General features: G+C 40.5%; 117 protein-coding genes, 3 pseudogenes and 3 riboswitches (1 of these 123 running past the window's edge). Of the genes and pseudogenes, 86 read left to right on the top strand and 34 right to left on the bottom strand.

Annotated elements, in window-relative coordinates; translation table 11 throughout:
- The 5 genes and pseudogenes from QSJ37_RS08465 to QSJ37_RS08445 all read left to right on the top strand — a co-directional run.
- Positions 1–182: pseudogene (locus QSJ37_RS08465) on the top strand (SpoVR family protein) (its annotated part extends 613 nt beyond the left edge of the window); the annotation flags it as partial.
- A 310-nt stretch (positions 183–492) separates the two neighbouring features.
- Positions 493–2,364, top strand: coding sequence for an RNA-binding domain-containing protein (locus QSJ37_RS08460; RefSeq protein WP_285754676.1), 1,872 nt, complete (start codon positions 493–495; stop codon positions 2,362–2,364).
- A gap of 88 nt (positions 2,365–2,452) precedes the next feature.
- A complete protein-coding gene (locus QSJ37_RS08455) occupies positions 2,453–3,295 on the top strand; it encodes a hypothetical protein (protein WP_285754675.1) in 843 nt (280 codons plus the stop codon).
- Between the two features lie 136 nt (positions 3,296–3,431).
- Positions 3,432–4,304 carry a helix-turn-helix domain-containing protein gene (locus QSJ37_RS08450; RefSeq protein ID WP_285754674.1) on the top strand — a complete coding sequence of 291 codons (873 nt, stop codon included), beginning with the start codon at positions 3,432–3,434 and terminating at the stop codon, positions 4,302–4,304.
- 189 nt (positions 4,305–4,493) lie between these two features.
- Entirely contained in the window at positions 4,494–9,440 is a 4,947-nt protein-coding gene (locus QSJ37_RS08445) for a DUF4011 domain-containing protein (protein ID WP_285754673.1), read from the top strand.
- A gap of 95 nt (positions 9,441–9,535) precedes the next feature.
- Here the strand turns inward: QSJ37_RS08445 and recJ are convergent, their stop codons facing one another.
- From recJ to QSJ37_RS08430, 3 genes are read right to left on the bottom strand one after another with little or no spacing between them, the layout of a single operon-like run.
- Complete coding sequence (recJ, locus tag QSJ37_RS08440) at positions 9,536–11,197, bottom strand: single-stranded-DNA-specific exonuclease RecJ (protein ID WP_285754672.1); 1,662 nt, start codon at positions 11,195–11,197, stop codon at positions 9,536–9,538.
- A 22-nt stretch (positions 11,198–11,219) separates the two neighbouring features.
- Positions 11,220–11,585 carry a hypothetical protein gene (locus QSJ37_RS08435; RefSeq protein WP_013877404.1) on the bottom strand — a complete coding sequence of 122 codons (366 nt, stop codon included), beginning with the start codon at positions 11,583–11,585 and terminating at the stop codon, positions 11,220–11,222.
- Positions 11,586–11,599: 14 nt separating this feature from the next.
- The gene (locus QSJ37_RS08430) at positions 11,600–13,054 is read right to left on the bottom strand and encodes a recombinase family protein (RefSeq protein WP_285754671.1); all 1,455 of its coding nucleotides are present in this window, start codon (positions 13,052–13,054) and stop codon (positions 11,600–11,602) included.
- Between the two features lie 131 nt (positions 13,055–13,185).
- Here QSJ37_RS08430 and QSJ37_RS08425 point away from each other — a divergent pair, with 131 nt between their 5' ends.
- Entirely contained in the window at positions 13,186–13,428 is a 243-nt protein-coding gene (locus QSJ37_RS08425; RefSeq protein ID WP_025038995.1) for a hypothetical protein, read from the top strand.
- A gap of 87 nt (positions 13,429–13,515) precedes the next feature.
- On the opposite strand, the gene QSJ37_RS08420 is transcribed toward QSJ37_RS08425, so the two are convergent.
- Positions 13,516–13,863: a helix-turn-helix domain-containing protein gene (locus tag QSJ37_RS08420; RefSeq protein WP_020753785.1), complete on the bottom strand. Its 348-nt coding sequence runs from the start codon at positions 13,861–13,863 to the stop codon at positions 13,516–13,518.
- A 164-nt stretch (positions 13,864–14,027) separates the two neighbouring features.
- On the opposite strand from QSJ37_RS08420, the gene QSJ37_RS08415 reads away from it, so the two are divergent.
- The 6 genes from QSJ37_RS08415 to QSJ37_RS08390 all read left to right on the top strand — a co-directional run bounded on the left by QSJ37_RS08415 (position 14,028) and on the right by QSJ37_RS08390 (position 23,228).
- Positions 14,028–14,192 carry a hypothetical protein gene (locus QSJ37_RS08415; protein ID WP_285754670.1) on the top strand — a complete coding sequence of 55 codons (165 nt, stop codon included), beginning with the start codon at positions 14,028–14,030 and terminating at the stop codon, positions 14,190–14,192.
- The gene (locus QSJ37_RS08410; protein ID WP_285754669.1) at positions 14,189–15,700 is read left to right on the top strand and encodes a recombinase family protein; all 1,512 of its coding nucleotides are present in this window, start codon (positions 14,189–14,191) and stop codon (positions 15,698–15,700) included. The genes QSJ37_RS08415 and QSJ37_RS08410 overlap by 4 nt, the downstream gene beginning before the upstream one ends.
- Positions 15,687–17,207, top strand: coding sequence for a recombinase family protein (locus QSJ37_RS08405; protein ID WP_285754668.1), 1,521 nt, complete (start codon positions 15,687–15,689; stop codon positions 17,205–17,207). The genes QSJ37_RS08410 and QSJ37_RS08405 overlap by 14 nt, the downstream gene beginning before the upstream one ends.
- A gap of 938 nt (positions 17,208–18,145) precedes the next feature.
- Positions 18,146–20,119, top strand: coding sequence for an AAA family ATPase (locus QSJ37_RS08400; RefSeq protein ID WP_285754667.1), 1,974 nt, complete (start codon positions 18,146–18,148; stop codon positions 20,117–20,119).
- Positions 20,120–20,121: 2 nt separating this feature from the next.
- Positions 20,122–21,936 (top strand): ATP-dependent helicase, encoded by a 1,815-nt coding sequence (locus QSJ37_RS08395; protein WP_061912286.1) that lies wholly within the window; start codon positions 20,122–20,124, stop codon positions 21,934–21,936.
- Positions 21,937–22,187: 251 nt separating this feature from the next.
- Positions 22,188–23,228 carry a type II toxin-antitoxin system PemK/MazF family toxin gene (locus QSJ37_RS08390; RefSeq protein ID WP_061912285.1) on the top strand — a complete coding sequence of 347 codons (1,041 nt, stop codon included), beginning with the start codon at positions 22,188–22,190 and terminating at the stop codon, positions 23,226–23,228.
- A gap of 141 nt (positions 23,229–23,369) precedes the next feature.
- Here QSJ37_RS08390 and QSJ37_RS08385 read toward each other — a convergent pair whose 3' ends face one another.
- Complete coding sequence (locus QSJ37_RS08385; protein ID WP_061912284.1) at positions 23,370–23,594, bottom strand: hypothetical protein; 225 nt, start codon at positions 23,592–23,594, stop codon at positions 23,370–23,372.
- Positions 23,595–23,817: 223 nt separating this feature from the next.
- Between QSJ37_RS08385 and QSJ37_RS08380 the strand changes: the two are divergent.
- From QSJ37_RS08380 to ybaK, 22 genes and pseudogenes are all read left to right on the top strand, one after another.
- Positions 23,818–24,456 (top strand): annotated as a pseudogene (locus tag QSJ37_RS08380) (SpoVR family protein); the annotation flags it as partial.
- A gap of 153 nt (positions 24,457–24,609) precedes the next feature.
- Positions 24,610–24,999, top strand: a complete 390-nt coding sequence (locus QSJ37_RS08375) for a DsrE/DsrF/DrsH-like family protein (RefSeq protein WP_062754009.1) — start codon at positions 24,610–24,612, stop codon at positions 24,997–24,999.
- A gap of 13 nt (positions 25,000–25,012) precedes the next feature.
- Complete coding sequence (locus QSJ37_RS08370; RefSeq protein WP_003252684.1) at positions 25,013–25,246, top strand: glutaredoxin family protein; 234 nt, start codon at positions 25,013–25,015, stop codon at positions 25,244–25,246.
- Between the two features lie 98 nt (positions 25,247–25,344).
- Positions 25,345–25,542: a hypothetical protein gene (locus QSJ37_RS08365; RefSeq protein WP_041269582.1), complete on the top strand. Its 198-nt coding sequence runs from the start codon at positions 25,345–25,347 to the stop codon at positions 25,540–25,542.
- A 24-nt stretch (positions 25,543–25,566) separates the two neighbouring features.
- Positions 25,567–26,133, top strand: a complete 567-nt coding sequence (locus QSJ37_RS08360) for a class I SAM-dependent methyltransferase (protein WP_285754796.1) — start codon at positions 25,567–25,569, stop codon at positions 26,131–26,133.
- 146 nt (positions 26,134–26,279) lie between these two features.
- Positions 26,280–26,669 carry a sulfurtransferase gene (locus tag QSJ37_RS08355; RefSeq protein ID WP_285754666.1) on the top strand — a complete coding sequence of 130 codons (390 nt, stop codon included), beginning with the start codon at positions 26,280–26,282 and terminating at the stop codon, positions 26,667–26,669.
- A complete protein-coding gene (locus QSJ37_RS08350) occupies positions 26,636–26,896 on the top strand; it encodes a metal-sensitive transcriptional regulator (protein WP_012749266.1) in 261 nt (86 codons plus the stop codon). Before QSJ37_RS08355 ends, QSJ37_RS08350 begins: the two co-directional genes overlap by 34 nt.
- Before the next feature lie 91 nt (positions 26,897–26,987).
- Positions 26,988–27,215, top strand: coding sequence for a sulfurtransferase TusA family protein (locus tag QSJ37_RS08345; protein ID WP_003252677.1), 228 nt, complete (start codon positions 26,988–26,990; stop codon positions 27,213–27,215).
- A gap of 55 nt (positions 27,216–27,270) precedes the next feature.
- Positions 27,271–27,753: a DsrE/DsrF/DrsH-like family protein gene (locus tag QSJ37_RS08340; RefSeq protein WP_285754665.1), complete on the top strand. Its 483-nt coding sequence runs from the start codon at positions 27,271–27,273 to the stop codon at positions 27,751–27,753.
- 12 nt (positions 27,754–27,765) lie between these two features.
- Positions 27,766–28,133: pseudogene (locus tag QSJ37_RS08335) on the top strand (rhodanese-like domain-containing protein).
- Between the two features lie 18 nt (positions 28,134–28,151).
- Entirely contained in the window at positions 28,152–28,448 is a 297-nt protein-coding gene (locus QSJ37_RS08330) for a rhodanese-like domain-containing protein (protein WP_285754795.1), read from the top strand.
- 27 nt (positions 28,449–28,475) lie between these two features.
- Positions 28,476–29,045: a sulfurtransferase TusA family protein gene (locus QSJ37_RS08325; protein ID WP_012749270.1), complete on the top strand. Its 570-nt coding sequence runs from the start codon at positions 28,476–28,478 to the stop codon at positions 29,043–29,045.
- A gap of 47 nt (positions 29,046–29,092) precedes the next feature.
- Positions 29,093–30,229, top strand: coding sequence for an MBL fold metallo-hydrolase (locus QSJ37_RS08320; protein WP_062753999.1), 1,137 nt, complete (start codon positions 29,093–29,095; stop codon positions 30,227–30,229).
- Positions 30,230–30,248: 19 nt separating this feature from the next.
- Positions 30,249–30,476: a sulfurtransferase TusA family protein gene (locus tag QSJ37_RS08315; protein WP_012749272.1), complete on the top strand. Its 228-nt coding sequence runs from the start codon at positions 30,249–30,251 to the stop codon at positions 30,474–30,476.
- A 63-nt stretch (positions 30,477–30,539) separates the two neighbouring features.
- Positions 30,540–31,322, top strand: coding sequence for a sulfite exporter TauE/SafE family protein (locus QSJ37_RS08310; RefSeq protein ID WP_285754664.1), 783 nt, complete (start codon positions 30,540–30,542; stop codon positions 31,320–31,322).
- 113 nt (positions 31,323–31,435) lie between these two features.
- Positions 31,436–31,726, top strand: a complete 291-nt coding sequence (locus tag QSJ37_RS08305; protein ID WP_012749274.1) for a hypothetical protein — start codon at positions 31,436–31,438, stop codon at positions 31,724–31,726.
- A gap of 225 nt (positions 31,727–31,951) precedes the next feature.
- Positions 31,952–32,992, top strand: a complete 1,041-nt coding sequence (locus QSJ37_RS08300) for a zinc-dependent alcohol dehydrogenase family protein (protein ID WP_089096882.1) — start codon at positions 31,952–31,954, stop codon at positions 32,990–32,992.
- Between the two features lie 596 nt (positions 32,993–33,588).
- A complete protein-coding gene (locus QSJ37_RS08295) occupies positions 33,589–34,986 on the top strand; it encodes an acetaldehyde dehydrogenase (acetylating) (RefSeq protein ID WP_073967930.1) in 1,398 nt (465 codons plus the stop codon).
- 548 nt (positions 34,987–35,534) lie between these two features.
- Positions 35,535–35,837 (top strand): ArsR/SmtB family transcription factor, encoded by a 303-nt coding sequence (locus QSJ37_RS08290; RefSeq protein WP_012749276.1) that lies wholly within the window; start codon positions 35,535–35,537, stop codon positions 35,835–35,837.
- Between the two features lie 335 nt (positions 35,838–36,172).
- Positions 36,173–37,123 (top strand): LLM class oxidoreductase, encoded by a 951-nt coding sequence (locus QSJ37_RS08285; RefSeq protein WP_285754794.1) that lies wholly within the window; start codon positions 36,173–36,175, stop codon positions 37,121–37,123.
- 541 nt (positions 37,124–37,664) lie between these two features.
- Complete coding sequence (locus QSJ37_RS08280; RefSeq protein ID WP_012749278.1) at positions 37,665–39,059, top strand: acetaldehyde dehydrogenase (acetylating); 1,395 nt, start codon at positions 37,665–37,667, stop codon at positions 39,057–39,059.
- A 260-nt stretch (positions 39,060–39,319) separates the two neighbouring features.
- Positions 39,320–39,796: a Cys-tRNA(Pro) deacylase gene (ybaK, locus tag QSJ37_RS08275; protein WP_285754663.1), complete on the top strand. Its 477-nt coding sequence runs from the start codon at positions 39,320–39,322 to the stop codon at positions 39,794–39,796.
- 237 nt (positions 39,797–40,033) lie between these two features.
- Here ybaK and cdr read toward each other — a convergent pair whose 3' ends face one another.
- Entirely contained in the window at positions 40,034–41,686 is a 1,653-nt protein-coding gene (gene cdr / locus QSJ37_RS08270) for a CoA-disulfide reductase (protein WP_285754662.1), read from the bottom strand.
- Positions 41,687–42,142: 456 nt separating this feature from the next.
- On the opposite strand from cdr, the gene QSJ37_RS08265 reads away from it, so the two are divergent.
- Positions 42,143–42,505, top strand: coding sequence for a VOC family protein (locus QSJ37_RS08265; protein ID WP_285754661.1), 363 nt, complete (start codon positions 42,143–42,145; stop codon positions 42,503–42,505).
- A gap of 105 nt (positions 42,506–42,610) precedes the next feature.
- On the opposite strand, the gene QSJ37_RS08260 is transcribed toward QSJ37_RS08265, so the two are convergent.
- Positions 42,611–42,859: a hypothetical protein gene (locus tag QSJ37_RS08260; RefSeq protein WP_285754660.1), complete on the bottom strand. Its 249-nt coding sequence runs from the start codon at positions 42,857–42,859 to the stop codon at positions 42,611–42,613.
- Between the two features lie 61 nt (positions 42,860–42,920).
- Here QSJ37_RS08260 and QSJ37_RS08255 point away from each other — a divergent pair, with 61 nt between their 5' ends.
- Both QSJ37_RS08255 and QSJ37_RS08250 read left to right on the top strand, forming a co-directional pair.
- Positions 42,921–43,361 carry an Rrf2 family transcriptional regulator gene (locus QSJ37_RS08255; protein WP_285754659.1) on the top strand — a complete coding sequence of 147 codons (441 nt, stop codon included), beginning with the start codon at positions 42,921–42,923 and terminating at the stop codon, positions 43,359–43,361.
- 109 nt (positions 43,362–43,470) lie between these two features.
- Entirely contained in the window at positions 43,471–44,328 is an 858-nt protein-coding gene (locus QSJ37_RS08250; protein ID WP_285754793.1) for a VOC family protein, read from the top strand.
- A 63-nt stretch (positions 44,329–44,391) separates the two neighbouring features.
- On the opposite strand, the gene QSJ37_RS08245 is transcribed toward QSJ37_RS08250, so the two are convergent.
- Entirely contained in the window at positions 44,392–44,871 is a 480-nt protein-coding gene (locus QSJ37_RS08245; RefSeq protein ID WP_285754658.1) for a DUF6141 family protein, read from the bottom strand.
- A 111-nt stretch (positions 44,872–44,982) separates the two neighbouring features.
- Positions 44,983–45,085, top strand: a riboswitch (guanidine-I (ykkC/yxkD leader).
- A 58-nt stretch (positions 45,086–45,143) separates the two neighbouring features.
- Here QSJ37_RS08245 and sugE point away from each other — a divergent pair.
- The gene (sugE, locus tag QSJ37_RS08240) at positions 45,144–45,464 is read left to right on the top strand and encodes a quaternary ammonium compound efflux SMR transporter SugE (RefSeq protein WP_285754657.1); all 321 of its coding nucleotides are present in this window, start codon (positions 45,144–45,146) and stop codon (positions 45,462–45,464) included.
- Between the two features lie 240 nt (positions 45,465–45,704).
- Here the strand turns inward: sugE and QSJ37_RS08235 are convergent, their stop codons facing one another.
- From QSJ37_RS08235 to QSJ37_RS08220, 4 genes are all read right to left on the bottom strand, one after another.
- Positions 45,705–47,264, bottom strand: a complete 1,560-nt coding sequence (locus QSJ37_RS08235) for a DUF4179 domain-containing protein (RefSeq protein ID WP_285754656.1) — start codon at positions 47,262–47,264, stop codon at positions 45,705–45,707.
- A complete protein-coding gene (locus QSJ37_RS08230; RefSeq protein ID WP_166911740.1) occupies positions 47,261–47,821 on the bottom strand; it encodes an RNA polymerase sigma factor in 561 nt (186 codons plus the stop codon). Before QSJ37_RS08230 ends, QSJ37_RS08235 begins: the two co-directional genes overlap by 4 nt.
- A 118-nt stretch (positions 47,822–47,939) precedes the next feature.
- Positions 47,940–48,248: an antibiotic biosynthesis monooxygenase family protein gene (locus QSJ37_RS08225; protein WP_285754655.1), complete on the bottom strand. Its 309-nt coding sequence runs from the start codon at positions 48,246–48,248 to the stop codon at positions 47,940–47,942.
- Between the two features lie 12 nt (positions 48,249–48,260).
- Positions 48,261–49,151, bottom strand: coding sequence for a DMT family transporter (locus tag QSJ37_RS08220; RefSeq protein WP_285754654.1), 891 nt, complete (start codon positions 49,149–49,151; stop codon positions 48,261–48,263).
- A 383-nt stretch (positions 49,152–49,534) separates the two neighbouring features.
- Between QSJ37_RS08220 and QSJ37_RS08215 the strand changes: the two genes are divergently transcribed.
- Together QSJ37_RS08215 and QSJ37_RS08210 are read left to right on the top strand one after the other, a co-directional pair.
- Complete coding sequence (locus QSJ37_RS08215; protein ID WP_285754792.1) at positions 49,535–49,807, top strand: YkvA family protein; 273 nt, start codon at positions 49,535–49,537, stop codon at positions 49,805–49,807.
- A gap of 16 nt (positions 49,808–49,823) precedes the next feature.
- Positions 49,824–50,513 (top strand): TerC family protein, encoded by a 690-nt coding sequence (locus QSJ37_RS08210; protein ID WP_285754653.1) that lies wholly within the window; start codon positions 49,824–49,826, stop codon positions 50,511–50,513.
- A gap of 14 nt (positions 50,514–50,527) precedes the next feature.
- Here QSJ37_RS08210 and QSJ37_RS08205 read toward each other — a convergent pair whose 3' ends face one another.
- The 3 genes from QSJ37_RS08205 to QSJ37_RS08195 form a co-directional block, all read right to left on the bottom strand.
- The gene (locus QSJ37_RS08205) at positions 50,528–51,568 is read right to left on the bottom strand and encodes a ribonucleotide-diphosphate reductase subunit beta (RefSeq protein ID WP_285754652.1); all 1,041 of its coding nucleotides are present in this window, start codon (positions 51,566–51,568) and stop codon (positions 50,528–50,530) included.
- Positions 51,569–51,587: 19 nt separating this feature from the next.
- Positions 51,588–53,873 carry a ribonucleoside-diphosphate reductase subunit alpha gene (locus QSJ37_RS08200; RefSeq protein ID WP_285754791.1) on the bottom strand — a complete coding sequence of 762 codons (2,286 nt, stop codon included), beginning with the start codon at positions 53,871–53,873 and terminating at the stop codon, positions 51,588–51,590.
- Positions 53,874–54,001: 128 nt separating this feature from the next.
- A riboswitch (cobalamin riboswitch) is annotated at positions 54,002–54,199 on the bottom strand.
- 147 nt (positions 54,200–54,346) lie between these two features.
- Entirely contained in the window at positions 54,347–54,808 is a 462-nt protein-coding gene (locus QSJ37_RS08195; protein WP_285754790.1) for a hypothetical protein, read from the bottom strand.
- Positions 54,809–55,122: 314 nt separating this feature from the next.
- Between QSJ37_RS08195 and QSJ37_RS08190 the strand changes: the two genes are divergently transcribed.
- The 4 genes from QSJ37_RS08190 to QSJ37_RS08175 all read left to right on the top strand — a co-directional run bounded on the left by QSJ37_RS08190 (position 55,123) and on the right by QSJ37_RS08175 (position 60,267).
- Positions 55,123–57,201, top strand: a complete 2,079-nt coding sequence (locus QSJ37_RS08190) for a carbon starvation CstA family protein (RefSeq protein ID WP_285754651.1) — start codon at positions 55,123–55,125, stop codon at positions 57,199–57,201.
- On the top strand, positions 57,194–57,397 hold the full coding sequence (locus QSJ37_RS08185; protein ID WP_017435755.1) for a YbdD/YjiX family protein: 204 nt from the start codon (positions 57,194–57,196) through the stop codon (positions 57,395–57,397). The genes QSJ37_RS08190 and QSJ37_RS08185 overlap by 8 nt, the downstream gene beginning before the upstream one ends.
- 152 nt (positions 57,398–57,549) lie before the next feature.
- Entirely contained in the window at positions 57,550–58,476 is a 927-nt protein-coding gene (gene panE, locus QSJ37_RS08180; protein WP_285754650.1) for a 2-dehydropantoate 2-reductase, read from the top strand.
- Positions 58,477–58,602: 126 nt separating this feature from the next.
- On the top strand, positions 58,603–60,267 hold the full coding sequence (locus QSJ37_RS08175; protein WP_285754649.1) for a glycoside hydrolase family 13 protein: 1,665 nt from the start codon (positions 58,603–58,605) through the stop codon (positions 60,265–60,267).
- A 149-nt stretch (positions 60,268–60,416) separates the two neighbouring features.
- Here QSJ37_RS08175 and acmB read toward each other — a convergent pair whose 3' ends face one another.
- On the bottom strand, positions 60,417–61,622 hold the full coding sequence (gene acmB / locus QSJ37_RS08170) for a methyl acetate hydrolase AcmB (RefSeq protein ID WP_285754648.1): 1,206 nt from the start codon (positions 61,620–61,622) through the stop codon (positions 60,417–60,419).
- Between the two features lie 268 nt (positions 61,623–61,890).
- On the opposite strand from acmB, the gene QSJ37_RS08165 reads away from it, so the two are divergent.
- Positions 61,891–62,421, top strand: coding sequence for a YfiT family bacillithiol transferase (locus QSJ37_RS08165; protein WP_285754647.1), 531 nt, complete (start codon positions 61,891–61,893; stop codon positions 62,419–62,421).
- Positions 62,422–62,711: 290 nt separating this feature from the next.
- Positions 62,712–63,911, top strand: a complete 1,200-nt coding sequence (locus tag QSJ37_RS08160) for an MFS transporter (RefSeq protein WP_483313584.1) — start codon at positions 62,712–62,714, stop codon at positions 63,909–63,911.
- A 61-nt stretch (positions 63,912–63,972) separates the two neighbouring features.
- Here QSJ37_RS08160 and QSJ37_RS08155 read toward each other — a convergent pair whose 3' ends face one another.
- Positions 63,973–65,157, bottom strand: a complete 1,185-nt coding sequence (locus tag QSJ37_RS08155) for a class I SAM-dependent rRNA methyltransferase (RefSeq protein ID WP_062679179.1) — start codon at positions 65,155–65,157, stop codon at positions 63,973–63,975.
- 156 nt (positions 65,158–65,313) lie between these two features.
- Here QSJ37_RS08155 and QSJ37_RS08150 point away from each other — a divergent pair, with 156 nt between their 5' ends.
- From QSJ37_RS08150 to QSJ37_RS08085, 14 genes are all read left to right on the top strand, one after another.
- The gene (locus QSJ37_RS08150; RefSeq protein ID WP_285754789.1) at positions 65,314–65,628 is read left to right on the top strand and encodes a YbjQ family protein; all 315 of its coding nucleotides are present in this window, start codon (positions 65,314–65,316) and stop codon (positions 65,626–65,628) included.
- A 68-nt stretch (positions 65,629–65,696) separates the two neighbouring features.
- Positions 65,697–65,804, top strand: a riboswitch (TPP riboswitch).
- Between the two features lie 109 nt (positions 65,805–65,913).
- Complete coding sequence (gene tenA / locus QSJ37_RS08145) at positions 65,914–66,609, top strand: thiaminase II (RefSeq protein WP_285754645.1); 696 nt, start codon at positions 65,914–65,916, stop codon at positions 66,607–66,609.
- A complete protein-coding gene (locus tag QSJ37_RS08140) occupies positions 66,596–67,183 on the top strand; it encodes an ECF transporter S component (protein WP_285754644.1) in 588 nt (195 codons plus the stop codon). Before tenA ends, QSJ37_RS08140 begins: the two co-directional genes overlap by 14 nt.
- A 19-nt stretch (positions 67,184–67,202) precedes the next feature.
- Complete coding sequence (locus QSJ37_RS08135) at positions 67,203–68,654, top strand: ABC transporter ATP-binding protein (protein ID WP_285754643.1); 1,452 nt, start codon at positions 67,203–67,205, stop codon at positions 68,652–68,654.
- Between the two features lie 13 nt (positions 68,655–68,667).
- A complete protein-coding gene (locus QSJ37_RS08130) occupies positions 68,668–69,450 on the top strand; it encodes an energy-coupling factor transporter transmembrane component T family protein (RefSeq protein WP_285754788.1) in 783 nt (260 codons plus the stop codon).
- Positions 69,451–69,466: 16 nt separating this feature from the next.
- Positions 69,467–70,075, top strand: coding sequence for a thiazole tautomerase TenI (tenI, locus tag QSJ37_RS08125; RefSeq protein WP_285754642.1), 609 nt, complete (start codon positions 69,467–69,469; stop codon positions 70,073–70,075).
- 42 nt (positions 70,076–70,117) lie between these two features.
- Positions 70,118–71,248 carry a glycine oxidase ThiO gene (gene thiO / locus QSJ37_RS08120; RefSeq protein WP_285754641.1) on the top strand — a complete coding sequence of 377 codons (1,131 nt, stop codon included), beginning with the start codon at positions 70,118–70,120 and terminating at the stop codon, positions 71,246–71,248.
- On the top strand, positions 71,248–71,451 hold the full coding sequence (gene thiS / locus QSJ37_RS08115; protein ID WP_012749311.1) for a sulfur carrier protein ThiS: 204 nt from the start codon (positions 71,248–71,250) through the stop codon (positions 71,449–71,451). The genes thiO and thiS overlap by 1 nt, the downstream gene beginning before the upstream one ends.
- A gap of 1 nt (position 71,452) precedes the next feature.
- Positions 71,453–72,220, top strand: a complete 768-nt coding sequence (locus QSJ37_RS08110; protein WP_062679187.1) for a thiazole synthase — start codon at positions 71,453–71,455, stop codon at positions 72,218–72,220.
- Positions 72,217–73,242, top strand: coding sequence for a thiazole biosynthesis adenylyltransferase ThiF (locus QSJ37_RS08105; RefSeq protein ID WP_285754640.1), 1,026 nt, complete (start codon positions 72,217–72,219; stop codon positions 73,240–73,242). Before QSJ37_RS08110 ends, QSJ37_RS08105 begins: the two co-directional genes overlap by 4 nt.
- Positions 73,243–73,702: 460 nt before the next feature.
- Positions 73,703–74,971: a hemolysin family protein gene (locus tag QSJ37_RS08100; RefSeq protein WP_285754639.1), complete on the top strand. Its 1,269-nt coding sequence runs from the start codon at positions 73,703–73,705 to the stop codon at positions 74,969–74,971.
- Between the two features lie 146 nt (positions 74,972–75,117).
- On the top strand, positions 75,118–75,930 hold the full coding sequence (locus tag QSJ37_RS08095; RefSeq protein WP_285754638.1) for an amino acid ABC transporter substrate-binding protein: 813 nt from the start codon (positions 75,118–75,120) through the stop codon (positions 75,928–75,930).
- Positions 75,917–76,618 carry an amino acid ABC transporter permease gene (locus tag QSJ37_RS08090; protein WP_285754787.1) on the top strand — a complete coding sequence of 234 codons (702 nt, stop codon included), beginning with the start codon at positions 75,917–75,919 and terminating at the stop codon, positions 76,616–76,618. The genes QSJ37_RS08095 and QSJ37_RS08090 overlap by 14 nt, the downstream gene beginning before the upstream one ends.
- Before the next feature lie 18 nt (positions 76,619–76,636).
- Positions 76,637–77,371, top strand: a complete 735-nt coding sequence (locus QSJ37_RS08085) for an amino acid ABC transporter ATP-binding protein (protein ID WP_285754637.1) — start codon at positions 76,637–76,639, stop codon at positions 77,369–77,371.
- 57 nt (positions 77,372–77,428) lie between these two features.
- On the opposite strand, the gene QSJ37_RS08080 is transcribed toward QSJ37_RS08085, so the two are convergent.
- A complete protein-coding gene (locus QSJ37_RS08080) occupies positions 77,429–77,638 on the bottom strand; it encodes an alpha/beta-type small acid-soluble spore protein (protein ID WP_285754636.1) in 210 nt (69 codons plus the stop codon).
- A 244-nt stretch (positions 77,639–77,882) separates the two neighbouring features.
- Between QSJ37_RS08080 and QSJ37_RS08075 the strand changes: the two genes are divergently transcribed.
- Positions 77,883–78,125, top strand: a complete 243-nt coding sequence (locus QSJ37_RS08075) for a hypothetical protein (protein ID WP_285754635.1) — start codon at positions 77,883–77,885, stop codon at positions 78,123–78,125.
- Positions 78,126–78,189: 64 nt separating this feature from the next.
- Here the strand turns inward: QSJ37_RS08075 and QSJ37_RS08070 are convergent, their stop codons facing one another.
- The 3 genes from QSJ37_RS08070 to QSJ37_RS08060 all read right to left on the bottom strand — a co-directional run bounded on the left by QSJ37_RS08070 (position 78,190) and on the right by QSJ37_RS08060 (position 80,665).
- Positions 78,190–79,302 (bottom strand): ABC transporter ATP-binding protein, encoded by a 1,113-nt coding sequence (locus tag QSJ37_RS08070; protein WP_285754634.1) that lies wholly within the window; start codon positions 79,300–79,302, stop codon positions 78,190–78,192.
- Positions 79,303–79,473: 171 nt separating this feature from the next.
- Entirely contained in the window at positions 79,474–80,376 is a 903-nt protein-coding gene (locus QSJ37_RS08065; protein ID WP_285754633.1) for a PucR family transcriptional regulator, read from the bottom strand.
- Positions 80,377–80,476: 100 nt separating this feature from the next.
- Entirely contained in the window at positions 80,477–80,665 is a 189-nt protein-coding gene (locus QSJ37_RS08060; protein ID WP_285754632.1) for a hypothetical protein, read from the bottom strand.
- 104 nt (positions 80,666–80,769) lie between these two features.
- Between QSJ37_RS08060 and QSJ37_RS08055 the strand changes: the two genes are divergently transcribed.
- Positions 80,770–81,174: a hypothetical protein gene (locus tag QSJ37_RS08055; RefSeq protein WP_285754631.1), complete on the top strand. Its 405-nt coding sequence runs from the start codon at positions 80,770–80,772 to the stop codon at positions 81,172–81,174.
- On the opposite strand, the gene QSJ37_RS08050 is transcribed toward QSJ37_RS08055, so the two are convergent.
- Genes QSJ37_RS08050 through QSJ37_RS08035 form a run of 4 tightly spaced genes read right to left on the bottom strand, consistent with a single transcriptional unit; the run spans position 81,131 to position 85,808 of the window.
- A complete protein-coding gene (locus tag QSJ37_RS08050; RefSeq protein ID WP_285754630.1) occupies positions 81,131–82,306 on the bottom strand; it encodes a YheC/YheD family endospore coat-associated protein in 1,176 nt (391 codons plus the stop codon). The two genes, QSJ37_RS08055 and QSJ37_RS08050, sit on opposite strands and share 44 nt — an antisense overlap.
- Positions 82,303–83,652 (bottom strand): YheC/YheD family endospore coat-associated protein, encoded by a 1,350-nt coding sequence (locus tag QSJ37_RS08045; RefSeq protein WP_285754629.1) that lies wholly within the window; start codon positions 83,650–83,652, stop codon positions 82,303–82,305. Before QSJ37_RS08045 ends, QSJ37_RS08050 begins: the two co-directional genes overlap by 4 nt.
- Entirely contained in the window at positions 83,649–84,713 is a 1,065-nt protein-coding gene (locus QSJ37_RS08040; protein WP_285754628.1) for a YheC/YheD family endospore coat-associated protein, read from the bottom strand. The genes QSJ37_RS08045 and QSJ37_RS08040 overlap by 4 nt, the downstream gene beginning before the upstream one ends.
- A gap of 6 nt (positions 84,714–84,719) precedes the next feature.
- On the bottom strand, positions 84,720–85,808 hold the full coding sequence (locus tag QSJ37_RS08035; RefSeq protein WP_285754627.1) for a YheC/YheD family endospore coat-associated protein: 1,089 nt from the start codon (positions 85,806–85,808) through the stop codon (positions 84,720–84,722).
- Positions 85,809–86,067: 259 nt separating this feature from the next.
- On the opposite strand from QSJ37_RS08035, the gene QSJ37_RS08030 reads away from it, so the two are divergent.
- Complete coding sequence (locus QSJ37_RS08030; protein ID WP_285754626.1) at positions 86,068–86,421, top strand: YlbF/YmcA family competence regulator; 354 nt, start codon at positions 86,068–86,070, stop codon at positions 86,419–86,421.
- A 190-nt stretch (positions 86,422–86,611) separates the two neighbouring features.
- Complete coding sequence (locus tag QSJ37_RS08025) at positions 86,612–87,475, top strand: Cof-type HAD-IIB family hydrolase (RefSeq protein ID WP_285754625.1); 864 nt, start codon at positions 86,612–86,614, stop codon at positions 87,473–87,475.
- A 61-nt stretch (positions 87,476–87,536) separates the two neighbouring features.
- Here QSJ37_RS08025 and QSJ37_RS08020 read toward each other — a convergent pair whose 3' ends face one another.
- A complete protein-coding gene (locus QSJ37_RS08020; protein WP_285753359.1) occupies positions 87,537–88,418 on the bottom strand; it encodes an IS3 family transposase in 882 nt (293 codons plus the stop codon).
- 8 nt (positions 88,419–88,426) lie between these two features.
- Complete coding sequence (locus QSJ37_RS08015; RefSeq protein WP_285753360.1) at positions 88,427–88,723, bottom strand: transposase; 297 nt, start codon at positions 88,721–88,723, stop codon at positions 88,427–88,429.
- Between the two features lie 165 nt (positions 88,724–88,888).
- On the opposite strand from QSJ37_RS08015, the gene QSJ37_RS08010 reads away from it, so the two are divergent.
- Positions 88,889–90,394, top strand: coding sequence for a coproporphyrinogen III oxidase (locus tag QSJ37_RS08010; RefSeq protein WP_285754624.1), 1,506 nt, complete (start codon positions 88,889–88,891; stop codon positions 90,392–90,394).
- A gap of 85 nt (positions 90,395–90,479) precedes the next feature.
- On the opposite strand, the gene QSJ37_RS08005 is transcribed toward QSJ37_RS08010, so the two are convergent.
- Both QSJ37_RS08005 and QSJ37_RS08000 read right to left on the bottom strand, forming a co-directional pair.
- Positions 90,480–90,704 carry a hypothetical protein gene (locus QSJ37_RS08005; RefSeq protein ID WP_285754623.1) on the bottom strand — a complete coding sequence of 75 codons (225 nt, stop codon included), beginning with the start codon at positions 90,702–90,704 and terminating at the stop codon, positions 90,480–90,482.
- A gap of 61 nt (positions 90,705–90,765) precedes the next feature.
- The gene (locus QSJ37_RS08000; RefSeq protein ID WP_285754622.1) at positions 90,766–90,951 is read right to left on the bottom strand and encodes a YhzD family protein; all 186 of its coding nucleotides are present in this window, start codon (positions 90,949–90,951) and stop codon (positions 90,766–90,768) included.
- A 142-nt stretch (positions 90,952–91,093) separates the two neighbouring features.
- Here QSJ37_RS08000 and QSJ37_RS07995 point away from each other — a divergent pair, with 142 nt between their 5' ends.
- The 6 genes from QSJ37_RS07995 (at position 91,094) to QSJ37_RS07970 (ending at position 96,488) form a co-directional block, all read left to right on the top strand.
- A complete protein-coding gene (locus QSJ37_RS07995) occupies positions 91,094–91,993 on the top strand; it encodes an ABC transporter ATP-binding protein (RefSeq protein WP_285754621.1) in 900 nt (299 codons plus the stop codon).
- Positions 91,986–93,224, top strand: coding sequence for an ABC transporter permease (locus QSJ37_RS07990; RefSeq protein WP_285754620.1), 1,239 nt, complete (start codon positions 91,986–91,988; stop codon positions 93,222–93,224). The genes QSJ37_RS07995 and QSJ37_RS07990 overlap by 8 nt, the downstream gene beginning before the upstream one ends.
- 89 nt (positions 93,225–93,313) lie before the next feature.
- A complete protein-coding gene (yhaM, locus tag QSJ37_RS07985) occupies positions 93,314–94,288 on the top strand; it encodes a 3'-5' exoribonuclease YhaM (protein WP_285754619.1) in 975 nt (324 codons plus the stop codon).
- 186 nt (positions 94,289–94,474) lie between these two features.
- On the top strand, positions 94,475–94,660 hold the full coding sequence (locus QSJ37_RS07980) for a sporulation YhaL family protein (protein WP_285754618.1): 186 nt from the start codon (positions 94,475–94,477) through the stop codon (positions 94,658–94,660).
- Between the two features lie 105 nt (positions 94,661–94,765).
- Positions 94,766–95,848, top strand: a complete 1,083-nt coding sequence (serC, locus tag QSJ37_RS07975; protein ID WP_285754617.1) for a 3-phosphoserine/phosphohydroxythreonine transaminase — start codon at positions 94,766–94,768, stop codon at positions 95,846–95,848.
- A 115-nt stretch (positions 95,849–95,963) separates the two neighbouring features.
- Positions 95,964–96,488 carry a tryptophan transporter gene (locus QSJ37_RS07970; RefSeq protein ID WP_285754616.1) on the top strand — a complete coding sequence of 175 codons (525 nt, stop codon included), beginning with the start codon at positions 95,964–95,966 and terminating at the stop codon, positions 96,486–96,488.
- Positions 96,489–96,538: 50 nt separating this feature from the next.
- On the opposite strand, the gene yhzF is transcribed toward QSJ37_RS07970, so the two are convergent.
- Complete coding sequence (yhzF, locus tag QSJ37_RS18050; RefSeq protein ID WP_483313590.1) at positions 96,539–96,718, bottom strand: membrane protein YhzF; 180 nt, start codon at positions 96,716–96,718, stop codon at positions 96,539–96,541.
- 173 nt (positions 96,719–96,891) lie between these two features.
- On the opposite strand from yhzF, the gene QSJ37_RS07965 reads away from it, so the two are divergent.
- Entirely contained in the window at positions 96,892–97,497 is a 606-nt protein-coding gene (locus QSJ37_RS07965) for an HTH-type transcriptional regulator Hpr (protein ID WP_285754615.1), read from the top strand.
- Here QSJ37_RS07965 and QSJ37_RS07960 read toward each other — a convergent pair.
- On the bottom strand, positions 97,490–97,831 hold the full coding sequence (locus QSJ37_RS07960) for a YhaI family protein (RefSeq protein WP_012749336.1): 342 nt from the start codon (positions 97,829–97,831) through the stop codon (positions 97,490–97,492). The genes QSJ37_RS07965 and QSJ37_RS07960 overlap by 8 nt on opposite strands.
- A 199-nt stretch (positions 97,832–98,030) precedes the next feature.
- Here QSJ37_RS07960 and QSJ37_RS07955 point away from each other — a divergent pair, with 199 nt between their 5' ends.
- Positions 98,031–98,210, top strand: coding sequence for a hypothetical protein (locus tag QSJ37_RS07955; RefSeq protein ID WP_090948649.1), 180 nt, complete (start codon positions 98,031–98,033; stop codon positions 98,208–98,210).
- Between the two features lie 66 nt (positions 98,211–98,276).
- Here the strand turns inward: QSJ37_RS07955 and QSJ37_RS07950 are convergent, their stop codons facing one another.
- Entirely contained in the window at positions 98,277–98,363 is an 87-nt protein-coding gene (locus tag QSJ37_RS07950) for a YjcZ family sporulation protein (RefSeq protein ID WP_073967926.1), read from the bottom strand.
- A gap of 185 nt (positions 98,364–98,548) precedes the next feature.
- Between QSJ37_RS07950 and QSJ37_RS07945 the strand changes: the two genes are divergently transcribed.
- Positions 98,549–99,379: a peptidylprolyl isomerase gene (locus QSJ37_RS07945; RefSeq protein ID WP_285754614.1), complete on the top strand. Its 831-nt coding sequence runs from the start codon at positions 98,549–98,551 to the stop codon at positions 99,377–99,379.
- A 44-nt stretch (positions 99,380–99,423) separates the two neighbouring features.
- Here QSJ37_RS07945 and QSJ37_RS07940 read toward each other — a convergent pair whose 3' ends face one another.
- The gene (locus QSJ37_RS07940; protein ID WP_012749339.1) at positions 99,424–99,846 is read right to left on the bottom strand and encodes an HIT family protein; all 423 of its coding nucleotides are present in this window, start codon (positions 99,844–99,846) and stop codon (positions 99,424–99,426) included.
- A 521-nt stretch (positions 99,847–100,367) separates the two neighbouring features.
- Between QSJ37_RS07940 and QSJ37_RS07935 the strand changes: the two genes are divergently transcribed.
- The 9 genes from QSJ37_RS07935 (at position 100,368) to QSJ37_RS07895 (ending at position 111,282) form a co-directional block, all read left to right on the top strand.
- A complete protein-coding gene (locus QSJ37_RS07935; RefSeq protein WP_285754613.1) occupies positions 100,368–101,105 on the top strand; it encodes an ABC transporter ATP-binding protein in 738 nt (245 codons plus the stop codon).
- Positions 101,102–102,316, top strand: coding sequence for an ABC transporter permease (locus QSJ37_RS07930; protein ID WP_285754612.1), 1,215 nt, complete (start codon positions 101,102–101,104; stop codon positions 102,314–102,316). Before QSJ37_RS07935 ends, QSJ37_RS07930 begins: the two co-directional genes overlap by 4 nt.
- Positions 102,313–102,819: an antibiotic biosynthesis monooxygenase family protein gene (locus tag QSJ37_RS07925; RefSeq protein WP_285754611.1), complete on the top strand. Its 507-nt coding sequence runs from the start codon at positions 102,313–102,315 to the stop codon at positions 102,817–102,819. The genes QSJ37_RS07930 and QSJ37_RS07925 overlap by 4 nt, the downstream gene beginning before the upstream one ends.
- Before the next feature lie 153 nt (positions 102,820–102,972).
- Positions 102,973–104,373 (top strand): hypothetical protein, encoded by a 1,401-nt coding sequence (locus tag QSJ37_RS07920; protein ID WP_285754610.1) that lies wholly within the window; start codon positions 102,973–102,975, stop codon positions 104,371–104,373.
- 339 nt (positions 104,374–104,712) lie between these two features.
- The gene (gene hemE / locus QSJ37_RS07915; RefSeq protein ID WP_285754609.1) at positions 104,713–105,750 is read left to right on the top strand and encodes a uroporphyrinogen decarboxylase; all 1,038 of its coding nucleotides are present in this window, start codon (positions 104,713–104,715) and stop codon (positions 105,748–105,750) included.
- Positions 105,751–105,765: 15 nt separating this feature from the next.
- On the top strand, positions 105,766–106,698 hold the full coding sequence (gene hemH / locus QSJ37_RS07910) for a ferrochelatase (protein WP_285754608.1): 933 nt from the start codon (positions 105,766–105,768) through the stop codon (positions 106,696–106,698).
- An 18-nt stretch (positions 106,699–106,716) separates the two neighbouring features.
- Positions 106,717–108,141, top strand: a complete 1,425-nt coding sequence (hemY, locus tag QSJ37_RS07905) for a protoporphyrinogen oxidase (RefSeq protein ID WP_285754607.1) — start codon at positions 106,717–106,719, stop codon at positions 108,139–108,141.
- 94 nt (positions 108,142–108,235) lie between these two features.
- The gene (locus tag QSJ37_RS07900) at positions 108,236–108,808 is read left to right on the top strand and encodes a TetR/AcrR family transcriptional regulator (RefSeq protein WP_062677436.1); all 573 of its coding nucleotides are present in this window, start codon (positions 108,236–108,238) and stop codon (positions 108,806–108,808) included.
- Positions 108,809–108,879: 71 nt separating this feature from the next.
- Positions 108,880–111,282, top strand: coding sequence for a YhgE/Pip domain-containing protein (locus QSJ37_RS07895; RefSeq protein WP_285754606.1), 2,403 nt, complete (start codon positions 108,880–108,882; stop codon positions 111,280–111,282).
- Positions 111,283–111,430: 148 nt separating this feature from the next.
- On the opposite strand, the gene yhfH is transcribed toward QSJ37_RS07895, so the two are convergent.
- Positions 111,431–111,568 carry a protein YhfH gene (gene yhfH, locus QSJ37_RS07890; RefSeq protein WP_285754605.1) on the bottom strand — a complete coding sequence of 46 codons (138 nt, stop codon included), beginning with the start codon at positions 111,566–111,568 and terminating at the stop codon, positions 111,431–111,433.
- A 149-nt stretch (positions 111,569–111,717) separates the two neighbouring features.
- Here yhfH and QSJ37_RS07885 point away from each other — a divergent pair, with 149 nt between their 5' ends.
- From QSJ37_RS07885 to QSJ37_RS07875, 3 genes are all read left to right on the top strand, one after another.
- Positions 111,718–112,452: an MBL fold metallo-hydrolase gene (locus tag QSJ37_RS07885; protein WP_285754604.1), complete on the top strand. Its 735-nt coding sequence runs from the start codon at positions 111,718–111,720 to the stop codon at positions 112,450–112,452.
- A 192-nt stretch (positions 112,453–112,644) separates the two neighbouring features.
- Positions 112,645–114,183, top strand: a complete 1,539-nt coding sequence (locus tag QSJ37_RS07880; protein WP_285754603.1) for a fatty acid--CoA ligase family protein — start codon at positions 112,645–112,647, stop codon at positions 114,181–114,183.
- Between the two features lie 136 nt (positions 114,184–114,319).
- Complete coding sequence (locus QSJ37_RS07875) at positions 114,320–115,312, top strand: ABC transporter substrate-binding protein (protein ID WP_483313583.1); 993 nt, start codon at positions 114,320–114,322, stop codon at positions 115,310–115,312.
- Positions 115,313–115,343 lie beyond the last annotated feature (31 nt).

The raw sequence follows: 115,343 nt of genomic DNA, 5'->3' as shown, positions 1-115,343 counted from the left end.
CGACTCCGCCACCGCGTAAAAAACGACGGAAATTCCCGCCGCAACCGGAAAAAGACGTATTATTGTTTATTGAAGAATATAGCCGTGAGCTGGAAGAATGGCAGCGCGATATTTTAACGATGATGCGCGAAGAAATGTTATACTTTTGGCCGCAGTTGGAGACGAAAATCATGAACGAAGGCTGAGCTTCGTTTCGCAAAGGAGCTTAAATATGTAAATGAGAAATCACTTGTATACGAAAGTGATTTTTTTATTTTCTTGATGTTAAAATGTTTAAATATTGCACATTTGATTAATGGTTTGCTGCATGGTTCGATAATGTTTAGTGATCATGCTAAAATAACATTTGTAATACATTTTGTCCTGGTGAACCATAAATTTCTTTGACAAATGGGAAATTGTATAATTTGTTAAATGTTAAAAGGATTGTTTCTTTTCGTTGTCAAATAATTTGTAGTAAATATTAGAAATTTAAAGGGGATATATGGCGGAATGGATGCGAAGGATTTGTTGCGTATTATAGACGATGGAGAAAATGCTGAATTGGAATGTAAAGCAGCCAAAGGCGGGTTACCGAAAGATGTTTGGGAAACGTATTCTGCTTTTGCGAATACAAATGGCGGTATTATTTTGCTTGGGGTCGAGCAAAAAGGACAAGAGTTTTTCCCAGTCGATGTTGATGCAAAAAAGTTAGTCAAAGACTTTTGGGATGGAATTAATAATCCCCAAAGGATTAGTAAAAATATCTTAGTGGATCGAAATGTAGAAATTGTTGAAGTTGACGGAAAAGAAATCGTGAAAATTTATGTTCCAAGAGCTTCACGTGAGGACAAGCCAATTTATATTGGTCATAATCCTTTTACAGGTACATATCGCCGCAATTATGAAGGAGACTATAAATGTACAAAAGAAGAAGTACAGCGAATGATAGCGGACCAATCTCCAATTCCTCAAGACAGTAAAGTTCTTCCCAATTACGGTTTAAATGATTTGAATATGGAATCGGTGAGAAGTTATCGAAATCGCTTTTCTTCTTTGAAACCAGATCATCCTTGGAATGGTTTAGAACTGAAGGAATTTTTATATAAAATTGGAGCTTTGGGAAGGCTGCGCGAAACCAACGAGGAAGGGCTAACATTAGCCGGGTTGCTCATGTTTGGGGAAGAGCGCAGCATTACAGAGTATTTACCGCAGTATTTCTTAGAATATCGGGAAAAGAGTTTGGATGTGCCGGGGGAGAGATGGACAGATCGGATTATTTCTTCCGACGGCACTTGGTCGGGGAATTTGTATGATTTTTATTTTAAAGTGATCCGCAGACTAACGGATGATTTAAATATTCCTTTTCAAATGGAGGGGCTTTTTCGCAAGGATGATACAAGGGTGCACGCTGCTCTTCGTGAGGCTTTAGTCAATACGTTGGCTCATGCCGATTACTACGGGCAACGCGGAATTGTTATCGAAAAGGAAAAGATGTTATTTCGATTTTCCAACCCGGGTGTTCTTCGGATTCCTTTGCAACAAGCACTGAAAGGTGGAATAAGTGATCCGAGAAATCCAACGATTTTTAAAATGTTTATGTTAATCGGACTTGGTGAACGGGCAGGGTCGGGGATTGAGAATATTCATTTGGCGTGGAAAGAACAACATTGGACTGCCCCAGAATTAATTGAAGAATTTCAGCCGGATCGCACGATTCTTACGTTGCGAACAACTTCATTATTACCGCAGGAAAGCGTCGATTTTCTAAAAGCAGTTCTTGGGAAACATTATAAGTTTTTAACCAATGATGAAGTATTAATTTTAGTGACGGCACATCAAGAAAATTATGTGACCAATACGAGATTGCAAAGCCTGACAGATAAAAAGAGTGATGAAATAAGCAAATTATTATCCGGACTGGTGGAAAAAGGATATTTAGAACCAAATGGACAAGGAAGAGGTACAAAATATACGCTAACGGAAATGTTTCATCAAAAGTCTATAGGGAACTCCAGATATAATCGAATAAGCTCCGGACCTAGTGCTAATAACTCCGGACCTAACGCTACTAACTCCGGACCTAACGAAAACGAACAAACAAAAGATCATGAAAAAGTGCTATTGGATATTTCTGAATTGGCAAGAAAGAAAAAGAGATTACATCCTTCCGAAATGGATGAGATCATTTTAAATCTTTGTGCAATTAAGCCGTTAACGCTCAAAGAATTAAGTCAATTACTGAATAGGCAGATGGATCCTCTTCGCAAAAAGTACATTTCACGATTGCTTAAGGAAGGAAAATTAGAACCGCTATATCCAGAGCAAATAAACCATCCAAAACAAGCATATATGACACGATCTCTTTTTACAAACCAGCATTAGGATACTGGATTCCTAATGCTGGTTTATTGTTATTAGACAAATTTCCCTTCTCATATAGTTTTACAAAATATGATGGGGAGGGGTACGAATGAAGCTTGATGGGATTTGGATGGAATCCATTGAATTAGATAAAATTGTCCCCATATACGTTGAAAATGTTTCAAAAAGAGCAGTAGAGAAAATGGTCAAAATATTAGAGGGAGGGGATCAGTTAAGCAGCCATGTTATTGTTGAAAAGGATAGAACAGAAGATAAATATTGGTTAGTCGCTGGTTTTCCGCAATACTTAGCATATAAAAAAATGAATGAAAAGCATAAAAGGTACACAAGAATATTTTGCGTTATTCAGCGATATTCGAATGAAACGGAACAACGAATTAAGTTGCTAAGGAGGATGTTCCATCATCAAACAACAAAGTGGTTAGACAAACATATGTTGATTGATCAAATGGTTAATAGCGGAGTAAAGGTTGCTACGATAGCCCGGAAGCTGGGAGTTACTCAAGCTGAGATTGAAAATTATTTTGTCCATCCGGATATTCCTTTTGACATAATCAAAAAAGCCCGTGAAAATGAAGGAAGTTTGATAAACATAGAAAAAATTCGCAAATTGCCAATCCATTCAATGCTTAAACACAAGTTATATCAGCGAGCAGTATTACCAAAAAGGCATCCTTACCGATTAACGACAGATAAGTTGCAAAAAATAAAGTGGTTACTAAAAAGGGATTACTTTAACGATTTAGGAAGAGAAGATCAATGGGAGATGTTACAACAAGCTTTAGATTACAGGGGAACATTAGAAAATATATGGGATTTGGATATTGAAAGAAGATTGAAAAGAATGTCTCAAGGGGAGTTGATATTAAAATTTACATTCAATCCAGACTCCTATAACAATGACCTAAATTTTAGCGATCTTATCAATTAAATGGGATTTTAATAAGAGATGCTTGGCGTTTAAAGTCAAGCATTTTTTATTTTCCTAAAATTACTTAAGTAATGTCATAGGTATAACATTACCAACATATTTTTATTTTAAATAATTTGGAATGGGGGAGAAGGAGATGGAAGTATATAATGTTCACCAAGCACTAAAAATTCTCCAACAACACTACATTACAGATTCGATTCAAATGGTTACTCGTTGGATTCGCGAAGGAAAAATTAGAGCGGAACGTTCCGAAAACAGAAAAGAGGGCTGGAGGATTCATCATGATGATCTGTTTGAATTTATTGAAGAACAAAGACCAGGACTGCCTGAGATTATGAGCGTGTATGAGTGGTATGTAGAGAATGCTTTTTCACCAATGGTGAATGGCAAATCTGAAAAAGGCGATACATTTAATTCAGAAAGAGTCAAATACGTGGACATCGATTCCGAAGAATTCATTGAACAGCTTAAGGAAGAGAAGAAACAATTAGAAAATCAACTCATTAACATGCAGGAGGAGTTGAATCTTGTTTATGGGAAAATTACTGAATTAACCAATGAAATTCAAAAACTGAAGGAAGAAAATGCTTTTTTAATCGAGTTATATGAGCAAATAGATGAGATGTATCAAGAATTAAAAAAGACAAATCAACAAGAAAGTAGCAATGAAACCTCAAAAAAGCTGAAAAGAAAGTTAAATAAAGCTATGTCTTTGGAAGATTTCAAAATGATTTTTACAGAAATAATTAATGAATATGAAAGTGAAACCGTAGACATCTTGCAACAAAAAGAGGAGCTGTTAACTAGCGAAATATATGAGTTATTCTTTAATAAAGATGAGCAGCTAAGAAATGAAATTATTTTGAATGAGGAGTATTGTTGTCCGTTGACAGGAAGGAAATATAAGAACTTAAAATCCATGATTAAAAATGCGATTTATACAAAGCTGGAGAAAGTAATAAATCAATCTGGAAAAACATTGTTGACGGACGAATCAACGCATTAATCTTTTTAATTACTTATTTTTGGAGTATATTTTGATTGATATTATTTGTGTTAAAATACATATGAATTTTAATTTTGTGTTTTGTTGGTGTTATTATTTTAAACAAGTGCGTTATTCATTAGCGCACTGAATGTTGCTAACAATATGCAGATTTTTAAGTAGCTGGCAGGAGGGGGGAATAGTCCCAACATGAATGAAAGAAAGTTAGATATAAAAATTCAGCAATGGAAGTCACGTTTGTTAGATTTAACAAAAAGAAATAGGTTGTTAAATTTTAAACCAAACAAATCATTTATTCGAATACATACCGATACGAATCAATTGTTCAATCTTTTACAGGAGTTTAAAAGTGTTAGGGTTAATTCTCTTGTAAATCTTGAAGAGGAAGCAAATAAATTAGTGGATAAATTAATTAAACAAAAAGATAAGAATTTAACTAAGGAAGAGATAAAACAAATAAAAGAAGAAAGTTTTATTAAAACAGTTAAAAAATTTGAAAATCAATTAAATAATATTAGACTAAAGGCGAAATCTTCAATTGATGAGAAGGGCGTTAATACTCTTTATTTAGCTTGTGGATTCCTATATTGGACTGAAGTAGATTATAGTAAGGATATACTTTGTTCTCCATTATTTTTAATTCCAATTTCTTTATATCGTGAGTCCTCGAAAGATCCATTTTATGTTCAAAAATTAGATGATGAAATTTTGTTGAATCCTGTATTAGAACAAAAGTTCAAACTTGATTACGGTATTGTTTTAACTCCAATAGACCAAGTAGACCAAAATTCTTTTGATGAATTGCTAAGTTACTATAAAAATGAATTAAAGTTAGAACCATCTTGGAAAATAACGAATGAAGCATATATTGGTTTATTTTCTTTTAGTAAATTAGTGATGTACAAGGATTTTGAGGAATATGAAGACTTAGTAAAATCAAATCAATTTGTACAGTCTTTAGCGGGTATTAAATTAGAGAAAGATGTGTGTAATAGTGAGAATATTGAATCGATTGTTGAATATGACAAAATTGCAAAATCTGAAGAGTCTTATCAGATATTAGACGCAGATTCTAGTCAACAAGAAGCTATTTTGGCTGCCAAAAATGAGGTAAGCTTTGTAATGCAAGGACCTCCTGGTACAGGAAAGAGCCAAACGATAGCAAATATTATTGCTGAATTTCTTGCAAAAGGTAAAAAAGTATTATTTGTAAGCGAAAAAAAAGCAGCTTTGGATGTTGTAAAGAAAAGACTCGATGAAAGAGGAATAGGGGATTACTGCTTAGATTTACACAATCATAATTCAAACAAAAAGTCAATTCTTGAAGAGTTAGCAAGAACATTATTATTAAAAACTTCACCATCTTATAGTTATAAATCTTTTATTGAATTTGATCAAATAAAGAAACATTTGAATAATTATGTAAATTCTTTACACACCAAGGTTTCATCGTTAAATGAAACTCCACAAAGAATACATGGAAAATTATCTGAGCTTTATGATCAACCTGATTTATTATTTGAAATACCTAACGTGGAGAACTTTGATCACTTTAAGTTAAACGAAATAAAAAATAAATTGCGTTTATTAGAGAGATTAAAACCACTTCTAAAAAGTAAAAATCATCATATATGGAACGGTACATTACTGAAGGAAACTAATTTCGATTTAGAAACTAAAATATCAACGAATTTTAGGGACTTATCAGAGCGTCTATCCCAGGTTTACGTTAGTTTAAGTAACCTAAGTAACAAAGTAGGGATAAAAGATAAAAAGATAAGCCTAAATTTATTAGATAAAGTTATTCAGATCGGGGAACTGTTAGAAAGAAAGCCTAATAAGTTACACAATAGTTGGTTTAATGATAAAGACAATCAAATGATAAATAAGGTTTTCAATCATTACAAATTACATGAAAGTTTATTTTCTTCATATTTTAAATTGAAGGAAGAATTACTCAAAGGTTATCATGAACAAATTTTACATGTAGATCTAGATGAGGTTAAAGAAATAATTTTTCCAAACCACAATGTAAAATTAGTAAATGATTATTCTCTATTCGTTAACAGATTATTAAGCAACGAAAGTGAAATCATAAAATGTATTGAGGAAATCGAAAACAGTTATGAAGGATTATTAGATACGAAGAAGAAACTTGAATCCATTGTTAAATTTGAATTGTTGTCTTTAAATCTTAGTCAAATTAACATTTTGGATAAAGTTTACAGTGTGATTGATGGCAATGTTAAACCTGCTGAAAAATGGTTTCACACAGAAAATAAAGAGGAAATTAGAAAGCTAATAAAAGAAAATAGAGAATTTTTTACCGAATTCAACGCTCAGTTAGAACAACTAAAAAGTTATTATAATCTTGACATTCTTAAAGAAGATTTAGAAGGTGTTTTAAATAGGTACATCGAGCAATATTCATCTATATTTCGTATTTTTAAAAGTGGTTACAAGCAGGATAGAAATCTGATTCGTTCTTATCAATTAAATGTACAACAAAAGAACAATTATGATCAGGTAATTAAAGACTTAAGAAACCTTATTCGTTTACGAAATATGCGAAATGAGATTAATGATAAAGATGAATTGCTTAAGGATTATTTAGGAATTAGTTACAAAAAGGAAAAAACAGATTGGGCTAGGTTAGAAGAATACATTGAAAAAATATTTGCGCTTTCTCATCATTTGAAACAAACAGACAATATGGAGAAAATGTTTCAATTTTTGTTAACGTTCGAAGAAGAGGATGTAGCGAATTTTTACGTCATTAAAGAACAATTAAAGAAACTAATTAGCAATATTAAAAACAATGTTGATAATTTGATGAAGTTATGTTCAATCGAAATTCCGAATATCAGAGAAGATACGGACATCCTAAGTTTTAACATTAACGAGCTTAAGGAGCTAATTTTAAAAATAATTTATGCAAAAAACAAAATTAGTCAATATGTCAAGAAATCTAATCCTATAACGACAGAAGATTTAAAAAAGCTGTTTGATTTAGTAAATAATATTAAACAGAAAGAAAGCGAAATCAATTATTTATCAGATACCCTTTATAAATATTATGGCAATTTGTATCACGGATATGAAACCAACTGGGATTATATAGAAGAAGCAATAATATGGGCGATGGAAGCTTATCAATTATTTTCTGGAGATTTTCCACAATGGTTTGTGGAATTATTGAAGAATCATGAGGCAGAAGATTATTTTATCAGTACATGTAAATCATTAAACAATAGCAAAAAATGTTTACTCCAAGGTTTAGATTTCTATAAGGAGATTGTTTCAATATCAGAGAGAAAATTTGATGGTGAAACGCTTAATAGTGCTGGTATCGATAAAGTTGCTGACACAATAAGACTAATGTCCGAACAAACATCAAAGTTAGGGGAATGGATTAAACTTCAAAAAATTTTAGATGAATCATATGAGTTGGGGTTAAAGGAATTTTTGGAAAAGGCTGAATTAATGAATTATGAATTATCATTTGAGCATGTATTTATGAAAAGGTTTTATAAGCTTTGGTTAGATTATGCATACAATAAGATGCCAATTTTAAAAGAGTTTCAAATTACTCAGCATAATAAAATGATTGAAGATTTTAAACAACATGACTTAAAACAAATCGAAATTAATAGTTCAAGAGTACATGAGCTTCTAACTCGGAATAAAGAATTTTACATTGAAAACATCGCGTACAAAACAGCTGAAATAGCTATACTGAGAAGAGAAATTCAAAAACAGAAGCGCCATAAACCAATTCGAAGACTTTTTGCCGAAATTCCCGAGTTATTATTAACTTTAAAGCCTTGTATGATGATGAGCCCATTATCAGTTAGTCAATTTATTGATCCAAATAAGTTAAAATTCGATTTAATCATTTTTGATGAGGCATCACAGCTGAGACCGGAAGATGCAATAGGCTCATTGATAAGGGGAAAACAAGTTATTATTGCTGGAGACGATAAACAGTTACCTCCGACTTCTTTCTTTTCACAGCAAATTGAAATAGATGATGAATTTATTGACGAAGAAGATGGGGATCTTTATGAAAATTTTGAAAGTATTTTGGATGAGTGTTTGCTGTTTATGCCACAAATATCATTAAAATGGCACTATCGTAGTAAACAAGAATCTCTAATTGCTTTTTCAAATAGGGAAATTTACAATAACGAATTATATACTTTCCCTAATTCAATACAAGGAGAACATGACGGAGTATCGCTAGTTTATGTGGAAGATGGAGTGTATGATCGAGGACGTTCAAATCGAAATATTAAGGAAGCTGAAAAAGTCGCACAATTAGTTTTTGAACATATAAAACGTTCTCCAGAACGTTCGTTAGGTGTAATAGCATTTAGCGAGAAACAACAAGAAGTAATTAGAGATAAGATTGATGAAATGAGGGAGAAACATCCAGAATTTGAACAATTTTTTAGTGAAGAATATTTTGAGCCGTTCTTTGTAAAAAATCTAGAAAATGTTCAAGGCGACGAAAGAGATACAATTATAATTAGCATTGGTTATGGGAAAGACGAAAATGGAGTTTTGCATTATAATTTTGGTCCATTAAATAAAGATGGAGGAGAAAGAAGATTGAATGTTGCCATAACACGGGCTAGAAAGGAAATAAAGGTTGTATCGAGCATTCTTGATATTGATTTGGACGACAGTAAACTAAAGAAACGTGGACCAAGATTGTTAAAAGCATACTTAGCTTTTGCTAGAAATAAAGGAAATTTTATTTATAGTACCGAAGTGAATAATGCGGATTTTGATTCTCCGTTTGAAGAGGACGTTTATAATATGTTGCAAAAGAGGGGACTTGAACTTCGGAAACAAGTAGGTTGTTCTGGTTACAGAATAGACATTGCAGTAGTTGATCCTGAAAAACCAGGTAGATATATACTGGGGATTGAATGTGACGGTGCAATGTATCATTCGTCTAAAACTGCAAGAGACAGGGATAGACTAAGACAGAGTGTATTGGAGTCACTAGGATGGAAGATAGTTAGAATCTGGTCACAGGACTGGGTAAAGCGTAAAAAGGAAATTACAGATGAAATTGTTAAGCTGGTAAAAGAAATAATGAACCAACAGGTTATTAAAGAGGATAATTGATAAAAATATTTCTTACTGATACTGAAAATTTAACCTTCTTTGTTTTTAGGATAAAAATAAACAAAAGAGCCTTGGCTTTTTCCAAGGCTCTTTTGTTATTTGATGAAACGAAGATCATGAATTAAAAAATCTTTTTTCATCGGACAGTTAGGAGTGTAAAGAAATTCAGCTAACGATTGTTGTTGGATTTCGTTTACCATTTCTCCTCTAAAGAAAGCGATCGCTTCTTTATCATTTGTTGTTAATTTTAAATGTTCTTTGTTTTTCCCGAATGCTTGAAACTGCTTGATTGCCAACGGTGAGCAGTAAAACAACGGCTTTGGAAATGACATTCCGAACGGTTCTAACGCGCTTAAGTCATCAAAAATATGCATAGGGAACTTATGTAAGGGAATTGTACTAATATATTTTAATTTTGGATTTAGCGGCGGTTCGTCTAAGGCTGCTAGTTGAATCGCTTCTTTAAAAGCATGGATATGATCGAAATCGAGTTGAATCGAAAAACCAGCAGCGGCTCGATGACCACCGTATTTGGTTAGGAAATGTGAGCATTTCTTAATCACATTAATAATGGAAAAATCTGTACTATTTACACTTCTGGCAGAACCGGCTCCTGTCGAGGAAATCACAACCGCTGGCTTTTTGAATTTATTGGCTATTTTTGCGGCAATGAGACCGATAATACCGCTGTGAAAGTCATCGCAAACGACAATCACATTTTGTTTGTACCACTGGTTTTGAATAATTTGTTCCTCAATACGTTGAAATTGTTCTTTTGTCATTTGTTGCCGCTTTTTATTTAAAGTAATTAATGCGTAAAGATCTGCTTTTGTACATGAAGGATTGATTAGAATATCGACAGCTTGGTTTGGATCATCAATTCGTCCCGACGAGTTAAAAATCGGTCCAATTTGAAAGCTAATGGTGGAACTATCGACATATTTAATTCGTAACATCTCAAAGAGTTTTTTTAATACAGGGGTTGGTGTATAGTTCATTTTCTGCAATCCAAGTTTACAAATAATACGATTTTCTCCTTTGAGAGGCATTAGATCCGCAATCGTACCTAACGTCGCAAACTCAATAAATTCGTAAACATGTTTATCCCATGGAATTTTTCCTGCCATAAATAGTGCTTGCACAACTTTTAAAGCGACTCCTGCACCTGCGAGATGTCGGAAAGGATAAGTGTTGTCATGACGCTTTGGATTAATAAACGCATAACAGTCGGGATGCGGACCTAAAACTTCGTGATGATCCGTAACAATGACATCTATTCCTCTTCTTTTTGCCACTTCCATTGCAGGGTGGGCACTTGATCCATTGTCTACTGTAATAATTAAAGAGACATCTTCCGGAACTTTTTCCATTGCTTTCGGTGACAAACCGTACCCTTCACTGCGAAGCGGCAATCGATAATGGACATCTGCTTTAAATTTCTTTAAAGCTTTGTACAGGATAGCCGTTGCTGTCATTCCATCTACATCATAATCACCATAAATCAGAATTTTTTCTTTTTGTATCAAAGCTTTAATAATGCGTATAATCGCTTTTTTCATGTCATTCATGAGAAATGGATCATGAAAATCATCTATAGTCGGAAATAAGAATCGTGATACTTTTTCGCAATTGTCGATGCCGTGAATAAACAAATGGTGCATCAGTACAGGTTCGATATCAAACTGTCTTGCCATATAGGTGATCAAAGCTTTATTGGGATGTTTTTCTAATGGTGTATCAAACGGTATCCAATCCATACTTACCGTCCTCTCGTTGGTGTCATTTGTAAAACCAAGCATATCTTTTGGCTTGAAAAATGTTTAATGTTTGAAAAAATCGGTCGGATGGGATGTTTTTTGTTCCGTAGTATTCTTGGTAAAAGCGCAAAAGGTACTCTGGAGGACGGTTATATGTTAAATACTCTCTGTAAAGATCGATTGGTATTGGGAATGCGTTTTCGTATTCAATTCCTCCTTTTGACAACACAAAATACAACTCAAATGGCGTGTCGATTTCAAGCGAACTCATTACTTCTTTATAAAAAATGACACCCGAATTTTTGTAAGAGATCAGTTCTTTTTTTAGATGAAGCAGATTCTGAAATTGATTAGTATCGAGCAATTGGCGTAAGGTGATCGGTTTCATGCTGTCAACTCCATTTACTGAATGTTTAATACGATTTCAATATCCTTTTCATCAAGTAAAATCACTTTTTCAACAATCGTTTTAATTAATGATTTTGCTTCGGGGACTGGTAAAACATCGATTGCATCGATCACATTGTTTATTTTTTCTTTCACCATTGCCTCAAGCTTTTTTACATCCACTAAAGAAGCATTTTCCGCTTTTTGAGCTTCTGCAATGATTTGTTCCATCCGCTTTTTTTCTTCATTTAAATCCTCTAACTCAATGAGTCCTGCCGTGTACGCTTCCACTTTTCGTTTATAACGGTTTTTGGCGGCTCGAATTTTTTGCTCGATTGTGCTCTCTTCGTTTTCAGCAGCCTTTTGAATAAGATGAGGAATCATTTGGGTGTTAATCGAATCGGCTAACTTTAATAACCCATGTTTAAACCATGACTCCACATCGTCAGCGCGGTACTGTTTGCTTGTACACGTTCCTTTGTTTTTGTTAGCGGAACAACGATAAACACGATAGCGATTTTTCGGTGAACCTGACCAACCAATGCTCATTCCTGAACCACATCTGCCGCATTTTAATAGTCCACCAAGTAAATGCGGACTTGTTTGTGCTCGAGGTGCCATTTGTTTTTTATTTACTCTTTTTTGTACTTGTTCCCATGTAGCTTGATCAATAATAGCTTGACAAGCGTCTTCAAGGACAACCCAATCAGTGTCATCTTTTTCTACCCGCTTCGATTTGCTGGAGTCGATACGGTTCCAAACTAAGGTTCCTTTGTATACGGGATTCGTAAGCATTCGTTTAATAGCCCGAATCGACCATTCCTTTTTTTGACGAGAAGGTATTCCTTCTTCATTTAGCTTTTTAGCAATCGCATAGTAGCCGAGCCCTTGATTGAGATACCAATCATAAACTTTTCGAACGATTTGTGCTTCCGGTTCATAAATAACTAATTCTTTATTCTGTAGTCGATAGCCATAAGGGCTTTGTGTTAACCATTTTCCTTGTCTGGCTGCGTGCAGCATGTTTTCAAAAACACGTTCCCGAATTCGTTCCCGTTCAAACTCAGCAACCGCACCTAAAACCTGTAAGGTGAGACGACCGGATGGAGTATTGGTGTCAAACGATTCGCTAATCGAAATAAATGAAACGTTATATTCTTGGAACGTATCAATTAATTTCAAAAGATCCAATAATCGCCTGCTCAAACGGTCCAATTTCGTGACTAATATTTTTGAAATCGTCCCTTTTTTTACTTCCTTTAATAAACGATTTAACTCCGGACGATCAAGATTTTTAGCAGAATAACCGTCATCTATAAAAAGTAGAGGTTCTTCACTCCATCCCATAGCTCGACAGTATGCTTTTAGCCGTTCTTGTTGTTCATCGAGTGAAACCCCTTCCCGAGCTTGTTCATCCGTTGAAACGCGGCAATATAAAGCAATTGATCTTTCTTGAAAAGTGCCTTTCATACATACTGCCTCCAACTCTGTTTGTCCATATCCCATATATATGTTTGGATGAAGCAAACAATGAGTTTGAACGATTAACAGGGTTGTCCTATCCCATTCTTCGCATATGTATGAGCAAAGGGGGAATACCGATGGAAGATGTGAAAGTCCGCTTCTCCGTAAATAGCAGTTTAGGAAAATTTTCATTTGACGACATCCACGATCTTCATAGCCACCCTGTTGCTCAAATGATCCAAGAAAAAATGGTTGCATGGGAACAGAAGTTTAAGGGAAGCGCAATTCATCACTTATTGCATAAAGAAATCGGTCAGGAACAAGCCAAACAGATTCAAGTTGCCTTCCAACAAAAAGAGAGCCAACCGGTCGATGGTTAGGCTCTCCTTTTTTGTTAATTTTATTCATTATTATGAACAGGTGTTTATTATTATGAATAAAATTACCAAAATTTGTTCATCATAAAATTAGCGAGTGGAGTTTTCATTCAAAAACAAATGAACTCCTCGCTCCAGTGTGGAAAGGAGGTAATCAGCAATTTCTGGGTGCTTTTGTTCCAATTCCTTTAGTTGTCGCATGACATGTTGGATCCGAATATCGAATTCGCTATCAGTGGAATGTGTTGTTTCAACAGGAAGGAGTGAGAGTTCTTCTTGAAGTTTTTCGAGAAGTGAAAGCTGAATGGTGTCTGTTTTACCCGTTTCTAAATTGCTGAGATAAGCGGGAGAAACATTTAAACGTTCAGCGAAAGCATTTAAACTGATTCCTTTTTGTTTTCTTAGCACACGAATTCGTTCTCCTATATGTTGCAACATATTCGAATTCCTCCGTAAAAATGGCTAGACGCATGTATTTTCAAAGAAATACAAGTTTGGTTAGAAACAAAGGCTTTATTGTATTTCAACATTCATCCAAAAAAATCCTGTTTGTAAGCTTAAGTTTTAGGAAAACATCATAAATTTTTTGAGGAGAGATAGGAATGAAAGGAAAAATCCCAAAAGTAACTTGCCAAGTCGTTTCTATTCAATATGTTCATGATCCAGAGGCAGCGGAAAAGTGGTTTGACTTGTACACAGATATTATTTTGAAGCAAATACAGAACAGACAAGAAACGGAAAGGGAGTTGGAGGTGTTGGATGATTGAAAACGGTTGCTTATTACCGCAACTCGATTAGCAAAGAAAAGCAGAAGCTATCTATCGAAATGCAAATGCAGCATGTGCGTGAGGTAGCAACAAAAAATCATTTATTGATCGATGATGAGTTTATGGATCGAGAAACGTCCGCCAGAAAAAAGAAAATGGAAGAGAGAAAGGGCATGGCGCAGCTAATGGAGGAAATAAAAAAGGGGCGGGTAAAAAATTTAATTGTGTACAGCCGTTGCCGTTTGGCACGGAATGTACAACAGTATATGAGTTTATATGATTTACTAAGGCAGCATAAGGTAAATGTCATTTTCGCAGCGGACTTTGAATTTCCTATGATGTATACGGCGGAGGCTGAATTAATTGAACGGATTGTCGCCGCCATGAACCAGGAAGATGCTGAAAAATTGGTTCAAAAATTGCAAGATTCTAAAGTAACTGTAGCAAGAGAAGGAAAACATGCTGGGGGACGTATTCCATTTGGGTATCGATCACCCCGAGAGGATCCTGAAGAGGATAAGGAGGAGTCTGATTGGATTTTAGTTGAAGAGGAAGTAAAGACAATCCAAAAAGTTTATGATTTATTTTTGCAAGAAGATTTTAGTTCCCTCACAAAATTTGTAAAGATAGTAAACGAATTGGGACTGCGCTTTAAAGATAATAAGGAATGGAGCTATTCTAATATGCAAAACGTTCTTACAAACCCTATTTACAAAGGAAAAAGAATATCTCACATAAAGGGAGAAGAAATTGAAAAAGATGTGCCGCATCTTAAGATTGTCGATGAAACAGTATGGGAAAACGTTCAAAAGAAAATGAGTAAGGTTGTAAAGAGACGCAAAAAATCAAAAGAAAATCAAATAGAAAACCATGTATTTTTATTAAAAGAACTTGTTTATTGTGATGAATGTAATCAAGTAATGCATGGCAAGCCACATCAATTAAAGGGTGAAACGTTTTTAGTGTATAAATGTAAAAACCATTCCAAAGTGCGAGCATCAAAAGATTGGTTAGAAAACACAGTTATTGAACATGCGAATGAGTTCTTTAACCAAATTATTCATACGCAATTTGCGGAGGTTATTGAGAAAATATACAAGGGAGAAACGAAGGGATATATCGAAGCCATTAAGCAAATTGATCGTGAACTTAAACAGTTAGAGGAAAGAATGGTGCAGAGAGTGGAGCACGCTCTGGCAAAGGAAGAAGAACTTCAATTAGACAAGTCGATATTACAGATGTTAAAGAAATATGAACAAAGCTTGTTTGTTAAATCCGAATTAGAATACAGGATTTTCGAAATGAACGAAAAGTTTAAGACGATACATGATTGGAAACAGGAATCATCGTTGAAAATGATTGATCCGGACATGGAAGACGATCAAAAAATAGAATTGCTGCAGGACATTATCTCTCGTGTTCGGGTCAGTAAAGAGAAAATTGAAATTATTTTCCGTCATCCGTTATTTACAGGATTGGAGGGAAGGGAAGAAATTGGACTTATCTAAGATTTTGACTCCCGGCATGAAAGGGGTTTTTTATGGTCGGCATTCCACGCATAAGCAGACAATGGAAACACAGCGTCGTAGCGCCTATGATTTAGCCGAAAAATATCAATGTACGATTGTGGAAGAAATTCTGGACGAGGGGGTGTCTTCACGAAAAAAAGATCGTGAAGGATATAAGCGATTGATTGCTGCTGCTTATGAAAAGAAATTTGACTTCGTTATTATCTATTCACATTCCCGCATTGCACGCATACCTGAAGAACATGATCTGATTCGTGCAACGATGCATATATTAGATATCCCAATCATCGAAAGTGAAACAGAAAGTTTATATGATTTTGGCGATACCATTTTTAGAGCGATTAAAGATGGAGTAGCCAAATATGAGCTGGATAAAATCCGGATCAATACAAAAAATGCAATTGAAACGTTGGCGAAAAATGGACGATGGACAGGTGGCAGAGCTCCGTTTGGGTATCAGTATACTTCCAAAAAGGAAGGAGGAACCGAAAAGTTTGATATAGTGGAAGCTGAAATAGAATTGGTGAAAAAAGTGTTTGAGTTATATAAAAATCATCATGGTTTTTCATCTATTGCCCAACAGCTTCCTGAAAACAGTTATCGTGGAAAAGCATGGACTAAAGACCACGTGAAAAACATCATTACGAATCCCTTTTATGCAGGTTATATCGCAATCAGAAGAAAACACGAAAAGAAACACAATGCGTTAAAAGACAGAAGTGAGTGGATAATGAAAAAAAGTCCACTTATTCCGGCGGTTTTAACGATTGAAGAATGGGAGTATTGCTGGAATCTATACAAAACAAAGAACGAGAGAAAAATTCCACCGAAACACTTTAAAACATCTTTTCTGTTAACAGGTTTGTTAAAGTGCCAAAATTGTAATGGGGGTTTAATTGGAAAAGATCAGCGAACGACAAGCAACCAGGGAAAAGTATATGGAAAGAAAGTGTATTTATGCAAATCATGCAATTATAAAATAGATGCAGATGATGCACATCAAACGGTATTAAAAGTATTCAAAAGTTATCAAGGTATAGATACGGAGAAACTGATCTCGGCTGTTCAGGAAAAAGTGGAAACAGAAATTAGCAGCATCATGAAAAGTATTGAGGATTTAAAAGTGTCATGGCAAACAGAAAAACGAAAACTCCAGCTTTGCGATATTGAAATTGAAAAAGCCTTTAAAAGGAAGGAAGAAAAGGAACCTCACATCAAAATATTGATCATTACAAAAGATCGGATCCTAAACAAAGTTCATCAAATTGAACGTTGGATTGAGGAAAAAGAGGCAAAAATGAAATTCTTAGAAGAGGTTCAAAAAAACGAAAATTTAATTAAAGATCATTTAAAACAATTTCAGGCGCCTGATTCTAGCTGCAATGAAGATATGCGAGCATTGTTCCTGTATTTATTTGAAGAAATCATGGTTAATAAAAAAGGACATTTGCAATGTAAACTACGCTTCAATTTAGATGATAAATGATACAAAAATCTCCTCATTTGCAGGAGATTTTTTTATTTATGTAATAACATATCTCGGTGATTAGGTGCATATATTGGTAGGTAAAGCAATTTTTCTCGGTAATTAAGGGTAGGACCCGATCGGAATTAACCCCAAATTACCGATATTGATACGACTGAAATTCAAGAAAAACCTTTGATTTCAAGGGACAAGCTGAGGTTTGTCCTAATTTTATTATGGACAAGAAAGTCCTTTTTTAACAGTTCTCGGTTATTTGGATAGAGGAGATTTGGAAACTCGGTAATTAGGTTGGTTAAGTATTACTGTTACATCTTATCGATCCAATGTCAAAGATGATTAGACCAACTGCGTTGAAGAATATGTTAGTGCAATACCGTGTCAATGCTTAAAACTGAATAATGAGAATTAGAAAAAGAAATCGAAACTAAACAACAAGATCCAATTCTATTCTCATTACAACTTTAAACAAGGAGGAGAGAACTTCCTTGTTTTTTAGCGACTAAAATAAAGTTACATCACTAATGTTATGATCATAAATTTACCTTGATTCAAAATTAGATTAGGCGAACAAGCAAAATTGTTCGGTTTTGGAGTAGTAACAAGGAAAATCTAAGAATTTGCAGTTCGGTAAGGAGATAGTTCAGTGATCCCTCAACTATCCCTTTGCCGAACTAAGTGGGACAAAAAGAAGGCTTGTCCCCTTTGGTATCAAGGAGTTTCGAACTCTTTGTAATTTCGTGAATTCACGTTCGTGATCGGAAGTTCGGTGTCGGGGGAGTAATGGAAGTAAAGGAGTTCGGTAATGTAGTGTTTACTCTAGTAAATTTATGTATGTAATCTTGGCTTATTTTATTAGTCTAGGTAAATATTACTTTTTTTTCTAAATGAGTTTATAATTACTGTTAGTTAGAGGTTGAATTTTTGAGGAGGGAAAGACGATGAATTCTCCATACATTTCGAGGGTAAAAATAAAGAATTTTAGAAATTTCCAAAGTGTAGATATTTCTTTAAGTCATAAACAAGTCATTATTGGTGAAAATAATGTAGGGAAAACCAATTTTTTAAAAGCAATTCAGCTAATATTAGACCCAACACTATCCGATGAAGATCGTTATTTGACTGAATCAGATTTTTATGAGGGTATCGAAAATCCTATGGAAAAAGGTGAAGAAATTGAAATAGTTATAGAAATTCGTGGGTTCGAACATAACAAAAATATATTGTCGGTTTTATCAGATGCTACTGTTTCTGATGATCCACCAACATTAAGATTGACTTACCGCTATTATCCAGTTGAAAAAGAGGATGGAACTAAAGATTATGAATACATCATTTTTCAAGGAGATAAACCTGATAAAATTTTCAAACATAGCCATCGAAAATATCTTAATATGAGAATTATTAATGCAATTCGTGATGTGGAGAGCGAATTGAGAAATTCACGAAAATCTCCTATTAACCAGCTACTTAAACAATATGAAATTGACAAAACAGAACTTAAAGAGCTTGCTGAGAAGCTTAAACAGAAAAGTGATGAAGTTTTAACATTAGATGAAATAAAAGATTTAACTAATAAAATTAATACACGGTTCAAAAAAATTATTGGTGTTCAACCAGATTCAATTGTATCGTTGGAAACGATTGATATCGATCCAAATCGCATTTTAAATACCCTTAAACTAATGATGGGAGATAAAAAAAGACCTACAAGCGAGACTAGTTTAGGAATAAACAATATATTGTATATTGCATTAATTCTTTTGCAATTAGAGGATAGAACAATACCAACGTTTTTAAAAAAAGAAAAATTTGAAGAACTATCCAAAAAAGAGGGAAGAGAAATCCTTATTTCTTCTTACGAAGAAAATGGGAACGGCAATTATTTTTTAAAAAGTGACTTATCGAATGATGAGATAAAACAACTATATTCTTTTATGGATACATATAACCCGGTTAATCAAGGATTTACCATTTTAGCTATTGAAGAGCCAGAAGCACATCTTCACCCTACATTACAGAGAATTATCTACAAGGACGTTATGCATGGAAATTCTTCGGTTCTTATGACGACACATTCACCACATATTACTTCAGTTGCTCCGATTGACTCAATTGTACATATGCGCTGGACAAGTAGTGGAACAAAAGTTTATACCAGTTCAAATATTAACCTTACTTCCTTAGAAAAAAGGGATCTTGAGAGATACCTTGATGTTAAACGTGGCGAAATATATTTTGGTAAAGGTGTTATATTAGTTGAGGGGATTGCGGAAGAGTATTTAATACCGAGATTTGCTGAATTAATGGGAAAACCTTTAGATCAAAAAGGAATTGTAGTATGTAACATTAACTGTACTAATTTTAAACCTTATGTGAAATTTTTGGATGTATTAGGAATCCCTTATGTTGTAATTACAGACGGTGATTATTATGTAATGAAGGAAGATGCAAAAAAAGAATATCATGTTTTACATGATGGAAGTCATAAGTCCTATGGATTTTTAGGGCTTGAGAAAATTTCTGAATTAATCATAGATTTACAAAAGATTGAACAAAGTCAACTCCCTTCTTGCTTAAAAAAACAAAGGGATGCATTTAGCGAGAAAGGATTTTTTGTTGGAAACTACACTTTAGAAGTAGATATTATGGAGAAAAGTCAAAGTAATCAAGATGCTAAGAAAATAATCTGTGAAGTATTTAATGAGTTGACTACTGGTGGCGATAAACAAAAAAGAAACTTTGCAGAAGAGTTAGATCAAGGAGAGTATTTTAAATGCTTAAGAAAAATTGAAGATAATATTGGAAAAGGGCGTTTTGCACAACGGTTATCTAGTATATGTATAAAGGAACAAATTCCAGATTATATAAAGAACGCAATTGATGAAATTTATAAAAGAGTGAGTGAGATTTAACAATGGATTTATTTAAGGAAAAACTGAATCAAATTAAAAAAGATAAAGATCAATACGAAGCTTTTTTATCAGAAAATAATACTGTCGTTATTGCAGGACCAGGTAGTGGCAAGACAACAGTATTGACTTTAAAAATAATGAAATTATTAATGGAAGAAATTAAACCTCCGCGAGGATTAGCTTGCGTTACATTCAGTAGGGCAGCTGCAAAAGAATTCAAAGATCGCTTAAATGACTTAGGATATCAGAAACGAGAGAATGTTTTTTTGGGTACAGTCCATTCGTTCTGTATTTCGGAAATTATTTCTCCGTTCGCTCACTTATACAATTACGATATACCATTACCTATAAAGATTGTAGCTGAAAAAAAGAAGAAATCTCTTTTTAAAAAAATAATTCAGGACTTTCAATTAGAAAACACAAATATAAGAATTGAAGATATGGACAAGGAAAGAACACTTAACATAAAAGGGATTAGTGAGGTGGAAATTCCTACATATGATCTCGCTTTAAAAGTGGCTATTGAGTATGAAAAACGTCTTCATGCTGAAGGTTTTGTTGATTTTGTTGACATTGTAAAATATGCCACCTTACTAATTCAAAATCATGAATATGTAAGAAGGTGTTTGGAAGCAAAATTTCCTTGGATACTAATTGATGAGTATCAAGATCTTGGAAAACCACTTCATGAGATGGTACTTTCCCTGTTGAAGAATACAAATATAAAATTCTTTGCGGTAGGGGATCCTGATCAATCTATACATAGTTATAATGGAGCAATTCCTGATTACTTAAATGAATTATATGGTTTACCAAATATCAATAAAGTGAGATTGAAAACTAATTATAGAAGTAATCAAGATATTATTGATGCTTCAGAATTAGCACTTGGAGATAAGCGAGAGTATAAGGCTGGAGCAAGGTTAAACGAAAATGCCGAATTTCATTTTATTACATGTGAAGAAGAAATGTATGATCAATATGTTAAAGTTGCAAAAGAAATAATCCCTTCCTGCATGAAAGCTGGAATACCTTTAGAGGAAATAGCGATTATGGTTGGTTATAATAACCAAGCAAAAGAGCTTGGAGCTATTCTGAGTCGCGAGGGAATTCCGTATTATATAACAAAGTTTGAATTTCAACGGACTGATGTAGTTATGTGGCTAGAACGTTGCGCTTTATGGTGTATAGATAAAAGCAAAGAATCATTCGATGATTTAGTTGAATTTTGGATTCATCTTAATAGACAGCATCAGAAATTTATCATTACAAATGAATTGATTTTTTTTAGAAGAAAATTATTTGATGTTTTAACTTCAAGCATAAAGCACAACCATTGCTTAAGCAAATGGTTAACATTTGTGATTCATAACCTTGAACTGTTATCGCTCTTAAAAGATTCTCATATTTATCCTGATGAAGTTGATAATCTAAAGCAATTAATCAAAACATCTACTAAAGGTGAATTCTCTAATTACAATTTGGATAAATTTAGTAAATTGGGAAAGCCGGAAGATCAGGTGACTATTACTACAAGGCATGGCTCAAAAGGATTGGAATTTGAGGTGGTTATTTTGTTGGGGATGGAGGATGATCACTTTCCGTCATATAAAAATAAACGAGATCCAAGGAAATTAAGCGAAGACCGCAGAGTGTTTTTTGTTTGTATCAGTCGAGCAAAACGAGTTTGTTATCTTTTAAGATCTAAAAAATATACAAAGGAAACTCAATACGGAATAAAGACATTTAATTATAAGCCTTCTGAATTTTGGGAGATATTGTATTCCAAATATGGTGAAAAAGTTCCTAGTTCGTAGGTTTATCTTAATTTTTTTTGTACGCTGAATAGATATTTTGTCATCTAAGTATTTTACTTTTATTTGTTATAGTTAAAAAAACAGCAAACGTTGTCTTTGGTCATTGGCTCACTTGTCTTCCAAATTAATGTTTGTAATGGGGAGTTTGGTGATAACGGATTTATTTTTAATAAATTTATGCTTGTAAAATTAATTAAATCTAATTATTATGTTAAAATTTATACCGTCTTAATTTAGGGGGGGGTAAATGTATGATTAAAAATATATTGAAGGAAGTAGAAAGTTCTAGATGTTCTACATATTTATCAACAGAGAATCAAGAAAGTTTAAAAAAAATTGTTTCGGATACAACAATGTTAAATGTGCTAGAAAAAATTTCAGTAGATAATGACTTGACTAGGATAGTTGATAAGATTATAAATGACAGAAATTTTAATGAAATAGTAAAACAAGCAGATTTAGTAAAAGATGAATATAGACCAATTCATAAACAAACCCTTACTAAAGATATGATTCTAGAAAGAATTATTCGTTTTATTAACTGTTCTTTACAAACAGATGAAGTTAATGACCCAATGGTACCTACTGAATATAAGCATCCATTAGTTTCTGGACAGGTTGTCAAAGTATTATTTTCTGGGGTTGGAAGTGAAATCGATAATGAGCATTTTGCTATAGTGTGGGAGACTAAGTCCAATCGAGATCAAGTTGTAGTTATTCCTACTACGAGTCTCAAACCAACGACAAGGGAAACTAAAAACTTTTTTAATATCGGTAAGATTCCTCCATTTAGTAAACAGACAGTAGTGAGTCTTGAACAGTTAACCTGTGTAAGCCGGAAAAGAATAGTGGAATACCTTTTTAATGACGGAAGGGGTAATATGGTACAGGCAATAATAAACCAAGATCAAAGGCGCAGAATTGAAGATGGATTCAGGGTAACCCTGTTAAGACAAAAAACACTTTTAGACGAGTTAATTAATCAGAGAAAAGATTATGTACCTGAATTTATCAATTACAGTGTACAAGTAAAACATTTACATCGACCAATAAGAAATGTGAGTTTTGACAGTTCTAAACTTATTACAAAATATCAATTATTTAATGACCTTAATCAATATGAAATAAAATGGCATAGAACAAAGTTAAATAGGAGTGACAGAAAAAAAATGTTGAAGTCTTGGGCATATTCAATAGCAGAGATTGATCCAATTAGTAAATCGGTTATTAAGGATCGAGATACAAAACAACAAGAGCTCTACAGACAACTTTTGGGTACAAAAATAATTTAAAAAATGTTGACATTCAGTAATTAATGTTATAAGATTTAAGTAGAAATAACTCTGCTGGTGGATCCGGCATAAAATATTACATAATTTTAGCCTGTGGATCGGGTAACTAAAAACTAAAAGGGACTCATTTTTGAGTCCTTTTTAGTTTATTATTATGTCTTCATCAAAAAAATCCTTGTCTGAAACTTCATTTATATAGAAATTTAAGGTGTTTCCACAATGTGAACATCTGTTTTTGTATCGGTTATTCAATAATTGGATAGTTTTTTGAGCTGCATCTAAAGAAAGTGCCTGAACAACAAATTTATACTTATTATTAGCACAGTTGATATTTCCACAGCCAACAACGATGTTATATCTTGACATCTTGAATACCCCTCTTTTATTTATTATTTACTTTACCTCTTATTTAGAAATATATTCTTCGGTTACATGTATATGAAAACTGATTTTTTGATTAGTTAAAGGTTAGGGGTTTTTGGTATATGGTTTTAAAGAATTTAATTGAGCATACACTAGACGTAATGTATTGTTTAGGTAATTATGAGAAAACAAAAACTATTAAGGTTTTATCGTCTAAGCACCTTAGCTAAACGAAGGTTGGGCGACGTATTGGCATCAACGGATTTTACGGGAAATGGATTTAACGAGCGAAGAGGCGATTGAATTTGCGAAATTAAACGCCAATGTCGTGCAGCCATCTCGCACAGGGATTAATCCATATTATTTAGGGTTGAAAATTTTTGAAGATATTGAAGAGCGTTGGAACAACCCAACGGAGGAAATGAAAAAACTTGGGGTGAAGCCAGGATCGGGACGCCAAAAAATTTTTGAAGTACGTGAACTCGAATCCGATATTTCGTTTTTACGCAATTATTTAACGAAAGAGTTAGTGATGCGCGAGGATATGTATTTATTTCAAAAACAAGGGAAAGAGTATAAAGTTGTTGATAAAAATTGGGAGCACATTCGCGATCAACTCGTCAGTATGCGTGTCAATGGCGGATTTCCATACATTACAGTAAATGATGGCGATTACATGCGCAATGGTGAATTATATTTAAAACATTGGTATGAAGGGATTGAATTAGACATTAAATATTTAGAAAAAGTTCTTCCGTACATTTATCAGTTATGGGGCCGCGCTGTTCATATGGAAACGGTCGTTGAAGAGAAGCCTGTATTATTTACGTATGATGGAAAAACAGTGCATCGAAAATATATATAAAAATCAATGGAAAGGAGCTGTGAAGGCAGCTCCTTTTTATATTCGTTAGTTGACATTTGTGGAGAAATTGATTACTATAAGAACCAGATTAAATACATATACATGTATATGTAAATGAAATTATTATAGAGAAAAAACAAGGAGGACTTCATGATGAAAGTAGCGATTATCGCAGCTAACGGTGGTTTATTTGACGCATACAAAGTATTTAATATTGCCACAGCGGCAGCAGCATCTGAGGCGGAAGTAGGCATTTTTTTCACGTTTGAAGGGTTGAATCTCATTCATAAAGAAGCACATAAAAACTTACCGCTTCCAGAAGGAAAAGAGCATTTCCAAGAAGGATTTCAAAAAGCAAATGTTCCATCGATCGAAGAGCTTGTAAAAATGGCGCAAGAATTAGGTGTGAAACTAGTTGCGTGCCAAATGACGATGGATGTCATGGGCCTTGACAAAGATCAATTTGTCGATGGAATTGAAGTCGCTGGCGCTGCAACATTTCTAAACTTTGCGAAAGACGCCGACATTACGTTGACGTTCTAGTGGAGGGACGAAAATGAAACGAGTTACGGTATATACGACAACGACATGTCCGTATTGTGTAATGGTAAAAAACTTTTTACGTGAACAAGGCGTTCCGTTTGAAGAAGTCAACGTGCAACGGGATCCTGTCGCGGCTCGGAAACTTGTTGAAACAACAGGGCAAATCGGAGTCCCGCAAATCGAAATCGATGGTCAATGGGTAATCGGATTTGATCCGGACGCCATCATGCAATTGCTGCAACGTTAGCAAGATATGGGATGTCATTGCTGGAAAAGAACTTGTTCCAACAATGATTAACGGTAAGAAATGGTTCGTTCTTGATGTACGCAACAAAGAGATATTCGATGATTGAAAAATGGAAGGAAAGAAACATATACGATTGGAAGTATGTCAAACGGATATGGGAAAATTTCAAGCAGATAAAGAACAACAACGGGGAATGGAAATCGATCCAAACCGTTGTGCAATTTGCTAAAAATGCATCAGCAAGAAAAAGCTTCGGATTATGGATTCCGAAGCTTTTTGATTATAATAATCATTAAAAAAAGAATACAGGAGGATTTATGATGGCAGGGCATCGTTTTCATCCAGAAAAGGCGGAAAAATTATTAGATCCGAAGCGAAAAGAAATCATTGCTCCAGAACGGGCAATAGAGATATTGCAAATCGGAACGCAAGATGTCATCGTTGATTTGGGAGCTGGCAATGGGTATTTTACCGTGCCAATGGCGAAAATGACGAAAGAAAAAGTATATGCTGTCGATGTACAACAAGAAATGTTGGAATTTTTAAAGACACACGCAGAAAAAGAACAAGTGGACAATATTGAATATATGCTTGAGGATGTATCGAATACGTCTTTGCCTTCACGATTGGCGGATAAGGGGCTCATGTCGTTCGTGTTTCATGAAGTAGATGATCATGACGCAGTGCTTGCTGAGATACAACGGGTGATGAAACCAAACGGAAAATTTCTGATCATTGAATGGGAAGCGGTAGAAAGCGAAATGGGGCCGCCGCTTCATGAGAGAATTCCTTCTCAGCAATTGCTAGAATATATGAAAACAAAACACCAGAATGTGGAATTTGTATCATTTCATCCAACCGTATACGGTATATTGCTAACGTATTGAGTCAACAGTGGTTATCTCAATACATGTTGGGATGATGAACGATACATCATTTATCCACATATTGTTAAAATAAAACAGTTGCTAATATACCTATAAGGGTATATAATAAACACGGACAACAATGATGGAGCGAGGTGATCGCTATATTGTATATCATCAGCCTGATTATTTTCAGTTTATTATTCATAGCATTGTATCGCCGTTATTATCCGATAAGCGGTGTTCCATGCATAGATATAGCCGATAAACGAATCAAGGATATGGTTGTGTTAGATATTCGTGATTATAACGAAACAACAGAACCGCCTATTGCTAATTCTCTTCATATTCCGTATGCTTATTTAAAACGGCATTTTTCTAATATTCCGAGTAAATCGCTTCATATTATTGCAAACGATGAAATCGAAAAAAATTTAGGCGTACGTTTTTTACGACGCCGCGGTTTTGACGTACAAAGCTATTCAATCATCCATTGTCCTTGTCGAGAAAGGGGAAATGAAAAATGGAATACAATAAAGAAATCAAAAACCGCTTAAGACGGATTGAGGGACAAGTGAAAGGCGTTCTTAGCATGATGGAACAAGGAAAAGACTGCAAAAGCGTTGTCGCGCAATTATCGGCGGCACGCAATGCGATTGATCGCGCCATTGCGGTTATTGTAAGTACCAATTTAGAAAATTGTCTGCGCGAAAGCATGGAAAAAGGAGAAAAAACGGAACATTTAGTCAAAGAAGCGGTAGAGCTATTAGTAAAAAGCAGATAAGTCAACTCTTGAAAAAAGGGTTGACACACTCTTTTACACATATTAATATACCTATAGGGGTAATGGTAAAATAATAAGGAGGTTATCCATCATGAATGTAAATAAAGTATTAGATGCGAAAGGATTAGCTTGTCCAATGCCGGTTGTAAGAGCGAAAAAAGCGATGGATGAATTAACATCAGGGCAAGTGCTCGAAGTGCAAACAACGGATAAAGGATCAAAAAACGACTTGCCGGCATGGGCAAAAGCAAGCGGCCATACGGTTATTGATATGAAAGAGGAAAATGGCGTATTGACGTTTTGGATTCAAAAAGGGTAATTTTTTAGCGTTTTATATACGTATATGAGTATATGTATAAGAAAGGAGGAACTTAATGTCGCAACAAAAGAAAAAAACAACGATTATTTTATTTAGCGGCGACTACGATAAAGCGATGGCGGCGTACATCATCGCGAATGGTGCCGCCGCTTATGACCATGACGTCACGATTTTCCATACGTTTTGGGGATTGAACGCATTGCGAAAAAATGCGCATATTCCGGTGAAAAAAGGGTTTTTGGAAAAAATGTTTGCCAAAATGATGCCGCGCGGAGCGGATCGCATGGGACTTTCACGCATGAACTTTGGCGGCCTCGGACCAAAATTAATCAAACACGTTATAAAAAAGCATAACGCGATGCCGCTGCCACAATTAATCGAAATGGCAAAAGAGCAAGGGGTTAAGTTAGTCGCGTGTCAAATGACTGTTGATTTATTAGGGTTGAAGCCAGAAGAATTGATCGATGGCATTGAGTTTGCTGGAGTGGCAACGTATTTGGCGGATGCGTCAGAAGGGAACATAAACTTATTCATTTAAAGGTGATTACGAATGACACAAACAGTAATGAATATCGTTTTATTCCTATTGTTTGTTTGGTTTATTGCAATCCGCGTCATTCCACCGCGTGGAGTACGGATGATTACAACAGCAGAGCTAAAGAAAGAATTAGGAAAAAAAGATGTGCAGTATGTGGATGTACGTACTCCCGCGGAGTTCCGTGCGAATCATATTCGCGGATTTTTAAAAATATTCCCCTTCATGAACTGCCAAAACGTGCCAACGAATTATCCAAGGAAAAAGAAGTGATTGTGATTTGCCAAAGCGGAATGCGAAGTACAAAAGCCAGCAGAATATTGAAGAAACTTGGATTCCAATACGTAACAAACGTAAAAGGCGGGATGAACGCTTGGTCATAAAAAAGGTGGGGATCGTTGATGAAACAATTAACGGCAAAAGAAGTTGAAAAACTTCTTCAAGAAGGAAAACAACTGAACATTATCGATGTTCGTGAAGTGGATGAAGTAGCGACTGGGAAAATTCCTGGTGCGATTAATATTCCGTTAGGATTGCTCGAATTTCGCATGAATGAGCTAGATAAAAATAAGGAATATATCCTTGTTTGCCGTTCGGGTGGAAGAAGCGGGCGCGCAGCTCAACTGCTGGAAAGTCATGGATATCATGTGATCAATATGACTGGCGGCATGTTGGAATGGGAAGGATCTGTTGAATAAATAAAACAGCAAAAGGAGGAATGCAGCATGATTCGTGTAGATATGACAGTCGATGCAAAGGGATTATCTTGTCCAATGCCAATTGTAAAAACAAAAAAAGCGATCAATGACTTGCAACCGGGACAAGTGCTTGAAGTACAGGCAACCGATAAAGGCTCGAAAGCCGATATCAAAGCATGGGCGGAAAGTACCGGCCATCAATACTTAGGAACGATTGAAGAAGGAAACGTGTTAAAACATTATATTCGTAAAGCAAGTGACCATGAGACAAAAGGCGAAGCAACATATTCTCATGTAATTTCCAATGAACAGCTGGCGGAAAAAATAAATGATGATTCTGTGGTCATTATAGATGTCCGCGAGCCGGCGGAGTATGCGTTCGGACATATACCAGGTGCTATTTCGATTCCGCTTGGAGAACTAGAAGACCGCATCCATGAGTTGCCGAAGAATAAAACGATTTATGTTGTTTGCCGTACTGGAACGCGCAGCGATTTAGCGGCACAAAAATTAACAGAAAAAGGATTTACTAATGTATGGAATGTCGTCCCAGGCATGTCAAAATGGGAAGGACCGCTCGATACAGCTCAATCCTGATTGAGCGGTTTTTTAAAAAACAAAAATATACTATAGGGGGTATAAAAATGACGGTAAAAGAAATGACGGTGCAAACATTAACAGAAAAAGTATTAAATAAAGAACATCTCGTTATTTTTGACGTACGTAACGAAAGCGATTTTCATGATTGGAAAATTGAAGGGGAGAACTTTGAATATATTAATGTTCCATACTTTGAGTTGATTGATGGTGTAGATTCGGTTATCGGCCGCCTTCCAAAAGACAAAGATGTTGTCGTTGTTTGTGCCAAAGGCGGTTCAGCGGCATTTGTGGCAGAACAATTAGTAGAAGCCGGATTTGACAACATTTACACGCTCGTTGGCGGCATGAAAGCGTGGAGCGAACATCTTCATAAAGCAAAAGTATATGAAGATGACAAGATGAAAGTATATCAATTCATTCGTGTCGGAAAAGGATGTCTCTCTTATATGGTGATTTCCGGAAACGAAGCGCTTGTCGTTGACCCATCGCGGTTTATTGATGTATATGAACAAGTCGCGCAAGAAGAAGGGGTAGCGATTACGCATATCGTCGATTCCCACTTACATGCAGATCATATTTCCGGCGGAAAAGCGTTAGCAGAACGTACAGGAGCGACATATTACTTGATGAAAAGCGAAGGAGCGGTGTTTGATTTCGAACCGCTGGAAAAACATGACCGCATTGATTTTGAACAAGTGCAATTAGAAGTATTAGCGGTGAAAACGCCAGGGCATACGCCGGGAAGTGTTTCCTTCTTCGTGAATAATCAATTGCTTTTCTCTGGAGATACGATTTTTGTCGGCGGACTCGGACGCCCGGATTTAGGCGGAAAAGCGGCGGAATGGGCAGCGGATTTATACGACACGGTATACGAAAAAGTAGCCGCGATTGCGGATGATGTAATCGTTCTGCCTGCCCATTACGCTAATTTGGATGAAGAAATGAGCAAAGCGGGATATATCGGCGATACATTAGGCAACATTCGTGCCCGCAACGACATGATGCAGCATAAGAAAAAACAAGAATTTATCGATATTGTCGTGCAAAACGCAAACACAGAGACACCGCCAAACTTTGAAGACATCGTAGCGATTAACCGCGGGCTGAAAGCAGTCGACATGGAACAGCAGCAAGAACTCGAAATCGGTCCAAACCGTTGCGCGCTGCATCATACCCGTTAATTTGAAGGGAGTTGAAAAAATGAATGGGAATAAGGTCGTCGATACAAAAGGATTATCTTGTGCCATGATCGTTGTGAAGGCAAAAAAGGCTATCGATGAATTGCCACCCGGTCAAATACTTGAAATCGAAACAATGGATCAAGGAGCGAAAAATGATCTAACCGCTTGGATAAACGTAAGCGGTCATGAGCTAGTCGATTATAAAGAAGAAAATGGTGTATGGAAATTTTGGGTTAAAAGAAAATAATCATTCGGGGGTACGTATAAAGTACCCCCTAGTTTTCGAAAAGTCAAAAGGGGTAATGTATTGATGGAATTGACATTGAATTTCATCATCGTGATTTTTCTCATTGGCTTTATCGGTTCATTTATTTCTGGAATGGTTGGCATTGGCGGGTCCATTATTAAATATCCGATGCTCCTCTATCTTCCGCCACTATTTGGGCTTGCCGCGTTTAGCGCCCATGAAGTGTCGGGAATTAGCGCGGTGCAAGTGTTTTTTGCGACGATTGGCGGCGTTTGGGCGTATCGAAAAAGCGGTTATTTAAATAAAACATTAATTCTTTATATGGGGATTAGCATTTTGATCGGCAGTTTCCTTGGCGGATTCGGTTCAAAAGTGATGAGTGAAGGAACAATTAATGTCGTGTACGGTATTCTTGCCGCGTTGGCTGCTGTTATGATGTTTGTTCCGAAAAAAGATATTGACGATATTCCAATCGATCAAGCGGCATTTAACAAATGGCTTGCGGCTGCATTAGCGTTTGTCATTGGGATCGGCTCAGGGATCGTTGGCGCAGCGGGAGCGTTTTTGCTGGTGCCTACTATGCTTGTTGTGTTAAAAATCCCAACACGAATGACGATCGCGTCTTCGCTGGCGATTACGTTTATTTCATCCATTGGTTCCACGTTCGGAAAAATCACGACGGGTCAAGTGGAACTGCTTCCTTCCATCATCATGGTTATTGCCAGCTTAATCGCCTCTCCTTTAGGAGCAAAAGCGGGGCAAAAAATGAACACAAAAATATTGCGAGTTATTTTAGCTGTTTTCATTTTAGCGACAGCCGTAAAAATTTGGGTTGATATTTTATAATTTCAAGTATAAATATGAACCGCATTTTATTTCAATCATTTCATTTCCATGTATAGTTTGCTTTAAATCGCCCACACTAGCTGGTGAAAATATCAAGGAGGGTGTGGGCGTTAATGAAAGAAGTATTGCAGCGTGTCAAAGAAAAGCTGGAACAATCGTTTGACAATCCGGGCGCTTACGATTTGGAACAATGTCTCCGCGAACTCGAGCAGTTAAAGGCGACGGCAGGCGACAAACAACAAATGATGGAAGATGTCATTCGCGCTATCACCCACGCGAAAAACGCGCAAGCACAGCTTGCCAATGCGGGCGATGAGTCGGCAACGAACGCTTTTGCCGAAGCGTATCGGGCGCTTGATCAAGCGATTGAATCTTACAGCAACGTAGATAATGACCCAGTGTGAATAGGCAAGGATTCCCTTGCCTATGCATGAGTAATGTTTATGGAAGAAAGCTTGTTTCCGTTCACTTGGGGAGGAGATCCATAAAGAAGGAAAGGCTAGGAAGAAAAAATCTCCGACAAAATCTTGATACAATCTTTTAACTAATAGTTCATTGAAGTATGATCGTGTTTTTCCGTAAGATATAGGTGTTGGAAAGATGGAAACTTTGACAAGGAGGAACTACACATGAAAGCCCTTACCTATCTGGGACCAGGAAAAAAAGAAGTAATGGAAAAGCCAAAACCGAAAATTGAAAAGGAAACCGATGCAATTGTTAAGATCACAAAAACAACGATTTGTGGAACAGACTTGCATATTCTTTCAGGGGATGTTCCTACGGTAGAAGAAGGTCGAATTTTAGGGCATGAAGGCGTAGGAATTATTGAAGAAGTTGGTTCAGCAGTAAAAAATTTTAAAAAAGGCGATAGAGTGCTGATTTCTTGTATTACCTCGTGTGGAAAATGCGAAAATTGCAAAAAAGGGTTGTATGCTCATTGCGAAGATGGCGGCTGGATCTTGGGACACTTAATTGATGGAACCCAAGCAGAGTATGTAAGAATTCCACACGCAGACAACAGTCTTTATCCGATTCCGGAAGGCGTGGATGAAGAGGCACTCGTCATGCTTAGTGACATTCTTCCGACAGGTTTTGAAATTGGGGTGTTAAACGGCAAGGTTCAGCCTGGACAAACCGTTGCCATTATCGGAGCTGGTCCCGTAGGTATGGCAGCGCTATTAACGGCTCAGTTTTATTCACCTGCAGAGATCATTATGGTTGATTTAGACGATAACCGTTTAGAAGTTGCGAAAAAATTTGGTGCAACTCAAGTGGTTAATAGCGCTGATGGTAAGGCAGTGGAAAAAATTATGGAATTAACCGGCGGAAAAGGTGTAGACGTCGCGATGGAAGCCGTCGGAATTCCAGTAACATTTGATATTTGCCAAGAAATTGTAAAACCAGGCGGCTATATAGCCAATATAGGTGTTCATGGAAAAAGCGTGGAGTTTCATATTGAGAAATTGTGGATACGGAACATTACGTTGACAACCGGTCTTGTCAATACGACTTCTACCCCGATGTTATTAAAAACGGTGCAGTCGAAAAAATTAAAACCGGAACAATTAATTACACATCGCTTTGCTTTTTCTGACATTATGAAAGCTTATGAGGTATTTGGCAACGCAGCAAAAGAAAAAGCATTAAAAGTCATTATTTCCAACGACTAAAAAAATCAATTCTTAATCATTAGAGCCTGTATCATTGCCTATTATACAATGATACAGGCTCTTTTTCTATACAAATTGCTTTTATCCATTTTTGACTTAGTTTCTGCCATGGCCTGAAAAACTCCCACAAAAGTCCTGGCTTACAATTAAATTCATACTAACGTGACTGTACCAATAAAGGCACGATATTGCCTTCCTCGTTGTTCTTCAGTTTATTGTTTCCTTTTCTCACAGATTTACGACGGCAAAACGGAGATTTTTTGGCAGAATCTGCATTTCAGCGAAGCGGATAATGATATTCTTGAGTGGTTACATTAAACATGCGGCAGACGATGATAAAAACGCGAATGATGAAACTGCTGCTCGTATGAACATCAAGAAAGTAAGGCTTGTGATTACCGCTTAGAATTGCAGCCGTGATTCTTGAAGCGAAGCGGCCGTAAATCACTTACAAAGCGAACAAGTATCAGTGGATCGTGACAGTTGATCTTTTCAAAGTTAGCAGAACAATCGTCCAATGTCATAACAAAATCATTCAGTTATAGAAGGCATATGTAGGATCAAACCAATATCAGACAGAAAGGTGGTAATCAAACGTGATACGTGATATTGATTTGCAATCTATTCAAGAAGTAAGAAATTACCTTGAAGAAGCTAAATCAGCACAAAAAATCATTCAAAAGATGAAACAAAGCGAGATTGATCAAATTGTTGAAAGCATGGTGAATGCGGCAAGAGAAGAAGCGGAACGATTGGCGGCTATGGCGGTTGAAGAGACCGGTTTTGGCAATGTAGCAGATAAAACGGTGAAAAATCTTTTTGCGGCGAATGACGTTTACAATGCGATCAAAGATATGAAAACCGTTGGGATTGTTCGTCGGGATGAACAAAATCGCGTATGGGAAGTTGCTCACCCTGTAGGGATCGTTGCTGGAATCGTCCCATCTACCAATCCTACTTCAACCGCAATTTTTAAATCGTTGATCGCGGTGAAGGCAAGAAATGCTATTGTTTTCAGTCCGCATCCTTCCGCTGCAAAATGTACGGCGGAAGCGGCAAGAATCATGCAAGAAGCGGCAGAACGCGCTGGGGCTCCAAAGGGGCTGATTTCTTGCATCAAGCAACCAACATTGCCTGCGACGAATGAGTTAATGAGACATAAATTAACAGACCTTATTCTCGCAACAGGCGGCCCTGGTATGGTGAAAGCAGCTTACAGTTCCGGGAAACCTGCCTATGGCGTAGGACCTGGAAACGTACCGGTCTATATTCATGAGAGTGCTGATATAGCCAAAACAGTCCAACTAATCATCCAAAGCAAGACGTTTGATTATGGAACAATCTGCGCTTCCGAACAAGCGCTTGTCGTCGATCAATCCATCAAAGAACGAGTCATTTCTGAGTTCAAAAAGCAAGGTGCCTACTTCTTGAATGAGGAAGAAAAACAAAAAGTGGCCTCCGTCATCATGGTAAACGGGTCGTTAAATGCGAAGATCGTTGGAAAATCGCCGCAAGTGATTGCGGAAATAGCCGGAATTAAGGTTCCATCCGATACGAAATTGCTCATTGCGGAAGAGACAAATATAGGCAAAGAATATCCATTCTCCATTGAAAAATTGTCAACGATCCTTGCCTTTTATACCGTGAAGGATTGGCATGAAGGAAGCGATATTTGCGTAAAACTGCTGGAATTGGGTGGACTAGGCCATACCTTAGGAATTCACTGTGAAGACGAAAAGCTGATCGAAGCGTTCACCATCGATAAACCAGTTGCACGTATTATTATCAATTCCGGTACGACGTTTGGCGGAATCGGTGCCACTACGGCAATTCAGCCATCCTTGACATTAGGATGCGGTTCTTTCGGTAATAACATTACTTCTGACAATATTGGACCACAGCATTTGATTAATATTAAACGTATAGCATATGGAATTCGTGAGATGCAGGAGTCAAACAAACAGTTGAAAGAGAAAAATCCCGCACTAACTTAAAGCACTTTAGAAAAGTTTGTAAACCAATATTATCCTGAGAAAGCAAGGAAGTAATAGCGTACAACAAACCCAGCGGCAAGCTGGGTTTGTTGTATATTCTCACCAATTTTTAAATTCAAAATTATTCTGATGATTTTATATGAATTTTTACCGTTAACCTGCATAATGTTGTAATACCCCAGAAGATCGATAATAAGGAATTTTCCAAAAAATGATATTAAAAATTCGTGAAAAAATTTAAGGGTAAAAAAGGAATTTTTTTATATCGCATAGAAAAATGATAATATCAACGATTTTTTTGGAGGGGTTTATCTTTAATGCGCTTTCAACATCCGAGTTAACCGATAGGAGATTGTAGATTTCTTTGGGATGTGCTAATCTATCCATGCAAGAGACATTAACCTTCTTATTTGGATCGTTTGCTTGTATATCTTTATTCTAGAAGCCGGTTCATGTCACTTTTATTTACTTCATTTACTCAAGTGCTCAAATGCAGTTGTGATATAATAAAATATTATAATAATAATTTGACAAACTTGGAGGTAGCAATGGAACTTCTAGAAGTGTTTAAAGCCTTGTCCAATGAAACAAGGCTGCAAATCGTACAGTGGTTAAAAAATCCTGAAATTCACTTTCCAAAACCGCAGCATGGGGATATACACGAAGATGGAGTTTGCGTAAGCGATATCCATAAAAAAGTTGGATTGTCACAATCTACAGTGTCCCTTTACCTGTCCATGTTGCAAAACGCCGGATTGATAAAAGCAAAACGAGTTGGGCAATGGACTTATTATAAAAGAGATGAGGAGAACATCAAAAAAATAATCGAATTGTTATCTAGGGATTTATAGCCTCAATTCTTCGCTCACGTTTAGATTGTGAGCATCAATTATTATTTTGGGCTTGAATCCTCTTTATTTTTATATTATTATATTAATAGTTCTAGATATCTATAAATATAGAATTGTTTCTAAATCTCTTTTATTTTTATGATTTATATCGATAATTCTAGATATTTATATTTATAAAAACAGATAAAAATAGACGGAATAAATCGGTTTGGTAAATATAGATTTGCGCATTATCTGACTGTCGGGCTGTTTTTGTCTTTGGAATACTAGGGGTAGTATTAAGACATCGAAAGCAACGGGATGGCTGAAAGAAATGTAAATGTGGAGGAACGATGATGAATCGTTTTGAAAAACACAAAGGATATTCACGCATGTTTAAAGAAAACCATCTTACTCTCGGGTTGTTCTTTCCAATTGAATCATACGAGGGCAGCATTCCAAAGATGGACATTGAAAAGCAAATGAAGCTGGCAAAAAGAGCAGAAGAGCTCAATTTTGCTGCATTGTTTGTTAGAGATGTTCCATTACATGACCCTTATTTTGGAGATGTAGGTCAAATTTATGATCCTTGGGTTTATTTAGGATATATAGCCGCCCATACCGAAAAGATTGCTTTGGGAACCGCAAGTATTATTCTCACCTTGCGCCACCCTTTGCATGTTGCCAAAGCAGCCGCTTCGGTTGACAAACTATCTGGCGAACGTTTGATTCTAGGGGTGGCGACTGGGGATCGCCCTATCGAATTTCCAGCTTTCTCAGTCGAGCCTGAACAGCGCAGCGCTTTGTTTCAAGAAGCTGTATTCGTAATGAAAAAAGCGTGGAAGGAGAACTTTCCGGTGATCGAATCGCCGCGAGTCCATATGTCGAACGGGGACCTTTTGCCGAAACCTCGCTTGTCGGACATTCCGGTGCTGGTAACTGGCCACAGCTCTCAGTCCGTGGAATGGATTGCTGAAAACGGCGATGGTTGGATGTATTATCCGCGTAACTTGAGATTCCAAGCGGAATTGATTAAAAATTGGCGCTCTCATACCGATCAGTTTAAACCGTTCACTCAATCTTTATATGTAGATTTGACGGAGGACCCAAATCATCCGCCAATCCCTATTCATTTAGGGTTCCGAGTCGGACGCAATATACTCATTGAGTTCCTGGAAAGTCTTAAAAATATTGGTGTCAATCACGTGATTATCAACTTAAAATATGGCCATCGTCCTGTTGAAGAAGTGATTGAAGAATTAGGAGAAGAAGTTGTTCCACACTTTCCAGCATTAACTGAGGAGTAATTCAGGGAAATGAAATATTAAGAACTCGCTCGATTCCGTTCTAATCCACCTTGAGATCGGAATCGCGGGTTCTACTTGTTAGTCTACTAGTCTTGGTTTGAGAGAAATGAATCCTCTTAAAGTTTTATAGCAACTCAAAAATGCCACGGGGATGATGGAAAACATTCAGGACAGGAGTTGTATGTCTCAAAAGAGATGATAGTTCGATTATGAAGAAAGAAGAAATTGAGATTGTACAGGACAAAAGCGACGTAGAATATCAACTATACTCTAAGCAGCGTAATAACCTGTCTGTCGAATATTGGGCTTTTATGTAACCGCTTTATGTAACCGTTGCCAGTTTTGTGTGGTCGATATTGCCTCATTCTTGCCAGGAAAGGCGGGTGCTATTGAACGCCAAGTGATTGCCACTTAGAGGAGGTGATGGCGGAAGCAAAAGATAACGTTGCTGCTCACACGAGCAATATTGACATGACAAAATTATTCTACCGGTTATAGGAAATTATAAAAAATAAAAATCATTAAAGGAGAGGGATTAAAAGTGTTACGTGATATTGATTTGCAATCCATCCAAGAAGTAAGAAATTACCTTGAAGAAGCTCAAGCAGCGCAAAAAATTCTTGCAAAAATGACACAAGAAGAGATTGATAAAATTGTTGAAAGCATGGCAAATGCGGCAAGAGAAGAAGCGGCACGCTTAGCGGCTATGGCAGTAGAAGAAACTGGTTTTGGTAATGTTGCAGATAAAACGACGAAAAACCTTTTCGCGGCGAATGACGTTTACAACTCTATCAAAGATGTGAAAACTGTCGGGGTTATTCGTCGAGATGAAGAAAATCGCGTATGGGAAGTTGCTCAACCTGTAGGAATCGTTGCAGGAATCGTCCCATCCACAAACCCAACTTCAACAGTTATTTTTAAATCATTGATCGCAGTTAAAGCAGGAAATGCTATTATTTTCAGCCCACACCCAGCAGCTGCAAAATGTACAGTAGAGGCTGCAAGAATCATGCAAGAAGCGGCAGAGCGCGCTGGAGCTCCAAAAGGCTTGATTTCTTGCATCACACAACCAACAATGGCTGCAACAAACGAGTTAATGAAGCATAAATTAACCGATGTCATTTTAGCAACTGGCGGTCCTGGCTTGGTGAAAGCAGCTTACAGCTCTGGAAAGCCTGCATATGGCGTAGGACCTGGTAACGTACCAGTCTATATCCATGAAAGTGCAAATATCGCAAAAGCTGTTGAACTAATCATCCAAAGTAAAACTTTTGACAATGGAACAATTTGTGCTTCTGAACAAGCTCTTTTAGTTGATGAATCTATTAAAGAAAAAGTTGTTGCTGAATTAAAACAACAAGGCGCTTACTTCTTGAATGAAGAGGAAAAACAAAAAGTAGCTTCTATCATCATGGTAAACGGTTCGTTAAATGCGAAGATCGTTGGAAAAACGCCTCAAGTAATTGCGGAAATGGCTGGTATTGAAGTTCCTGCTGACGTGAAAGTGCTTGTAGCGGAAGAAACAGGAGTGGGTAAAGAATATCCATTCTCAATCGAAAAGTTGTCTCCAATTCTAGCATTCTATACTGTAAAAGGTATGGAAGAAGCAAGCGAGCTTGCACTAAAACTGCTTGAAGTGGGCGGACTCGGTCACACAGTTGGAATTCACGCTGAAGACGAAAAAGTGATCGAAGCGTACACAATCGATAAACCAGCATCTCGTATTATTGTAAATTCTGGTACAACATTTGGTGGAATTGGTGCTACAGTGAATTTAATGCCATCCTTGACACTTGGATGCGGTGCAATCGGCAACAACGTTACATCTGACAACGTTACAGTAACTCATTTGTTCAACATTAAACGTGTTGCATTTGGAGTTCGCGAGATGCCAAAAAAAGATGAGGCACAAAAAGAAGCTGCATTAACGAAATAATAAATCAGGAAAGTATATATAACAAACCCAGTGATAAACTGGGTTTGTTATATTTTTTTGGCCAATTGTTACTTCTATAGAGTGGATTGTAAAAAAGTTGAAATTGCCGGGCAGCTAACCATCGCGGGAGAATGTGATGAACGTTGAATCGGAATGATTTAATGTTTCATGTTGCAAAGTGGAAATTGGGATATTTATTGTAGTATCATGTGTGTTGATTATCCAGCATTTACTGTTGAAACGAACTGGAGGGAAGAAAAATGGCGACAGAAAAAACCAACGCGATGCGTGTTCTTGATAAAAAAATGATTCCTTACAATGTCTTTACCTACGACAGTCAGGATGGGAGAATTGACGGCATATCGGTTGCTCAAAAAATTGGGAAAGACCCTCAATTGGTATATAAAACATTAGTAACACAGGGGAAGAGCGGAAACGTTTATGTGTTTGTCATCCCTGTAGAATCGGAACTGGATTTGAAAAAAGCCGCGAAAATAACAGGAGAGAAAAATGTCGCGCTGGTGTCGCCGAAAGATATACAAAAATTGACGGGGTATGTTCGTGGAGGGTGTTCCCCGATAGGCATGATAAAACATTATCCGACCTTTATCGATTCCAGCGCTTCTCAAGTTGACCATATCATCGTTAGCGGCGGCAAAATTGGTTTGTTAATTGAACTAAGCGTGGAAGATTTACAAAGCATAACAGAAGCTACGTTTCATGAAGTGGTAAAATAAACGTCAAAAACTACTGATCGTTTCCCTTTTTTCCCGAAAAGCCTCCTTTCTCTAAACGAAGGGAAGGGCAAGATGATCAGCGGTTTTTTTGTATAAAAACGAATATGTGTTCTATACAAGAATTTTTCTATGCCAAAACTTCTTTGCTGGAGATAATAAGAAACTCCCACCTTTTCATGGAATGAAGGTGGGAGTGGTTCATTATTTTTCTACGACTTTCGGCGGCATATTTTGAACTTAGTGTTTTGCACCAAATACGGAGGAATACAATTTATAGCCGCCATCTAAATTTTTCGCGCGGAAACCGTTGTCGTGCAAAATTCGTGTTGCTAAATATCCACGCAAGCCGACTTGACATGTTACGTAAATGGTTTTGTCTTTCGGAAGTTCCGCTAAACGTTCGCGCAGTTCATCAAGCGGAATATTGATAGCACCAGGAATCGTTCCACGTGCGACTTCTTTTGGTGTACGAACGTCAATGAGCGTGCCTCCGTTTGCGATGATTTCATCAATTTCATGCCATTGTACGGTTTCCACCATTCCATCGAGCATGTTCGAAGCAACGTAACCGGCCATATTCACTGGATCTTTCGCGGAAGAAAACGGCGGTGCGTAGGCAAGCTCTAAATCCGGTAAATCACGAACCGTTAAGCCGCCTTTAATAGCGGTTGCGATGACGTCGATACGTTTGTCGACGCCGTCTTTTCCAACGGCTTGCGCACCATAAATTTTGCCTGTTTCTTTATCAAAAATCAGTTTCAATGTCATTTGTGTTGCATTTGGATAATAGCCCGCATGGCTCATTGGATGAACATGGACAACTTCATATGGGATGCCGAGTTGTTTTAAGGTTTTTTCATTATTTCCTGTTGCTGCGACGGTTAATTCGAAAATTTTCACGATCGCAGTTCCTAATGTGCCATTGTATTTCACATCGAGCCCATGAATATGATCCGCTACCAAGCGGCCTTGGCGGTTCGCCGGCCATGCAAGAGGGACAAATGTCTCAAAACCATGAATGTAGTTTTTTACTTCGATAGCGTCGCCGATGGCGTAAATGTTCGGATCGGATGTTTGCAAATATTCATTGACTTTGATAGTGCCGCGCACCCCAAGTTCAAGTCCGGCATTTTTCGCTAATTGACTTTCTGGCTGTACCCCGATGGCCAAAATAATCATATCGGTTTCAAGCGTGCGGCCGCTATTTAGAACAATACGTCGGCCGTTGTCTTCGAAAGCTTTCACGCCATCTTCCAAAATCAAATTTACGCCATTTTCACGCATATGCTCGTGAACAATCGATGCCATCTCGTAGTCAATCGGTGCCAACACTTGATTTGCCATTTCCACAAGCGTTACGTTCACTCCGCGCTTGACTAAGTTTTCTGCCATCTCGACACCGATAAACCCTCCGCCAATGACTACGGCGCTCTTTGGTTTTTCGTGATCAACGTACGCTTTTATTTTATCTGTATCAGATAGATTACGAAGCGTAAATAACGCGTTGGCTTCATGAATTCCAGGAATTGGCGGTATCATCGGCTTTGCGCCAGGTGACAAAATTAATGTATCGTATGTTTCTTCGTATTCCTCGCCAGTGCGGATATTTTTTACTGTAACAGTTTTACGGTCACGATGAATCGCTGTGACTTCGCTTAAATTGCGAACATCAATACGAAAACGCTTCGCCATTCCTTCAACCGTTTGGACTAATAGTTTGTTTCTATCCGTAATGACTTCGCCGATATAATACGGCAGGCCGCAGTTAGCAAACGAAATGTATTCGCCTCTCTCAAACATAATAATTTGGTATTTTTCGCTTAACCGGCGCAATCGGGCCGCTGCGGTAGCTCCCCCTGCTACACCGCCGACAATTACAATTTTTCGCATGAAGATTCCCCTCCATTATATAGATTACGAAGTTGCATTTATTGACTAATTATTGCAAGCATGAAAGATCCTATCTGTTCGTATTGAATGATCTTTAATAATATACCCCATACGGTATATTAAAGGTGATTATTACTTTTGTCAATGATGTTCACATTTATTTCATAGTTAATACCGAAGATTACTAACGTATGTTTATGGAAGGTGGGGATGGAGATGGCCACAGAGGCTGTTTCAGAGAGGGGAGTAATGAGCTTGAAGAGTATATTCATTTTTACAATCACAGCCATTCCAAGAAAAGCGGAACGGCCTTTCCTCGGTTGAATGCAGTTTAATATACTCTTTTTTCATCGTCTACTTGACAGGGGTATGTGTGTTTTTACAAGATGAGTAAATAAAAATATGATACATTACAAATGGACAAGTTAAAAGATATTTATCGAGGGAGGAAACTTGATGATTAAACGGATTGCAACTGTTGCGATTTATGTAGAAGATCAGCAAAAAGCAAAAGAATTTTGGACAGAAAAAGCAGGGTTTAAAGTGGTCGCTGAACATCCAATGGGACCGAATGCCTTTTGGCTAGAAGTAGCTCCAAAAGGGGCGCAAACAGCATTAGTCATCTATCCAAAATCGATGATGAAAGATTGGAACGAGAGAAAGCCGTCTATTGTGTTTGAATGTGATGATGTGCTAGGCACATATGAAACGATGAAAGCTAAAGGTGTGGAATTTTTAGGAGAACCGCAAAAAATGCAATGGGGCACATTTGTGCAATTTAAGGACATCGATGGAAATGAATTCGTCCTAAAAGGATAAAGAAACCGTTTCGAGAAACGGTTCTACCTCAAAAGGTTGCTGAAGCTTCAGCAATCTTTATCATTTTACTTGCTTTAGCTATTCAGATAAAGCTGGGCCGGTTTTTTAAGCAGTGGCAAGTGTTTCAATATCTTTTTCAAAATCGATCGGTTCTTCGATTGATTCATATCTGCGAACCACTTTTCCATCTCGGTTAATAAGAAATTTAGTAAAGTTCCATTTAATCTCGTCACCAACTAACCATTCTGGGTTTTTCTCCATAATCATCAGTTTAAGAATTTTTCCGCTCGCACTTGTTTCATCAAATCCTTTAAAAGGGGCTTCTTTCTTTAAATATTGAATGGTTGCAAACAATTAATTGAACTTGACTTCTTTCATCGATGTAACTATAATGGTTACATTAAGGAGGCAACATATGAAAATCAGCAGCCGTTTTACTATGGCAGTCCACATTTTGTCATTACTAGCGTTGGAAAAAAATACTCTTTGTACTTCAGAATGGATTGCGAAAAGTGTCAACACGAATCCGGTCGTTGTGCGCAGAATCATTGGCAAACTAAAAAAAGCTGGTTTAGTGAATGTACGTCCCGGGACTGGTGGGGCATATCTTTTAAAAGATATAGAAGAGATTACTTTGCTTGATATCTATCGAGCTGTAGAAGTCGTTGAAGAAGGCGAGCTTTTCCAATTTCACGAGCATCCTAATCCTCATTGTCCAGTAGGGGCAAACATTCAAGCTGTTCTCGAAATCATTTTACTGCGTGCGCAAACGGCAATGGAAAAAGTATTAGAAGAGATTCGCTTAAAAGATTTAGTCACAAATTTAGCGCAAAAAATCGAGGAAGGACATCAATAATTTTTTTAAACTCGTTGTAACTAAAATTGTTACAACGAACATAATTGAAAACCCACGCTTTAACCCGGATGAGGTTTACCGTTGGTTATTAAAGATGGAGGTTATTATGATGAGAGATATTATTCATCCAAAAACAATGATCGGACACGTTCATCTTATCGTATCCAATTTGGAGCGTTCACTTCGTTTCTACACAGAAATCATCGGATTTCGCCTATTAAAGCAAAATCAACACGAAGCGGCATTAACCGCGGATGGAGTTACTCCGTTAGTGGTGCTCGAGGAAAAAGCGGATGCGGTGCCGAAGCCGCCTCGGACAACGGGGCTTTATCATTTCGCGATTTTAGTTCCGGACAGAAAGAGTCTCGCCGAGGCGCTGCTTCATTTATTACAGACCGGTTATCCGCTGCAGGGAGCGTCCGATCATTTGTTCAGCGAGGCGATCTATTTGGCTGATCCGGACGGAAACGGCATCGAAATATACGCCGACCGCCCGATGGAAAAGTGGGAGAAGACGGCAAATGGAGAATATAAAGCGGTAACGGAGCCGTTAGATGTGAACAATTTGCTGGCGCAAGCGGGAACGGAAGCGTGGTCGGGGCTTCCAATGCATACGCGGATTGGCCATATTCATCTCCACGTCGCCCACATCGAAGAAGCTTATGCTTTTTATGTGCAAGGATTAGGCTTTGAACCGACGACACGTATGGGAACGCACGCGTTATTCGTTTCCGCGGGCGGCTATCACCACCATATCGGTCTGAACACATGGGCTGGAGTCGGGGCGCCAAAACCGCCAGCGAACGCCGTTGGATTGCGCGTATTTTCGATTGTGCTGCCAAATGAAGCGGAAAGAGAAAAAGTGGTGGAACGGCTCCAACATATCGGTGCATCGGTGCGGCGAAGCGAAAATAGCATATTGACAAGCGATCCGTCTGGCAACGAAATCGAGCTGATCATTCAGTAATAGTTTTATGCGCTTTTTCTATGAAGGCAGATTGGATGACATACAAAAGAGAGTGTTCACCTGTTAGCGGTGCAGACACTCTCTTTGTATATATTTCGCAAGTTCTTCCGGTTTTTGCGAGCCGAGGTACAAACAGTCTCCGTTCGTCAGCTCGATCCATATTCCCTTCTTTCCTTTCATAGTGTAAGCACGGCCTTTTTTCAAACTCCAGCGAATTCCCCAACCGCCGTAGGACATAGGATGGTAAGGCTGGACTTGGATGTTTTTGATTTGTTGATATGGAATAACACGGGGGCGAAATGGGAAAAAACGAATGACAAGTCCTTCTTTTTCCGTTTTTGTGACTAGTTTCATCGACAAAAAGAAGAGCGGAAAACAGATGCCGAAAAACAGAAACAAGCCCCACATTCCCGTATCGCTTGCCGGCTTCGCGCCAAATGGGATTCCAAATATAATTTGCTGGATAAATCCGTACCACATAACAGCGGCGACGATAAGGACAAGCGCGTTCGCATACCAAGGTGGACGCTGCACTTCGCGCATGACTATCGTCCTCCTTTCTGTGTCTTCCTTTATTATATTCTTCAAGAACTAAAGAACTCCTTTATTTGCCGGAAGCAATCGGAAGTGTTACAATAATCACGGATAACAGGATAAAAAGTTTTCTAGGGTTCCGTGGCCACGCGGCGGCCAGTCTGCGACCGTGAGAAAACGCGCGGTGTTTCCGCGTACGCAGAGGGACAAAAGCCCTGGAGAGTATCGTTTCGATATTTCTTCACGGCTTTTTTTATTTGGACAAAAAGGAGATGAGGAAAATGGCTTGGGTATATTTAGTTATTGCCGGCATTTTCGAAGTCGTATGGGCGGTCGCGTTAAAATATACGATGGGATTTACGCGGCTTGTGCCGTCCATCATCACGGTTTTCGGTGCGATTGCCAGCTTTTATTTTTTGTCGGTGGCGACAAAAACGCTGCCAATCGGAACCGCTTATGCGGTATGGACGGGAATCGGGGCGATGGGAGCGGTTATTATCGGGATGGTATTCTTGAATGAACCGATCAATGCTTCACGCGTAATCTTTTTGCTGCTTATTTTGGTGGGGCTTGTTGGTTTGAAATTGACGTCGGGGCATTAAACGAAAAAGCATGCTTTATGTCTTTTGCGATTACTGTTTTTCTCTGTTATGTCCATGTGCTTTGAGGTGCTTGACCACAGGAATAACAGGGATGCTTCCCCCATCCAATTATGTATAAAAAATAAAAAAAGAGAGGATGTTAGTTTTTGAATGAAACTAACTATCCTCAATTCATTATATTCTGCTTATGATGAACCCTGCTTGTTTTCAAGTATTGTACAGGAAAGAGTAGCATTAGCCTTACTTTTCTGAAGGAGACGGAATCGGGACTTTCCAGTTTCCATCTTTATAGAAAACCGTCGCCGTCTTTAAGGTGAGGGTGAGTTGAGTTGGTATTTTCTCGATTCCTTCTATTTCTAACTCTCTTTTCACATGATAAGTCATTGTCTGTTTATCATAGCCTATTATTGATACACGGGAAGTGTCCTTGGTGTTAATAGTGAATATGTTTCCGTGTTCATCACTTAGTTCGAAATGTCCTCCTGCGAGATGAGCTTTTTCCTCTATTTCTAGTATTCCTACTCGTTTTCCGTCTTTGTTTGTTTCTAACCTAAAGTTTTGAATGGTAAATGAATTACCTTTGTAATCAAAGGTAACAGGTTGCTCGTTTAATTTGATTGGATTAAAGGTGATAGATTTATTTGGATACTCTACTCTTTCAATTCCTCGAAAAACAAATGTCAACTTTTCTCCCTTTGGAAGCGGAATGAACGAATAGCGCCAATCCACTTTCTCTATTTGGCGAGGAGAGTATTGGGTGTGGTCGGATAAGACGAACCCTTTCGTACCATTATCACGGCCTTTCGGAAGAGTTGTGGCAACTATGTTTCCTTTGCTGTCAACAATGTCATAAAGCAGTCCGTGATAAGAATAGCCAATACCTTGGATAAAGTATTCTGGGTGACCTTCCATCAATTTTTTCCCTTTTTCCGTCCATCTTGTTTCAAAATTTAAACTTGTTAAAGTAGGAGAGTAAACAACATTTTTTAATGTAATAGCCAATCCTTCAGATGTCACATATTCTTTGTTGATAGGCAGCGTTTTTGTTGCTTTTATGCTTTTCTCAATATTAACTGGAACTTTTAAATTCCATTTGCCTTTGGTTGAACCAATTTTATTGATACTAATGTTGGCGAAAAGTTGCTTAGAATCGGAAGCTGAATGGTTTAACTCAAACATCAGATCAGCGTAAGGATAGTGAGGAAACACACGATTAATGTATTGTGTTACAAATCGTCCTTTTTTTGTTCGATAATTCGTGCTTGTCGATACAATATCACCATCTTTATCTGTAATGTAAAATGTATTTAAGTCTTTCACAAAATATATTGCTCTCCCTGGTCCCCATTCTTGAGATTCGAAAAGAATGGTCGGGTCAATAAATTCACCGTTTTCTTTTTCAAGGCTGTACGTAAGAATAAGACGGTTTGCGTCTGCCATCACTTCTTTTACTTTAAGAGTAATGCCGTTATCGGTAACAGAGGCTTCTGTTGTTTCGGAAAATCCTTCTTTTGCGGCGATTTGCAATCCTTCATCGAGGTCAGGGCGAACAAAAAATGATTTGATATATGCCGCAAAGGTCGGGGAAAGATAAGCGCCCGCTGAGATGCCAATCGTTATTGAAGCAGCGGCAATGGCCAGCCACTTTTTCCATTTTGATTTACGTGGGGGGTTTTGTTTTGACTGCTCTTCCATTTTGTAAGGAAGTTCTTTCGCGAATGCAAAAATGCTTTCTGGAACTTGGATATGATCCATTGATTTTTCGATTTTCCGTTTCCAAAAATCATCTTGAAAACTCATCGAAGTTCCTCCTTCCGCTCTTCTTGATATGCTTGATAAAGCAGATTTCGAGCTTGAAACAGCCGCGATTTCACCGTGCCTTCTTTGATTTGGAGAAGCTCGGCAATCTCGCTAATCTTCATGTTTTGATAGTAATAAAGCACAAGAATAACGCGATATTTCATGTCGAGCTTAAGAATATGCGCCAAAAGCTCCTGCTCCTCTTCTTTGCTGATCACTTCGTCAACGGGCAAGTGATGGGAATTCGATAAAAACGGAAGCATATCGCTGATTTCGGTATATTGCCTTTCTTTTCCGAGTTTGCGCGCCAAATCAATGGCGCGGTGTGTGACAAGCCGGTAAAACCATGACGAGAAATGGTGAATTTCCTTATCTTCGCTGATTGCGCGATAGGCTTCGAGCAAACTGTTTTGTATGGCGTCTTCGGCGTCGTGATGTGAGCGAAGTATCGTAAAAGCGAGCCGGTACGCTTTCGTTAGATGCGGGGAAACAAGCAGATAAAAAGCATCTTTGTTTCCTTGTCTGCACTGCGCCAAAAGATGTTGTTCATCATGCATACAACCATCCTTTCTTTTGTCAGAGTTTTATCTGCATATAAGGCGAAGTCGAAGAAGAAAAGGTTCAATTTTTTATTATGCATTAAAAAAGACTGCTGACGAAATGCAGCAGTCTGGGTTACTTTTCAAACCCATATTCCCGTTCTACTTTGCACACCCGGACTGAATAGCGCTCGTACCATTGCTGCTTTCCTTTTTCTTGAGCGATTTGGTGCGCCGCGTGCGCTTTCCATTGCTCAATATCCTCTAAAGAATCCCAATAGGAAACGGTGATGCCGACGCCTCTTTCATTGCGGACGCTGTCGACGCCAAGAAAACCAGGCTGTTGGGAAGCCAGTTCAATCATTTGTTTCGCCATCGCATCATATCCGTGATCTCCTTCGGTTCGCTCCGAGGTAAAAATCACTGCGTAATATGGCTTTTCCATCGTTTTTCCCCCTTATCCTTTTATGTACTCTTGTCTCTTCACGATGATTTTGACATCTGACAAGAGGAAAATGCTTGTTAAAATAACGGCTAGGCCGCCGAGCATGCCAATCGTGATTTTTTCGTGAAGGAAGATCATTCCCCAGATGACACCGAAAACAGGTACAAGAAAGGTAACGCTTAACGTTTTTGTTGGACCAACGTTTGCTAGTAAGTAAAAATAAAATAAGTAAGCAATCGCCGTGCAAAAAACGGCCAGTCCCAATACCGAATATATGACGAGCGGTGATACTGGTTTCGTTGGAATAGCGAAGGCTGCCAACGGAATGAGCACGAAAGCGGCGCCTAGTTGCTGTCCAATCGACAACGATAAGGAAGAAACTCCCGTAAACGCTTTTTTGGCATACACACCGCCGCAGCCGTAGGAGAACGCCGCCAAAACCGACAGTAACGCAGAAAAAACGGTTTGCATCGAAAGCGGAACAGGGCTCCAGCCGACTAGCGCAAACACACCGACAATTCCGAGGCCGATGCCGATCCATTTTTTTGCATAAAGCGGCTCGTGAAGAAACCATCGCGAAACAAGCGCGGTAAACAACGGAGTGGTCGAGTTCAAAATGGCCGCTACGGAAGCAGGTAAATGAAGTGTGGCAGCGGCGATCAGTGTAAACGGAATTGCCGCATTCAGCGCCCCGACGATGAGATATTGCTTCCAATAAGCTTTCAGCTCTATGCTTTTTTTGAACATCCATACATACAATAACAGCACGAGGCCGGCGATAAGCACGCGCAACTCAATTGTAAGCACAGGACCGATGACAGGAGAAGCGATGCGCATAAATAAAAAAGAAGCTCCCCATAAAGCTGCAAGCAGAAAAAGAGCAGAAATTTCTTTGGTATTCATATTCCGTCTCTCCTAATGAATTTTTTTTGAATTATATCATATTTTTTCTATTGGCACAGAAGAGATTGATTGACAAGTCGAGTTTTTTATTGACAACGCATATAACGATTGAATATCATTAAATTGAAAATAATATATGGTTTCTGTGTTAAAGGGGAGTAGCTTTAACAGCAAAGTCGTCAGTTCAGGGTCACACCCTCGGCTTTGTTGGCAACGATGACGTTGTTAGCGAGACCTTTGCCGATATTGGTAAAGGTCTGTTTTTATGAAGACCTTTACCGATTTGGTAAAGGTCTTTTTATTTTCGTGAAGAAAGGAGGATGATTGGAGAAAATAGAAAGGTGATTTGGAAAAGATGTAATTATTTATTAGGGGGGGATATGATGAGGAAAATATGGGAACGGATGCGTTTCGTGGTTAAAATTCGCCGGTTTATCCCGTTTTTAATAGAATTTTTTCGATCTCAAGAAGTGTCTACATTTAAAAAGTCGCTCTCCATTTTACTCTTAGCTATTTATATGGTGTTTCCATTTGACATCATCCCGGATTGGTTTTGGTTGTTTGGCATCATCGATGATATAACCGTGCTATTATTTATCCTTCAACAAATAGTAAAAATGGCACCATCACATTTAAAAGATAAATACGGCATTTAAAAGGAGGAATAGTAAAATGGAATTATTTTCAATGGAATTTTTATCTGCACTTTTATCAATTGTTATTATCGATCTTGTACTAGCGGGCGATAATGCGATCGTCATTGGTTTGGCGGCGCGAAATTTGCCGAAGCATCAACAGAAAAAAGCAGTCATTTGGGGAACGGTAGGGGCGGTTGTAATCCGCGCGCTTGCGACCTTATTTGTCGTATGGCTATTAAAAGTTCCTGGATTGCTGCTGATTGGCGGTATATTGCTTGTTGGGATCGCTTATAAGCTTCTCGTCGAAGAAAAAGGTCATGATGTGGAAGCAGGAGGAAGCTTATGGGAGGCAATCCGCACGATTATTATCGCCGATGCGTTGATGGGATTGGATAATGTGCTGGCGGTAGCGGGAGCCGCGCACGGAAGCTTCTTATTAGTTATATTAGGATTATTAATTTCGGTGCCTATCATGGTATGGGGAAGTACGTTAATTTTGAAGTGGATCGAACGTTTCCCAATTATTATTACAATCGGAGCGGGAGTGCTTGCATGGACGGCTTCGAAAATGATTGTGGATGAACCGTTTTTAGATCAGTACTTCGCCAATCCGGTTGTAAAATACGGATTTGAAATTCTTGTCGTTGCTGGAGTGATTGCCGTTGGCACATTGAAAAAGAAGAAGGGTGAAAACCAATTAGAAACAAAAGCCGCCAACGAATGATTGGCGGCTTTTGCTTATAACTCATCAAATCCGTTATCGATGTTCACTTTTGTATATTGCCTTGATTTTTGTTCGAAAAAGTCTGATTTGCCGAGGTCGACTTCTTCATATGCTTTAATCCAGCGCAATGGATTTGTCCGATAGCCGTCAAACGGACGGTCAAATCCAAGCTGATGGGCACGGACGTTGGCGTAAAACTTAATGTAGGCGCTCAAATCATGCATATCAATGCCATCGATATCGTTGCCGATGATGTAATTGGCCCATTCGATTTCCAGCTTTGCTGCTTTAATGAACGTTTCTCGCACAAATTCAGCAAGTTCCGGTGTGTTGTATTCCGGATATTCGTTTAGCACTTCTTTAAAAATTTTTGCGAATAAGTCGACATGAATATGTTCGTCCCGATTGATGTAATTAATCATCGTGCTTGTCGCGACCATTTTTTGATTGCGCGCCAAGTTATAAAAGAAAGCAAAGCCGGAGTAGAAGAACAGACCCTCTAAAATAACGTCATACACGATCGATTTTAGCAAGTTTTCGACATTTGGATGTTCAGCAAACTGTTTATAGCCGTTTGTGACGAAGTCGTTTCGCTTTCGCAAAATCGGTTCGTTTCGCCAAAATTCAAACACTTCGTCCTGCTTGCTTTTTGGCACGAGGCTTGAAAGAACGTAAGAATATGAATGATTATGAATGACCTCTTGCTGCGCGAGCATAATCATCAGCGCGTTAATGCTTGAATCAGTGATATAATCGGCGACTCTTCCAGCGTAATCTGTTTGAATGCTGTCAAGCAGCGCTAAAAGTCCAATGATTTTCAAAAACGCGTCTTGTTCGCGTTCTGTTAAAAGCGGAAATTGTTTAACATCCTGGGACATATTGATCTCAAACGGTGTCCAAAAGTTTGCCAGCATTCTTTTATATTTGGCGTAAGCCCAAGGATAGGCGATATCATCCCAGTTTAAGACATTCGAACTTTTGCCGTTAATGATTCGCGTTGAGCGGTTTGGTGCTTCTGGGTCCATGATGATCCGCTTCGTTAATGGATGTGCCATGTTTTATTCCCCCTTGGCATTAACTTGCGCATGATTCACATTCATCGATCGTGCTGGAAGTAGAGCGGACGTAATACGTTGTTTTTAGTCCTGACTTCCATGCGGTGAGATGAAGATCCAACAGCTCTTTTGCTTTGATGGTGTTCAACACGTAAAAATTAAACGAAATCGCTTGGTCGATATGGCGTTGGCGCGCCGCATTTTGTTTAATGCTCCAATGCTGGTCGATATGGTAAGCTGATTTATAGTACCACGTTGTTTCGGAGTTGAGGTCGGGCACGGTAACTGGAATTTTGTAATCTTTCTTTTCTTCGGCGTACACTTTTAAAAAGATCGGATCGATGCTGGCGGTGCTGCCGGCGATAATTGACGTCGAAGCGTTTGGCGCAATCGCCATCACATAGCCGTTGCGCATGCCGTATTTGGCAACTTGTTTTTTCAGCGTGTCCCAGTCGACGTTGTCGTTGCGGCGGTATCCGCGTTTATCAAAATAAGCGCCCGTCTGCCAGTCGGAACCTGGAAACGCCGGATATCTTCCTTTTTCTTTTGCAAGCTCCATGCTTGTTTGGATCGCTAAGTAGGCAATTCTTTCGTACAGCTTGTCCGCGTATTCAACCGCTTCGTCTGATTCCCAGCGAATGCCTTTTAACGCAAGCAAATGATGCCAGCCGAACGTGCCAAGTCCGACGGCGCGGTATTTTTGATTGGTGAGTTTCGCTTGTAATACCGGGATATTATTTAAGTCAATGACGTTATCGAGCATGCGCATTTGGATCGGGATGAGCCGCTCGAGTACACCGTCGGTGACGGCGCGGGCAAGATTGACGGAAGACAAATTGCAAACAACGAAATCGCCTGGGATTTTTTCAATGATAATCTTTCCATCTTTCGTATATTGTTTTTCCACGACGGTCGGGCTTTGGTTTTGCGCGATTTCTGTACAAAGGTTGCTGCAGTAAATCATGCCGAGATGCGCGTTCGGGTTTTTCCGGTTCACTTCGTCGCGGTAAAACATAAATGGTGTGCCGGATTCTAACTGGCTGCGCATAATGCTTTTCATTATTTCGATCGCTGGCACTTTTTCTTTCGAAAGGCCCTCTTCTTGGACGCATTGCCAATATTTTCTGCGGAAGCTTCCGCTGCCTTTTTCCTCATCATAAAAGTCTTCCAAACTAAATCCCATCACTTTGCGCACTTCATGGGGGTCAAACAAGTACCAATCGCCGCGTTTTTCTACTTGCTCCATAAATAAATCTGGGATGCAGACGCCCGTAAACAAATCATGTGTTCTCATTCGTTCATCGCCATTATTTAATTTCGCGTCCAAAAAAGCGAAAATGTCTTTATGCCAAACATCCAAATAAACGGAAATCGCCCCTTTTCGCTGCCCTAATTGGTCAACACTGACGGAGGTGTTATTGAGTTGCTTCATCCATGGAATAACGCCGGACGAAACGCCTTTAAAGCCTTTGATATCGCTGCCGCGGCTTCTGATTTTGCCGAGATAGACGCCGATTCCGCCGCCGGATTTCGAAAGGTTAGCAATGTCGGTGTTGCTGTCGTAAATGCCTTGCAGGCTGTCATCGACTGTATCGACAAAACAGCTTGACAGTTGTCCGTAGCTTTTGCCGGCGTTTGCCAAAGTTGGTGTGGCAACGGTCATGTACAAGTTGCTTAAAGCCCAGTATGCTTCTTGGATGAGGGCAAAACGGCGCTGCTTTGGCTCTTTGGCCATTAGCGTCATCGCGATGATGAGAAACCGCTCTTGCGGAAGCTCATATAAGTTGCGTTCATAGTCGCGGGCAAGGTAGCGATCGGCGAATGTGCGCAAGCCGATATAGGTAAACAGCTTGTCTTTTTTGGGATCGATAAGTTTGGCGAGTTTCGTGATTTCTTCTTTTGTATAATCTTCCAAAAGGGAACGATGATACACTCCCTTTTCGACAAGTGCAGCAATTAAATCATAAAGGCTGCCGTAGCGTTTCGCTTCGTCGTATCCGCGCTGCTTTGCCGCTTCTTTATATAGTTGTTTTAAATAAATGCGGGCGCAGACAAATGTCCATTCCGGTTCCGTTTCGCTAATGTAGGAAAGCCCCTCGAGTATGAGGTAATGAAAGAGCTGCTCGACAGAAATAGCCTCTTTATGTTCGATCACGCGGATGATGCGTTCGATATAGTCGTCTGTCCGTAAGTGCGGAAAATCGCTCGTCGTGCGGCGGATAAAGGAAATGAGTTTCTCACGGGAAAATGGTTCCGCTTGTCCATTTTCTTTCGTAATCATCGTATTGCTTGTTTGCAACGCCATCATTTTCTCCTCCTTGTCATCCATAAAAAAATCCACTCGGGTCAACGAGTGGATGAAACGACAGCATAAAAAGGGTAGGTGAAGCCCTTTTCCACCATCGTTTCATCTTCTCGCACCCCGGAGAACATGAAACGCAACCAAGCAAGGCAGGTCTCCTGACTCGTGCTTCTTCCTACTTTGGATCCTTCCCATATGCGTGCCCAAACGAGCTTTCGCATACAGTGGATGTTCCATTTCGTCCACACATACAGTTGCGGGGGCAGTTCTGGATTCTCACCAGATTCCCTATTAAGTCCGGATGGACACCATTGCTTGCGGTTTTTATACTATATTTAGTTGTTTCCTTAGTTTATAACACAATATATAGTGTTGTTGCTGTTGGTACAAGCATATAATAAAACGATGGAAAATTCAACTATTTTTTGTAAGGGCATGAAAAAATGAGGAATGCTTTTCTAGTGGGAAGGCATTCCTCATTTGCGGGAAGTTCGAAATTTTAGCAACAAAAATTGAAGTAGCAATCCAATGCATACCCCTGGAATGACAAAAAGCGTCGGAAGCCAAATAGGACCGAAAACGATTTCGAAAATTTTAATATGTGCGGAATACATAAGAGCGATCGTGACGAAATAGGCAGAGAACACATAGGGAAGAAAGGAGTAGGGGGACTGTCCCCCTCCCGCATCTTTTACCGCATCCCACATGGCGTAAAAGTATAAACATGGATAGAACATTAACCATTGGAAATCAACGACATCAATCGCTTCTTTGTTGTTCCCTAAAAAGCTTAATCGAATTGCTTCATTGAATCGCGATTGTACGTTAATGAGAAATTCCAACAAAATAAACAAAGTGCCTTTGAAGTATTTTTTATTGAGAAGTTGGCCCAATCCAGGCAATGCAATGCTCCACATTAACTGTTCTATTGCCTTCACGTTTCCTAACCCTTTGCTTTGTGTTGTTTGTTGTTGCAATCGAAAAAAGAAGATATAATCATTGCGCAAAAAACTCATGATTATCTTCTTAATATTACATTTTTAACAAATAAAACTACTTTATACTTTTTGGAATAATAAAACAGTTATCCAAAATTCAACAAATTAATATTAGGCAGGAATGTTCAGAGTAAAAAAGATATGGTAATAAAACGACTATAAAAATATTTATCTTTATAATATTTAGAAAATATTCTTTAAATTTTTCAGAATAGTTAATATAATATTATTAAAACAACAAAGGGGGAAAAGACGTGAAAGGATTAAAATCGGCCTTGCTTTGGGGGCTTATTTCCGCTCTTGGAGCGGCAGGGTTTGCCGTTCTTGCATTGAACCGCGGCGAGACGGTAAATGCGATTTGGCTGATTGTCGCTGCTGTCTGTACGTATGCAGTAGCGTACCGTTTTTATAGTAAATTTATCGCTCGCAAAGTATTTGAACTTGATGACAGTCGCAAAACGCCTGCGGAAGTGTTTAATGATGGAAAAGATTATGTGCCGACAAACAAATGGGTATTATTCGGCCATCATTTTGCGGCGATCGCTGGCGCCGGACCGCTTGTCGGACCGATTTTAGCAGCGCAAATGGGATATTTGCCTGGCACGCTTTGGATTATTATCGGCGTTGTTTTAGGCGGAGCTGTCCAAGATTTTATTATTTTATTTGCGTCTATGCGGCGCAATGGTAAATCGCTTGGCGAAATGGTGAAGGAAGAAATTGGCCCGGTTACAGGGTTCATTGCATCGCTTGGTATTTTAGGAATCATGATTATTTTATTAGCTGTTTTAGCATTGGTAGTAGTAAAAGCGCTTGTAGGAAGCCCTTGGGGAATGTTTACGATTGCCGCAACGATTCCAATTGCGATTTTGATGGGAGTTTACATGCGCTTTATTCGTCCAGGGCGTGTGGCGGAAGCTTCATTAATGGGATTTATTCTGCTTCTTGTTTCTCTTGTCGCTGGACAATATGTGGCGGAGCACCCGACATTAGCGAAAGTCTTTACATTGAAAGGTGAAACGATCGCGATTTTAATGATTGCTTACGGATTTGTCGCATCTGCTTTGCCGGTGTGGCTGCTGCTTGCGCCGCGCGACTATTTGAGTACGTTCTTAAAAATCGGGACGATTGTTGGTTTAGCGCTAGGAATTTTAGTTGTTGCTCCAGACTTGCAAATGCCGGCGCTGACGAAATTTGTTGACGGCACTGGTCCTGTGTTTGCTGGTGACTTATTCCCATTCTTATTTATTACGATTGCCTGTGGTGCGGTGTCTGGATTCCATGCACTTGTTTCGTCCGGTACAACGCCAAAAATGATTGAGATGGAGAGCCATGCCCGCCCGATCGGCTATGGAGCCATGTTAATGGAATCGTTCGTTGCTGTCATGGCGATGGTGGCAGCATGTGTGCTGACTCCGGGTGCGTATTTTGCCATCAACAGCCCGGCTGCTGTCATCGGGCAGGATGTTGTGCAAGCAGCAAAAGTCGTGTCTTCATGGGGATTTACAATTACGCCTGATATGCTAACAGAACTTGCAAAAGATGTCGGCGAGCAGACGATTTTATCGCGTACTGGCGGGGCGCCGACACTAGCGATCGGAATGGCTGTCATTCTCTCTAAAGTGATCGGTGGAAAAACATTAATGGCATTCTGGTATCATTTCGCAATTTTGTTCGAAGCGCTCTTTATTTTAACAACAATTGATGCTGGAACACGTGTAGGCCGCTTTATGATTCAAGATATTATGGGCACTTTCTACAAACCGCTTGGAAAAACAGATTCGCTAGTTTCCAATATTATCGCGACTACATTATGTGTATTAGCTTGGGGGTATTTCTTATATCAAGGGGTAGTCGATCCTCTTGGCGGTATTAATACATTGTGGCCGCTTTTTGGTATCGCGAACCAAATGTTGGCAGGAATTGCGCTTTTATTTGGAACGACGATTTTATTCAAAATGGGCAAAAAAGCATATGTTTGGGTGACATTGATCCCAACGACATGGCTTTTAGTGGTAACGATGACGGCAGGATACCAAAAGCTGTTCCATAGCAATCCAAAAATCGGTTTTCTAGCTCATGCTAATGCCTTTAAAGATGCATTAAATCAAGGCAAAATTTTAGCACCTGCAACCAATGAAGCACAAATGCGGCAAATCATTATGAACGACTACATTGATGCAACGCTTTGCGCGATTTTCATGCTTGTTGTGATTGCCATGTTGATTTCGGCAGTAAATATGTGGATAAAAGTATTGAAAAACAAACATGTACCGTTGAAAGAAGCACCTTATATTCCAAGAGATGGAGGAAATGAGGTTAAACATTATGCGTAAGTGGCTTCATACGATTCTTTCCTACCGCAAGCAATTTCTTGATTTGCTGGTTGGTGTTCCAAACTACGAGAAATATGTAGAACATATGAAAACACATCATCCAGGAGAGCCGATCAAATCAAGAAAAGAGTTTTTCTGCGAAGTGCAGGAAGCGCGCTATAACGGCAAAGGCGGAAAAGTATCGCGCTGTTGCTGACATAAAAAGGGGAAACTATTCCCCTTTTTTCCTTTTTCGTATTTATTTCAAGTTAATGAGGACAAGCTTTTTCGTTTGTGTTTTCCTGTTCATTCACTGTTTTGTCATAAGAAAAATAACTTTCTTTTTGTTTTATAAGGGGGAATAAATATATGCGTATACTTGTAGTCGGTGCAGGCGCGGTTGGCGGTTATTTCGGCGGCCGGTTGTTGGAAAAAGGGGTGGACGTGACGTTTCTTGTTCGTGAGCGAAGAAAAAAGCAGCTGCAAGAACATGGACTTGTCATTCGTAGCGTCCATGGAGATGTGGTGTTAAATCCAAAACTGCTTGTAACAGGAGAAAATGCAGAGCCATTTGATGTTGTTATTTTCTCCAACAAAGCGTACCATTTGCCAGAAGCGATTCGCGATGTGAAACCGTATGTTGGTGAAAAAACGATGATTTTACCGCTGTTAAACGGCATGGCGCATATGGAAATGTTTTGGAATGAGTTTGGAAAGGAAAACGTGTTAGGAGGGCTTTGTTTTATCGAAACAACGCTGAATGAGCATGGAGAAATCGTGCAAACAAGCGCTTCCCATGATGTTCGATTTGGGGAATGGTCCGGGGAGAGGACGGAGCGGGTTCGTGCGCTCGAGCAATTATTTTCTAATTGTAACGCCCGGTTTCGTTTAAGCGAGCACATTGTAATAGATATGTGGAATAAATATTTATTTATTGCGACAATGTCAGGAGTGACGACGCTGTTTCGAGCGCCGATTGGACCAATTCGTTCTGGAAAGTACGGGCAAGAAATTATTTTCGGATTGCTAAAAGAGATTGCGGCCGTGATGCGGGCACATGGAGCGCCAATTGCCGATGATATCGAAGAAAAACAACTGGCGCAATTAAACGGAATAGAAGCGACGATGAAATCGTCGATGCAGCGGGATATGGAAAAAGGACAATTCATTGAAGCGGATCATTTGCAAGGATATTTGCTTTCGTTGGCTCAGCGATATAATGTAGAAACACCATTATTAAAAGTCGTATACCATAATTTAACGATTTACGAAGCGAATCGTAGAAAAATGGAATAAAAATATGGAAGAAGTGCAGCATTCCAATATACAAGGGAAGGATGCCTTCTTTTTTTAAAAAGATTGTATATTGTGATGATGTAGTGCAGAGTAATGGTGAAAGTGGATAAAAAGAGGAGGATAAGCTTGAAGAAAGCATGGTGGAAAGAAGGAGTTGCGTATCAAATTTATCCAAGAAGCTTCATCGATTCGAACGGAGACGGAATTGGAGATCTTCGCGGAATTATCGAGAAGCTTGATTATTTAAAAGACCTTGGAATCGATATCATATGGATCTGTCCAATTTACAAGTCGCCGAATGCTGATAACGGATATGATATTAGCGATTATCACGCGATTATGGAAGAATTCGGGACAATGGAAGACTTTGACTTATTGCTCGAGGAAATTCACCGGCGCGGCATGAAAGTGATTTTAGATTTAGTCATTAACCATACAAGCGATGAACATCCATGGTTTATTGAATCGCGTTCATCACGGGATAATCCGAAGCGGGATTGGTACATTTGGCGTGACGGAAAAAATGGAAAAGAGCCGAACAACTGGGAAAGCATCTTTGGCGGATCGGCGTGGGAGTATGACCCGAAAACCGATCAATATTATTTGCACATATTTGACGTGAAGCAGCCGGATTTAAATTGGGAAAACGAAGAAGTGCGCCAGGCTCTGTATAAAATGATTAATTGGTGGTTGGATAAAGGAATTGATGGATTTCGAGTGGATGCCATTTCTCATATTAAGAAAAAACCGGGATTGCCGGATTTGCCGAATCCGAAAGGGTTGGATTATGTTCCGGCTTTTGCCGGCCATATGAACCAAGAGGGGATTATGGATTATTTAAGAGAGCTCAAAATGCAAACGTTTGCGCACTATGATATTATGACAGTTGGCGAAGCAAATGGCGTTACCGTTGAGGATGCGGAAGAATGGGTCGGTGAAGAAAACGGCATTTTCAATATGGTTTTCCAGTTTGAACATTTAGGGTTATGGCAAAAAGGAACAAACGGCGGAGTGGATGTGCGACAATTAAAGCGCACGTTGACAAAATGGCAAAAAGGGTTGGAAAACCGCGGCTGGAACGCGCTGTTTTTAGAAAACCATGATCAGCCTCGTTCTGTTTCGACGTGGGGAAATGATGAGGAATACCTTACCGAAAGTGCGAAGGCGCTCGGCGCGATGTACTTTTTGATGCAGGGAACACCGTTTATTTATCAAGGACAAGAAATTGGGATGACGAACGTCCAATTTTCGAATATTGAAGACTACAATGATGTGGCTATTAAAAGAATGTATCAAATCGAACGGGAAAAGGGCCGCTCCCATGAAGAAATAATGAAAGTGATTTGGAAAACAGGGCGCGACAATTCGCGAACCCCAATGCAATGGTCCGACGCGCCAAACGCGGGGTTTACGACGGGAACGCCATGGATGAAAGTGAACGAAAACTATAAGACCATTAACGTCGAGGCGCAATTGCGCAACCCGAACTCCGTCCTTCAGTTTTACAAAAAAATGATTCGGCTTCGCAAGGAGAACGAAGTGTTTATTTATGGAACGTACGATTTGATTTTAGAAAAGCATCCGACGATTTATGCGTACACAAGAACGCTTGGAAACGAAAAAGCGGTGGTTATTGTCAATTTAAGCGATAAACCAGCGATGTATCGATATGATGGCATTCGATTAAGCTCAGAAAATTTGGTGCTGCAAAACTATGATGTAAAACCGCATAAAAACGCAACGCGCTTTAAGCTGAAACCGTATGAAGCGCGCGTATATTTGCTGAAATAGACAAAAGCTGCCGTTCATTTCTCGGCAGCTTTATTTTGCTTCGGTGTGAAGAGCTGGCGCTTGCCACTAGCAACAGTGAAAGCAAGAGAGTGAATGCGGAGGCGGCAAATCTGATTCTGAACAGCTATTTCAGCTTCATACCCCTCAGATCAAGTAGCAATTTGGCCTAACCGCTTCAATGTACTGTAGACCGCTGACTCGAACTCGATGAAGCCCAAATACGAAGCTACATCTTGGAATGGGAAAATTTGAGAAGCCCAAAATCCACCAATGCCGTTCTTACGGTCGATCCAGTAGAACAGGTTGGCTAGACCGGACCACATCAATTGGCCTGCTGGACGACCTGTAGGGGTAGGATCTTCGTTTACCTGGAATGTATAGGACCACGATTTTTGCACGCCAGGATAGAACTCACCGTCATTAGCTAGCGATGGATCGGACGAGATCCAGCCGCCGCTCTTCAATGCGCCAAGCCCGTTCTGAGCCATTTGCGCGACCGTTTCTGGTTTGATTACGCCCGCACCGTCATTCAGGATCATCCGGATAAATTTCATATACTCACCAATGCTGGCATACAAACCATGTCCTCCCATGTCCATTTCAGGAGATTGCGGCAGGATGAGATCAGGCAGTGGTGTGATATTACCGTCTTTTGCGCGACTGTGGATGGTTGCGCGGCGTTCCATCATCGACGGCGTTAGCGTGAATCCGATGTCGGTCATGCCTAGAGGAGCAAAAAGATGCTCGGCCATTACTTCACCCAGTCGCTTGCCGCGTACGGCTTCGACAACTTTGCCAACCCAGTCGATGTTGACGCCATAGTTCCATCGTTCGCCTGGCTCAAATAGCAGCACACTCTTAATCGAGTCAAAGGTACTAGTGAGGATGGAAGGTATTCCTTTTTGCTCGCGATATCTTCGATCCTCATGACTGAAGAACTCGTAACCGAAGCCAGCCGTGTGGAGCATCAGCATGTTGATCGTAATGTCGGTTTTAGGTTCTCTTAATTTAGGCTGCCCGTCTGCGTCAAAACCCTCAAGAACCTTAATCTCGGCAATCTCAGGAACATACTTTTTGACTGGATCGTCGAGACTGACTTTTCCTTCCTCGACCAATTGCATCAATACTGTGCCGGTGATGGCCTTAGTGGTTGAGAAAAGAGCAAACACTGTGTCGGTGGTCATCGGCGTTTCCTTTCCGAGTTCGCGCACCCCGGCTGCACCTTCATAGATGTTGCCCTCACGATCAGTTATCATCGCAACCACTCCGGGCACGCCTCCAGCCCTGCCTACAGCTTTATCCAAAACTTTGTCAAGAACATCCTTGAGAGCATTCTTGATTGCTTGCCTCGTCATATCTTCATCATCCCCCTCATAAGCTCTATTGATTTTATAATTTTCTATTTTTTAAGAATATTGATTTTTTTCAAACTGAATGTATCATGCCAGGCAGGGCTTGTCAAATTATTTTGTACTGTCCTTTTGTAAACTTCGCCTGCGGCAATTATATCCGGCATAAGTGAAAGTAATTTTAATAGAAGCTATGTAATGATATGCTGTCTATATTTAAGCAGGATTTTTTTATGGGTTATAGAATATATACAAGAAGAGGAGGAAAAAAATTATGGATGAAATTCGCTACCCGATTGGTAAATTTCAAGTACCGGCTGCGTTTTGCGAAGAAGATGCGAAACAGTGGATTTCTGATATTCGCCAAATACCAGCAAAATTGCGGGAGGCGGTCAGCGGATTAAATGAAGAACAGCTGAACACGCCGTATCGAGATGGTGGGTGGACGGTTGCACAAGTTGTCCATCACATCGCCGATGCAAGCATGAACGCGTTTTTGCGCACAAAATGGACATTGACGGAAGATATTCCTTCGATTAAACCGTTTGAGGAAAATGATTGGGCAAAGACGACAGAAGCTCGTTCACTACATATCGAGCCATCGCTGCAATTGCTCGAAGGCCTTCACGAGCGGTGGTCACATCTACTAGAATCAATGAGCAGCGATGATTTTCATCGGAATTTTTATCATGAAGGTACAAAAGAGAACGTCCCTTTATATGTGTTAATCGCCATGCACGCATGGCACGGCAAACATCATACGGCGCAAATTGCTTCGTTGCGACAACGTAAAGGATGGAACTAAAAGCTGCCCTAGGCGGGCAGCTTTTTTATCTTATAAGATGGGAAACTTATGCTTGAAATTGCTGCGCCGCCTTATTAACAGAAGGAGAAGCAATATATCAGATTGGTCAATGTTATCCTGGCGAGCAGGATATGGCTTATTTGATAAGGGGATATATTGGGGTAAATTGGCTTTATGAATGATAGCGAAAAAATAAGCTGAACATATTTTTATAAATTTCCAATAAGCTTTTTACATAAAAAATTTATCTATTTATGTTACACTAAACTGTATTGAGTGTTCGGTTTAAAATGAATGATTGGAGGGAGCTTGCGGTGGGGGAACCACAAAGTCAAACGATCATAGATGCGAATAAGGAAAAAATTTGGACAAAAGATTTTATACTCATTTGTTTAGCTAATTTTTTTGTTTTTCTTGGATTTCAAATGACATTGCCGACGATTCCGTTGTTTGTCGAGCATCTTGGCGGCAATGACCAGCTGATCGGTTTAGTGGTCGGGATTTTCACATTTGCGGCATTAATGGTGCGGCCGTTTGCCGGGCATGCGTTAGAAACAAAGGGGCGGCGTTTTGTATTTTTGTTAGGGCTTGCGATCTTTGTCCTTTCGGTCGGATCGTACAGCTTTATTGCGAGCATTTTTTTGTTGTTTATGATGAGGGTCATTCAAGGCATTGGATGGGGGTTTTCGACTACTGCCTCCGGAACGATTGCCACGGACATTATCCCTGCCAGCCGGAGAGGCGAAGGAATGGGGTATTATGGACTATCAGGGAATTTAGCGCTCGCTTTTGGGCCATCTATGGGGTTATTGCTCGCCGGAATGTTGTCATTCCGCCATCTTTTTTTGATTTGTGCCGTTTTAGGTTTGGCGTCACTATTGTTTGCTTCGAATATTACATATAAAAAAATCGGACAGCCGCAAGCGCAAGCGCGTAATAAGTGGGATATTTATGAAAAAAGCGCGCTAGAGCCTTCAATTTTGCTATTTTTCCTTACGGTGACATTTGGAGGAATTGCCTCATTTCTGCCGCTATATACTGCACAAAAAGGAATTTCAGGAATTCAATGGTATTTCTTGCTATATGCGCTTGCGTTAATGGTAACAAGAACGTTTGCCGGCCGGTTGTATGATAGAAAAGGCCATCAGGCGGTGTTTATACCAGGTGCTGCACTGATTTTCATTGCAATGTTATTGTTGGCTTGGCTGCCAAGCAATGTGATTTTGTTTACCGCAGCAATTCTTTATGGGTTAGGATTTGGAACGGTGCAGCCAGCGCTGCAAGCATGGTCTGTGGAAAAAGCGGCAAAAAACCGAAAAGGAATGGCAAATGCGACCTTTTTCGCCTTTTTCGATTTAGGGGTCGGAGTAGGAGCGATGGTTTTTGGGCAAATTGGCCATTGGTTCGGTTACTCTAGCATTTATATAACTGCCGCACTATCCGTGTTGATTTCTATTAGCTTTTACTTATATATTTTGCATAAAAAATAAAACGCTTAGGACTGTCATACAGTCCTAAGCGTTTTTTTGTTTAGAAAATGGAACCATTTAGCTATCTGCGCGAATGCACTTCATAAATGGCAAATTTTAAATAGTCGCCTTCATCGGCAGCAAGCAGCTTCGGATGATCGTAGCCGGCGCCGCTCCAGTACACTTGCCGCAAAATTTTCTTCGCATCAAACGCCGCTTCTTCGATCATCGCTTGGAACAAATCAGCGTGAACATGGTACGAGCAGCTCGCTGTGACGAAAAAGCCGCCATCTTTGACAAGCTTTAAGCCGTTTAAGTTAATGTCTTTATAGCCGCGCAGCGCTTTCGGAACGGCTTGAGCTGATTTCGCAAACGCCGGCGGGTCAATGATGACAACGTCCCATTTCTTTCCATCGCGAACCGCTTCGCGCAAATAATCGAATGCATTGGCGACGACAAAATCGACGTTGGTAAAGCCATTGAGTGCGGCGTTGCGTTTTGCTGTTTCAATGGCGTGTTCGGAAATATCGACCGCAGTGACGTGTTTCGCACCATATAAGCACGCATTGAGCATAAACGAGCCAGTATGGGTAAAACAGTCGAGCACTGTTGTATCGCTGTTAATGAGCGGTTTAATCGCCGCGCGGTTTTGTCTTTGGTCGAAGAAAAATCCCGTCTTTTGCCCGTTTTCAATGTCGACGATATATTTGACGCCGTTTTCTTCAATCAGCACTTCCGTTTCCGACTGGCCATACCAAAAGCCTTTTTCTTGCTCTAGCCCTTCTAGCTCGCGGACATACACGTCATTGCGCAAATAAATCGCTTTTGGCTTAAATACTTCAAGCAAACCGCGCAAAATCCAGTCTTTCCGTTTTTCCATCCCGAGGGAAAGAATTTGAACGACAAGCACGTCTTCGTATTTATCGACGATCAGCCCCGGTAAAAAGTCAGCTTCACCGTAAATAGCGCGGCATGAGCGAACGCCGGGAATCATTCGCTCACGATACTCCCATGCTTTGCGGATTCGGTCGACAAAAAATTGTTCATTTAGCTCTTCATCAGGATTTTGCGTCAAAACGCGCACAATGATTTGCGATTTCGGGTTAATATAGCCCTTTGCCAAAAAGTAGCGTTGATGATTATATACGTCCACAAAATCGCCCGGTTCAAAGTCTCCTTCAATATAATCGACTTCGCTTTGGAAAATCCATGGATGTCCTTGTTCCAGCCGTTTTTTTCGCTTTCGTTTTAAAAATACGTTTGCCACGTTCTCCACTCCATTATGATATAGTCGTTTGCTTTTTCTATGATACAGAATTGCGGACAAAGACGCAACGCAGGCAAGTTTGTCGACATTTGTCAGGACTATTTTCTTCTAAACAGAATAACGATAAGCATAGATGAAAAGAAAAGAGGGATTATGATGATTATCGCAACGACGGACTATGTACCAGGAAAACAAATAAAAGAGTATATCGGATTTGTACAAGGAAATACGGTACAGTCAAAACATATCGGCAAAGACATTATGGCTGGTCTGAAAACGATTGTCGGCGGAGAAATCAAGGCGTATACTGAAATGATGGACGAAGCGAGAAAAATTGCGATTGAACGCATGATAAACGAGGCGAAACGCCAAGGAGCAAATGCGGTAATCGACGTAAGAGTCGCTACAGCGGCAATTATGGCGAATACGTCGGAAATTTTGGCATACGGTACGGCGGTCATCGTGGAATAGTAAAAAAGGGTTGACAACGATATTCACCGTGATATGATATTCTCAAATAAGAAAATTTCATAGCGTACGCAATCCACTAGGGGGGCCTTTAGAAAGGCTGAGATCAAAGTGTGCCTTTGAGACCCTTAGCACCTGATCTGGGTAATGCCAGCGTAGGGAAGTGGAGTGGCGTGGCGTAGTCGTGGATTTTACTATGTTTTTTCGGCGGCTAGTGTTCAACACCACTTTCTTTACGCTTTTGTAAAGGAAGTGGTGTTTATTTTTTATAAAAAAGGGGGAGACAAAATGTCATTTGCGATGGAATTGCGGAAAAAGGCCGATCCGATCTGGCAGGCAAGCTTTCGCCATCCTTTTGTGAGAGAGTTAGGGGAAGGAACGCTAGACCTTACTCGTTTCCGCTATTATGTGATGCAAGATGAGTATTATTTGCACCATTTTGCGAGAGTCCAGGCAATTGGGGCAGCGAAGTCTCCAGATGCAAAGACAATCGCGAGCATGGCGCATCATGCTCAAAGCACATGTGAAGCAGAATTATCTTTGCATGAAACGTTTGCCGGTCTGCTTGGGATCACGGAGGAAGAAAAAGCGTCATTTATTCCGGCGCCGACCGCATACGCGTATACGTCGCATATGTACCGGGCTGCGTATGAAGGGCATTTAGGTGATGTGATTGCGGCGATTTTGCCGTGCTACTGGCTTTATTATGAGATTGGCGAGAGACTAAAAGACTGCAAGCCAAAAGAGCCAATCTATCAGAAATGGATTGGAACATATAGCTCCGAATGGTTTCGCAGCTTAGTAGAAGAACAAATCGCCCGTTTGGATGAGATCGCGGAAGCAGTCACTGAATCCGATCGCAAACGGATGGAACAGCATTTTCTTATTAGCAGTGAATATGAATACGAATTTTGGGAGATGGCATATCGCCTAGAAACATGGCCATCAGCAGGAAAGGAGATCAAAGAACATGTCAGCAACTAAAGGATTGAAGCTCGTTGATATTTTAACGACAATCGTGATTTCTGTCGTTTTTGGGATCATTTATAAAATTTGGGGGCCGTTCTATTACTTTGTTAAGCCATTTGGTTTTCATATTGATCAACTCATTTACGGCATGTGGTTTATCGCCGCATCGGTGGCATATTTGCTGATCCGCAAGCCAGGTGTTGCGCTGTTAGCGGAAATTGCTGCTTCTTCTGGAGAATTTATTATGGGCTCAGAGTGGGGGCTAGAGGTGCTTATTTACGGAGTTGTTCAAGGGCTTTTGGCGGAAGTGGTGTTTGCCGCGTTCCGTTATAAACGGTTTGACGCATTGGTCGTGTCGTTAGGAGCGATTGGCGCGACGATTGGTTCGCTTGTGATGGATTTTTATAAAGGGTATATTGAATCGCTGGCGCCTTGGAACTTGGCATTATTCCTTATTGCCCGCTTTATTGGCGCAGTGGTGATTGCCGGTGTTTTTGCCGTTTCTTTAGTAAAAGCGTTAGAAAAAACTGGTGTGACGCAAATGTTGCGCCCGGCTTCGAAAGAAGATTACGACGCGCTTGATCGTTGAAAAGGTGGCGTGTGAACCGATGAAACCGATAGCATCTGTTGAACGGCTGCGCTTGAAATTTCCTGGAAAAGATACATTGCTATTTAAAGATTTATCGATCACGTTTTACGAAGGAGAAAAAGTATTGTTGCTCGGTCCATCCGGATGCGGAAAATCAACATTGTTGCAAGTGCTGTCCGGCTTGATTCCGCATTCGATCGAAGTTCCGATGAAAGCAGAGCGAGTGCAGCTTCCCGATAATTGGGGCTACGTCTTCCAAGATCCCGATTCGCAATTTTGCATGCCGTTTGTCGATGAAGAAATCGCCTTTGCGCTCGAAAATATCGGTGTGCCGCGCGAAGAGATGAAAGAGCGGATCGAGAAGCTGCTAGAGACAGTTGGTCTTTTTGTAGAGCCGCATACCGATATTCATACGCTATCGGGAGGAATGAAGCAACGGCTCGCCCTTGCTTCCGTATTGGCGTTAGATCCAGATGTACTGTTTTTGGATGAACCAACGGCAATGATTGATGAAGAAGGAACGGAAGCGATTTGGCGGACGGTGAAACAAATTGCCCATGATAAAACGGTCATCATTATCGAACATAAAATCGATCATATACTCGATTTTGTCGATCGGATTATTTTATTTAATGATAACGGCGAGATCATTGCTGATGATAAAGCGCAAACGGTGTTTTCCGATTACAAAGATATCATTGCCTCACAAGGAATTTGGTATCCCGGTGTATGGGATGAATATATAGCGAAGCGGCAACGCCAGCGAGTGAATGTTCGCCAAGAGGAAATTATCCGCCTTCGCGAGTTTCAAGGCTATCGCCTGCGCGATGTTAAAATACGCGTGGAAGAAGCGACTGTACGCGCAGGAGAATGGATTGCCATTACCGGCAAAAACGGCGCCGGGAAAAGTACGCTCTTGCATGCGCTGATGAAGCTCATTCGCACAGACGGGACGTATGAGTTATACGGAAAAGACAGCAAACGGTTGAAACAGCTTCATCGTTTGATTGCATTTGTCTTTCAAAATCCGGAATTTCAGTTTGTTACTAATTCTGTACGAGAGGAGATTGCTTATTCGCTTCGTTTAGAAAAAAGAGAAGAAGCGGAAATTGCGGAAACGGTCGAACAATTGCTGCAGAGATTCCACCTTCGAAAACAGCAAAATCAGCATCCATACCAGCTTTCCATGGGACAAAAGCGTCGTTTAAGTGTGGCTGCTTCGATCGTAAGCGGACAGCAAATTTTCCTGCTCGATGAACCAACGTTTGGGCAAGATGCAAAAAATACGTTTGCGCTGCTTGAGTTATTGGAATCGTATCGAGAGCAAGGTGCAACGATTATGATGGTCACCCATGATGAGAACATCGTCAAATATTTTGCCACAAGAAGATGGGTGATTGAAGACGGACAGCTGGTGAAAGATGAATGGATTTCGCCTCATCCATCCAAAACGGCTGTGCTGTCCGTGTAGGGAGGTACAGATGATGAAATGGAACATTCATTATCGAGAAACATGGCTGCATCATACGAATCCGAGCTTAAAGCTTATGGTGCTCATTTTGTTGTTTATCGTTGTTTTATTCGTACACAACCCAAATGTTTTAATCAATTTTTCGTTTGGGCTTCTCTTGTTATTTATGCTGTATACCGGCTATCCGTGGAAGTTTTTGCTGCTATTGTTTTTGCCGTTTTTTCTTGTATTTGTTTCGACCGCGTCATCGATGATTTTGTTTGGTGAAGGTTCGACGACATGGCTTCGCTGGGGGCTTATCCATGTGACGGAAGAAAGCTTTTTGCGCGGAATGCATCTCGGGTTTCGAGCGCTCTCGTTCGCGCTCCTTGGGCTTTTGTTTTCCCTAACGACAAGACCGGTCCGCTTATTTTATTCGCTGATGCAGCAGTTAAAATTAAAACCAAAATACGCTTACAGCTTTTTAGCAGGCGTTCGTTTAATTCCGATTATGATCGAAGAATTTCAAACTGTAAGAAACGCGTTAAAAGTACGAGGGGTTGTCAATAACGGATTGTTCGAAAAAATGAAGCGGTATGCGATTCCGCTTTTATCACAAAGCATCCGCCGTGCCCAGCGCATCGCTGTTGCGATGGAAGCAAAGCGTTTTTCCAACAGCGCAGAGCGAACGTTTTATTATGAAATCGGGTTTAGCAAATATGATATTGTGCTTGTTGCTGTTTTTATCATAGTGACGGCAGCGGCTTATTATGCCGGGATTTATTATCCGTACATTCCGGTGGAAGATGTGCGGTAGAAAGCAAGGGATCAGAATGGAAAGACAACTTCATATCATTTCAACAGGAAAACAGTCTTTAGACCAGTTCGTTGCGATTTGTGCCCGCGTTCATCCATATGTAGACGCGATTCATGTGCGGGAAAAAATGAAAACAGCAAGGGAAATTTCCGAGTTTCTTACAGCGTTAATCAAGCAAGGAGTGCCGCCTAGAAAAATCATCGTGAACGACCGAATTGATGTGGCGGTGGTTTTTGGAGTAAAAGGAGTCCAGCTTGCGCACCATAGTTTGTCTGTGAGGCAAGTAAAACATCATTTTCCTTCGCTATCTATCGGTTGTTCGGTTCATTCGATCGAGGAAGCGATGAAAGCGGAAGAAAGCGGTGCTGATTATTGTATATACGGCCACGTTTTTGCGACTGGAAGCAAAGTAGGGGTACCGCCGCGCGGAATAGAATCATTGCGAAGTGTCGCCAATCACGTGAATATTCCTGTTATCGCGATCGGCGGCATCCATTCCAATAATGCGGAACAAGTACTGAAAGCTGGTGCGCACGGGATTGCCGTTATGTCAGCGGTATTTTTTGCCGACGATCCTGTTGGCGAAGCAAAGAAACTCGCAAAAATTGTGAAGAAAATGGTATGAATGTGGAGGAAATCGTTAGGAAAAAGAGAAGAGGGGATTTAAATGGAACGTTACCATTACGACGTTGTGATTGTTGGCGGCGGAATTATTGGCGCTTCTATTGCTTTTCAGTTGGCGAAACGTCATTTTCACGTCGGCGTGCTTGAAAAAGGGTGGATTGCGAGCCAATCATCAAGCGCGGCGGCAGGAATGCTTGGGGCGCAATCTGAATTTTTCGAAGAAAGTCCGCTTATTCCTCTTGCGATCAAAAGCAGGGACATGACCCCTAAGCTTGCGGAGGAATTAAGGGAACTTACCGGAATCGACATTGGGCTTGTACAGAAAGGCATGTTGAAAGTGGCGGTGACCGAGGAAGAAGCGGCGGCCCTCCGTCGCCATTACGAATTTTGGCAGCATACCGATTATCCAGTACGCTGGCTGTCGATGGATGAGGCAGCGGAAATAGAGCCGAATGTTTCCCGCGATTTAGCGGGCGCAATGTACATACCATCAGACGGACAAGTGAGCGCTTCTGATTTCGCTGCCGCTTTTGCGAATGCCTCGATTGCCTATGGAGCAAAGTGGCATGAGTATACGGAAGTCATCGATTTACAACGAGCAGATTATTCATACATGATTCGCACCAATCATGGAACGATCGCAGCCGATGTTGTGGTTATTGCGGCAGGAGCATGGTCTTCGCGTGTTCTTGCCAAAACGGGCATATCGTTGCCGATGTATCCAGTCAAAGGGGAATGTCTTCTTGTAAAAACAGAAAAACCGTTAATTCAAGCGACCGTATTTGCGAAAAACGGTTGTTATATCGTTCCAAAACGAGGAAATCGCCTGTTGATAGGGGCAACTTCGACACCGCACACATTTGACCGAAAAGTATCGATTCATGGAATCATGAGTTTGCTTGAACGTGCGCATCATCTTCTTCCAGAAATGAAAAATGCGGAATGGGAAAAAGCGTGGAGCGGCATCCGCCCGCAAACGAGCGATGGCTTGCCATACATAGGGGAGCATCCGTGCTATCCGAATGTATGGATCGCGACAGGTCATTACCGGAACGGAATTTTGTTAAGTCCGATCACCGGCGTATTATTAGCCGATCTCATTGAAGGAAAAGGAAGCGAGGTCGACCTTGCTCCGTTTTCACTTACAAGACATCAAGCAAAGGTGGGGAAGTGATGGAACTCATTATTAACGGCGAATCGATTCATGTTCCAGATGAAGTGAAAACAGTTAGCGACTTGCTTGCCCATTTTCAGTTAAACAACAAAATTGCGATTGTCGAAGTAAATTTAACGATTATCCCAAAACAGCAATATGAAACAACAACATTATGTAATGGCGATAAAGTAGAAATCGTTCATTTTGTAGGAGGCGGTTGATATGTTAAAAATCGGGCCATATGAGTTTCAATCAAGATTGTTGCTAGGAACAGGAAAATATCCAGACTTGGAAGTACAAAAGCAAGCAGTGGAAGTGTCAGGTGCGGAAATTTTAACGTTTGCTGTTCGACGCATGAACATTTTTGAACCAAACCAGCCTAATTTTTTGGAAAATTTAGATCTTGCAAAATATAAACTTCTTCCAAATACAGCGGGGGCGAAAACGGCGGAGGAAGCAGTGCGAATCGCTCGGCTCGCCAAAGCGTCGGGATTATGTGATATGATAAAAGTAGAAGTGATCGGCTGTGAGAAAACATTGCTTCCAGACCCAGTTGAGACGTTAAAGGCAACAGAGATATTGTTGGAAGAAGGATTTATCGTTCTTCCATATACTTCTGATGATGTTGTGCTCGCAAAACGTCTGCAAGAGCTTGGCTGTCATGCGGTTATGCCGGGGGCTTCGCCGATCGGTTCCGGACAAGGCATTGTCAATCCGTTAAACTTAAGCTTAATTATTGAACAGGCAACTGTCCCGGTGATTGTTGATGCTGGAATTGGCAGCCCGGCGGACGCGGCGTTTGCAATGGAGCTAGGTGCTGATGGTGTGTTGTTAAACACTGCTGTTTCTGGTGCAGCCGATCCGGTCAAAATGGCAAAAGCAATGAAACTTGCTGTGGAAGCCGGACGCCTTGGTTATGAGGCAGGTAGAATTCCAAAAAAACGGTACGCAACAGCAAGCAGTCCAATGGAAGGAATGAGTGTCGTTTGATTGAACGGTATTCTCGACAAGAGTTATTTGCGCCAATTGGCGCAGAAGGACAAAAAAAGATCATGCGGAAACATGTGCTTATTATTGGTGCGGGGGCGTTAGGAACAGGAAATGCAGAGGCGCTTGTGCGGGCAGGCGTTGGCAAAGTCACCATCGTTGACCGCGATTATGTCGAATGGAGCAATTTGCAACGTCAGCAATTATATAGCGAAGTGGACGCAAAAGAACGTATCCCAAAAGCAATTGCTGCAAAGCGGCGGCTTGAAGAGGTAAATTCTGATGTCGCAATTGATGCCATCGTCGGCGATGTAACGGCACAAGAGCTTGAAGAGCTTATTACAGAGCGAAAGCCCGACCTTTTGATTGATGCGACAGATAATTTTGATATACGTATGATCATTAACGATGCCGCGTATAAATATCACATCCCGTGGATTCACGGCGCGTGTGTCGGAAGCTATGGCATTAGTTACGCGTTTATCCCAGGGAAGACCCCATGTTTTCACTGTCTGCTCGAAACGGTGCCAGTAGGCGGTTTGACATGTGATACAGCAGGAATTATCGGCCCTGCTGTGCAAATGGTCGTCGCCTATCAAGTAACGGAAGCGCTAAAAATTCTTGTTGAAGATTGGGCGGCGCTGCGCAATAAACTTGTGTCGTTTGATTTATGGAAAAATCAGCATACGGCGATTCGCATTGATCAAGTGAAAAAAGAAGATTGCCCTACTTGCGGCACTCATCCATCGTATCCGTACCTTTCTTATGATCAACAGACAAAAACAGCGGTATTATGCGGACGAAATTCCGTACAAATTCGCCCGGCTGCGCCTCGAAACTACAACTTGCAAGAGCTGGCTGAATTATTTGTCAAACAAGGATTGCCCGTAGATGTCAACCCGTATCTTGTCTCTGTATCGCTTGGAGAGCGACGGCTTGTTGTCTTTCAAGACGGACGCGCGCTCATTCATGGGACAAAGGATATTCAAGAGGCAAAAACGATTTATTATCGCTATTTAGGCTAGGAGCTTCTATTATGAGAAGCTCTCTTTTTGTGTTTGTAGCTTTGCCAAAAGGATTGTCGATTATCCTTTTTTATAATAAAGTAGTAAGTATTACCTTTCTCACTTCACAATAAAATGCAAGGGGAAAGAATGAATTTGTCAAAAAGTTGTATAAAATGTCTTACGTATTGAGAAAATTATTGTGTTAACATAACAATGGGGATGATTATCGTTAGGAGGGGCATTTATGGAGGAATTATCCGTAACGTTAAACATTGCTTCATTGCTTGTGCTGATATATTTTATCGGTTCAAGCATCATCGAGTCATAAAAAGCTGCAGGGATCATCCTGCAGCTTTATTATATTTTAGACGATAGGCGTTTTGTGAATAGGCTTTTTGTGAAAAATTTGATATAATATAGTAAATACAATGGATAATACTAACAAAGTACGTTTTTTATTTAGGAGAGTGAAGATTCTTTGGGAGAGTTGCCTCTGAGTCTGTTAGGGTGGTTTTTTCTTTGTATCGTGTTAGTTGCCTTCTTTTCTTCGGTGGAAGCCGCATTTTCTTCAGCGAATAAAATTCGCTTGAAAAATTATGTGGAAGAAAATCACCGTGGCAGCAAGCGAGTAAATTACATTATGGAAAACTTAGATCGCGTCTTATTGACGGTGCTTGTTGCAAACAGAGTCACAAGTATTGTTGCTGTTGCGTTTTTAGCAGATATTGCGACAACGATGCTTGGTGAGCGTGCAGGTCTTATTGCTGCGATTATTGTCATGACCGTGCTTCTTTTAATCTTCGGTGAAATTTTGCCAAAATCGATTGCGAAAGAGCATGCGGAATCGCTATCGATTCGTTATGCCGGAATTGTTTACGCATTGATGAAACTGCTTTCACCCATCACGACATTATTTAATGCTGTCAAAGAGCGCGTAGCGAAATGGTTTACGAATGGAACGGTTGTTCCAGCGGTAACGGAAGAGGAAATTAAAGTGATGATTGATTTAAGTGAAGAAGAAGGCATTATTGACAACAAAGAAAAAGAATTAATTCACCGTTCGCTCGATTTTGATGAAATTTTAGTTGGAGAAATTTTTACGCCACGGTCAGATATGGTCGCTGTGGAAGTAAATCAGCCGATCGAAGCAATTCGCGATGTTTTTCTTGAAGAAAAGTACTCCCGTATACCGGTGTATGAGGAAGATATTGATAATGTGATTGGCATTTTATCGGAAAGTGACTTTTTTAGTGAGCTTGTACAACAAAAAGATATAAACATTCGCGCGTTATTACGCAAGCCGCTGTTTGTCATGGAATCAATGAAAATTTCTGATTTGTTGCCGGAACTTCAAAAAAGCAGAGTGCATATGGCAATTGTCATTGATGAGTTTGGAGGAACAGCAGGATTAATTACGCTTGAAGACATTATTGAACAAATTGTTGGAGAAATATGGGATGAGCATGATGAAGCAGTAAAAAATATTCAACAAATTGATGAAAACAGTTATGAATTTAACGCTGAACTTCCGCTTGATGAATTTTGCGAAATAATGAAAATTGATGCACCGGAAAGCTCTTCCCATACGTTAGGCGGTTGGATATTTGAAATGTTTGAACGCGTGCCGAATGTCGGCGAAACGCTGCATTATGGTCCGCTTACTTTAACCGTACGACAAGTCGAAAATCGCAGAATTAGGAAAGTACTTGTTTCATTAAATGAGCCGCCGTTAGTGGAGAATATGTAAGGAGCGAGATGCTCCTTTTTTTTTGGCTACAATTGAATATTGCTTTGGCGCTTATGCTCTTTTTACATTTGACATCTTATACAAACTTTTTTATTATGACATATGTCGCTAAAAACCAATCGGAATGATGGAGGTTCGAAAAATATATGAAAAGATTTTTTCTCAAAAGTTTGCTTCTTTTGTTGACAGCTTCGATATTGTTGTTGGCCGCATGCGGCAATCAGCAATCCAAGGAAAAGTCGGGCAAGCAAGAAACCGACTTGTTAGCGCAGGTGAAAAAATCGGGAGAATTGCGAATTGGAACAGAGGGAACATATCCGCCGTTTACGTTTCATGATAAAAGCGGAAAGTTAACCGGTTTTGATGTGGATTTGGCAAGAGAAGTAGCGAAGCGTCTTGGCGTCAAGCCAGTGTTTATGGAAACACAGTGGGATGCGATGTTCGCGGGATTGGACGCAAAACGTTTTGACATGATTGCCAATGAAGTCGGAATTCGCAAGGACCGGCAAAAGAAATATGATTTTTCTGATCCGTACATTACATCTATGGCGGTGTTAGTCGTTCATAAAAATAATAATAAAGTATCTAAGTTTGAAGACATAAAAGGGTTAAAAGCGGCACAATCGATGACAAGCAATTTTGCTGATTTAGCACGGTCTTACGGAGCACAAATTGTCGGTGTGGAAGGATTTAATCAAGCGGTCGAGTTGTTAAGCTCTAAGCGGGTGGACGTTACCATTAACGATAATCTGTCTGTTCTTGATTTCTTAAAACAAAAACCAAACGCGCCAATTAAAATGGTGGCAAAGCATAAGGACGCATCACAAAGCGGATTTATGTTCCGCAAAGGCAGTGACACATTGGTGGAAGCAGTGAATAAAGCGTTAGAGGACATGAAAAAAGACGGAACATACGCAAAAATTTCAGAGAAATGGTTTGGTGAAGATGTATCTAAGTAATGTGATGGCAGACCCTGAAAGAGTAGACAGATTGATATCCATTGCACAAAGTTCCCTTCTCCCGCTGGTGAAGGGGGCTTTGTATAATACGATTCCATTGACGATTATTTCGTTTATCATTGGATTAATATTGGCGATTGCGACGGCATTGGCGCGCATTTCCGGAGTGAAAGCATTAGAAATAATCGCGAGAATATACGTATCCGCCATCCGCGGGACACCGCTTCTTGTCCAGCTGTTTATTATCTTTTACGGCCTGCCGAACATCGGCATTACGATTCCTTCATTTCCTGCGGCCATCATCGGCTTTTCGTTAAACGTTGGCGCGTATGCTTCAGAGATTATTCGCGCCGCTATCTTATCCATTCCGAAAGGGCAGTGGGAAGCGGCGTATTCGTTAGGAATGACGTCGGGGCAGGCGCTGCGCCGGGTAATATTTCCGCAGGCAGCGCGCGTTTCGATTCCGCCGCTGTCAAATACGTTTATCAGCTTAGTAAAAGATACATCGCTTGCATCGCTCATTCTCGTTTCGGAAATGTTTCGCAAAGCACAAGAAATTGCCTCGACGAACTATGAATTCTTGTTATTATACACAGAAGCAGCAATCATTTATTGGATTATTTGCTTTCTATTATCGATTGTACAAAATCGAATCGAAGAGCGTTTAAATCGTTACATTGCACGATAGCGATAAGGAGATACGACGATGATTTCTGTTCAAGGCTTATATAAGCAATTTAGCGACGTAGAAGTATTAAAAGGAATCGATATCACGGTGGAAAAAGGGAAAGTAGTGGTCATTATCGGTCCATCGGGCTCAGGGAAGACGACGTTTTTGCGTTGTTTAAACGTGCTTGAAACGCCAACGAAAGGGAAAATTTCGATAGCAAATAGGCAGCTTGATTTTTCGAAGCCTGTGACGAAGCGAGAGATTCATGAATTTCGTCGCTTAACAGGAATGGTATTCCAAAGCTATAATTTGTTCCCTCATATGACGGCGCTTGAAAACGTCATGGAAGGGCCTGTCACGGTCAAACGAGAAAAGAAAGAGCGTGCGCGCGAGAAAGCGATTGTCTTGTTAGAGAAAGTGGGACTCGGAGATAAAGCCCATCATTATCCGTTTCAGCTGTCTGGAGGGCAGCAGCAGCGCGTCGCGATCGCGCGGGCGCTTGCCATGGAACCGGAAGTCATGCTGTTTGATGAACCGACATCAGCATTGGATCCGGAGCTTGTCGGTGAAGTACTGAAAGTCATGAAAAGTTTAGCAAATGAAGGGATGACAATGATCGTCGTCACTCATGAAATGAGGTTTGCGAAAGAAGCAGCCGATGAAGTGGTTTTTATGGATGGGGGAATCATCGTGGAAAGAGGAGCACCGGAACAGTTGCTCGTTTCTCCAAAACATGAACGCACAAAACAATTTTTACAACTTATCGAGTAACAAGACAAAGCCCCAGGCAAGACGCCTGGGGCTTAAGCCATGTATATGAAGTTTTTATTAGCGAGCGCCGAATTGGCCGCCGATTTGTTGTTGCGCCATTGCTACAAGGCGTTTTGTAATTTCGCCGCCAACAGAACCGTTAGCGCGAGAAGTTGTGTCAGGGCCAAGATTTACACCAAATTCTTGAGCGATTTCATACTTCATTTGATCGATTGCTTGTTGCGCACCAGCGACTAGTAGTTGGTTAGAATTGTTGTTACGTGCCATTGTGGTCATCTCCTTGTTTAAAGTTTTGATGGCTGGGTTGGCTGGATTTGCACCAGCACCGCATGCTGTTATAAGCATGCCGCCAAACTAGGCTGAACCCAATATTGTTTGCTAATGGTACTAATAGTTTGAGACGTTTTTCTTTCATTATTCATTTCTTTTTTATGGAAATTTTTAACGTTTTACAGTTGGGGATATTAGGGAATACGTAAAATAAGGTATTGTTTTAGTAGGAGGAAACATCATGAACATTTGCCCGCTATGCAACGGATTACGTAATGTGGCAGTGCATTGTTCGCACTGTCAGAAGCAAATGGTGGACCAAGGAAAAATTACGGATTATTTTGATGATTACAGCCCGTATATGGATATTGATATGATGAAATTGGTCGATGGGTATCCAAAGACATTGATTCGGCGCGAATGCGTACATCTTTTTTATTGTCCGCATTGTAGCCAGGAAGAAGTGCGGTTTATTAAAGAATAGGCTCTAGCATCATCGCTAGAGCCTGTGCCAGTATTTATAAGAAAATAAGGGGGGAACGATGTCGTTATTTTTCATCCGCAGAACGGATTCGTTTTTCCGTTTCGACATCGAAAAAGTGTGCTTTGTTCATATCTAAAGCAAGGTCTAATTGGTCGCCTGGCTTGATTTCTGTGCGGGCGTTGATGCGCGCGACAAACTCTTGTCCATTAATATTGGAATAAATCATCGATTCTGCACCAAGCAGTTCGGCTACCTCAACGTGGGCGGTAATTTTCGTATTTGGCGATGCTTCAAGGAAGAGTGGTTCATCATGGATGTCTTCTGGGCGAATGCCTAAAATGACTTCTTTACCAATATAGCCTTGGTCACGAAGCACTTTCATTTTTCCTTCTGGAACGCTAATAGTAATATTACCAATGACAAACTTGCCATCTTGCAATGTTCCTTTTAAGAAGTTCATCGCTGGAGAGCCGATAAAGCCACCGACGAAAATATTTTCTGGTTTTTCATATACTTCTCTCGGTGTGCCAACTTGCTGGATGACACCATCTTTCATGACAACAAGCCGTGTTGCCATTGTCATCGCTTCCGTTTGATCGTGTGTGACGTAAATCGTTGTTGTTTCTAAACGCTGATGCAATTTAGCGATTTCGGAACGCATTTGTACACGAAGTTTTGCGTCCAAGTTCGAAAGCGGTTCGTCCATTAGAAATACTTTTGCGTCGCGGACGATGGCGCGTCCTAGTGCTACCCGTTGGCGTTGGCCGCCAGAAAGCGCTTTTGGTTTGCGATCTAAGTATTGCTCAAGGCCAAGAATGCGCGCTGCTTCACGGACGCGGCGCTCGATTTCTGCTTTTGGGAATTTTCGCAATTTTAAACCAAACGCCATGTTATCGTAAACGCTCATATGCGGATAAAGCGCGTAGTTTTGGAATACCATCGCAATATCGCGGTCTTTTGGCGCGACATCATTCATGCGCTTGCCGTCAATATATAAGTCGCCTTTTGAAATTTCTTCAAGGCCGGCAATCATTCGCAATGTTGTCGATTTGCCGCAGCCGGATGGACCGACAAAGACGATAAATTCCTTATCTTTAATATGTAGGTTAAAATCTTTTACAGCGATTACGTTGTTATCGTAAATTTTATAAATGTGCTCTAAACGAAGCTCTGCCATATTCTCACTCCCCCTATTAGAAAACGTTTTCAACTGCTTTAAGCGTACCGAAAATAGCAGGATTCGTAAATGGACAACATGCACAAAAAAAAGAGGGAGATTTCAGGCAAGATGACGAATAGACGGACTATGCGCTTGCCTCGTATGGTGAGTTCCCGGCTTCACTGTAGTTCAATTGTCCGCATATTGCTGCAATAATATCGCTAAATACACAGCGACCGCTCCTTTAAAATGTTTAATATCGATTCCTGTTTTTTCAATAAATTTATCAATGCGATATTGTAAACTGTTGCGGTGCATATATAACTTTTTTGCCGCTAAGGAAACGTTTAGATTGCATTGAAAAAACGTTTTGATGATATGAAGTGACTCGGCATCCAATGTTTCGAGAAAAGGAAGCGACTTCTTGATCATTTGAAGTTCCGAGGAACCATGGATAAGCAATAGCGGAATCATATCTTCCATCTGATATACCGTTTGTGTTGGCATATACGTTTGTGCTAGCTGGAAACATTGTTTTTCGTGGCAAAATAATTCATAAAGATGGTCATCATATGGATGGATGTGCCCGATAAATAGATGAATGGTGACATAAAAATCGGTAGATAATGTATCAATAATTTCAGCAAACGGCAAAGGATCTAGGGTTGGTTTTTGTTTTTTTTCAATAATGACACCTCGGTAATCGTGTTCCCAAACGATAACAATGTGTTCGGAAAACAATCCGCTGATGACATCGAAAAAATCATCTTTGTTGACAACAGAACCTTTTATGAAAAAATGAATAAAGCGATAATACGGGGAGTGGGAGGAAAGATGCTGCAGCAACGTTGAATCTCCATGCATGACCCAACGATGCCACGCCATTTCTTCATCGCTAATCGTACGGCTGACATCGGGAATCGGCGTGAGAAAAATCGATAATAGCTGTTTTTCCTGTTTCGATAGACGTTGTTTGCAAATTCCGATTTTATCTCCATCTTTCGTATAAAACCATTCATATGCATCAGTGTCGGCTACTTGTTCATTAATGACGATTGCATCCTTATAGTAGGATTTTAGCTGTTTGAGCATGGCGATGTTTCCTTTCTACATCTGAATGATTTCCTTTCACTTATTATACAAAAAGAAAAACCGATTTTCCCAATAAAAAGGAAAATCGGTTTTTGAATGGCTACGTTGTTTCATGAGGAGGTTCTTCTTTTGTTAAGTCGCGCGCTTCCTCGATGTTTACGGCATCACCGTGGCCGTGGACATAGCCCCCTGCCATTCCCTCATTGATCATACGGTCGATATCCATATAGTGTTCATCGCGTCCTTCATATTGAGAATCTTGATGATTCCGTTTGTTTCGTTCCGTCATAATGCGTTCCTCCTTGTTTTTTTGTAGTTTGTATTATAAAAGCATAGATTATTCGTATTCATCATATATATGTCAAAAAGCAGGACAAGCAAGGAGGGAACACGATGATACGCACGGTGAAACAACTGCTGTACATAACAAGAACATCAACGCAACTAGCAGAACAGATGGCAGAAATAGTGAGCGATGAAACGTGGAAACAACAATTTATTTTGTATTTAGAGGATATAACACGTCAATATAAGCTATGGCAATATATTCACTATTTACTTGCCGGGACATATGAAAAAAGCGACAATGAAAAAATTGTAATAGCTTCGGTTTCCGAACTGTTGTATGCGCTTTGTTCGAATGAATTAAAAAAAGGAATGTTGTGTCAAAAAGCAAGTGAGATGTTATCGGGAGCCGCACAAAAAGCGGCAGATCATTCATTACAGCAGGCCATTCAATATAGCCAGCTATTTTTTACGATGATAAAAAACCAGCTAGTTCATCAAATAGGGAAATAAGCTGTTTGGCACCATGGCGTTGAATATCTGGTTCGTCGAAAATCATCGGTTTGGCGTTCAGTTCGTACACGTACAATTGTCCATCTTTGCTAAGGCCAATATCCGCAGAAAACTCGCCAATAAAACCGAAATGCTTGTTCATTTCTTTCCCGCACTCGGAAATTAGGTTACATAAAAGGGCTTCATCGATCCGATGTTTCACTTCGGAATACGGCAGAAGTTTTCCGCCGTTTAGGACGTGTGTTGTCAGTCGTTGCACTTGCGCCATCCGCACACCAATGCCGCTGATTGCATAAGCGCCGTGGTGATAATGAACGAGAACACGCAAATCATACCGATTTCCTTTCCATGTATCAATGTCAATTGCTTGTTGGACAATATAGCGTTTCGATGAAAAAAGAGGAGTGAGTTCGTCAAGGGAAGTGAGTGTTTTTCGAACATTTATTTGTTCGTAAAGGATGTGTGTTTGTAAAGGAGAAGAAGTTAAGCGAAACAGCCCTTCTCCTTTTGCTCCTTCGTTTGGTTTAACGTATACACTTCCGTATATTTGCAGCATTTTTCGTATATCGTCCGTATCATGAACTAGAAGCGTAGCTGGCAAATGCGGGCGCAATTGGTCGTTTTTTTGTAATGTCTCGTATAATTCCCACTTTGTAAAAAAAGAACGATTAAAAAATGGAATGCGAAGGTTGTTTAAAAATGCGATGATTCGTTGGAATTCGTCTGTTTTTTCTTCTGATCTGCTTTTGATTCGGTTGTAAAAAACGTCGGGAAGAGGGGCGGTAACAGGCACCCACTGCCCGAGGTCGCGAACAAATACATATCCTTGAACGAATTTTTCATAGATAGAGCTAAATGGTAAAACGATAGCGATACTTCCCGCTTCTTGCAAGGAAGTGGTGATCAGCTCGATATATCGTTTTTTTCGTTTTAACAAAGCGGGAATGGAAGATTCGCTAATCATAATGCCGACAAGCGGTCCTACTTTTCCCCGCTGTTCTTTTACGTGAAATGAAAAAGACGGCAATTCGTTAGAAAAAGACAATGGATGTTGGTATCCAAAAACGCAGGTACGGCCTTCATCTTGATGAAACCATTGTTGTTTTTTTTCATTGTAGCAAATGATCGTCATGTGAATAACGCCTCTGGTTCATCAATTACTTTTTTACTTAAATAAACGGCGTACGCAAGAGAGAGCATCGCTGTTAGTTCATCATATCGCTTTAGCTTCGGATGTTTAAAAATGCATCGTCCCGGCTTCGAATTTGCTTCAAACATCCAAATCCGATATTGTTGGTCGATTCCAAGATCAAATCCGATTTCACCAATGTTCATCTGAAGCTGTTCCTCCAGACAACCGCTTAGGGTAAGAACGGTGTCATGAAGTTGCCTTATGATATGGTTGCGAGTGCTTCGATCTGGGAAAATTTCTTCGATCGTTTTTACGATGCCCCCATTGTTAATATGGGTCGTAACGCTTCTTTTTTCCGCGATTTTTGCAGCGATCGCGCTCACCTGCCAAACCCCTTCTTCGTTTTTATTTGTATGAACGCGAAAATCGAATTTTCTTCCGTTGACTTCCATGAGGCGAATCCCTTGTTGGATAATATATGAATCTAATTTTTTTTGTGAAAAAACGCTTTCCCACAAAGATGATAATGTTGGAAAGGTTTGCGACCGGTTAGTTCCATGTTCATCTCGAAATCGGCATTCATACTTCTTGTTTTTCTTCAAAAGATGGTAAATACCTAAACCGAGACTGCCGTTGGCGGGCTTTAAATATGCTTCGCCATAACGTTTTAAAAATTGATCGGCGGTCTCGATCGTAGGATAAAAAGACGTGTTTGGAAGGTACGGCCGGGATAATGGATGTTTTTCAAGCAGACGGTATATTTCCCATTTATTAAAAAAGTTTTCGTTAAACCAAGGGATTCCGTATTCTTTTTTTAATGTTTCTTTAATTGCCTGAAATGTTTCATCGTTTTCAATTCGACGGTTTGGCAAGCGATTATAGATAACGGTAGGAAACGGAACTTCATGCTGAATCCAACCTTTTTCTGTATAAAAATACCCCGTTATCGTTCCTTTCTCCCAATGAATATGATGAGCGCCAAAAACAAAAGCAAATCCACCGACTTTTTTCTCTTGTGAAAGCAGCTTCGCAAAGAAAAAGCTCCGTTTTCCCACCGGACGAAGCGGCGATTTCGTAAACCCTGCGGTAAAAATGCCAATGAGCGGACCAAGATGGACGGTGTCTTCAGTGAGAAATAGATGAATGTCGGAAGAAAATGGGATTTGTAAGCGTTTGGCAACATCGTTTGTGATAACGATATGTTTGTCTAAAACCGGGGACGAAACAAAGCGGCATGCGGTGGACATGCTTCCGAACGCGGCCATCGTTTGCCCGGAGAGCGAAATATCGGGCGGAAGATAAATCGTATTTTCTTCCGCCTCTTGTATCGTTAATGTATATTTCATGAGATATTCACCTCGTTTGCGAGAAACAGACAATAGCGAAGCGGTGCTTCGTAGACATCACAGTTTTCAGGAGTGAGTGCAGTAATAATTTTTCGGCCTGGCTTCGAATTCATATCAATGATCCATACAGCGCCTTCCTCAGTAATCCCGAGATCAAGACCTAGTTCAAACAATGGGCCAAATTGCTCTTCCAAGTAGGATGGCAACACGTTTGTAATCGTTTCGATTCCATCGGTGATAAAAAGGCGTTGTGGGGAAGAAACTTGGTTGATCCATTTCGAAAAATCGAAAATGGAAGCTCCGGCACTGACATTGGCAATCATTGTTCCAGGCTGCCCGATTCGCACCGCTCTGCCTCGTTCGCTCCATTTGCCTCGTTCGTTTTTTTGGAAGAGAAAACGGATATCGAACGGCTCGTTTTTCTTCGTCTGTAAAGGCAAAAACGGCTGAATAAGGTATGAGTTGTGTTGAAGTAAATCATTAATCCACCGTTGCAAATCGTTTTCTCGTCTGATATGGGCAATTGTTTGACCACTTGCATCTAAAATATGAAGTAAGTTCTTCATTTGTTTTATGACATAAATGCCCTTGCCGCGCGAGCCGTGTTCAGGCTTGCAAATAACAGCTTTTTCTTTCCGGATCATGCGCAGTACATCCATAGCGGATTGAAGATGTTCTGTTTTGGGAATATACGGGGAAAGCAATGGATGTTCAATGACCTTCTTGTACAATTCCCATTTGCTTGGGAATCCGTGTCCTAAAAACGTAATATCTGACCGATGTTTTAGCCATTGTACGATCGGTTTGCTTTTTTTCGAGCGGTCATCCGCACGATAAAAGCAACGGTCATATAAAAAGGAGGGAATGTCAAATGTGCTTTCTATCCATGATTGCTTAGTGTTATCAAATTGCAGGCCGCGCACTTTTTCCGTTAACGGGTCAATATCAAAAGGGGTAAAGCGGTATACGGTAATGCCATAACGATCAGCCCGCTTGGCAACTTCTGTGGAATACTTTACTTCTTGTTGATCATAGACGGTGACAAATCCAAGAGAAATCAATTGTACTCACTCCTTTTGCTCGATAAGCGATAAACAATAGTCAATAATCGCTTTAGCGGAAGGCCGAATAAGGCGATTTGACATTGCCATATCGGTCTGTTTGGATGGTTTTGTGTTTACTTCGATAATCCATGGTTTGTTTTCTTGGTCGATCGCTAAATCAATGCCGAACTCTCCATATAATCCGTCGGCTTCATTTGCTAATACGGAAGCTACTTCGAGCGCGATTTCTTTTAACAGCATTTTTTGCTGGAACGCTCTGTTTTGTTCATACCATTGCTGCAATACTGCATCTATTGAAACGATTTCCCCGCCGCGGGCAAGATTGGCGACAAATTGTTCTTGCTGGGCGACGCGTGCGATAGCGGATGTTAAGCGCCATTTGCTGTCATGAATGCGGTGGCATGACAGCCGGAAATCAACGGGACGTCCTTCCATCGTCTGGAGGGCAATGCCTTGCTGAATGATGGATGCTACCTTTATTCGTTCTTTCAAGACTGCAAACAATGCAGAAGTAGAAGGATATTGTTGCATCATATCTTTCATGAACGTGGAATAGTCAAGGCGAAACTCGCCTTCTGTTTTTTCAATGCGCAAAATATGGCGCCCTTGGCTTCCGTAAATTGGTTTAATAAAAACGACTGGAAATTGCTCAAGAAAGTCGTCGAGCATTTGTTTCTTTGTGAGTAACTCCGTTTTTGGCAAATACGGATGCAAGTACGGATGGTTCATCAAACATTCGTGCACTTCCCATTTATGCAAAAAACGGTGATTAAACATAAGAACATGTTCATCTTTTAGCTTTTGAATAAGACGTTCAAATAAGCTGGTTAATTCTACTTTTCGTGAATGAATGCGGTTATAGATCACTTTTGCCGGCGGGACTTCCGTTTTTGTCCATTCCCCATTGATCAACTGATAGCCAACTCGTTCATTTTCTAAGTACATCGATAAAGATGTAACATATAAAGTTAGGTGATGCTGCTTGCTATATTCCGCTAATTCCTTGCAAAATTCATGTATGGATCCAAAGTGAACGTGTGAGTCCGTATGAAAAATTTCTGTCATTACGGCGATAGCTTGGGGATGGTTCATTGTTCTCCCTCATTTGTGCTTTCGTTACACAAACTCTATTTCATATCGTATCGTATGATTTTCGCCTAATATTGGTGATTGCAAAACATACGTGAAAGGAGAGAAACATGGGGTGACTTGATGAACGGTGGAGTGACAAACACACTTGAAATCAAAATGCCGTTCCGTCCGGATTATCAAATTTTTGTTAGTCATATCGCTTTTTCTCGGCGCATACGTTATGATAGTGATACGTTACTTTTTTATAGGAGGCTTTTTTATGTCCAATCAACTCTATGTCCTTGCCGAGCAGCTGGAGCAGGCAATCCGTACAAGCAGTGATTTTCAACAATTAAAGCAGGCGTACGAAGCGGTGCGCCGCGACGAAACCGCGTATCGCCTATTTACGAATTTCCGCAACTTGCAAATGCGCCTTCATGAAAAACAGATGACTGGTGCTGAAATTTTACCGGAAGAAATCGAGCAAGCGCAAAAAGCGATGGCGCTCACCCAGCAAAACGAAAAGCTTGCCCAGCTGATGACGCTTGAACAACGAATGAGCATGGTTTTAGCCGATATTCAACAAATCACGATGAAACCGCTAGAGGAACTATATCGTTCATTCGCAGAATAAATGTGAACACTCGTATTGAGTGTTCTTTTTTTGTCCGTTTTATCATAGCTATGAAGTGATAGGAAGAAAAGCGGAGGCGAGCTGAAGCTAGACAGGGAAGAAAAGCGGAGGGCGAAACAATTCAAAAAGAAAAGAACGCCGAACGCAAAGAGGGGCAAGATTCAACTTTTTCGAAAAGGGGGAGACAGCGATGTACAAATTGCTTGCTCTCAATATTGATGGAACGATTTTAAAAAACAACGGCCGCCTGCAAAGGGAAACAAAAGAAGCAGTAGAATATGTGAAACGAAAAGGAGTTTACGTGACGTTAATGACGAGCCGAAATTTGCTCGCGGCACGGAAAGTGGCAAAAGCGTTAAAATTGGATAGCGAATTGATCACATTTCAAGGTGCAATAATTGGAAAATCACTAAAGGAAAAAATATTTGAAGCACTTATTCCGGAAGAACGGACATTTAACATTGTGCAGGTGCTTGAAAATTACAATTGCAACATTCGATTGATGCATGAGCGCTATTCGATCGGCAATCGGAACAAAGTGCAAAAAAATTTAGTCGTAAAAACGGTATTATCATCAGGCGATCCGTTTTTTTATCCGACGCAGTTTGTCGATTCGCTCGGCAATATATTGATGGATGAACCAGTGGCCGTTCCGAAAATCGATGTCTATTTTGCCAACGAACGAGAAAGGAATGAGGCCATGTCGGTATTAGCAAAAGCGTTCCCGACCATTGATATGATTATGCACCCAAATGAAAAGATCGAAATTGTGCCGCAGGGCGTGTCAAAACTCGCAGGATTGCAGCGCCTTGGCAATCATTTAGGGATTTCTTTAAAAGAAATGGTTGTAATCGGCGATGGTTTCGACGACATGCCAGCGATTGAAGCTGTTGGTCTAGGAGTTGCAATGGGAAATGCGCCAGCGGAAGTGAAAAAAGCAGCTGACTGGGTGACACGTTCGAACGAACAGCTCGGTGTCGCCTACATGATTAAAGAACATTTCCGCAAGCAGCTGCGACCAGAATTTCTGCGGAAATTAAAAATAAAACGATAAAGGGAAAGCTGGGATATATTGAAGTGACCCCTGTCAAGTAGACAGGAATAAAAAAGCACATTTAAGTAGCCTGAGTCCTATATTCATAAGGACTCAGGTTATTTAATTTCTTTTGGAAACGTTGATGGTTATAAAAACGAATATATTTGTGTACGGCATCCTTCACTTCTTCGGCCGTGCGGAATGAGTACAGATGAAAACACTCTGCCTTGAAATGGCTGAAGAAGTTTTCCATGCAGGCATTGTCCAAGCAGTTTCCTTTTCTGGACATACTGGCCTTTATATTGTATCTTTTTAGTAGGTTGTTGTATTGGCGGGATGTATACTGGAACCCCTGATCACTATGGAGGAGTAGTCCATTTACATTCCGTTTTTTTATGGCCTTTTTTAGCGTGTCGATGACCAGTTTGATGTCATTTCTTTCGCTGATATGATAAGCCACGATTTCATTATTGTATAGGTCTTTAATAGCGGACAAATAGAGTTTTTGCCCATTAAAAATTAAATAGGTAATATCTGTAACCCACTTCTCGTTTGGCTTTGACGCGTGGAAATCTCGGTTTAGATGATTGTCCGAAATCACATAAGGCTCTTTCTTTCCGTAATAAGGCCGTTTCTTCCGAATCACCGCCCGGATTCCCATCTCCCTCATCAGCCTTTGTACTCGTTTATGGTTGATATCCAGTTGGTATTTCCGTTTCAGCCAAACTTGAACCCTCCGATACCCGTAGATTCCTTTCACTTCTTCATGGCACTCTTTGATTTTTTCCTTTAGCTGCTCGTCTTCCAAGTGCTTCTGAGAAGGGCGTTCCTGTCGTTTTACCCACTTGTAATATCCGCTTCGAGATACGCCTGCTATCTCACATAATAGTTGAATCGAACCATAACACCCAGCCATTTCTTGAATGATCGCGAACTTTTTGTGAGCTGGTACGGCTTCCATCCCCCCTTTCACCTCTTTAAGAGCTTTTTTAGCATCTCTACTTCCGCCTCCAGACGCTTGATTTTCGTTTCAGGATCTTCCGGACGAGTTCTCGGTCTTCCTTTATTTGGTCCTTTTGCTTTGCCCCGTTTTTCCTCCAGACCTTGTATTCCTTCCTGTTCATAGCGTTTCACCCATCGACGTACCATGGAATGGCTAATTCCCAATTCTTTCGCCACCGTTTCGTATCCCATGCCCTCTTCCAAATATAAATCCACAGCTTTCTTTTTAAACTTTGTATCATATGTTTTTCGTATTTTCCCCATAGAAAAATCCCCTCCATAGTAGACAGATTAATTGGCTTTCTTTTTTCTGTCTACTATAAGGGGATCATATCATATTGGTCCCAGCTTTTTTCATTGGCGAATCTAGCTACTTGACGAGGGCGAATTGCCTTCTGTACACTTAAATAAGCTTGACTGGGAAAGGTGATGTCATTGCGCGTTCAAATTCAAGGATTACATGATGTCGAGCGGTTTCAACGTCCGTTGGAGGTAATCACAGGATTATTTTTTGAAGAATATGAGCTGGTATTTGAATCGGTTCACGACGCAGATATAGCAGTTGTGCTTTCGATAGACGGCGACAAGCGTGTTCATGTGCATGGAATATTGATGGAAAAATTAACGGGAAATAAATATGAAGCGGATCATGAAAAAGACGTATCCGGCTATCTTGAGGAGAAAGATCGTTTCAAACAAATAAAATATACGGTGTTTCATGTATATTTGACGTTATTGCAGCAATATACCGGTCTGATTCAACAATGGGGAGTGTTGACAGGAATACGTCCGGTAAAACTGTTGCATCAAAAGCTGCGTTCCGGTCTTTCAAAAGAGGAAGCGCACCGTCAGCTTCGCGAAGATTATTTAGTAACAGAAGAAAAAATTGAGCTGATGCAGGAAATCGTCGACCGCCAGCTTACAGTCGTGCCAGATTTATATGACCTCGCCCATGAAGTAAGCATTTATATCGGCATTCCGTTTTGCCCGACGAAATGCGCGTATTGTACATTCCCAGCGTATGCGATTGGCGGGCGCCAAGGTTCCGTCGACGCCTTTTTAGCTGGGTTGCATTACGAAATGCGGGAAGTCGGCCGTTTTTTAAAAGAGCGCGGCATCAACATTACGACGATTTATTACGGCGGCGGCACGCCAACAAGCATCACCGCCGAAGAAATGGACCGACTGTATGCGGAAATGTATCAGTCATTCCCAAATGTCGAGCGTGTCCGCGAAATCACGGTCGAGGCGGGGCGTCCGGACACGATCACACCAGAGAAACTGAATGTGCTTAAAAAGTGGAACATCGATCGCATCAGCATTAACCCACAGTCTTACATTCAAGAAACGCTAAAAGCAATCGGCCGTCACCATACGGTAGACGAAACGATTGAAAAGTTTCATCTCGCCCGCGAGATGGGCATGAACAACATTAACATGGATTTAATTATCGGGCTTCCGGGGGAAGGGATAAAAGAATTTTCCTATACATTGGCGCAAACGGAAAAACTCATGCCAGAGTCGTTAACGGTGCATACGCTTTCGTTTAAACGAGCGTCGGAAATGACAAAAAACAAAGCGAAATACAAAGTCGCCGACCGCGACGAAATCAGCGAAATGATGAAAGCGGCCCAAGAGTGGACGAAGCGGCACGGCTATGTCCCTTACTATCTGTACCGGCAAAAAAACATTCTCGGCAACCTCGAAAACGTCGGATACGCCTTGCCGGGGAAAGAAAGCATTTACAACATTATGATTATGGAAGAACAACAGTCGATTATCGGGCTTGGCTGCGGTGCGTCCAGCAAGTTTGTCGATCCGAAGACGCGGAAAATTACCCGCTTTGCCAATCCGAAAGAACCGAAGGCGTATAACGAAAATTTTGTCCATTACACGAACGAAAAACTGAAAATGCTGGAGGCGTTGTTTGGATAGAGGGAACAGCAGTGATGACAGGCTTCGGACAAATGTCTGGGGCCTGTTTTTTGTAGTTTTATAGACGTAAACGAAGATGGAGAGATCATTCGTTGAAGAAATTTAGGATAACAATAGCCATCGTCATAAGAACAAAACCAACAATCACATATCCAATCCATCTAATTCTTTTCGGCTGTGAATCCGGGCGAAAGCTCTTTTGATTCCATACGCCTCCTTCGATCCTTTGTAAGTCTTCGGTAGGTGCAAAGACTTTGTCCTCATCATGGTGAAGCTGTTCTGCCTGTTGCGTTTTATGCATATCTTTCATTGTTTTTCCCGTCCTTTCTGTTCAAAACCCGATTGCTTTCGGCAACCGGGTTTTATTCATGTCAGCGGTGGAATAAAATCAGCTTTCCGCTTGATGTTACGCAGCGGTGCGTTTTATCGTGGCAGTTATGTTCGCGCAATTTTTGTTCGCCGATTTTTTTCGCTTCCTCATCGTTCGCGGCTTCGAACGTTTCATCCAACAATTTCTCCCCGTTTTTCTCAAATGCCGTTAACGTATACGTTGGCATAGTAGTGTCCCCCTTTGCTGAATGGTGATTCATATTATTATTTTGCTATTTTTAAAAAAATTCCTTCTAAATGATGAAACTTTTCGCTATGATAAACGTGTATGATTTAGTGGAAATTTTATCTAAAATTGGGGGAGTGAGAATGTCGTTACAGTTAGCGCATGTGACAAAGCGGTTTGGCACAGTGACTGCGGTCAACGATGTCACGTTAACGATTCCGGAAGGAAACTTGTTCGGATTTCTTGGCGCGAACGGGGCGGGAAAGACGACAACGTTTCGCATGATTTTAGGCTTGCTGGAACCAACGGAAGGAACGATTACGTGGAATGGAGAAAAAATCGACTACTCGAAAAGCCATCTCATCGGTTATTTGCCGGAAGAGCGCGGTCTGTACCCGAAACTGAAAGTAAAGGAACAGCTTATTTATTTAGGCAGGCTGCGCGGCATGGATAAAGCAACGATTATAAAAGAAATGGAAGCGTGGCTTGAGCGGTTTAACGTGCCGGAGTACGCGGACAAGCGGGTTGAGGAACTGTCGAAAGGGAATCAGCAAAAAATTCAATTTATCGCCGCTGTGTTGCATAAGCCGAAGCTACTAATCTTAGACGAGCCGTTTAGCGGACTCGATCCGGTCAATGTCGAGTTGCTAAAAGAAGCAGTCATCGATTTAAAAAACAATGGAACGACGATTGTCTTTTCGAGCCACCGTATGGAGCATGTCGAAGAGTTGTGCGAGCATCTTTGCATTATGCACCGCGGTCGGCCGGTCGTATACGGGTCGTTGAAAGAAGTGAAGCGGTCTTTTGGTAAAAAGAACATTATTATTCATGCCGATATGCCGCTTGATGAGCTGGCGGAGTTCCCAGGGGTTGTCAAAATGAAGCGGACAGCGGAAGGCGTGCATTTGCAAATCGAAAACGAAGACGTGTCGCAAAAAATTCTTTCCCATATCGCCAACAAAGGATTTATTCGCAAGTTTGCGCTAGAAGAGCCTTCGTTAAACGATATTTTCATTGAAAAAGTAGGTGCGGCGTATGAATAAGTTTTGGATTGTACTTTGGCATACGTATACGACAAAGCTGAAAGCGAAATCGTTTATCATCACAACGATTATTACGAGTCTCTTTGTTTTTACGATGGCGAATATCCAGCATATTATTCAATTTTTTACGAAGGATGAAAAAACAATGGTGGCGGTCATCGATACAACAGGAGCGTTTTACGAACCGCTTGAGGCACAGCTGAAACAAGCAAAACACGACGATCTCAAGTTAAAGAAGGTGACCGGCTCGGAAGAAAAGGCAAAGGCGGATGTCCGCAATGGCAAATGGGATGCGCTCCTCGTAGTTTCCGCCGATGAGAAGCAGCTGCCGAAAGCAGCATATTACGCGAACACGATTGCCGACAGCGATACGCCAAGCAAGCTTGAGCAAGCGCTCCAGCAGTTAAAAACGGCAATTGCGACGGCAAAAATCGGCCTGAAGCAAGAACAAATCGCGCAATTGTATGAACCGGTGCCGTTTGAAAAAGTGGCATTGGAAAAAAACGCGAAAACGGAGGAAGAGTTGAATCAGGCGCGCGTTCTCGTTTACGTGCTGCTGTTTGCGATGTACATGTTTGTTCTCATGTACGGAGGCATGATTTCCACAGAGGTGGCGACGGAAAAGTCGTCGCGCGTCATGGAAATTTTGGTATCAAGCGTTCACCCGATCCAGCAGCTGTTCGGGAAAATCCTAGGGGTTGCGCTTCTTAGTTTAACACAGTTTGCGATTTTATTTGCGGTTGGCTTCACGGCGCTGAAAAGCAGCGGGCAAGAATTGTGGAAATTTCTCGGTTTTGATCATCTTCCTATCTCGACGTTTGTGTATGCGATTATTTTCTTCCTTTTAGGTTATTTCTTATATGCGACATTATTTGCCGTGCTTGGTTCACTCGTCAGCCGCGTGGAAGACGTGCAGCAAATGATTACGCCGGTGATGATTGTTGTCATTGCCGCGTTTATGATTGCGATGTTTGGCTTAAACGCTCCAGAATCGTCCTTTATTATGGTGACATCATTTATTCCGTTTTTCACGCCAATGATTATGTTTTTGCGTGTTGGGTTACTGCCCGTTCCAGTTTGGGAAGTGGCGCTCAGCCTTGTTTTATTAATCGCTACGATTGGCTTGCTTGCCTTTTTCGGCTCGAAAGTGTATCGCGGCGGGGTGCTCATGTACGGAAAAGCTGGTTCACTGAAAGATATGAAAAAAGCGGTGCAATTGACGAAAAAGTAAGGCCTTGCTTAAGGCAAGGTTTTCTTTTTGCGTTTTGCACACATGTGGTATACTTAACTATACGCAAATACGGAAACGGAGGGAAAAGGTTGGCGAAAGGAATTGTTCATTATGAGGTTGGCGAGCAAGTCGATGTGTATTTGCTCATTAAATCGGTGACAAAGGGAATCGCCAGTAACGGGAAACCGTTTTTAACATTGATTTTGCAAGACAAAACAGGAGATATTGAAGCGAAACTATGGGATGTGTCTCCGGAAGATGAAAGTGTCTACGTGCCAGAAAGCATTGTCAAAGTATTGGGCGACATTCATAATTACCGAGGCAAAATGCAGCTGAAAATCCGCTCGATTCGTCTCGCTCACGAAGGGGATGCTGTCCGTGTATCCGATTTTCTCGAGACGGCGCCAATGAAACGGGAAGACATGATGGAAAAAATTACAGAATACATATTTGCGATGCAAAATCCAAATATCCAGCGGATTACGCGCTATTTATTAAAAAAATACGAACAGAAATTTTTTGACTATCCGGCGGCAACGAAAAATCATCACGAATTTATTTCCGGATTGGCGTATCATGTTGTTTCGATGCTAGAATTGGCAAAAGCGCTTGCTAAGCTGTATCCATCTTTGAATAAAGATTTATTGTATGCTGGGGTGATTTTGCACGATCTTGGCAAAGTGATTGAATTGTCCGGTCCGGTATCCGCCTCGTATACGCTTGAAGGCAAGCTGCTTGGACATATTTCGATTATGGTAAGTGAAATTAGCAAAGCCGCCGAGCATCTTGGCATCAGCGGGGAAGAAGTGGTTGTGCTGCAACATATGGTGCTTTCCCATCACGGAAAAGCGGAATGGGGCAGTCCGAAGCCGCCAATGGTGAAAGAAGCAGAAATTCTTCATTACATTGACAATTTGGATGCGAAAATGAATATGATCGATCGAGCGCTTGAAAAAATAAAGCCGGGCGAGTTTACGGAACGAATTTATGCATTAGAGAATCGTTCATTTTATAAACCAATTTTTTCTTCTGTTTCAATGCAAGAAAGAGGGAGGACATCATAAAGCCTTCTCCCCAACGGCTAAGGCAGTGGGCTTCTTGCATCATTCATAAGCGCCTGAAAACAGCAAGCAAAGAATAAGCATTGCGCAATACGAAAGAGGTGGTATTTTCCGCCTCTTTCTTTATGCATAGATCATTGATTTTGTGCGTATAGTTTAGTAAGACAAGCCAGAAAAAGGGGGATGTTAATGCTTAGCATGCCATGGTGGATTTATTTAGTTGTTGCGGGAATTATTTTTAGCGGTTACATGGCAGTAAGAACAGCAGCGAAAGAGAGAGAAATCGATGAAGCATTTATTGAAAAAGAGGGAGAAATTTATATGGAGCGCATCCGCAAGGAGCGGGAGCGGCGCAAGCAGGCGAAGTCCTTGTAGCCAACAAGGACTTTATTTTTTGAAAAATTCTCTTTATTTTTTTGGAATTCGTGTTAGGATAATAGTAACTCTTATTCATTAAAGAAATAAAATGGGGGATGAAAAATGAAACGGGCGTATAATTTCAACGCGGGACCGTCAGCGTTGCCGCTTCCGGTATTAGAGCGGGCGCAAGCGGAATTGCTTAATTTTCAAAATACAGGGATGTCCGTGATGGAGCTGAGCCATCGCAGCAAAGAATACGATGCGGTGCACAACAGCGCCAAAGAGCGGCTGAAACGGCTGATGAACATTCCTGATACCCATGACGTCTTGTTTTTGCAAGGCGGAGCGAGCCTGCAGTTTTCGATGGTGCCGATGAATTTGCTTGGAAAAGACCATGTCGCTAATTACGTGTTAACAGGATCGTGGTCGGAAAAAGCGCTGAAAGAGGCAAAGAAGGTTGGGAAAACTCATATCGCCGCATCAAGCAAAGAAGCGAATTATACGTACATTCCGCATCCGGAAGACATTCAGCTTTCCGAAAACGCAGCGTATTTACATATTACCTCCAACAATACGATCTTCGGTACACAATGGCATGAATTCCCAGATTTGCCGGTTGATCTTATTGCCGATATGTCGAGCGATATTTTAAGCAGGGAAATCAATGTTGAGCAATTTGCATTAATTTATGCGGGGGCGCAAAAAAATCTTGGGCCGTCTGGCGTGACGGTGGTAATTATCCGCAATGACTTATTGGAGCGCATTCCGGATAACTTGCCGACGATGCTCGATTATCGCACGTACAGCTCAAGTAACTCATTATACAATACGCCGCCAACGTTTGCGATTTATATGCTTTCTCTCGTACTCGAATGGGTCGAGGAAGAAGGCGGTGTGAAAGCGATCGAAGCGCGCAATAAAGAAAAAGCGGCTGTCGTATACGAAGCGATTGATGCAAGCAACGGGTTTTATGCCCCACATGCGGAAAAGGAAAGCCGTTCGCTTATGAACGTGACATTTAGGCTGCCAAATGAAGAATTAACGAAGAAATTTTTGGCGGAGGCAAAAGAAAAAGGATTTGTTGGACTAGCCGGCCATCGTTCTGTTGGAGGCTGCCGCGCATCGATTTATAATGCAGTGCCGCTTGAAGCGTGTGAAGCGTTAGCGGAATTTATGAATGATTTCTATCGGAAATTTAACTGAAAATTTCCACTTCACTTTTACACTGCAAAGTGATATAATAATAGAAAGATTCTCGTAATAGGTGCAAATGCACTATTAGAGGAGCTTAGGAAAGAATAGACGAGGAGAGATGAGCATGAATACGAGAGTACTAGTTTCATTGGCATTGTTAGTCGGAATTGGTGCAGTATTGCACGCGGTCATTCCGGGAATTTTCTTTGGGATGAAGCCGGACATGATGCTGACAATGATGTTTTTGGCTATTTTGTTGTTTCCGAATGTTAAAGCAGTGGGGCTTGTTGGAATTGTGACAGGCATTATTTCCGCGATGACAACAGGATTCCCAGGGGGACAAGTTCCAAATATCATTGACAAAACGATTACCGCTTTTGTATTCTTCGCGTTTGTGTTGCTTTTGAAAAAGTATGGTCAAACGGTGATTTCTGCCGCAATATTAACAGCGGTTGGCACGATTATTTCTGGCACGATCTTTTTAACCGCTGCGCTTTTGTTGGTCGGATTGCCAGGCGGGGCAGCTTTTTCTGCTTTATTTCTGACCGTTGTATTGCCGGCGGCTGTGATTAATACGATTGTGATGGTGATTATCTATCCAATTGCCTTGTCCATTTTTAAGCGGATGAACATTACAGCGCATGCGTAACAATCGCAAAAAACCCGATCATCATCTTGGTCGGGTTTTTTGCTATCACGCTATACATATCCAAGAAGCCAAGCAGTGACAAAGCAAAAAAATGCTATTCCAATATAACCAAAAGCGCGCTGTTTTAATACTATTTTTGGCGGATACATTTTTGCTTTTGCTAATGAAAAAAGAGTATTTATGAAAAGACAGAAAAATATGAAACTAATCATAAAAAAAAACGATTGCATATATATCATCACTTTCTCCCCCTATGCTTACTATATGTTGGCTATCTTGCAGCTATGAGCGGCGGGGAATGGTCACAAAAATGAAAAAATTAAACATTTTTATCTTTATTAATTTTTATTTTACTGGCATAATAGAAAGTAAAAAACACGGTGAGGAAAGAGTGGGTGAAACGATGAAAACGACAGAGCAACATTATTCTATAAAAGAGGCGATGCTATTTAGCCAACGAATTGCTCAGTTAAGCAAGGCGCTTTGGAAATCGATCGAAAAAGACTGGCAGCAATGGATTAAACCATTTGACTTAAACATTAACGAACATCATATTTTATGGATTGCATATCATTTTAAAGGGGCGTCGATTTCAGAAATTGCAAAATTTGGCGTGATGCATGTATCCACGGCGTTTAATTTTTCGAAAAAATTAGAAGAGAGAGGCTTGCTTTCCTTTTCGAAAAAACAAGACGATAAACGCAATACGTACATTGAACTGACAGAAAAAGGTGAAGAAGTATTATTGAAATTAATGGAATCGTATGATCCAACGCAAAACGCGGTGTTTAACGGAGCGCTGCCGCTGCGCGAGCTATATGGAAAGTTTCCAGAAATTTTAGAAATGATGTGTATCATCCGCAATATTTATGGAGATGACTTTATGGAAATTTTTGAAAGAGCGTTTGAAAACATTAAAAATGATTTTGTGGAACAAGATGGAAAACTAGTGAAACGAAGCGCGAAATCGAAAGAAAAAGAAAAGGAGCTAACAAGTCAGTCTAACTAACGGTTTTCATTAACTTTTTCAGTTCCGTCATTAGGGGGACAAACATTTGCTGCTTAAGGAGAGCGTCAACTGTCTGTTCGAGCGGAAGGCTAGGATGGAGCATTCCCGCGAAATGAAGGAGAAGCGGGGTGAAGATCGTCAGCCCTTCCGCTTTTTGTTTTTCATATTCCTCGCTTAACTGTTCGCAAAGGGCAAGCACTTCATCTACTTCTTCTTTTGTTAAATTTGCTTTAATAACAAGATAATAAAACGGTTTTTTTGTTTCATCGACCATTTCCATTAACAACGATCGATGGAATTCCAATTTGGCGATTCGTTCCTCTAGTGTTCCCATATGCGCGCTCCTTTTGCCGAACATAATGGACAAGTTTTTACGTATATTTTACCTAATTTATGAAAAACAACCAATAAAAAAGTTTTTTCAGGGGAGAAGGATTTTTCTGTAAAAATCATATTGATTTATAAAAAGAAACATTGTAAAGTAAATAAGTAATTATGAATATTTTTTCCATGAATAGGAGGGGAAACAGGTTTTGACGGTGTACTTTATACCCCTTGCTGTCATTATTTTATTTCTTATTAATCAATTAACATCTCGCCTTTGCGTGCAAAGGGAAATACCAGAAGAAAAGCAACCAAGTGTTTTTCGAACAATCAACGTTCTTATTACGATTTTATTAATTTCTTCCTATTTTGAAGTTTTATTTACATAGAAAAAAGCTGACAGCTTGTGCTGCCAGCTTTTTTGTAGATGTGTTGTAGACAAGGGGAAGGGGTTATTAGAATAAACATGAGCATCCAACAATAATTAACAAAATAAACAACACAACAATTAACGCAAAGCCTCCTGCATAAGGTGCGCCCATTGTAACACCTCCTTTCAAAAAGGAGCAATTCAGCCTCAGATGCTTCATCATCATCATATGTAAGGCAAAAACACATGTATGGGCGTATGACTAAAAGGAAAAAGTTTTTTCTTTGTGAAAAATATGTTATAGTTATTGTTGTAATTTTTTTTTGTCAAAAAATTGGTGTGGGAGTTGTGGAACAAATGAGAAAATGGATGATCGTTGCAGCCGTCGCCGCTGTTTTTGGGCTTTCGGCCTGCAATAATGGCGATTCAGAAGCCATTGTAAAAACAAAGGATGGCAACATTACAAAAGAAGAATTTTATAATGAAATGAAGGCCCGTGTAGGCAAGGAAGTGATTCGTGACCTTGTTCATGAAAAAGTATTAAGCAAAAAATATAAAGTGACGAACAAGGAAATCGATAAAGAAATCGAGAACTTAAAAGAAATGTATGGAACGCAATACGATTTAGCCGTTCAGCAAAATGGAGAAAAAGCGATCCGGGATATGGTGAAACTGGATCTTTTGCGGCAAAAAGCGGCAATGGAGGATATAAAGGTAACCGATAAAGAGTTAAAAGACTATTATAAGAATTATAAACCGAAAATTAGAGCGAGCCACATTTTAGTAAAAGATGAAAAGACAGCAGAAGAAATTAAAACGAAGCTTGATAAAGGAGAAGACTTCGCAAAGCTTGCGAAACAATATTCACAAGATCCAGGGTCAGCACCGAATGGCGGCGATTTAGGCTGGTTTGGACCTGGAAAAATGGTGAAAGAATTTGAAGATGCGGCCTATAAGCTAAAAGTAGGACAAGTGAGCGATCCGGTGAAAACAGACTATGGCTACCATATCATCAAAGTAACGGATAAAGAGGAGAAAAAGCCGTTTAACGAAATGAAAGAGGAAATCGAATTCGAAGTAAAACGAAGCAAATTGGATCCAGCAAAAGTACAATCAAAAGTAGAAAAACTGATAAAAGATGCAAAAGTGGAGATTGAAGATAAAGATTTGCAAGATGTGTTAAAATAACGGTCAAAAACAAAAGGAAGCGGGTAAGAATCGCTTCCTTTTGTTTATTCCAATCCTTTTTGAATTGTTGCGGCAATGGTTTGTAAATCGTCAAACGTATAATCGCTTGCATGGGATTTCCATACAGCGCCAAATCCATCTCCTTTGCCGTAACGAGGGATTAAGTGAACATGATAATGAAAGACAGTTTGCCCTGCTTGTTCACCGTTATTGTTTAGTAAATTTAAGCCGGCTGGGGAAAATTGTTTTTTGATCGCGTTTGCGATTTTTGGAACAACGGTAAAGACGTGGCTTGCAACATCTGGAGTGAGCTCAAAAATGTTTTCTTTATGTACTTTTGGAATGACAAGCGTATGCCCTTTCGTTACTTGGCTGATGTCGAGAAACGCCAATACATGTTCATCTTCATACACTTTTGCCGCTGGGATGTCTCCGTTTACAATTTTGCAAAAAATGCATTCACTCACTAGAAAAAGCCACCTTTCCTATTTTTTTCTTCCATTTTACCATAAAAAGAGCAGGATGTAATCTTGTATTGATTACATCCTGCTTTAGTGAAAAGGGGAGAGGTTTTATTCAAACAAAATGGCGTTTGATGAACACCCCATTTGCAAAAAAAGTTGTTAAAGAGTGAGTTTTCCTTTGTTCAAGATGACCATCCCCTTTAAGCTCTTACATAGAGGTTCGTTGCTTCATAGCAATGGAACGATGGTCTTGTCTTTCACAAACACCTCATTTACTTAAGGAGTTTCGCGCTTCCTCACTGCATTACAATGGTGTTACTTCGACAAATGTGTCTTTCGTGAACACCTCATTTCCAAGTGGATAGTTCATCATTTGCGCTGTTCCTCATCCCCTCTTCGCTATTTATCATGCCCGAGAAAAGAGGATGTATGCAAAAAGGAGATAGATAATTTTTGGAAAGTATTTGTTGCTTTGATAAAATGAAAATGTAATCCGTAATTTATGAATAGAAAGGAAGCAGGCGATGGCGCTTTTGGAAGTTCAACATTTATACGGGGGATATACGAAGCAAAACGTGCTCGAAGATGTTTCGTTTACCGTCGATCGCGGGGAAATAGTTGGTTTAATCGGTCTAAACGGCGCGGGAAAAAGTACGACGATCAAGCATATTATTGGGCTGATGGAACCGAGGAAAGGGACGATTACGATTAACGGAAAAACGTTTTCGGAACAGCCGGATGTATATCGTTCGCAATTTACATATATACCAGAAACACCTATTTTGTACGAAGAACTGACATTGGAGGAACATTTGCAATTAACGGCGATGGCTTATGGATTGGAAAAACATGAATACGAACGGCGTCTTCCGCCGTTATTAAAGGAATTTCGTATGGAGAAAAGGTTAAAATGGTTTCCTGCTCATTTTTCCAAGGGAATGAAGCAGAAAGTCATGATTATGTGCGCCTTTTTAGTGGAGCCAGAGCTTTATATCATTGACGAGCCGTTTGTTGGTCTTGATCCGTTAGCGATTCATTCTTTGCTTGAACAAATGCAGCAAATGAAGAAAAAAGGGGCGGGCATTTTAATGTCGACACATATTTTGGCGACAGCAGAAAAATATTGCGATTCGTTTGTCATTTTGCATAACGGAAAAGTAAGGGCGAAAGGAACGCTCGAGGAGTTGCGCGAACAAATTTCTTCTCCAGCGGCAACGTTGGATGAACTATATATTGCGTTAACAAAGGAAGAAAGCGTATGATGGATGGAAAAAAACTATGGAATGACCGCCTTTATCAAGAAGTGCGAAAAATACGGCGTTATTTGCGCTATATGTTGAATGATCATCTATTGTTTATATTGCTGATTGGCATCAGTTTTGGGGCGGTCGCCTACCATCGTTGGGTACAAACGCTTCCGCCGCATTTTCCTTATCCAATCGTTGCCGCACTGATTTTTTCTTTCATATTGACGTTTGGTTCGTTGCGCACGTTATTTCAGGAAGCCGATATCGTGTTTTTATTGCCGGCTGAGGCAAAGCTTCGCCCATATATTCAACGGGCTTTTTTGCTGAGCTTTCTTTTGCAAGGATACGGGCTGCTTCTTGTATGGTTGGCGATAGCACCGCTTCACCGGAAGTTTTCCGACGTTTCTTTATGGCTGCTGTTTTTCGTGTTGCTTGTTTTGAAAGGATGGAATTTGTTTATAAGCTGGAAAGGAAATTATTTTATTGAACCATTTACCCATCGTCTTAGCATGGCCGCCCGCTTTGGGATCAATGCTCTTTTTGTTTACTTTTTGCTTGTTCATGCTTCGGTTTTGTTTTTGCTTGCTCTATGTGTCATCATTGCAGGCCTAACGGTTTATTTGGTGCAAGCAACAAAGCAAAAAGGATGGAAATGGGAGCGGATCATTGAGCAAGAAGCAAAAGCGGTACGTACATTTTATCGTATCGCCAATTTATTTATCGACGTTCCACAATGGAAAGAGGAGGCGAAACGCCGGCGCTGGCTTGATTTTCTACTTTCCATGATTCCGTATCATAAAGAAAATACATTTCTTTATTTGTATGCAAGAACACTGATCCGTGCGGGCGGATACTTAGGTCTTTATATCCGTTTAATCGCAATCGGATTGTTATTGCTTTATATTGTTCCATCCGAATACGGAAAAATCGCCGTGTCGTTGTTTTTTCTTTACATCACCGGTTTTCAGCTATTTGCGATAATTGACCATCACCGGGCAAACTTGTTGATCCGATTATATCCGCTTCCAAACGATGTGCGGAAGCAGGCAGTATGCCGTCTCCTCTTTTTCTTATTAATGGTGCAAAATATTGTTTTCAGTTTGTTTTTATTCCTGCTTTATGCCGGCTGGATATGGGGTGCGTCATGGACGGCAGGAGCTGTTTTTAGTTATTGGCTACTGTTTCATTATCTTTCCAAACGTCGCAAGCGGGAGGGAAAACTATGAAAAAAATGTACATCACGACAGGAACCGCTGATTATTTGCAAAAAGTGAGAGACATGCATGCGAACGAAACAATGTTGTTGTTGGAAAGAGAAGAAGATGCTGTTTTGGTTCATGAAACAGATGGCAAAACGGTGTTTAAAGAGCCGCGCCGTTATGAGGTGATCGATGCAGTTGGCGAGTTGGGCGGAGCGTTTGTTGTATGCAACAATATTCCGGTGACCGATGAAGGGCGGCCGCTATTTGAGCATCGCTTTGTGCAGCGGGCAAGACTGATTGAAAATGAACCTGGATTTGTTGCGATTCGCGTACTGCGTCCGCTTTCTAGTGACACGTATATCATTATGACATTATGGGAAGGAAAAGAGCATTTTGAAAATTGGCAGCGTTCAAAAGCATTCACCAAAGCGCATGAGCAGCGGAAAGAAGAACAAAAACCATCTCAACAAAAAATATTTCTGCGTCCATCTTATGTAACAACCTATTCGGTTGTTCAAGAAAAATAAAGCGTTTTTCACCTCCGCTTTTTCGAATGAATAAGCGGGGGTTTTGTATATAAGTGTTTCACACCTTTATTCTCCTTTCATATGCTGTAGTACATCCATGTTGGGTAAATGTCCTATTTACCAATGGAAAGCATATAGGAAAGGAGAATATAAATGGGTGTGGAATTAACGGTGCTGCACTGGATTTACTTAGCGTTTATCGTGTTTATTATCGGATTTATGATCGCGCGAAAAGATACATCACTTATTTGCATTATCGGGATCTTTTTGTTAGCCGCTACAGCGACCCATTCGTTAAGCGCGGCGATTAGCGGGGTGTTTAATAGCTTTATTTACGCCATTACAGAGCTTTTGCCAACCATTTTAGTGATTTCCATTATTGTGGCAATGAGCAAAGTGCTGACAACAACAGGAATTAATGATGTGATGATTTCGCCATTTACTCGGTTTATTCGCACTCCGGGATGGGCGTATTGGACGATTGGGATTTTGATGATGATCATTTCTTGGTTTTTCTGGCCATCTCCCGCAGTTGCGTTAATAGGTGCAGTGTTACTCCCTGTGGCCATTCGTGTTGGGTTGCCGGCGTTAGGAGCGGCGATGGCGATGAATTTATTTGGTCACGGTATTGCTCTATCAGGAGATTTTATTATTCAAGGAGCGCCAAAACTGACAGCAGATGCCGCTGGTCTTCCTGTCTCCGAAGTCATTTCTGCCAGCGTGCCGCTTGTGTTTGTGATGGGAGTTGTTACTACGGTTGCTGCCTTTCTATTGCTTCGTCGTGATATGAAAAGGGGCCATTTTGCTAATGAAGCGAATGAAGTAACGGCGACAGCGGATGAGGCGATCGAAAAGGCGAAACAATTGTTGTCTAATCAAGCGAAAAATATGTTGGCGATCATCATTCCGATTTTGTTTGTTCTAGATGTCATCGCAATGTTTTATTTGCGCCTGCAAGGTGGAGATGCGACTGCGTTAATCGGTGGAACAGCGATTTTTATTTTAATTCTTATTTCCATTTTTGCCCATAAACAAGAAAGTTTTAGTGAAATTACGAATTATTTAATCGAAGGATTTCAATTTGGCTTTAAAGTATTTGGACCGGTCATTCCGATCGCGGCGTTTTTTTACCTCGGTGACGCAGGGTTTATCAAAATTATCGGAGAACACTTGCCTAAACTATCGCAAGGAATTGTGAACGATCTAGGAATTACGCTCGCTCATGTCGTACCGCTCAGCGATGGAGTTGGAGCGGTCACGTTAGCGATTGTAGGAGCAATCACAGGATTGGATGGTTCAGGATTTTCTGGTATTTCGTTAACGGGGTCGGTTGCTCATTTATTCGCGACAGCGATTGGCGGCGGTGCCGCGACATTAACTGCGCTTGGACAAATTGCGGCAATTTGGGTTGGAGGCGGCACGCTTGTTCCGTGGGCGCTTATTCCAGCGGCAGCTATTTGCGGTGTAGACCCGTTTGAGCTGGCGCGCCGAAACTTGGTTCCGGTGGCGATTGGACTTGTTGTGACAACCATTGTAGCGATATTTTTGATTTAACATTGACGAAAAAGCTGTCTCGTAGGAGTGAGCGAGGCAGCTTTTTTGATATAATAATGAAGGAACACAAATGATTTTTTGATATAACCATGAAAAGTATAAAAAAACAGAATGACTGGCTATTTATTTCTGAAATCAGACGAACGAAACGGTATTGCGCAGAAAGTCAGTAATAAATGAAAATAAATCGTCAATTTTTTGACAGTTTCCCCCCATTGCTATACATTGTAATAAGAACCTTGTATAGTTATGATTGTAACTTTGTACCCATTGCTTTGATGAAAAATTTTTTATCTTTTATAGATCTATCGATGTTGAATGAAAGAAAGGCGGATGAGGATGTCAAAACCAAATAATGATACATTTTTACGCGCTTGCCGCGGCGAAAAGACGGATTATGTTCCGGTTTGGTATATGAGACAAGCGGGGAGATCCCAGCCGGAGTATCGAGCGCTTAAGGAGAAATATTCATTATTTGAAATTACCCATCACCCAGAGCTTTGTGCTTATGTAACAAGATTGCCGGTCGAACAATATGATGTGGATGCGGCCATTTTATATAAAGATATTATGTCCCCGCTTCCAGCGATTGGTGTTGATGTAGAAATTAAAGCAGGAGTTGGGCCGGTGATTGCCAATCCAATCCGCTCTCTTGCGGATGTAGAAAAACTTGGAGAAATTCATCCGGAAGAAGATGTGCCATATGTATTGGAAACTATCAAACTGCTGACGACTGAACAATTAAATGTTCCGCTCATCGGATTTGCGGGTGCGCCGTTTACGCTTGCAAGCTATATGATTGAAGGCGGTCCATCGAAAAACTACAATAAAACGAAAGCATTTATGTATGCAGAGCCAAAAGCGTGGTTTGCGCTGATGGACAAGCTTGCCGATATGACGATTCGCTATGTGAAGGCGCAAATTCGTGCTGGCGCGAGCGCGATTCAAATTTTTGATTCATGGGTTGGCGCGGTGAATGTTGACGATTACCGCACATTTATTAAACCGACAATGGCTCGTATTTTTGCGGCGCTTCGCGAAGAAAACGTTCCGCTTATTATGTTTGGGGTTGGTGCGAGCCATTTAGCGAAAGAATGGAACGATTTGCCGCTTGATGTAATCGGACTCGACTGGCGGCTTTCGATTCGCAAAGCGCGGGAAATAGGAATTACAAAGGCGCTTCAGGGAAATTTAGATCCAGCAGTTCTTCTGGCTCCTTGGGAAGTAATTGAAAAACGCGTGAAACAAATTTTAGATGAAGGCATGGAACAACCAGGATATATATTCAACTTAGGACACGGCATTTTTCCAGAGATTCAGCCAGAGACATTAAAGCGGTTAACAGCGTTTATCCATGACTATACATCAAGGAAATAGGAGATGTTAGCGGAGATGGCAAAAAAGAAAATGGGATTATTAGTGATGGCGTACGGAACTCCATATAAAGAAGAAGATATTGAACGATATTATACGCACATTCGTCATGGCAGAAAACCTTCCGAGGAATTACTAGAAGATTTAAAACAACGCTACAAAGCGATTGGCGGAATTTCTCCGTTGGCAAAAATTACTCTTGAACAAGCAAAACAATTGGAAAAGCGGCTTAACGACATTCAAGATGACATCGAGTTTCAAATGTACTTAGGATTAAAACATATTGAGCCGTTCGTGGAAGATGCCGTTCGCCAAATGCATGAAGATGGCATAAAAGAAGCTGTGAGCATTGTGCTTGCACCGCATTTTTCAACGTTTAGCATTCAATCCTATAATGAACGGGCAAAAGAGGAAGCAAAAAAATTAGGAGGACCGGTCATTTATACGATTGACAGCTGGCATGATGAACCGAAATTTATCGATTATTGGGTGGAAAAAGTAAAAGAAGTTTACGCGTCCATGACCGAAGAAGAACGCGAAAAAGCAGTGCTCATTGTGTCAGCGCATAGCCTGCCGGAAAAAATTATTGCAGCGGGGGATCCGTATCCGCAGCAGCTTGCCGAAACGGCCAAGCAAATCGCGGAAAAAGCAGGTGTAAAACATTATGCGGTAGGTTGGCAAAGTGCCGGCAACACACCAGAGCCTTGGTTAGGGCCAGACGTACAAGATTTAACGAGACAGTTGCATCAGGAAAAAGGATATACATCGTTTGTCTATGTTCCAGTCGGTTTTGTCGCTGATCATTTGGAAGTGTTGTACGATAACGATATTGAATGTAAACAAGTAACGGAAGAAATCGGGGCAAACTACTATCGGCCGGAAATGCCGAATGCGAATCCAAAATTCATCGATGCACTGGCAACAGTTGTATTAAAACGGATCAAACTTTGATAAAGAAGGCGATGAACAGTGAGTGGCGAAAAACGTACGGTTGTGATCATCGGAGGCGGAATAACAGGAATTGCCGCTGCCTATTATTTGCAAAAAGCAATTAAAGAACAACAGCTTCCTATTGAATGTAAACTTGTAGAAGCGACCCATCGTTTAGGCGGCAAAGTGCAAACAGTGATACGTGACGGCTTTGTGATTGAGCGCGGTCCTGATTCGTTTTTAGCGCGGAAAACAAGCGCTTTTCGTCTTGTGCAGGAAGTAGGGCTAGAAGACGAGATTGTTCATAACGCGACAGGAAAATCGTACATCTTAGTGAACGGCAAGCTATATCCGATACCAGGCGGAGCCGTCATGGGGATTCCGACACAAATCGGTCCGTTTATCACGACAGGACTGTTTTCTCCGCTGGGAAAACTGCGTGCTGCCCTTGATTTTATTTTGCCTCCGACAAAAGCAGAAGGCGATTTATCATTAGGACAATTTTTCCGCCGCCGCTTTGGCGATGAGGTGGTAGATAACTTAATTGAGCCGCTGTTATCTGGCATTTATGCAGGCGATATTGATCAAATGAGTTTAATGTCGACATTTCCGCAGTTCTTTCAATTGGAGCAGCGATACGGCAGCCTGGTGCGAGGTGCAAAACGGACGACGCCGAAAGCAGCAAAACAACGGAAAGGCGCGTTTCAAACATTAAAAACGGGGTTGCAGTCGTTAGTCGATGAAGTGGAAAAACGATTGGAACAAGGCAGTGTCATGAAAGGGGTGCGGGTAGAAAACGTTAGACGCGAAGGAACGGAATATCGTTTGCGTTTAAGCAATGGAGAAGAGTGGAAAGCAGATAGCATTATCGTTGCGATACCGCACTCATCTGTACCAGCAATGTTTGCTGATTATCCGTTTTTCGCGCCGTTTCAATCAATTCCATCGACGTCGGTAGCAACCGTGGCATTGGCCTTTCCGGAAAGCGCTATTGAACAAGATATTGATGGAACGGGCTTTGTCGTTTCCCGCCGCAATGATTATACGATTACGGCCTGTACATGGACGCATAAGAAATGGCCGCATACCGCACCAAGTGGAAAAGCGCTGTTGCGCTGCTATGTCGGCCGTCCCGGCGATGAAGAAATTGTCGAACAGTCAGATGACGAAATTGTCCGCGTCGTGATGGACGATTTAAACAAAATTATGCGTATTACGGGACGTCCGGAATTTTTCGTTATTTCACGATGGAAACAGGCGATGCCGCAATATACGGTCGGCCATAAAGAGCGGCTTGCGAATATAAAAGCACATATGGACTCTGAGCTTCCAGGTGTGTTTTTAGCGGGAAGCTCATATGAAGGATTAGGGCTGCCGGATTGCATCGATCAAGGGGAAGAAGCGGTAAAAAAAGTACTCGATTATTTGCAAGTGAGCCATCGAAAGTTTGCGGAGGTTAACTAAAAAGAGTTAACCTCTTTCTTTTTTGTGAAAAATATGTTACGATTTTAGACGTAATGACCAAATTGTTCATTTAGTCATTCGAAGGATGAGGGAAATGTCTATTGATCGAAAACAACAAATCATTGAAGCAGCTACTAAATCGTTTTCGTTATTTGGTTACAAGGCAACAACGATGGAGCAAATAGCGAAGCTCGCCAATGTCGGAAAAGGCACGATTTATACGTTTTTTAAAAACAAAGAAGACTTATTGGACGCAATTATCTCTTCACTTATTTTAGAAATAAAAAAGTCAGCGGAGCAAGCGATGGATCCCAATCGTCCCTTTTCGGAAAACGTGCATCGCGCCCTGTATCGCATTTTAGAGTTTCGCCAGCAGCATCAATTAACGGCGAAGCTTCTTCAAGAGGTGCGCAATGTCGGAACGGCGGCAGTCCAAGAAGTGATGAAAAAATTGGATTGGGCCATTATCGATTACATTCGTGAGAAAATCGAAATCGCTATAAAAAAAGGAGAAATTCGCGACTGCGATGCTGAAATTACAGCGTTTTTAATGTTAAAAGTATATATCGCATTAATTGTCGATTGGGAGCAAGATCATGATCCGCTGCCGAAAGAAAAAATCGCTGAACTATTTGAGCTTTATTTTTTGAAAGGATTGTCGAAATAGATAGTCCTTCTCTTTTTCACTTAAAAATGACCAAATGGACAAATTGGTCAATTGTATAGAGGAGGGAGAAAATGCGAGGACTTTCATTATTATGGAAAGAGACACAGGAGATTTTTCATAATCGAAAGGCATTGATATCGATTATTGCTGTTATATGCATTCCGATATTATATAGTGGAATGTTTTTATGGGCGTTTTGGGATCCATACGCTCATCTGGACGAATTGCCTGTTGCCGTGGTGAACAACGACAAAGGAGCGGCGATGAACGGTGAAAAATTAGAAATTGGCGATAAGTTAGTAGAAAAGCTGAAAGAAAACAAGAAATTTGATTGGCATTTTGTTTCTGAAAAAGAAGCGGAAAAAGGATTGCAACATCAAAAGTATTATATGGCCATTGAAATTCCGGAAGATTTCTCGGAAAATGCTACGACTTTACAGGATGAACATCCAAAACCGATGAAACTCATCTATAAACCAAACGAAGGATTTAACTTCCTATCGGCACAAATTGGCGATAGTGCCGTAGAGAAGATTAAAGAAGAAGTTTCCAATACGGTGACGGAAACGTACGCGGAAACGATGTTTGACAATATCCGCAAGATGGCGAAAGGGTTTGATCAAGCTAGCGAAGGTGCAAAACAGCTGCATGAAGGTATTCAAAAAGCAAATGATGGCGGTGTCTCGCTGCAAAGCGGTCTGCATTCCGCGAAAGAAGGAAGCGGAAAATTAGCGAAAGGAGCGCATGCAGCAAAAAATGGCGCTAATGAGATTTATAAAAACTTAAAACTGCTTGCTGAAAAATCGCTTACGTTTGAAAATGGATTGCAATCGGCTAGCGAAGGCGCTAATCAGCTAAACGCCGGGCTCTATCAGTTGCAAAATGGTTTTGCAAAAATGCAAGACGGTCATTCGCAACTATTAGTTGGCGCGAAACAAGTGGAGAATGGTGCGAAACAACTGTCCGGCGGTCTTCATCAATCGCTTGATGGAATGAAACAAATGAAAGAAAACATTCCGTCATTGACACAAGGATCGCAAAATTTACAAAATGGAGCACAAAAGCTTTCCGCATCGATGGAACAGTGGAAGCAAGGTGCAGAGAAGACAAATAAAGGCGCTGTCCAAGTAAGCCAAGGATTAGAAAAAGCGGTAGCCCAATTGGATGCGTTAGCAGCGCAAGCAACAGATCCAAAAGAAAAAATGCAATTACAAACCCTGAAAGAACAATTGCTTCCTCTATCGGAAGGAAGCAAACAAGTCGCTCAAGGAATAGAACAGTTATCGAATAGTGCCGGTCAATTAAAAACAGGTGCGGATCAGCTTGCTGCAGGAGCTTCCCGGCTCCATAATGGCCAGCTAGCATTAAGTGAAGGAGTCGGAAAGCTTGTAGCGGGTCAGCAACAATTAGCAAGCGGCGCTGATGCGCTTGCTGCCGGCCAGTCGAAAGTAGTGCAAGGATTAACAACGTTTGGGGAAAAATTAAAAGAAGGAAAAAATGGTGTCGATCAGTTAGTCGCGGGAAGTGATCGATTGTCTTCTGGCTTGCATCAGCTCGCCCAAGGATCAAACAAATTAAAAGATGGCGCACATCAGCTTGCGGATGGGTCCGGAAGGCTTGCCGATGGCATAAATGACCTTGAACATGGCGTTGCATCGCTTTCCAACGGCATGAATCAACTTGCTAACGGTTCTGATCAGCTTGTAAGTGGAATGAAAAAATTAGAGAATGGATCGAATGAGTTGGCAGATAAACTAGCTGATGGCGCGAAAAAAGCGAGTGGTGTCAAGGCAAATGATGATACTTATAAAATGTTTGCCGATCCAGTGAAAAAGAAAAATGAAAAAATGAATCATGTGCCAAACTATGGCACCGGTTTTACACCATACTTCTTATCGCTAGGATTGTTTGTCGGCGCCCTTGTTTTGTCCATTGTGTTTCCATTGCGTGAACCAGCGGAAGTGCCAAAATCAGGATTTAGCTGGTTTATTGGGAAATTTGGCATTTTAGTAGCCGTTGGGATTATTCAATCATTGCTGGCAGATGCCGTATTGCTTGGAGCATTAGGCATTCATGTCCAAAGTGTTCCTAGATTTATACTATTTACGATGATCACAAGCGTTACGTTTATTGCGTTAATTCAATTCCTAGTAACGACGCTGGCAGATCCGGGACGCTTTATTGCAATTGTTGTATTAATTTTGCAGCTTACAACAAGTGCTGGAACGTTCCCGCTCGAATTGATTCCAGACGTATTGCAGCACTTCAATGCCTGGTTGCCGATGACGTATTCGGTGCTTGGGTTTAAAGCGGTTATTTCTAGTGGAGATTTTGCGTTTATGTGGCATAACGCAGCTATTTTAGCCTTGTTTATTGTGATTTTCATGGTGGGAACGATTTTATACTTTATTGCGCAGCATAAACGTCAGTTTGATACAGCCGTACAACAAATGAACGAAGCTTCCAAAGCGTAATGCTTTGGAAGCTTTTTTCATCTACGTTCAACGTTTATGAATAAAGCGGCGCGGACACATATGGATTCAATGATGATCCATACAAAAAATTAAAGATGCCTCTAGAAGAGAAGCATCTTTACGTATATAGACAGAAACGTTTTTTATGTTATTGATGATAAGCGACGTCTAAGCAATCGGTGCATGTATTTCCGTAGCATTCATGCTGTTCTTCTATTTCTTTGCCGCATTGCACACATTTTTTTGGCGGTAGGTTTTTGAAAAATTCTAACACTTTTACTAACATTGCGATCGCCTCCGTTGTTTTGTTACTTGTATTGTATTATAACAGAACCTACTTTGTCAACAACTGTTTTAAAACAAATTTCACCAAAGATGCAAAATCCGCTAAATTTATGTATGATGATAACAAACGAGTACATAAGGAGGGGCACGATGAAGGTTACGGTTATTGGATATTGGGGAGGTTTTCCTGCGGCGAATGAAGCAACCTCCGGATATTTGTTTGAGCATGATGAATTTCGCTTGTTAGTGGATTGTGGAAGCGGTGTGCTTTCGAAATTGCAAAATTATGTATCTGTCGAAAAATTGGACGCGGTAGTCGTATCTCATTATCATCATGACCATGTCGCGGATATCGGTCCATTGCAATATGCGCGGCTGATCAAAAAGAATCTTGGAGTACAATTGCCAGTGCTCCCGATTTACGGGCATCCATTTGATCAAGGAGAATTTGCTCGTCTAGCGCATGAGGGGATTACCGAGGCGGTTGCTTATGATCCGGAACGATCGCTTCAAGTCGGACCGTTTGACATTACCTTTATGAAGACAGTGCATCCAGTTACTTGTTATGCGATGCGAATTACTACAGGAGATGCAACGGTCGTTTATACGGCTGATTCTAGTTATTTACCGGAGTTTGTGCCGTTTGCTGAAAATGCGGATTTGCTTATTTGTGAATGCAATTTTTACGCTGGGCAAAATGCCGCTCCCGCCGGCCATATGACGAGCGAAGAAGCAGCAATGATTGCTCGTGATGCAAATGTAACGGAACTATGGTTAACCCATTTGCCGCATTTTGGAGAGCATACGCAGCTTGTCAGCGAGGCAAATGCGGTGTTTTCAGGCAAAGTGCAGTTAGCGAAAACAGGGCTTGTGTGGGAAAAATAGAAAAAGTTTATCCTCCATTCAGCCAATCAAAATGTTTTCTGGAAAAACAAACGACAGTGACGGCTTATATCTTTAAGAGAGCAAGCTTTTTCTTGCTCTCTTTTTTCTCTTTTCTTATAATAAAAACTAGTTAGAATTTTTTTAATTATAAAATGAATGATAATTCATTCAGTTTATGGGGGAGGGAGTTTGATGAATTTATCATCGCGGCTGGCAGAGGTAGCAGAGCAATTGCCGAATAAGGAAGCGTATTGGTTTGAAGGTGAAAGTTGTACATATGGAGAGCTAGATGCGGCGATTTCCAAGTTTTCTAGCGGCCTGTATAACATGGGAATTCGACAAGGTGACCACATCGCCTTGTTAATCGGAAACTCACCGTATTTCATTATTGGATTATACGGGGCGTTGCGGTTAGGAACAACCGTTATTCCAATTAATCCGATTTATACACCCGATGAAATCAGCTATATTTTAATGAATGGAGATGCAAAGGCGGTTATTGCCTTGGACTTACTCGTTCCGTTGTTTATACAAATGCAAGGGCGTTTGCCGCTGCTAGAACATGTGATTATTTGCGAAACTCCGCAAGGAAAAGAAAAAGGAATTTCTTTGACGGAACAAATGAAATCGTTTACAGATGTACTTCGATCTGGTGATATGAACTTCCAAGGGCCGGAGTTAGCGGATGATGATACCGCAGTGATTTTGTATACATCGGGAACGACAGGAAAACCAAAAGGAGCAATGTTAACCCATAAGAACTTATACAGCAACGCTCAAGATATTGCCAATTATTTAAAAATCAATGAAAACGATCGCGTTATTGCGACATTGCCGATGTTTCATGTCTTTTGTCTAACCGTCGCGCTGAATGCACCGCTAATGAATGGCGGAACGGTGATTATCGTTCCAAAGTTTAGCCCAGCGAAGATTTTCAACATTGCTCGGAAACAAAAAGCAACGATTTTTGCAGGTGTGCCGACGATGTATAACTTCCTGTACCAATATGAAGGCGGAAGCGCGGACGATTTCCGTACGCTTCGTCTCTGCATCTCTGGCGGTTCTTCGATGCCGGTGACATTATTGAAAAACTTTGAGAAAAAATTCAAAGTGATCGTTTCGGAAGGATACGGATTGTCTGAAGCATCTCCCGTAACATGCTTTAACCCGCTCGATCGTCCGCGAAAACCTGGATCGATTGGAACAAGCATTATGAATGTCGAAAACAAAGTAGTGAACGAATTTGGCGAAGAAGTGCCAGTCGGAGAGGTCGGAGAACTAGTTGTCCGCGGTCCGAACGTCATGAAAGGTTACTACAAAATGCCGGAAGAAACAGCCCATGCGCTTCGTGACGGTTGGCTTTATACAGGAGATTTAGCAAGAATGGATGAAGAAGGATATTTCTACATTGTCGATCGGAAAAAAGATATGATTATCGTTGGCGGCTATAACGTATATCCGCGTGAAGTAGAAGAAGTTCTATACGGTCATCCAGATGTAGTGGAAGCGGCTGTAGTTGGCGCGCCTGATCCAGATTATGGAGAAACGGTGAAATGTTTTGTCGTTTCGAAAAATCCGCAATTAACGGAGAAAATGCTCATCGAATACTGCCGCAAGCATCTAGCAAAATATAAAGTTCCAAGTTCCATTGAGTTTTTAGATGAATTGCCGAAAAATACAACAGGAAAAATTTTGCGGCGTGCATTAAAAGAACTCTCATCAAAGTCTTAAAGAGTACCGAATTTTCGGTACTTTTATTTTTTTCTTAAAACATATAGTTGAAAATAGAATAATAAATTTATATAATTTAATGCATAAAAGCTAAAAAGTATAAAAGCGATAAAGCATTGTTTATTAGGGGGATGGGATGATGAAAAAAAGGATTCAACAAATCGCAATGTTATGTTCGGCAAGTTTTTTATTATTGAGCGGATGCGGTGCGAAAGAAACAAGCAAAAGTGAAGGAAACAAAGAGAAAACATATCGCATCGGGGTAACACAAATTGTGGAGCATCCATCATTGGACGAGGCGTTAAAAGGATTTAAGCAAGCGCTGAAAGATAAGGGGCTGTCCGTTTCCTATGATGTACAAATTGCCCAAGGAGATATGAACAATAACCAAACGATTGCCAATAATTTTGTTTCCGATCAAGTTGATTTAATTTTCGCTAACTCCACTCCAAGCGCTCAAGCAGCGCTGAATGCGACCAAAGATATTCCGATTGTGTTTACTTCTGTTACTGACCCGGTCGGAGCACAGCTTGTACAATCAATGGAAAAGCCGGGGGGAAATGTCACTGGAACGACCGATACGCATCCTGATGCGATTCCGAAAACAGTGCAGTTTATTGATAAATACGTAAAAGGAAATCGTGTCGGCATGATTTATAACTCTGGAGAGCAAAATTCAGTGGCGCAAGTCGAAACCGTCAAAAAGGCGATGAAAGGAACAGATTTAAAAATTGTTCCTGTTTCTGTATCGACAACGGCTGAGGTGAAACAAGCAGCGGAATCACTTGTCGGCAAAGCGGACTGCATTTACATCATTACGGATAATACGGTTGTTTCCGCGCTCGAGTCGGTGATCCAAGTAGCAAGCGACCATGATATTCCATTGTTTGTCGGTGAATTAGATTCGGTGAAACGCGGCGGTTTTGCCGCTTACGGGTTTGACTATTATGACATTGGATATGAAGCAGGAGAGATGGCTGTACAAATTCTTAAAGATGGCAAAAAACCATCTGATCTGCCTGTGCAATATCCGAAGAAGTTGAAGCTGCTTATTAACAAAAAAGCGGCAAAAGACATGGGCATCGAGCTTAACCCAGAATGGGATTCCATTGCAGAATATATTGAATAAATATAGTACATCCCTCCTTTAAGGAGGGGTG

This window comes from Parageobacillus sp. G301 (assembly GCF_030268025.1).
Classification (GTDB): domain Bacteria; phylum Bacillota; class Bacilli; order Bacillales; family Anoxybacillaceae; genus Parageobacillus_B; species Parageobacillus_B toebii.
The sequence above is the reverse complement of the archived record's forward strand: the minus strand, read 5'-3'. Positions and strand labels throughout refer to the sequence as shown.

Coding starts and splice junctions, on each gene's coding strand:
- QSJ37_RS07930 (WP_285754612.1), top strand. CDS start 101,102: ATGATGGATGGAAAAAAACTATGGAATGACCGCCTTTATCAAGAAGTG.
- QSJ37_RS08285 (WP_285754794.1), top strand. CDS start 36,173: ATGAATCGTTTTGAAAAACACAAAGGATATTCACGCATGTTTAAAGAA.
- QSJ37_RS08010 (WP_285754624.1), top strand. CDS start 88,889: ATGTCATTGCGCGTTCAAATTCAAGGATTACATGATGTCGAGCGGTTT.
- QSJ37_RS08220 (WP_285754654.1), bottom strand. CDS start 49,151: ATGAATACCAAAGAAATTTCTGCTCTTTTTCTGCTTGCAGCTTTATGG.
- QSJ37_RS08305 (WP_012749274.1), top strand. CDS start 31,436: ATGAAAGAAGTATTGCAGCGTGTCAAAGAAAAGCTGGAACAATCGTTT.
- hemE (WP_285754609.1), top strand. CDS start 104,713: ATGTCAAAACCAAATAATGATACATTTTTACGCGCTTGCCGCGGCGAA.
- QSJ37_RS08080 (WP_285754636.1), bottom strand. CDS start 77,638: ATGGCACGTAACAACAATTCTAACCAACTACTAGTCGCTGGTGCGCAA.
- QSJ37_RS08215 (WP_285754792.1), top strand. CDS start 49,535: ATGAGGAAAATATGGGAACGGATGCGTTTCGTGGTTAAAATTCGCCGG.
- thiO (WP_285754641.1), top strand. CDS start 70,118: ATGGAACGTTACCATTACGACGTTGTGATTGTTGGCGGCGGAATTATT.
- QSJ37_RS08030 (WP_285754626.1), top strand. CDS start 86,068: ATGTCCAATCAACTCTATGTCCTTGCCGAGCAGCTGGAGCAGGCAATC.
- QSJ37_RS08235 (WP_285754656.1), bottom strand. CDS start 47,264: ATGAGTTTTCAAGATGATTTTTGGAAACGGAAAATCGAAAAATCAATG.
- QSJ37_RS08400 (WP_285754667.1), top strand. CDS start 18,146: ATGAATTCTCCATACATTTCGAGGGTAAAAATAAAGAATTTTAGAAAT.
- QSJ37_RS08165 (WP_285754647.1), top strand. CDS start 61,891: ATGGATGAAATTCGCTACCCGATTGGTAAATTTCAAGTACCGGCTGCG.
- QSJ37_RS08225 (WP_285754655.1), bottom strand. CDS start 48,248: ATGGAAAAGCCATATTACGCAGTGATTTTTACCTCGGAGCGAACCGAA.
- QSJ37_RS08250 (WP_285754793.1), top strand. CDS start 43,471: ATGAGAGATATTATTCATCCAAAAACAATGATCGGACACGTTCATCTT.
- QSJ37_RS08140 (WP_285754644.1), top strand. CDS start 66,596: ATGTCAGCAACTAAAGGATTGAAGCTCGTTGATATTTTAACGACAATC.
- QSJ37_RS07875 (WP_483313583.1), top strand. CDS start 114,320: ATGATGAAAAAAAGGATTCAACAAATCGCAATGTTATGTTCGGCAAGT.
- QSJ37_RS08075 (WP_285754635.1), top strand. CDS start 77,883: ATGAACATTTGCCCGCTATGCAACGGATTACGTAATGTGGCAGTGCAT.
- QSJ37_RS07900 (WP_062677436.1), top strand. CDS start 108,236: ATGTCTATTGATCGAAAACAACAAATCATTGAAGCAGCTACTAAATCG.
- acmB (WP_285754648.1), bottom strand. CDS start 61,622: ATGACGAGGCAAGCAATCAAGAATGCTCTCAAGGATGTTCTTGACAAA.
- QSJ37_RS08025 (WP_285754625.1), top strand. CDS start 86,612: ATGTACAAATTGCTTGCTCTCAATATTGATGGAACGATTTTAAAAAAC.
- QSJ37_RS08420 (WP_020753785.1), bottom strand. CDS start 13,863: ATGTTGCAACATATAGGAGAACGAATTCGTGTGCTAAGAAAACAAAAA.
- thiS (WP_012749311.1), top strand. CDS start 71,248: ATGGAACTCATTATTAACGGCGAATCGATTCATGTTCCAGATGAAGTG.
- QSJ37_RS08185 (WP_017435755.1), top strand. CDS start 57,194: ATGCGTAAGTGGCTTCATACGATTCTTTCCTACCGCAAGCAATTTCTT.
- QSJ37_RS08045 (WP_285754629.1), bottom strand. CDS start 83,652: ATGAAATATACATTAACGATACAAGAGGCGGAAGAAAATACGATTTAT.
- QSJ37_RS08360 (WP_285754796.1), top strand. CDS start 25,567: ATGGCAGGGCATCGTTTTCATCCAGAAAAGGCGGAAAAATTATTAGAT.
- QSJ37_RS08015 (WP_285753360.1), bottom strand. CDS start 88,723: ATGGGGAAAATACGAAAAACATATGATACAAAGTTTAAAAAGAAAGCT.
- QSJ37_RS07920 (WP_285754610.1), top strand. CDS start 102,973: ATGGGTGTGGAATTAACGGTGCTGCACTGGATTTACTTAGCGTTTATC.
- QSJ37_RS07925 (WP_285754611.1), top strand. CDS start 102,313: ATGAAAAAAATGTACATCACGACAGGAACCGCTGATTATTTGCAAAAA.
- QSJ37_RS07895 (WP_285754606.1), top strand. CDS start 108,880: ATGCGAGGACTTTCATTATTATGGAAAGAGACACAGGAGATTTTTCAT.
- QSJ37_RS08375 (WP_062754009.1), top strand. CDS start 24,610: ATGAAAGTAGCGATTATCGCAGCTAACGGTGGTTTATTTGACGCATAC.
- QSJ37_RS08450 (WP_285754674.1), top strand. CDS start 3,432: ATGGAAGTATATAATGTTCACCAAGCACTAAAAATTCTCCAACAACAC.
- QSJ37_RS08320 (WP_062753999.1), top strand. CDS start 29,093: ATGACGGTAAAAGAAATGACGGTGCAAACATTAACAGAAAAAGTATTA.
- QSJ37_RS08330 (WP_285754795.1), top strand. CDS start 28,152: ATGAAACAATTAACGGCAAAAGAAGTTGAAAAACTTCTTCAAGAAGGA.
- serC (WP_285754617.1), top strand. CDS start 94,766: ATGAAACGGGCGTATAATTTCAACGCGGGACCGTCAGCGTTGCCGCTT.
- QSJ37_RS07970 (WP_285754616.1), top strand. CDS start 95,964: ATGAATACGAGAGTACTAGTTTCATTGGCATTGTTAGTCGGAATTGGT.
- tenA (WP_285754645.1), top strand. CDS start 65,914: ATGTCATTTGCGATGGAATTGCGGAAAAAGGCCGATCCGATCTGGCAG.
- ybaK (WP_285754663.1), top strand. CDS start 39,320: ATGGCGACAGAAAAAACCAACGCGATGCGTGTTCTTGATAAAAAAATG.
- QSJ37_RS08290 (WP_012749276.1), top strand. CDS start 35,535: ATGGAACTTCTAGAAGTGTTTAAAGCCTTGTCCAATGAAACAAGGCTG.
- QSJ37_RS08200 (WP_285754791.1), bottom strand. CDS start 53,873: ATGGCGTTGCAAACAAGCAATACGATGATTACGAAAGAAAATGGACAA.
- QSJ37_RS08370 (WP_003252684.1), top strand. CDS start 25,013: ATGAAACGAGTTACGGTATATACGACAACGACATGTCCGTATTGTGTA.
- QSJ37_RS08230 (WP_166911740.1), bottom strand. CDS start 47,821: ATGCATGATGAACAACATCTTTTGGCGCAGTGCAGACAAGGAAACAAA.
- QSJ37_RS08110 (WP_062679187.1), top strand. CDS start 71,453: ATGTTAAAAATCGGGCCATATGAGTTTCAATCAAGATTGTTGCTAGGA.
- QSJ37_RS07935 (WP_285754613.1), top strand. CDS start 100,368: ATGGCGCTTTTGGAAGTTCAACATTTATACGGGGGATATACGAAGCAA.
- QSJ37_RS08365 (WP_041269582.1), top strand. CDS start 25,345: ATGATTGAAAAATGGAAGGAAAGAAACATATACGATTGGAAGTATGTC.
- QSJ37_RS07990 (WP_285754620.1), top strand. CDS start 91,986: ATGAATAAGTTTTGGATTGTACTTTGGCATACGTATACGACAAAGCTG.
- QSJ37_RS08395 (WP_061912286.1), top strand. CDS start 20,122: ATGGATTTATTTAAGGAAAAACTGAATCAAATTAAAAAAGATAAAGAT.
- QSJ37_RS08005 (WP_285754623.1), bottom strand. CDS start 90,704: ATGAAAGATATGCATAAAACGCAACAGGCAGAACAGCTTCACCATGAT.
- QSJ37_RS08095 (WP_285754638.1), top strand. CDS start 75,118: ATGAAAAGATTTTTTCTCAAAAGTTTGCTTCTTTTGTTGACAGCTTCG.
- QSJ37_RS08160 (WP_483313584.1), top strand. CDS start 62,712: ATGAATGATTGGAGGGAGCTTGCGGTGGGGGAACCACAAAGTCAAACG.
- QSJ37_RS07995 (WP_285754621.1), top strand. CDS start 91,094: ATGTCGTTACAGTTAGCGCATGTGACAAAGCGGTTTGGCACAGTGACT.
- tenI (WP_285754642.1), top strand. CDS start 69,467: ATGGAAAGACAACTTCATATCATTTCAACAGGAAAACAGTCTTTAGAC.
- QSJ37_RS08035 (WP_285754627.1), bottom strand. CDS start 85,808: ATGAACCATCCCCAAGCTATCGCCGTAATGACAGAAATTTTTCATACG.
- QSJ37_RS08020 (WP_285753359.1), bottom strand. CDS start 88,418: ATGGAAGCCGTACCAGCTCACAAAAAGTTCGCGATCATTCAAGAAATG.
- QSJ37_RS08300 (WP_089096882.1), top strand. CDS start 31,952: ATGAAAGCCCTTACCTATCTGGGACCAGGAAAAAAAGAAGTAATGGAA.
- QSJ37_RS07880 (WP_285754603.1), top strand. CDS start 112,645: ATGAATTTATCATCGCGGCTGGCAGAGGTAGCAGAGCAATTGCCGAAT.
- QSJ37_RS08055 (WP_285754631.1), top strand. CDS start 80,770: ATGATACGCACGGTGAAACAACTGCTGTACATAACAAGAACATCAACG.
- QSJ37_RS08135 (WP_285754643.1), top strand. CDS start 67,203: ATGAAACCGATAGCATCTGTTGAACGGCTGCGCTTGAAATTTCCTGGA.
- QSJ37_RS08455 (WP_285754675.1), top strand. CDS start 2,453: ATGAAGCTTGATGGGATTTGGATGGAATCCATTGAATTAGATAAAATT.
- QSJ37_RS08460 (WP_285754676.1), top strand. CDS start 493: ATGGATGCGAAGGATTTGTTGCGTATTATAGACGATGGAGAAAATGCT.
- QSJ37_RS08340 (WP_285754665.1), top strand. CDS start 27,271: ATGTCGCAACAAAAGAAAAAAACAACGATTATTTTATTTAGCGGCGAC.
- QSJ37_RS08000 (WP_285754622.1), bottom strand. CDS start 90,951: ATGCCAACGTATACGTTAACGGCATTTGAGAAAAACGGGGAGAAATTG.
- QSJ37_RS08385 (WP_061912284.1), bottom strand. CDS start 23,594: ATGTCAAGATATAACATCGTTGTTGGCTGTGGAAATATCAACTGTGCT.
- QSJ37_RS08150 (WP_285754789.1), top strand. CDS start 65,314: ATGATTATCGCAACGACGGACTATGTACCAGGAAAACAAATAAAAGAG.
- QSJ37_RS08130 (WP_285754788.1), top strand. CDS start 68,668: ATGAAATGGAACATTCATTATCGAGAAACATGGCTGCATCATACGAAT.
- QSJ37_RS08205 (WP_285754652.1), bottom strand. CDS start 51,568: ATGGCACATCCATTAACGAAGCGGATCATCATGGACCCAGAAGCACCA.
- QSJ37_RS08255 (WP_285754659.1), top strand. CDS start 42,921: ATGAAAATCAGCAGCCGTTTTACTATGGCAGTCCACATTTTGTCATTA.
- QSJ37_RS08085 (WP_285754637.1), top strand. CDS start 76,637: ATGATTTCTGTTCAAGGCTTATATAAGCAATTTAGCGACGTAGAAGTA.
- recJ (WP_285754672.1), bottom strand. CDS start 11,197: ATGGATTGGATACCGTTTGATACACCATTAGAAAAACATCCCAATAAA.
- QSJ37_RS08310 (WP_285754664.1), top strand. CDS start 30,540: ATGGAATTGACATTGAATTTCATCATCGTGATTTTTCTCATTGGCTTT.
- QSJ37_RS08325 (WP_012749270.1), top strand. CDS start 28,476: ATGATTCGTGTAGATATGACAGTCGATGCAAAGGGATTATCTTGTCCA.
- QSJ37_RS08060 (WP_285754632.1), bottom strand. CDS start 80,665: ATGACGGAACGAAACAAACGGAATCATCAAGATTCTCAATATGAAGGA.
- QSJ37_RS08245 (WP_285754658.1), bottom strand. CDS start 44,871: ATGCGCGAAGTGCAGCGTCCACCTTGGTATGCGAACGCGCTTGTCCTT.
- QSJ37_RS08445 (WP_285754673.1), top strand. CDS start 4,494: ATGAATGAAAGAAAGTTAGATATAAAAATTCAGCAATGGAAGTCACGT.
- sugE (WP_285754657.1), top strand. CDS start 45,144: ATGGCTTGGGTATATTTAGTTATTGCCGGCATTTTCGAAGTCGTATGG.
- cdr (WP_285754662.1), bottom strand. CDS start 41,686: ATGCGAAAAATTGTAATTGTCGGCGGTGTAGCAGGGGGAGCTACCGCA.
- QSJ37_RS07965 (WP_285754615.1), top strand. CDS start 96,892: ATGAAAACGACAGAGCAACATTATTCTATAAAAGAGGCGATGCTATTT.
- hemH (WP_285754608.1), top strand. CDS start 105,766: ATGGCAAAAAAGAAAATGGGATTATTAGTGATGGCGTACGGAACTCCA.
- QSJ37_RS08090 (WP_285754787.1), top strand. CDS start 75,917: ATGTATCTAAGTAATGTGATGGCAGACCCTGAAAGAGTAGACAGATTG.
- QSJ37_RS08070 (WP_285754634.1), bottom strand. CDS start 79,302: ATGGCAGAGCTTCGTTTAGAGCACATTTATAAAATTTACGATAACAAC.
- QSJ37_RS08065 (WP_285754633.1), bottom strand. CDS start 80,376: ATGCTCAAACAGCTAAAATCCTACTATAAGGATGCAATCGTCATTAAT.
- QSJ37_RS08430 (WP_285754671.1), bottom strand. CDS start 13,054: ATGAAAGGCACTTTTCAAGAAAGATCAATTGCTTTATATTGCCGCGTT.
- yhfH (WP_285754605.1), bottom strand. CDS start 111,568: ATGTTAGTAAAAGTGTTAGAATTTTTCAAAAACCTACCGCCAAAAAAA.
- QSJ37_RS08345 (WP_003252677.1), top strand. CDS start 26,988: ATGAATGTAAATAAAGTATTAGATGCGAAAGGATTAGCTTGTCCAATG.
- QSJ37_RS07885 (WP_285754604.1), top strand. CDS start 111,718: ATGAAGGTTACGGTTATTGGATATTGGGGAGGTTTTCCTGCGGCGAAT.
- QSJ37_RS08050 (WP_285754630.1), bottom strand. CDS start 82,306: ATGACGATCATTTGCTACAATGAAAAAAAACAACAATGGTTTCATCAA.
- QSJ37_RS08210 (WP_285754653.1), top strand. CDS start 49,824: ATGGAATTATTTTCAATGGAATTTTTATCTGCACTTTTATCAATTGTT.
- QSJ37_RS08435 (WP_013877404.1), bottom strand. CDS start 11,585: ATGAAACCGATCACCTTACGCCAATTGCTCGATACTAATCAATTTCAG.
- yhzF (WP_483313590.1), bottom strand. CDS start 96,718: ATGCAATCGTTTTTTTTTATGATTAGTTTCATATTTTTCTGTCTTTTC.
- QSJ37_RS08415 (WP_285754670.1), top strand. CDS start 14,028: ATGAAAGGAAAAATCCCAAAAGTAACTTGCCAAGTCGTTTCTATTCAA.
- QSJ37_RS08265 (WP_285754661.1), top strand. CDS start 42,143: ATGATTAAACGGATTGCAACTGTTGCGATTTATGTAGAAGATCAGCAA.
- QSJ37_RS07950 (WP_073967926.1), bottom strand. CDS start 98,363: ATGGGCGCACCTTATGCAGGAGGCTTTGCGTTAATTGTTGTGTTGTTT.
- QSJ37_RS07945 (WP_285754614.1), top strand. CDS start 98,549: ATGAGAAAATGGATGATCGTTGCAGCCGTCGCCGCTGTTTTTGGGCTT.
- QSJ37_RS08390 (WP_061912285.1), top strand. CDS start 22,188: ATGATTAAAAATATATTGAAGGAAGTAGAAAGTTCTAGATGTTCTACA.
- QSJ37_RS07960 (WP_012749336.1), bottom strand. CDS start 97,831: ATGGGAACACTAGAGGAACGAATCGCCAAATTGGAATTCCATCGATCG.
- panE (WP_285754650.1), top strand. CDS start 57,550: ATGCGTATACTTGTAGTCGGTGCAGGCGCGGTTGGCGGTTATTTCGGC.
- QSJ37_RS08425 (WP_025038995.1), top strand. CDS start 13,186: ATGGAAGATGTGAAAGTCCGCTTCTCCGTAAATAGCAGTTTAGGAAAA.
- QSJ37_RS08350 (WP_012749266.1), top strand. CDS start 26,636: ATGGAATACAATAAAGAAATCAAAAACCGCTTAAGACGGATTGAGGGA.
- QSJ37_RS08315 (WP_012749272.1), top strand. CDS start 30,249: ATGAATGGGAATAAGGTCGTCGATACAAAAGGATTATCTTGTGCCATG.
- QSJ37_RS07980 (WP_285754618.1), top strand. CDS start 94,475: ATGCTTAGCATGCCATGGTGGATTTATTTAGTTGTTGCGGGAATTATT.